At 60.0% G+C, this 83371-nt stretch carries 83 protein-coding genes and 3 pseudogenes (1 of these 86 only partly in view); 36 read left to right on the forward strand and 50 right to left on the reverse strand.

The genetic code is table 11. The annotated features are described in order from the left end of the window. Together NKI19_RS02100 and NKI19_RS02105 are read right to left on the reverse strand one after the other, a co-directional pair. Positions 1–121, reverse strand: partial view of a DUF58 domain-containing protein gene (locus NKI19_RS02100; protein ID WP_352488979.1) — the 5' portion only. The gene continues 794 nt to the left of window position 1, outside the view; the window shows 121 of its 915 coding nt (coding positions 1–121); its start codon is at positions 119–121; its stop codon lies off the left edge, out of view. After that, on the reverse strand, positions 121–1125 hold the full coding sequence (locus NKI19_RS02105) for an AAA family ATPase (protein ID WP_352488980.1): 1005 nt from the start codon (positions 1123–1125) through the stop codon (positions 121–123). The genes NKI19_RS02100 and NKI19_RS02105 overlap by 1 nt, the downstream gene beginning before the upstream one ends. Positions 1126–1270: 145 nt before the next feature. On the opposite strand from NKI19_RS02105, the gene NKI19_RS02110 reads away from it, so the two are divergent. Genes NKI19_RS02110 through NKI19_RS02120 form a run of 3 tightly spaced genes read left to right on the forward strand, consistent with a single transcriptional unit; the run spans position 1271 to position 3811 of the window. Beyond that, on the forward strand, positions 1271–1900 hold the full coding sequence (locus tag NKI19_RS02110) for a DUF1285 domain-containing protein (RefSeq protein WP_352489133.1): 630 nt from the start codon (positions 1271–1273) through the stop codon (positions 1898–1900). A 13-nt stretch (positions 1901–1913) separates the two neighbouring features. Further along, complete coding sequence (locus NKI19_RS02115; protein WP_352489135.1) at positions 1914–2546, forward strand: CoA pyrophosphatase; 633 nt, start codon at positions 1914–1916, stop codon at positions 2544–2546. Beyond that, on the forward strand, positions 2543–3811 hold the full coding sequence (locus tag NKI19_RS02120; protein ID WP_352565773.1) for a CCA tRNA nucleotidyltransferase: 1269 nt from the start codon (positions 2543–2545) through the stop codon (positions 3809–3811). The genes NKI19_RS02115 and NKI19_RS02120 overlap by 4 nt, the downstream gene beginning before the upstream one ends. Before the next feature lie 3 nt (positions 3812–3814). Here NKI19_RS02120 and NKI19_RS02125 read toward each other — a convergent pair whose 3' ends face one another. The 3 genes from NKI19_RS02125 to hemF form a co-directional block, all read right to left on the reverse strand. After that, positions 3815–4000 (reverse strand): DUF1059 domain-containing protein, encoded by a 186-nt coding sequence (locus tag NKI19_RS02125; protein WP_023679490.1) that lies wholly within the window; start codon positions 3998–4000, stop codon positions 3815–3817. A gap of 281 nt (positions 4001–4281) precedes the next feature. After that, positions 4282–4542: a DUF1344 domain-containing protein gene (locus NKI19_RS02130; RefSeq protein ID WP_352488983.1), complete on the reverse strand. Its 261-nt coding sequence runs from the start codon at positions 4540–4542 to the stop codon at positions 4282–4284. 256 nt (positions 4543–4798) lie between these two features. Continuing rightward, entirely contained in the window at positions 4799–5713 is a 915-nt protein-coding gene (gene hemF, locus NKI19_RS02135) for an oxygen-dependent coproporphyrinogen oxidase (protein ID WP_352488984.1), read from the reverse strand. Between the two features lie 103 nt (positions 5714–5816). Here hemF and NKI19_RS02140 point away from each other — a divergent pair, with 103 nt between their 5' ends. Continuing rightward, positions 5817–6074: a hypothetical protein gene (locus NKI19_RS02140; protein ID WP_023679487.1), complete on the forward strand. Its 258-nt coding sequence runs from the start codon at positions 5817–5819 to the stop codon at positions 6072–6074. On the opposite strand, the gene soxR is transcribed toward NKI19_RS02140, so the two are convergent. After that, entirely contained in the window at positions 6071–6517 is a 447-nt protein-coding gene (gene soxR / locus NKI19_RS02145) for a redox-sensitive transcriptional activator SoxR (protein WP_352488985.1), read from the reverse strand. The two genes, NKI19_RS02140 and soxR, sit on opposite strands and share 4 nt — an antisense overlap. Before the next feature lie 170 nt (positions 6518–6687). Next, positions 6688–7146 carry a tRNA (cytidine(34)-2'-O)-methyltransferase gene (locus NKI19_RS02150; RefSeq protein ID WP_352565774.1) on the reverse strand — a complete coding sequence of 153 codons (459 nt, stop codon included), beginning with the start codon at positions 7144–7146 and terminating at the stop codon, positions 6688–6690. Positions 7147–7429: 283 nt separating this feature from the next. Here NKI19_RS02150 and NKI19_RS02155 point away from each other — a divergent pair, with 283 nt between their 5' ends. From NKI19_RS02155 to NKI19_RS02170, 4 genes are read left to right on the forward strand one after another with little or no spacing between them, the layout of a single operon-like run. Further along, positions 7430–7972: a hypothetical protein gene (locus tag NKI19_RS02155; protein WP_352488987.1), complete on the forward strand. Its 543-nt coding sequence runs from the start codon at positions 7430–7432 to the stop codon at positions 7970–7972. Positions 7973–7998: 26 nt separating this feature from the next. Then, positions 7999–9888, forward strand: coding sequence for an ABC transporter ATP-binding protein (locus NKI19_RS02160; RefSeq protein ID WP_352489137.1), 1890 nt, complete (start codon positions 7999–8001; stop codon positions 9886–9888). Beyond that, positions 9885–11768 (forward strand): ABC transporter ATP-binding protein, encoded by a 1884-nt coding sequence (locus NKI19_RS02165; RefSeq protein WP_352488988.1) that lies wholly within the window; start codon positions 9885–9887, stop codon positions 11766–11768. Before NKI19_RS02160 ends, NKI19_RS02165 begins: the two co-directional genes overlap by 4 nt. A 22-nt stretch (positions 11769–11790) precedes the next feature. Beyond that, positions 11791–12105, forward strand: a complete 315-nt coding sequence (locus NKI19_RS02170) for a DUF6665 family protein (RefSeq protein ID WP_352488990.1) — start codon at positions 11791–11793, stop codon at positions 12103–12105. Positions 12106–12132: 27 nt separating this feature from the next. On the opposite strand, the gene NKI19_RS02175 is transcribed toward NKI19_RS02170, so the two are convergent. Next, complete coding sequence (locus tag NKI19_RS02175) at positions 12133–12489, reverse strand: cupin domain-containing protein (protein WP_352488991.1); 357 nt, start codon at positions 12487–12489, stop codon at positions 12133–12135. Positions 12490–12769: 280 nt separating this feature from the next. On the opposite strand from NKI19_RS02175, the gene petA reads away from it, so the two are divergent. The 4 genes from petA to NKI19_RS02195 all read left to right on the forward strand — a co-directional run bounded on the left by petA (position 12770) and on the right by NKI19_RS02195 (position 16369). Next, positions 12770–13330: a ubiquinol-cytochrome c reductase iron-sulfur subunit gene (gene petA, locus NKI19_RS02180; protein ID WP_352488992.1), complete on the forward strand. Its 561-nt coding sequence runs from the start codon at positions 12770–12772 to the stop codon at positions 13328–13330. Positions 13331–13346: 16 nt separating this feature from the next. Then, entirely contained in the window at positions 13347–14648 is a 1302-nt protein-coding gene (locus NKI19_RS02185; RefSeq protein ID WP_352488993.1) for a cytochrome b, read from the forward strand. A gap of 89 nt (positions 14649–14737) precedes the next feature. Beyond that, positions 14738–15610: a cytochrome c1 gene (locus NKI19_RS02190; protein ID WP_352488994.1), complete on the forward strand. Its 873-nt coding sequence runs from the start codon at positions 14738–14740 to the stop codon at positions 15608–15610. Positions 15611–15823: 213 nt separating this feature from the next. Further along, positions 15824–16369 (forward strand): adenine phosphoribosyltransferase, encoded by a 546-nt coding sequence (locus tag NKI19_RS02195; protein ID WP_352488995.1) that lies wholly within the window; start codon positions 15824–15826, stop codon positions 16367–16369. A 44-nt stretch (positions 16370–16413) separates the two neighbouring features. Here the strand turns inward: NKI19_RS02195 and NKI19_RS02200 are convergent, their stop codons facing one another. The 7 genes from NKI19_RS02200 to NKI19_RS02230 all read right to left on the reverse strand — a co-directional run bounded on the left by NKI19_RS02200 (position 16414) and on the right by NKI19_RS02230 (position 21808). Then, the gene (locus tag NKI19_RS02200; RefSeq protein WP_352488996.1) at positions 16414–16884 is read right to left on the reverse strand and encodes a MaoC family dehydratase; all 471 of its coding nucleotides are present in this window, start codon (positions 16882–16884) and stop codon (positions 16414–16416) included. Continuing rightward, entirely contained in the window at positions 16881–17342 is a 462-nt protein-coding gene (locus tag NKI19_RS02205) for a MaoC family dehydratase (protein ID WP_352466830.1), read from the reverse strand. Before NKI19_RS02205 ends, NKI19_RS02200 begins: the two co-directional genes overlap by 4 nt. Positions 17343–17477: 135 nt before the next feature. After that, positions 17478–18452: a magnesium/cobalt transporter CorA gene (gene corA / locus NKI19_RS02210; RefSeq protein WP_352488997.1), complete on the reverse strand. Its 975-nt coding sequence runs from the start codon at positions 18450–18452 to the stop codon at positions 17478–17480. Between the two features lie 215 nt (positions 18453–18667). Next, positions 18668–19771 carry a redox-regulated ATPase YchF gene (gene ychF / locus NKI19_RS02215; protein ID WP_352488998.1) on the reverse strand — a complete coding sequence of 368 codons (1104 nt, stop codon included), beginning with the start codon at positions 19769–19771 and terminating at the stop codon, positions 18668–18670. 76 nt (positions 19772–19847) lie between these two features. Next, the gene (locus NKI19_RS02220; protein WP_352488999.1) at positions 19848–20411 is read right to left on the reverse strand and encodes a hypothetical protein; all 564 of its coding nucleotides are present in this window, start codon (positions 20409–20411) and stop codon (positions 19848–19850) included. 3 nt (positions 20412–20414) lie between these two features. Beyond that, positions 20415–21140 (reverse strand): aminoacyl-tRNA hydrolase, encoded by a 726-nt coding sequence (gene pth / locus NKI19_RS02225; RefSeq protein ID WP_352489000.1) that lies wholly within the window; start codon positions 21138–21140, stop codon positions 20415–20417. A gap of 23 nt (positions 21141–21163) precedes the next feature. Beyond that, positions 21164–21808, reverse strand: coding sequence for a 50S ribosomal protein L25/general stress protein Ctc (locus tag NKI19_RS02230; RefSeq protein WP_352489001.1), 645 nt, complete (start codon positions 21806–21808; stop codon positions 21164–21166). Between the two features lie 219 nt (positions 21809–22027). Here NKI19_RS02230 and NKI19_RS02235 point away from each other — a divergent pair, with 219 nt between their 5' ends. Then, complete coding sequence (locus NKI19_RS02235; RefSeq protein WP_352565818.1) at positions 22028–22153, forward strand: hypothetical protein; 126 nt, start codon at positions 22028–22030, stop codon at positions 22151–22153. 42 nt (positions 22154–22195) lie between these two features. Here the strand turns inward: NKI19_RS02235 and NKI19_RS02240 are convergent, their stop codons facing one another. Together NKI19_RS02240 and NKI19_RS02245 are read right to left on the reverse strand one after the other, a co-directional pair. Next, positions 22196–22945 carry an SDR family oxidoreductase gene (locus NKI19_RS02240; RefSeq protein ID WP_352456918.1) on the reverse strand — a complete coding sequence of 250 codons (750 nt, stop codon included), beginning with the start codon at positions 22943–22945 and terminating at the stop codon, positions 22196–22198. 206 nt (positions 22946–23151) lie between these two features. Further along, complete coding sequence (locus NKI19_RS02245) at positions 23152–24396, reverse strand: MFS transporter (protein ID WP_352565776.1); 1245 nt, start codon at positions 24394–24396, stop codon at positions 23152–23154. Between the two features lie 129 nt (positions 24397–24525). Here NKI19_RS02245 and NKI19_RS02250 point away from each other — a divergent pair, with 129 nt between their 5' ends. Then, positions 24526–25407, forward strand: coding sequence for an AraC family transcriptional regulator (locus NKI19_RS02250; protein WP_352489003.1), 882 nt, complete (start codon positions 24526–24528; stop codon positions 25405–25407). A gap of 100 nt (positions 25408–25507) precedes the next feature. On the opposite strand, the gene NKI19_RS02255 is transcribed toward NKI19_RS02250, so the two are convergent. From NKI19_RS02255 to lgt, 6 genes are all read right to left on the reverse strand, one after another. Beyond that, positions 25508–26443, reverse strand: coding sequence for a ribose-phosphate pyrophosphokinase (locus NKI19_RS02255; RefSeq protein ID WP_352489004.1), 936 nt, complete (start codon positions 26441–26443; stop codon positions 25508–25510). Between the two features lie 251 nt (positions 26444–26694). Beyond that, on the reverse strand, positions 26695–27315 hold the full coding sequence (locus tag NKI19_RS02260; RefSeq protein ID WP_352489005.1) for a hypothetical protein: 621 nt from the start codon (positions 27313–27315) through the stop codon (positions 26695–26697). A 54-nt stretch (positions 27316–27369) separates the two neighbouring features. Continuing rightward, positions 27370–28521, reverse strand: a complete 1152-nt coding sequence (locus NKI19_RS02265; protein ID WP_023678425.1) for a M24 family metallopeptidase — start codon at positions 28519–28521, stop codon at positions 27370–27372. Next, positions 28521–29309, reverse strand: a complete 789-nt coding sequence (gene pgeF, locus NKI19_RS02270) for a peptidoglycan editing factor PgeF (protein ID WP_352489006.1) — start codon at positions 29307–29309, stop codon at positions 28521–28523. The genes NKI19_RS02265 and pgeF overlap by 1 nt, the downstream gene beginning before the upstream one ends. 185 nt (positions 29310–29494) lie before the next feature. After that, complete coding sequence (locus tag NKI19_RS02275; RefSeq protein ID WP_352489007.1) at positions 29495–30583, reverse strand: class I SAM-dependent methyltransferase; 1089 nt, start codon at positions 30581–30583, stop codon at positions 29495–29497. Further along, the gene (gene lgt, locus NKI19_RS02280; RefSeq protein WP_352565778.1) at positions 30580–31431 is read right to left on the reverse strand and encodes a prolipoprotein diacylglyceryl transferase; all 852 of its coding nucleotides are present in this window, start codon (positions 31429–31431) and stop codon (positions 30580–30582) included. Before lgt ends, NKI19_RS02275 begins: the two co-directional genes overlap by 4 nt. Positions 31432–31561: 130 nt before the next feature. Between lgt and NKI19_RS02285 the strand changes: the two genes are divergently transcribed. The 3 genes from NKI19_RS02285 to NKI19_RS02295 all read left to right on the forward strand — a co-directional run bounded on the left by NKI19_RS02285 (position 31562) and on the right by NKI19_RS02295 (position 33062). Further along, entirely contained in the window at positions 31562–31864 is a 303-nt protein-coding gene (locus NKI19_RS02285) for an accessory factor UbiK family protein (protein WP_352489138.1), read from the forward strand. 331 nt (positions 31865–32195) lie between these two features. After that, positions 32196–32696 carry a type III secretion system chaperone family protein gene (locus NKI19_RS02290; RefSeq protein WP_023678420.1) on the forward strand — a complete coding sequence of 167 codons (501 nt, stop codon included), beginning with the start codon at positions 32196–32198 and terminating at the stop codon, positions 32694–32696. A gap of 6 nt (positions 32697–32702) precedes the next feature. Continuing rightward, positions 32703–33062: a tRNA-binding protein gene (locus tag NKI19_RS02295; protein ID WP_352489009.1), complete on the forward strand. Its 360-nt coding sequence runs from the start codon at positions 32703–32705 to the stop codon at positions 33060–33062. A gap of 12 nt (positions 33063–33074) precedes the next feature. On the opposite strand, the gene NKI19_RS02300 is transcribed toward NKI19_RS02295, so the two are convergent. Both NKI19_RS02300 and NKI19_RS02305 read right to left on the reverse strand, forming a co-directional pair. Next, a complete protein-coding gene (locus NKI19_RS02300; RefSeq protein ID WP_352489010.1) occupies positions 33075–34097 on the reverse strand; it encodes a glycosyltransferase family 4 protein in 1023 nt (340 codons plus the stop codon). Between the two features lie 205 nt (positions 34098–34302). Then, entirely contained in the window at positions 34303–35718 is a 1416-nt protein-coding gene (locus tag NKI19_RS02305) for an ATP-binding protein (protein WP_352489011.1), read from the reverse strand. A gap of 367 nt (positions 35719–36085) precedes the next feature. Here NKI19_RS02305 and NKI19_RS02310 point away from each other — a divergent pair, with 367 nt between their 5' ends. Beyond that, positions 36086–37216, forward strand: a complete 1131-nt coding sequence (locus tag NKI19_RS02310) for a hypothetical protein (protein ID WP_352565780.1) — start codon at positions 36086–36088, stop codon at positions 37214–37216. Positions 37217–37396: 180 nt separating this feature from the next. Here the strand turns inward: NKI19_RS02310 and NKI19_RS02315 are convergent, their stop codons facing one another. The 5 genes from NKI19_RS02315 to NKI19_RS02335 form a co-directional block, all read right to left on the reverse strand. Further along, positions 37397–37591 carry a type I restriction-modification enzyme R subunit C-terminal domain-containing protein gene (locus tag NKI19_RS02315; RefSeq protein ID WP_352565782.1) on the reverse strand — a complete coding sequence of 65 codons (195 nt, stop codon included), beginning with the start codon at positions 37589–37591 and terminating at the stop codon, positions 37397–37399. Between the two features lie 230 nt (positions 37592–37821). Then, positions 37822–40992 carry a helicase-related protein gene (locus NKI19_RS02320; protein WP_352565783.1) on the reverse strand — a complete coding sequence of 1057 codons (3171 nt, stop codon included), beginning with the start codon at positions 40990–40992 and terminating at the stop codon, positions 37822–37824. After that, on the reverse strand, positions 40989–43934 hold the full coding sequence (locus NKI19_RS02325; RefSeq protein ID WP_352565785.1) for a DUF1156 domain-containing protein: 2946 nt from the start codon (positions 43932–43934) through the stop codon (positions 40989–40991). Before NKI19_RS02325 ends, NKI19_RS02320 begins: the two co-directional genes overlap by 4 nt. Next, complete coding sequence (locus NKI19_RS02330) at positions 43931–44410, reverse strand: DUF7680 family protein (protein ID WP_352565786.1); 480 nt, start codon at positions 44408–44410, stop codon at positions 43931–43933. Before NKI19_RS02330 ends, NKI19_RS02325 begins: the two co-directional genes overlap by 4 nt. Continuing rightward, positions 44410–47463: an ATP-binding protein gene (locus tag NKI19_RS02335; RefSeq protein ID WP_352565788.1), complete on the reverse strand. Its 3054-nt coding sequence runs from the start codon at positions 47461–47463 to the stop codon at positions 44410–44412. The genes NKI19_RS02330 and NKI19_RS02335 overlap by 1 nt, the downstream gene beginning before the upstream one ends. Before the next feature lie 783 nt (positions 47464–48246). On the opposite strand from NKI19_RS02335, the gene NKI19_RS02340 reads away from it, so the two are divergent. Continuing rightward, complete coding sequence (locus tag NKI19_RS02340; RefSeq protein ID WP_352565790.1) at positions 48247–48627, forward strand: helix-turn-helix domain-containing protein; 381 nt, start codon at positions 48247–48249, stop codon at positions 48625–48627. 215 nt (positions 48628–48842) lie between these two features. Here NKI19_RS02340 and NKI19_RS02345 read toward each other — a convergent pair whose 3' ends face one another. The 3 genes and pseudogenes from NKI19_RS02345 to NKI19_RS02355 form a co-directional block, all read right to left on the reverse strand. Further along, a complete protein-coding gene (locus tag NKI19_RS02345; protein ID WP_352565791.1) occupies positions 48843–51608 on the reverse strand; it encodes a TrlF family AAA-like ATPase in 2766 nt (921 codons plus the stop codon). Between the two features lie 1876 nt (positions 51609–53484). Continuing rightward, complete coding sequence (locus NKI19_RS02350; protein ID WP_352565793.1) at positions 53485–53802, reverse strand: NYN domain-containing protein; 318 nt, start codon at positions 53800–53802, stop codon at positions 53485–53487. A gap of 8 nt (positions 53803–53810) precedes the next feature. Continuing rightward, positions 53811–54056, reverse strand: a pseudogene (locus NKI19_RS02355) (NYN domain-containing protein); the annotation flags it as partial. A 1021-nt stretch (positions 54057–55077) separates the two neighbouring features. Between NKI19_RS02355 and NKI19_RS02360 the strand changes: the two are divergent. Further along, positions 55078–55845: a TIR domain-containing protein gene (locus NKI19_RS02360; RefSeq protein WP_352565795.1), complete on the forward strand. Its 768-nt coding sequence runs from the start codon at positions 55078–55080 to the stop codon at positions 55843–55845. A gap of 253 nt (positions 55846–56098) precedes the next feature. Next, complete coding sequence (locus NKI19_RS02365) at positions 56099–56257, forward strand: hypothetical protein (RefSeq protein WP_352565797.1); 159 nt, start codon at positions 56099–56101, stop codon at positions 56255–56257. A 163-nt stretch (positions 56258–56420) separates the two neighbouring features. Here the strand turns inward: NKI19_RS02365 and NKI19_RS02370 are convergent. Further along, a pseudogene (locus NKI19_RS02370) lies at positions 56421–56582 on the reverse strand (DUF3072 domain-containing protein); the annotation flags it as partial. 594 nt (positions 56583–57176) lie between these two features. After that, positions 57177–58933 (reverse strand): annotated as a pseudogene (ligD, locus tag NKI19_RS32815) (DNA ligase D). A 1414-nt stretch (positions 58934–60347) separates the two neighbouring features. On the opposite strand from ligD, the gene NKI19_RS02385 reads away from it, so the two are divergent. From NKI19_RS02385 to NKI19_RS02415, 7 genes are all read left to right on the forward strand, one after another. Further along, positions 60348–60677 (forward strand): thermonuclease family protein, encoded by a 330-nt coding sequence (locus tag NKI19_RS02385; protein WP_352565817.1) that lies wholly within the window; start codon positions 60348–60350, stop codon positions 60675–60677. Beyond that, the gene (locus NKI19_RS02390) at positions 60640–60912 is read left to right on the forward strand and encodes a hypothetical protein (RefSeq protein ID WP_352565801.1); all 273 of its coding nucleotides are present in this window, start codon (positions 60640–60642) and stop codon (positions 60910–60912) included. The genes NKI19_RS02385 and NKI19_RS02390 overlap by 38 nt, the downstream gene beginning before the upstream one ends. An 88-nt stretch (positions 60913–61000) precedes the next feature. After that, complete coding sequence (locus NKI19_RS02395; protein ID WP_352565803.1) at positions 61001–63109, forward strand: hypothetical protein; 2109 nt, start codon at positions 61001–61003, stop codon at positions 63107–63109. An 89-nt stretch (positions 63110–63198) separates the two neighbouring features. Further along, positions 63199–65475 carry a hypothetical protein gene (locus tag NKI19_RS02400; protein WP_352565805.1) on the forward strand — a complete coding sequence of 759 codons (2277 nt, stop codon included), beginning with the start codon at positions 63199–63201 and terminating at the stop codon, positions 65473–65475. Between the two features lie 8 nt (positions 65476–65483). Beyond that, entirely contained in the window at positions 65484–67151 is a 1668-nt protein-coding gene (locus NKI19_RS02405) for a hypothetical protein (protein ID WP_352565807.1), read from the forward strand. A 609-nt stretch (positions 67152–67760) separates the two neighbouring features. Then, entirely contained in the window at positions 67761–68024 is a 264-nt protein-coding gene (locus NKI19_RS02410) for an XRE family transcriptional regulator (protein ID WP_352565809.1), read from the forward strand. A 113-nt stretch (positions 68025–68137) separates the two neighbouring features. Continuing rightward, positions 68138–69115 (forward strand): tyrosine-type recombinase/integrase, encoded by a 978-nt coding sequence (locus tag NKI19_RS02415; RefSeq protein WP_352565810.1) that lies wholly within the window; start codon positions 68138–68140, stop codon positions 69113–69115. A 43-nt stretch (positions 69116–69158) separates the two neighbouring features. On the opposite strand, the gene NKI19_RS02420 is transcribed toward NKI19_RS02415, so the two are convergent. Both NKI19_RS02420 and NKI19_RS02425 read right to left on the reverse strand, forming a co-directional pair. Further along, positions 69159–69878: a response regulator gene (locus NKI19_RS02420; protein ID WP_352565812.1), complete on the reverse strand. Its 720-nt coding sequence runs from the start codon at positions 69876–69878 to the stop codon at positions 69159–69161. After that, positions 69865–70392 carry a MarR family winged helix-turn-helix transcriptional regulator gene (locus NKI19_RS02425; RefSeq protein ID WP_023719182.1) on the reverse strand — a complete coding sequence of 176 codons (528 nt, stop codon included), beginning with the start codon at positions 70390–70392 and terminating at the stop codon, positions 69865–69867. Before NKI19_RS02425 ends, NKI19_RS02420 begins: the two co-directional genes overlap by 14 nt. A gap of 249 nt (positions 70393–70641) precedes the next feature. Here NKI19_RS02425 and NKI19_RS02430 point away from each other — a divergent pair, with 249 nt between their 5' ends. From NKI19_RS02430 to NKI19_RS02440, 3 genes are all read left to right on the forward strand, one after another. Then, positions 70642–71535, forward strand: coding sequence for a branched-chain amino acid aminotransferase (locus NKI19_RS02430; protein ID WP_352489012.1), 894 nt, complete (start codon positions 70642–70644; stop codon positions 71533–71535). A 145-nt stretch (positions 71536–71680) separates the two neighbouring features. Further along, on the forward strand, positions 71681–71992 hold the full coding sequence (locus NKI19_RS02435) for a hypothetical protein (RefSeq protein ID WP_352450492.1): 312 nt from the start codon (positions 71681–71683) through the stop codon (positions 71990–71992). Positions 71993–72160: 168 nt separating this feature from the next. After that, the gene (locus NKI19_RS02440) at positions 72161–72802 is read left to right on the forward strand and encodes an MBL fold metallo-hydrolase (RefSeq protein ID WP_352489013.1); all 642 of its coding nucleotides are present in this window, start codon (positions 72161–72163) and stop codon (positions 72800–72802) included. Between the two features lie 70 nt (positions 72803–72872). On the opposite strand, the gene NKI19_RS02445 is transcribed toward NKI19_RS02440, so the two are convergent. The 3 genes from NKI19_RS02445 to NKI19_RS02455 form a co-directional block, all read right to left on the reverse strand. Further along, entirely contained in the window at positions 72873–73283 is a 411-nt protein-coding gene (locus NKI19_RS02445; protein ID WP_023678410.1) for a BA14K family protein, read from the reverse strand. Between the two features lie 192 nt (positions 73284–73475). Beyond that, the gene (locus NKI19_RS02450; protein WP_006202521.1) at positions 73476–73688 is read right to left on the reverse strand and encodes a cold-shock protein; all 213 of its coding nucleotides are present in this window, start codon (positions 73686–73688) and stop codon (positions 73476–73478) included. A gap of 228 nt (positions 73689–73916) precedes the next feature. Next, the gene (locus NKI19_RS02455) at positions 73917–74129 is read right to left on the reverse strand and encodes a cold-shock protein (RefSeq protein WP_006202520.1); all 213 of its coding nucleotides are present in this window, start codon (positions 74127–74129) and stop codon (positions 73917–73919) included. A 489-nt stretch (positions 74130–74618) separates the two neighbouring features. On the opposite strand from NKI19_RS02455, the gene NKI19_RS02460 reads away from it, so the two are divergent. Continuing rightward, positions 74619–75023: a Kazal-type serine protease inhibitor family protein gene (locus NKI19_RS02460; RefSeq protein ID WP_352489014.1), complete on the forward strand. Its 405-nt coding sequence runs from the start codon at positions 74619–74621 to the stop codon at positions 75021–75023. 10 nt (positions 75024–75033) lie between these two features. Here NKI19_RS02460 and NKI19_RS02465 read toward each other — a convergent pair whose 3' ends face one another. From NKI19_RS02465 to NKI19_RS02480, 4 genes are read right to left on the reverse strand one after another with little or no spacing between them, the layout of a single operon-like run. Beyond that, positions 75034–75258 carry a hypothetical protein gene (locus NKI19_RS02465; protein ID WP_292661267.1) on the reverse strand — a complete coding sequence of 75 codons (225 nt, stop codon included), beginning with the start codon at positions 75256–75258 and terminating at the stop codon, positions 75034–75036. 35 nt (positions 75259–75293) lie between these two features. After that, positions 75294–75431 (reverse strand): hypothetical protein, encoded by a 138-nt coding sequence (locus NKI19_RS02470; protein WP_352489015.1) that lies wholly within the window; start codon positions 75429–75431, stop codon positions 75294–75296. A gap of 38 nt (positions 75432–75469) precedes the next feature. Beyond that, positions 75470–75715 carry a hypothetical protein gene (locus tag NKI19_RS02475; RefSeq protein ID WP_352489017.1) on the reverse strand — a complete coding sequence of 82 codons (246 nt, stop codon included), beginning with the start codon at positions 75713–75715 and terminating at the stop codon, positions 75470–75472. Continuing rightward, on the reverse strand, positions 75712–75978 hold the full coding sequence (locus NKI19_RS02480; protein ID WP_023678407.1) for a hypothetical protein: 267 nt from the start codon (positions 75976–75978) through the stop codon (positions 75712–75714). The genes NKI19_RS02475 and NKI19_RS02480 overlap by 4 nt, the downstream gene beginning before the upstream one ends. Positions 75979–76344: 366 nt before the next feature. On the opposite strand from NKI19_RS02480, the gene NKI19_RS02485 reads away from it, so the two are divergent. The 3 genes from NKI19_RS02485 to NKI19_RS02495 all read left to right on the forward strand — a co-directional run bounded on the left by NKI19_RS02485 (position 76345) and on the right by NKI19_RS02495 (position 78643). After that, on the forward strand, positions 76345–76527 hold the full coding sequence (locus NKI19_RS02485; protein ID WP_023678406.1) for a hypothetical protein: 183 nt from the start codon (positions 76345–76347) through the stop codon (positions 76525–76527). 10 nt (positions 76528–76537) lie between these two features. Continuing rightward, positions 76538–76804 (forward strand): DUF1488 family protein, encoded by a 267-nt coding sequence (locus NKI19_RS02490; protein ID WP_023678405.1) that lies wholly within the window; start codon positions 76538–76540, stop codon positions 76802–76804. A gap of 183 nt (positions 76805–76987) precedes the next feature. Next, positions 76988–78643, forward strand: a complete 1656-nt coding sequence (locus NKI19_RS02495; RefSeq protein WP_352489018.1) for a tetratricopeptide repeat-containing sulfotransferase family protein — start codon at positions 76988–76990, stop codon at positions 78641–78643. Here NKI19_RS02495 and NKI19_RS02500 read toward each other — a convergent pair. From NKI19_RS02500 to NKI19_RS02525, 6 genes are all read right to left on the reverse strand, one after another. Then, positions 78606–78983, reverse strand: coding sequence for a DUF1428 domain-containing protein (locus NKI19_RS02500; RefSeq protein WP_352489019.1), 378 nt, complete (start codon positions 78981–78983; stop codon positions 78606–78608). The genes NKI19_RS02495 and NKI19_RS02500 overlap by 38 nt on opposite strands. A gap of 77 nt (positions 78984–79060) precedes the next feature. Further along, positions 79061–79489: a VOC family protein gene (locus tag NKI19_RS02505; protein WP_352489020.1), complete on the reverse strand. Its 429-nt coding sequence runs from the start codon at positions 79487–79489 to the stop codon at positions 79061–79063. A gap of 128 nt (positions 79490–79617) precedes the next feature. Further along, positions 79618–79791 (reverse strand): hypothetical protein, encoded by a 174-nt coding sequence (locus tag NKI19_RS02510; RefSeq protein WP_023719167.1) that lies wholly within the window; start codon positions 79789–79791, stop codon positions 79618–79620. A gap of 103 nt (positions 79792–79894) precedes the next feature. Continuing rightward, the gene (locus tag NKI19_RS02515) at positions 79895–81424 is read right to left on the reverse strand and encodes an ABC-F family ATP-binding cassette domain-containing protein (protein WP_352951076.1); all 1530 of its coding nucleotides are present in this window, start codon (positions 81422–81424) and stop codon (positions 79895–79897) included. Between the two features lie 332 nt (positions 81425–81756). After that, positions 81757–82215, reverse strand: coding sequence for a hypothetical protein (locus NKI19_RS02520; protein WP_352489022.1), 459 nt, complete (start codon positions 82213–82215; stop codon positions 81757–81759). A gap of 31 nt (positions 82216–82246) precedes the next feature. Then, positions 82247–82525, reverse strand: a complete 279-nt coding sequence (locus NKI19_RS02525) for a hypothetical protein (RefSeq protein ID WP_352477927.1) — start codon at positions 82523–82525, stop codon at positions 82247–82249. Positions 82526–82716: 191 nt separating this feature from the next. Here NKI19_RS02525 and NKI19_RS02530 point away from each other — a divergent pair. Then, a partial coding sequence (locus NKI19_RS02530; RefSeq protein ID WP_352951079.1) for an IS5 family transposase occupies positions 82717–83371 on the forward strand: 655 nt, incomplete at its 3' end.

Below are 83371 nucleotides of genomic sequence, written 5' to 3' on the forward strand. Positions count from 1 at the left end.
CCGTGTTGACGATGCGGCGCGCCTCGACCAGCAGGTCCGGCACCAACGAAGCCCGCAACCGGCCTCTGGCGAGCGCATCGCGCGTCGCTGCCGGTGCCTGCGCTTCACCGATGCGCGCCATCAAATCCCTTTCGCGAGCTTCGCCACAACATCGCGAACCGTGGTGCCCTCGGCGCGGGCGGCGAAGGTCAGCGCCATGCGGTGCTGCAGCACCGGCTCGGCCAGCGCCCTGATATCGTCGACCGACGGCGCCAGCCGGCCGTCATAGAGGGCGCGGGCGCGGGCGCACAGCGTCAGCGCCTGACTGGCGCGCGGGCCTGGGCCCCAGGCGACGTGCTTATCGGTATCGGCATTGCCCTGACCGGGACGCGCCGAGCGCACCAGCTTCAGGATCGCCTCGACGACGCTTTCCGGCACCGGCATGCGGCGGATGAGCGTCTGGATGTCCTTCAGCCGCGCCGGCTGCAGCACGTTTTCGGCCTTGGCATCCTCGATACCTGTGGTCTCCAGCAGGATGCGGCGCTCCGCCTCGATCTCGGGGTAGAGGATGTCGACCTGCATCAGGAAACGGTCGAGCTGTGCCTCGGGTAGCGGATAGGTGCCTTCCTGCTCCAGCGGGTTCTGCGTCGCGAGAACATGGAACGGTGACGGCAGGTCATGGCGCACGCCGGCAATGGTGACGTGGTATTCCTGCATCGCCTGCAGCAGCGCCGACTGGGTACGCGGCGAGGCGCGGTTGATCTCGTCGGCCATCAGCAATTGCGCGAAGATCGGCCCGGAAATGAAGCGGAACGAACGCTTGCCGAATTCATCCTGCTCCATCACCTCTGAGCCGAGAATGTCGGACGGCATTAGGTCGGGCGTGAACTGGATGCGACGCGAATCGAGGCCGAGCACGATGCCCAGCGTTTCGACCAGCTTGGTCTTGGCTAGACCGGGCACGCCGACCAGCAGTGCGTGGCCGCCGGCCAGCAATGCGACGAGCGTGCGCTCGACGACGCTTTCCTGGCCGAAAATGACCCGCCCGACGCCGTCACGGACCCTCGAAATGTCGGCCAGCGCTTTCTCGGCCTGCGCCACCATGTCCTTTTCGCTGATGGGGCTTTCCTTGATCATAACGCTCATGCAGCATCGATCCTTCTGTTGGAAACACCGCTTGGCACCTTGGTGCCGCAGAGAATGCCGCGATTCGGCCTCGCATGGCGCCTGCAATGAACTTAAATCACAGACTTAGGCTGACAAGCGGAACAACAGTGACTATTTCGTGACCATGACGGAAGCCGCCGACCATCGTGAAGAGAGCCTGACGGCCGCGACCGAGGCGCGCGGGCTGGAAGCGCTGGTCTCGCGCGCGACGCGCGCCGGCAAGGGGCCGGCGCCGGTGGAGCGCTGGAATCCGGCGTTTTGTGGCGATCTCGACATGGAAATCAAGCAGGACGGCACCTGGTTCTACCTGGGAACGCCGATCGGCCGGATGCCGCTGGTGCAGCTTTTCTCCTCGGTGCTGCGTAAGGACGAGGACGGCAGGACCTACCTGGTGACGCCGGTGGAAAAGGTCGGCATCCGCGTCGCCGACGCGCCCTTTATTGCCGTCGAGATGGACGTGTCGGGCGCCGGCGACGGACAAATCATAACCTTTCGCACCAATGTCGGGGACTTGGTCGAGGCTGGGGCGGGGCACCCGCTGCGCTTCGTCGATGAGGACGAGACAGGCGGCCTGAAGCCCTATGTGCTGGTGCGTGGGCGGCTGGAGGCGCTGGTGGCGCGGCCGGTGATGTACGAGCTGGTCGAGCACGGCGAAGAGATCGACATCGGTGGCAAGATGATGTTTGCCGTCCGTTCCAAAGGCGAGGTCTATCCAATCATGCTGGCTGAGAAACTGAAACGGCTGAGCGCATGATGGACCGCCCATGATGGATCAGGTGACGCCGTTGCCGTTTTCCGCTGCCGGGTTCCGCCAGCGCGTCGCGGCGCAGCCGCTGGCGCATGCCGGCGACGATTTTGGCGACCACCGCTTCAATCCGGGCCATCCCAGGCTGAAGCTGGCCAAGGCGCTGCGCGATGCCGCCGTGCTGATCCCGGTGATCGATCATGGCCATGAAGCCACGGTCCTTTTGACCAGGCGGGCGGAAAAGCTGCGCAACCATTCGGGGCAGGTAGCTTTCCCCGGCGGAACCATCGATCCAACCGATGCGAGCCCGGAAGCGGCGGCATTGCGCGAGACATTCGAGGAGATCGGTCTCGATAGGGATCACATCGAGATCATCGGCCGTCTGCCGGACTACGTCTCCGGCAGCGGCTATCGCATCGCCCCGGTGCTCGGGATTGTGCGGCCCGGTTTCGCCCTGACACTGAATCCCGACGAGGTCGATGCCGTCTTCGAGGTGCCGCTGGGCTTTCTGATGGACCCCGCCAACCACAGCAGGGACAGTCGCATGTGGAACGACCTCGAATGGTTCTATTACGATATGCCCTATGGCGGCCAGCGCATCTGGGGCGTCACCGCGGGCATCGTCCGAACGCTTTATGAAAGGCTCTATTCGTGAGCAATCCGGTGTCGATTGCTGGCAAGGCCGGCTGGCTCGGCGAAAGCCACTTGCAGCGCCTGCTCGCCGCGCTCACCGAGGGCGACGAGGAGGCACGCGTCGCCGGCGGTGCCGTGCGCAATGCGCTTATCGGACAGCCTGTCGCCGACATCGACATCGCCACCACCACAGTGCCCGAGGAAACCATCCGGCGCGCCGAGGCGGCCGGCTTCAAGACGGTGCCGACCGGCATCGAGCATGGCACCGTCACGGCGGTCGCCCACGGCAAGGCCTATGAGGTTACCACGCTGCGTGCCGATATCGAAACCGACGGCCGGCGCGCCAAAGTGTCGTTCGGCCGGGACTGGAAAGCCGACGCTGAGCGGCGCGATTTCACCATCAATGCACTCTATGCCGAAGCCGATGGAACGGTCGTCGATCTGGTCGGCGGGATCGCCGATATCGAAGCGCGGCGGCTGCGCTTCATCGGCGATCCGGAAGCGCGCATCCGCGAGGATTATCTGCGTATCCTGCGTTTCTTCCGTTTCTTCGCCTGGTATGGCGACGGCAGGCCGGATGCCGAAGGCTTGAAAGCTTGCGCCCGGCTGAAGCAAGGACTCGACCAGCTCTCGGTCGAGCGCGTCTGGTGGGAATTGAAAAAATTGCTGTCGGCGCCAGATCCGTCGCGGGCGCTGCTGTGGATGCGCCAGGCCGGCGTTCTGACCGCCGTTTTGCCGGAAAGCGAGAAATGGGGCATCGATGCCATTCACGGGCTGACCAAGACCGAGAAGGATCTGGCCTGGGCGCCGGACCCGCTGCTCAGGCTGGAAGCCATCGTGCCGCCGGATGCCGCGCGCATGAAAACGCTTGCCGAGAGATTGAGGCTTTCCGTGAGCGAGGCAAGCCGGCTGCGGCATTGGGCGATCACGGCGGCCGTCGATCCGAAAACGACCGAAGGAGAGTTGGCGAAAAGGCTTTATTTTGGCGACCGCCAAGGCCTTGTCGATCGGTTGCGGCTGTCGCTCGCTTCCGCTCGAGCCCGCGCGGTCGAAGACAATGACGCACTGCTCGAAGCCGGCGGCTTCTCGCGCCTGCTTGCCTTCGCTGCAAAATGGCAAAACCCTGTTTTTCCGGTCAAGGGCGCCGATCTGACGGCGCTTGGCGCATCACCGGGGCCGAAGCTTGGTGCAACGTTGAAGAATCTCGAAAAGGAATGGGTCGAGTCCGGTTTTGCGCTTGATCGCGGCGCGCTGCTCAAGCGCGCCGCGGAGGCACTCGAATCCTGACCGTCACGCTGCGTCGCGGACCTTTTCGATGCGCGAGCGGATCGCCTCGATCATCGTCTCGCGGATCACCGTCTCGCCATGCGTCTCGCGCAGATGCTCGACGGCACGGCGCATGACCTCAGCCTCCTCCTCGGCGCGTGTGTGCCACTCGCAGCCGGGTACGAGCGACCCGCAATGGAATTCCTTCATTTGGCTTCTCCTCATCTCCTCCTTGGAGCGTCGCGCCGCGCAATGACACGGAAGCTCCAGACCTTTGATTGCGCGATCCGGAAACCGGGTCCGGTATCCGGGTTACACGCTGGCCAGCTAAGCATAACACGATCGAACGGTTTTGGTTGCCCTACGCCGCGCGTGCAAGCCGACACGCAGTGCTCAAGGGGTACGGATTGCGAAAAAGGCGGAGCAGCGCTGCTCCGCCCTCTTGCGCTACCCCGGAGGCAAGACCTCGTCTTGCTCCAGCGGGCAGGCCATCACTTCACGATCTTGACTGCCTCGGCAGTTTTATTCTTGCCGCTCATATCCCACGTGACGCGGACCTTTTCGCCGACCTTCAGGCCAGGATCCTTGAAGGTCTGGGGCAACGTAAAGGTGGCTCCGTTATCCAGAACCAGGCTCATCGCCGTTCCATCATAGCTTTTGATCGTACCGGTGGTGTGCTTGGCCGCGGCAAATGCGGCAGTACCGGAGGCGAGAACGGCAGCGGCGGTTGCGGTCATAATAAGCTTGCGCATGGCATGCTCTCCTGGAAAATGCGGACACCCGCTTGGGAAAGGTGCCCATCCAATATGGGCCGTCCGGTCACGTCGGGTCGCGGCTCTCGGGAGTAAAGAACCGCCGGCGTTTCCCGGCCCGACGCGACAAATAACCCAATCTTTTCAACAATATATTAGACGAAAAAGATATTTTTTGGCGCGCCTTGCGCCACATTTGCCGTCAAATTCCGGGGATTTGGACCCGATTGCGGCTCACGCCATGCTCACCGAGATTTTACGGCCATTTCACTTCTGGCGGCAGGCTGGACAGGATCGAGGCGACATTGCCGCCGGTCTTCAGCCCAAAGATGGTGCCGCGATCGTGAAGCAAGTTGAATTCGACATAGCGGCCGCGGCGGATGAGCTGCTCGTCACGGTCGCCATCGGTCCAGTTGTCATTGAAGTTGGCGCGCACCAGATGTCCGTAGACGACGAGAAAAGATCGCCCGACGTCCTGGACGAAGTTGAAATCGGCGTCCCAGCCGCCTTTGTCCTCGCCCGAATGCAGCCAGTCGAAGAAGATACCGCCGGTACCGCGTGGCTCGTCGCGGTGCGGCAGATAGAAGTACTCGTCGCACCAGGCCTTGAATTTCGCGTAGTCGGCGATCGCCGCGTTCTTCTCGCAGGCAAATTGCATCGCCCTGTGGAAGGCGATCGTGTCGGGGTCGTCCTGGCTGCGGCGGCGGTCGAGCACCGGCGTCAGGTCGGCGCCGCCGCCGAACCACTGGCGCGAGGTGACGACCATGCGCGTGTTCATATGCACGGCCGGCACGTTGGGGTTCCACGGATGGGCGATCAGCGAAATGCCGCTCGCCCAGAAGGACGGGTCCTCTTCGCCGCCCGGCATCTGCTTCCTGAATTCGGGCGAGAACTCGCCGTGGACTGTCGAGGTGTGGACGCCGACCTTCTCGAAGACGCGGCCGTGCATCATCGACATGATACCGCCGCCGCCCTTGCCGGCATCGCGTTGCCACGGCGTCTTTTCGAAGCGGCCGGGCGACCAGCTGGCCTGCGGCCCCTGCAAGTCGTGCTCGATCTGCTCGAAGCTAGCGCAGATGCGCTCGCGCAATGTCTCGAACCACAGCCGTGCCTTCGTCTTCTTCAGTTCGATGTCGGCTGGCAGCCCCGCCGGTATCTCGGGTCGTTGCAAATCCTGTCTCCGGTTGCGGGCGCGCCCGACAAATGACTCGTCTTTTCCGGCCGCGATCCCTAATCTCTTGGGTGCAAGGGTCAAGTGTGAATGGAGTTCTTTCGTGCGCACCCCGGCAAGACCGCCGCTGGATGGCCTGAAGAAGAGGCTCGACCGTTCACGCGCTGAGAACGCGCGCATGCCGCGCGACGGATTCCTGCGCGAGACCTTCGTGCTGCCGCGCTCCGACGCTCGTCTCAAGGCGAAGGAATGGTTCGAGCGCTTTCCCAAGCAGGCCTATTGGACCGAGATCGAGAGCTGGTTCGAGCGGCCGGGCGACGTCATCGAATTCACAATCAGGCGGCTGCCGGCGGCGGATTAACGCTCGATCAGCAAGCGTCTCGCTCCCGGCCCCCGGATGCTCAGCCTGTCGTCCTTATTCCTCAGCGGACATTTGTCGATCGACATGCAGCCGCAGCCGATGCAGTCGGTCAGCCCGTCGCGCAGCTTCTTGAGCTGACTGATTTTCTGGTCGAGCTCGTCGCGCCAAGCCGTCGAAAGCAGGTTCCAATCCTCGCGCGTCGGCGTTCGGCCTTCGGGCAATGATCGAAGGGCTCTGCCGATCTCGGCCAGCGAAATGCCGACCTCCTGCGCTACCTTGATGATCGCCACCCGCCGCAGCACGTCGCGGCCGTAACGCCGCTGGTTGCCTGATGTGCGGTGGCTGCGGATCAGCCCGCGCGCTTCGTAGAAATGCAGCGCCGACACCGCCACGCCGCTGCGCATCGCCACCTGGCCGACTGTTAATTCCGTTGCCGCAGCCATCTCCGATTTTCCGCTTGACCTCAAGTTAAGTTGAGCTTGTAGCGAAGAAGCCTCGAAGATGCAAACGGCAGGAGAAGGCGATGTGCGTCTGGATGAGAATGACCGGAGAGGACGCAGTGTTGCGTGAGGACGACGCCTTGGTCGCTGCGGCCGGCGATTGCGTACACATCCTAGCGAAGCTGCCGGATCGCTCCGCCCGCCACCATCGCAACGGAAAGCGCGACGTTGATGCTGCGCGCGCCGGGCTGCATCGGAATGGTCAGGCGTGCATCCGCCGCCTCGTGGACGGCATCCGGCACGCCTGCGGATTCGCGGCCGAACAGGAGAATGTCGTCGCCGGCAAAGACGAAATCCGTGTAGGCGACAGCTGCTTTGGTCGACAGCAGCACCAGCCGCCGCTTGGCAAGCTTGCGCCAGTCCTCGAAGGCGTGCCAGTCGACATACCGGGTGAGCGCCGCCATTTCGAGGTAGTCCATGCCGGCCCGTTTCAGCGCCCGGTCACTGAGCGGGAAGCCCGCCGGTTCGACAATGTCGACGCCGAGACCGAGGCAAGCGGCGAAGCGCAGGATAGTCCCGGTATTGCCGGCGATATCCGGCTGGTAGAGCGCGATGCGGAGACGGTCGTTCATTTCCGCGTCTTTCTAATAAGTGGCAGATCAGCCACAGAGCTCTCGCGGTTTTCGAAATTCCTGGACTGGCGGGTGGTCATTTTCTGCGAAGTCGGTTATACGGCCAGCATTGTCAACCCGAACCGATGGAGGGGTAATTCATGATGGCCATGCACATCCACCACCCCTCTCGTGGGCTTACCAGCCCGACGGCGGTTTCGGTACGACGATTCTCCTGACCTTCTAGACTTCAATCGCACCGATTCCCGCCGAAACCTTTTTCGGCCTTTGAAGGAATCCTGCGATGTTTTTCAAGCTGTGGAAGGGGCTGAACGCCCCACCTGAACACGCTTCGACCGATGCCACCTTTGCCGTGCCGCGCATGCCCGCGACCTGGGTTGGTTCACCCTTCTACCTGCATCTTCAACTGGAGGACGGACCGATGTTCGATCCCTGTAGAATACCCGGCTCAAGAAGCCTGCACGAGCGCAAGACTGCGACCTGGGCGCTTTTGATCGGCGAGACCTACTCGTCGGCGGTTCACGCCGAGACCCGCCGGCGTCCGCATCGCGGCATGCTGCCGGACGTCGATTTCTCGCGCGCCGTTCCGGACTATAGCCGGCCGTCGTTGGTGCGCCGGATCATCAGGCTGATCCGGCCTGGTGCAAAAACCGGCGCGAAAATCCGGATCGTCAAAACGTCGTCAGCATCGTCAAACGAGACTGTCGGCGAAAGGCCCGCGACAACCTATATAGCGCGAAGCAGGACCGGCGAGGCGGACGATTCCGTATCGCCGGTCCTTGGCGCCATGCGGTCTGGGCACCTCGTCCGTTCTCGTGCCGCGTGAGCGGAAACAGTACTGTGAGCATCACTATGTTTAGCTGGTTTGAAAAAAGGCTCGATCCGTTCCCTACCAAGGAGCCGGTCGAGCCGCCGCGGACACTGATCGCCTTTTGCGTGCATTATACGCGCGGCGCGTGGCCCTACATCGCTCTCGATGCGGTGCTGGTGACGGCCATCGCCCTTGCCGAGGTGTGGATGTTCGGCTTCATGGGCCGGATCGTCGACTGGCTGTCCGGACAGAATCGCGAGACGTTCCTGCAGACCGAAGGCTTGAAGCTGGCCGGCATGGCCTTCATCGTGGTTTTCGCGCTGCCGGCAACGGTCTGGTTCCATTCGCTGCTCAACCAGCAGACGCTGATGGGCAACTATCCGATGCGTATCCGCTGGCAGGTGCATCGATACCTGCTCAAGCAGTCGATGAGCTTCTATCAGGACGAGTTTGCCGGGCGCATCGCGACCAAGCTGATGCAGACGGCGCTCGCGGTGCGCGAGTGCGTCATCAAGCTCATCGACGTGCTCAATTATATCGTCGTCTATTTTCTCGGCATGCTGTTCATCGTCGGCTCGGCAGACTGGCGGCTGGCCGCGCCGCTTGCCGTCTGGCTTGCCGGATATGTCCTGCTGTTGCGCTATTTCATCCCGCGGCTGGGCAAGGTCGGCGAGGAGCAGGCCAATGCGCGCTCAACCATGACCGGCCGTGTCGTCGACAGCTACTCCAACATCCAGACGGTCAAGCTGTTCTCGCATGCGCGGCGCGAGGCATCCTTCGCCAAGGACGGTATGGCCGGCTTTCTCGACACGGTTTACCGATCGATGCGGTTGGTGACGCAGCTCTACGGCCTGCTCTACGTCCTGAATTCGCTGCTGTTGTTTTCGGTCACCGCAATCTCGCTATGGCTGTGGCTCGGCCAAGCCGTGACGATCGGAGCCGTCGCCCTGGTCATCGGCCTCGTGCTGCGACTCTGGGGCATGTCGCAATGGATCATGTGGGAGATGTCCACGCTGTTCGAGAATATCGGCACGGTGCAGGACGGCATCGCCTCGATCTCGCTGCCGCGCCTCGTCGAAGACCGGCCTGGCGCCAAGGATATTGCCGTGACCAAGGGAGAGATCCGTTTTGAGGACATCCGCTTCCACTACGGCAAGCAGAAGGGCGTGATCGAAAGCCTGTCGCTGACGGTGAAGCCGGGCGAGAAGGTCGGCATCGTCGGCCGTTCGGGTGCCGGCAAGTCGACGCTGGTCAACCTTCTGTTGCGCTTCTACGACCTCGAAAGCGGCAAGGTCCTGATCGACGGCCAGGACATCGCGGCGGTGACGCAGGACTCGCTCCGCGCCCAGATCGGCATGGTAACGCAGGACACCTCGCTGCTGCATCGCTCGGTACGCGAAAATATCCTCTATGGCCGGCCGGACGCCAGCAACGAGATGCTGATCGAGGCGGCGCGGCGCGCCGAGGCGCTGGATTTCATTGCCGGCTTGTCGGATTCGAACGGCCGCAAGGGTTTCGACGCGCATGTCGGCGATCGCGGCGTCAAATTGTCCGGCGGCCAGCGGCAACGCATCGCCATAGCCCGTGTCATGCTGAAGGACGCGCCGATCCTCATCCTCGACGAGGCGACCTCCGCCCTCGATTCCGAGGCCGAGGCGGCCATCCAGGAGAATCTCTACAAGCTGATGCAAGGCAAGACCGTCATCGCCATTGCCCACCGGCTGTCGACGATCGCGGCCATGGACCGGCTCGTCGTCTTGGACAAGGGCCGCGTCGTCGAGGAAGGTTCGCATGAGGAACTCGTTGCCAAAAGCGGGCTCTACGCCCAACTCTGGCACCGCCAGTCGGGCGGATTCCTGCTCGACGACGGCCCCTCTGCCAACGATGCAGCCGCCAACGATGCAATCGCCAAGGGTGAAGCCGCCGAATGATGACTGCCATCTACCGCTGGTTCGAGAACTGGGTCTATCCATTCCGGGAGCCCGCGGACCTTCGGCCACCTGCCGGAGTCAGGGGTTTCCTCTGGCATTATGTCGGGCAGGCGAAGATTGCCTTCTTCGCAATGCTGGTGATCGGCGGCATCGCGCCGCTGGTCGAAGCCGGACTGTTCTATTTCGTCGGGCGGCTGGTCGACATCCTCGATCAGCTTCCCGGCGAACGCAGCTGGCACGCGCTGTGGACTGCCGCCGGCCCGGAACTTGTCTTCATGATCGCGGTGGTGCTGGTCATCCGCACCATCGTCGTCAGCCTGTCGGCGCTGGTCGACGAGCAGACGATCACGCCGGGTTTCTATAATCTGGTGCGCTGGCAGGCGCATCGCCATGTCTCGCGCCAATCCTACGCCTTCTTCCAGAACGACTTTGCCGGACGTATCGCGACCAAGGTCTGGCAGGCGGGACAGGCGACCGGCGATCTGATGGAAAGCTTCATCGAGGTCGTCTGGTTCATGGTCGTGTATACGGTGACGACGCTGGCGCTGGTCGCCGGGCTCGATCTCCGGCTGGCGATGCTGGTGGTGATCTGGATTACCGCCTTCGGCTTGCTGGCCAGGCGCTATGTGCCGGCGATCCGCAAGCATGCCGAAGCCACAGCCGAAGCCGGCTCGATGATCACCGGCCGCCTTGTCGATTCCTATTCGAACGTGCAGACGTTGAAACTGTTCTCGGCCGATGGCGACGACCGCTACATCAGGAACGGCTTCGACATCTATCTCGACGCGCTGCGCCCGTTCACCCGCCGGCTGACAGGCGTGCGCATGGCGCTGACGATGCTGTCGGGCGTCATGATCACGGCGATCGCCTGCTTTGCCGTTTATCTCTGGGTCGAGGGCTCGATCACGGTCGGTGCCGTGGCCTTCACGCTGTCTTTGGTGCTGCGGCTGAACATGCTGCTCGGCCGGCTGATGATGCAGCTAAACGGCATATTGCGAAACCTCGGCGTGCTGGAGAATTCCAAGGCGCTGATCTCGCAGCCGCTCGGTCTGACGGATGCGCCGGACGCGAAAGAGCTTGTCGTCGGCGGCGGGCGCATCGACGTCAGCAATGTCGAGTTCCACTACGGCAAGGGGTCCGGCGTGCTTAACGGCATCGACCTCGTCGTGCGGCCGGGCGAAAAGGTCGGCCTGGTCGGCCCGTCCGGCGCCGGCAAGACGACCTTGGTCAATCTGATCCTGCGCCTCTACGACCTCGAGAGCGGCAAGATCACCATTGACGGGCAGGACGTCTCCCGGGTCACGCAGAATTCGCTGCGCGCCAATATCGGCGTCGTCAGCCAGGATACGGCACTGTTCCACCGCTCGCTGCGCGACAATATCAAGCTCGGCATGCCGGCAGCGACCGACGCCGAGGTGGTTGCGGCAGCGGAGAAGGCCGAGGCGCACGAGTTCATCCTCGGGCTGCGCGACAATCGCGATCGTATTGGCTATGAGGCCTATGTCGGCGAGCGCGGCGTCAAGCTCTCCGGCGGCCAGCGCCAGCGCGTGGCGATCGCCCGCGTCTTCCTCAAGGACGCACCGATCCTGGTGCTCGACGAGGCGACCTCGGCGCTCGATTCCGACATCGAGGCGGCGATCCAGGAGAATCTGGCAAGACTGATGGAAGGCAAGACGGTCATCGCCATCGCGCATCGGCTGTCGACCATTGCGGCACTCGACCGGCTGGTGGTGCTCGACGAAGGCAGCATCGTCGAGCAAGGCACGCATGACGAGCTGGTCGGGCTCGACGGGCTCTATGCCAGGCTGTGGAGGCGGCAGTCCGGCGGCTTCCTGTTCAACGAGGAGAGCGCGCTGGCCGAGACCCGGCCGGCGGAGTAGTTTCTACAAACCGGAGTAGACCATGGCGGTGAGAATGGCATCGAATTTCGGACGGGCCGGCGCGCAGGAGAGCGCGTTGGACCTACTTGGCCATGAAATCCTCGGCGAGAAGGCGGCCGCGCTCGGCCGCGCCGGCCGGCGCGTCGAGGAAACGCTGACGAAGCTGCGCGAGAATTCCGACAGCGTCGACCGTGCCCGGCTGCTCAAGGACGCAGCCGAAGCGGTGCACGGCTATTTCATCCAGCGCGAACTCTGCGGCCTGCGCAAGCACGACGCGGTGATCCGGGAATACAACATTCCCAAGGCCGTGCTGGCCAGGCTCGGCGCCAGCGCATGATCCGAACCGGAATTGGTTCGGGAGGCGTTATTCCAGCCATTCGGTGATGAAGCTGCCGTTCTCGTGTATGTCGGTGGTTTCCAGCGGGCCTGGCCCGAGATTGGTGAATTTGTGCGGGGTGTTCGGCGGTACGACCAGGATCTGGCCGGCTGTGGCCTCGATCTGCCGGTCGCCGACGGTGAACAGACCGGTCCCGGTCCGGATGATAAAAATCTCGCAATAGGGATGGCTGTGCAGCCTGGGGCCGCCGCCGATTTCGGGCAGGTAGTTGAAGATCAGGCAGCTGTTCGAGCCGTAAGCTCCGCCTTGCAGCTCGCCTTGCCAGTGAACGGGCCAGCGGTCGGGCGCTTCGGCCCATTTGTCGCGGTCTATGACATGCGCCATAGGCCGAGGATAAACCGGGCCGGCGCCAGCTGTCGAGGCGAACGCAGCCGTTTGGTTTTGCTGCTGTTTTTCAATCGTTCGGCCGTGCGAATTACGTCCCCGCGACAATCTGCCCTTGTGCCTTCACCCGTCTGGACAAAAACAGGCTTCACGCATAAACCCAAGTCCCAAATGCCGGAGGAATTCGCTAGCCTGTTCGCCATGCGCTGTCGGGCCGGCGCGATTGAGCGGGAACAAGGCTCGGCCGCCGGCACGGAAGAGGCGAAAGGATCAGGCACCCGTGAGCGCAACCGACACCCAGGATCCCAACCGTCGTGATTTTCTCTACGTTGCCACCGGCATGGCCGCGGTGGTCGGCGCGGGCGCCGTCGCCTGGCCGTTCATCGACCAGATGCGTCCGGATGCCTCGACACTGGCGCTCGCCTCGGTCGAGGTCGACGTCTCCTCGCTGACGCCGGGAATGTCGCTCGTCGTGAAGTGGCGCGGCAAGCCGGTTGTCGTGCGCAACCGCACCGAAAAAGAGATGAAGGAAGCCGAGGCGGTCAATCTCGCCGAGCTCAAGGATCCAATCGCCCGCAATGCCAACCTGCCGGCCGACGCGCCGGCAACCGATGCCAACCGAACCACGCCGGGCAAGGAAGCCTGGATGGTGATGGTACAGGTCTGCACCCATCTTGGCTGCATCCCGCTCGGCCAGGAAGGCGATTTCGGCGGCTGGTTCTGCCCATGCCACGGTTCCGTATACGATACTGCCGGCCGCATCCGGAAGGGGCCGGCGCCGGAGAACATGGCAGTACCGGTGTTCCAATTCGTTTCCGACACCAAGATCCGTATCGGCTGAGGCAGGGGATATTTCCATGAGCGAGGGACACTCGACCTATACGCCCAAGACCGGCATCGGACGCTGGTTCGATTCGCGCATGCCGCTGCCGCGACTGGTCTATGACAGCTTCATCGCCTATCCGGTGCCGCGCAATCTAAACTATGCCTGGACCTTCGGCGGCATCCTCGCGCTAATGCTGGCGGCGCAGATCCTGACCGGTATCGTGCTGGCCATGCACTACGCAGCCGACAGCACCCTCGCCTTCGATTCGGTCGAGAAGATCATGCGCGACGTGAATTCCGGCTGGCTGCTGCGCTACATGCATTCGAACGGCGCGTCGTTCTTCTTCATCGCCGTCTACATCCATATTTTCCGCGGACTCTACTACGGCTCCTATAAGGCGCCGCGCGAGCTGCTGTGGATCCTCGGCTGCATCATCTACCTGCTGATGATGGCGACCGGGTTCATGGGCTATGTGCTGCCTTGGGGACAGATGTCGTTCTGGGGCGCTACCGTTATCACCGGCTTCTTCACCGCCATACCGCTGGTTGGCGACTGGATCCAGCAGCTTCTGCTCGGCGGCTTCGCGGTCGACAATCCGACGCTGAACCGCTTCTTTGCGCTGCATTACCTTTTGCCGTTCATGATCGCCGGCGTCGTCGTGCTGCACATCTGGGCACTTCATGTCGTCGGCCAGAACAATCCCACCGGCATCGAGGTCAAATCGAAGACCGACACGCTCGCCTTCACGCCTTACGCGACCATCAAGGACGGGTTCGGCATGATCGTGTTCCTGTTCGTCTTCGCCTATTTTGTGTTCTACCTGCCGAACTATCTCGGCCATCCGGACAATTACACCGTGGCCAACCCGCTGAAGACGCCGGCCCACATCGTGCCGGAATGGTACTTCCTGCCGTTCTACGCGATCCTGCGCGCCATCACCTTCAATATCGGGCCGATCAACTCCAAACTCGGCGGCGTGCTCTGCCTTTTCGGGGCGATCGTCATGCTGTTCCTGGTGCCGTGGCTCGACACCTCAAAGGTGCGCTCGGCGGTCTACCGGCCCTGGTACAAGCTGTTCTTCTGGCTGTTCGTAGCCGACTCCATCCTGCTGGGCTGGCTGGGCTCGCAGCCGGCCGAGGGCAGCTATGTGTTCATGGCGCAGATGGCGACGCTGTTCTACTTCGCCTTCTTCCTGGTAGCGCTCCCGGTGCTCGGGCTGATCGAAAAGCCGCGGCGGCTGCCGAATTCGATTACCGAGGCAGTGCTCGAGAAGAACAAGGGCGGCGGTGGACATCCTGCCGGCGCCACGGCCGCGCCGGAAACCAAGGGCTGAGCATGATTGCGAAAAGTGGAAACCGGTACTCGGACAAGGTCATGCTCGAGACGGTGACAGCGCGTCAGAGAATCTCAAGGGGATTTGGCATGAAGAAGATTCTCACCTCGCTGGCGCTGCTTGGGCTTGTGGCCGCGGGCCTTGGGGTCGCGGGCACTGGAGCCAACGCCCAGGAAGAGGCGCACAATGAGGCGGCGCCGACGCATTTCCCGATACACGAACCGAAGGAAATGGACTGGAGTTTCGCCGGGCCATTCGGCACCTACGACAAGGCCCAGCTGCAGCGCGGGCTGAAGGTCTACAAGGAAGTCTGCTCGGCCTGCCATTCGATGAATTTGGTGGCGTTCCGTACGCTGGAAGGCCTTGGCTATTCGGACGCGCAGATCAAGACGCTGGCGGCCGAATATACGATCCATGACGGCCCGAACGATGCCGGCGACATGTTCGATCGTCCCGGCAAGCCGTCCGACCATTTCCCGGCACCATTCCCCAATGTCGAAGCGGCAGCGGCGGCAAATGGCGGCGCAGCGCCGCCCGACATGTCATTGTTGGCCAAGGCGCGCGGCGTCGAGCGCGGCTTCCCGCGCTTCGTCTTCGATATCTTTACCCAGTATGCCCAGGGCGGTCCCGACTACATCCACTCGCTGCTGACCGGCTACGACCAGCAACCGCCGGCGGGCATGGTCATACCGGAAGGCACGCACTACAATCCGTACTTCCTGTCCGGCGTGTCGCTGAAGATGCCGAAGCCGCTCTCCGACGGCCAGGTCACCTATGATGACGGCGCGCCGCAGACGGTCGATCAATATTCGCGGGACGTGTCGGCCTTCCTGATGTGGGCGGCCGAGCCACACCTCGAGGATCGCAAGAAGACTGGCTTTCGCGTACTGGTCTTCCTGCTGCTGTTCGGTGCGCTGGTCTACCTGACCAAGCGCAAGGTGTGGGCCGGCGTGCTGCACTGAACCCTGCGATATACGAGAATGCGAGGGCGTCGAAAGGCGCCCTTTTCATTGCAGGCATGTCGATTCATCGCTGCCGGCGCAGAGCAGGCCCTTTGCCGGACAATTTTCCGTCAGGCGTCACATGGCGGTAGCCGGACTTAGCTGCACCGGGTTACGATTGGCCAATTCCCTTCACGTCTTCAGCCGAATCTGAATGGCCCGGAGAGCCGCCTGATGAAATCCTCGCTCGAAGAGACGCTGCTTGCCGCGATCCGCACCATTCCGGATTATCCCAAGCCGGGCATCCTGTTTCGCGACATCACCACGCTGCTCGGCAATGCGCGGGCCTTCCGCCGCGCCATCGACGAACTGGTGCATCCCTATGCCGGCCTGAAGATCGACAAGATCGCCGGCATCGAGGCGCGCGGCTTCATCCTCGGCGGCGCCATCGCCCACCAGCTCTCGGCCGGCTTCGTGCCGATCCGCAAGAAGGGCAAGCTGCCTTACGAGACTGTACGCGTCGCCTACAGCCTGGAATACGGGCTGGACGAGATGGAGATGCACAAGGACGGTGTTTCTCCAGGCGAGAAGGTAATCGTCGTCGACGATTTGATCGCCACCGGCGGCACGGCCGAGGCAGCCGTCAAGCTATTGCGGCAGATCGGCGCCGACATCGTCGCCGCCTGCTTCGTCATCGACCTGCCGGATCTTGGCGGCCGAGAGAGGTTAGAGGCGCTCGGCGTGCCGGTGAGGACGCTGATCGGGTTTGAGGGGCATTGAGCGTTTCTTCCTTCTCCACATGTGGGAGAAGGGAAGAACTCCGCTCATTCCACCTTCACCAGCACGGCACTTTCGAATTCGATGACCTTGTCGCCGGTCGAATCGAAGGCCTCTGAGCGGAGCGTCAGCAGCCGCCAGCCCGGTCGCGAGGCAATGGGGCGATGGGCCAGTGCGGTGCGGGTGAAAGTCACGGTTTCCCCGGCATAGACAGGTTTGAGCCATTTGAGGTTCTTGAAGCCGGGTGAGGGGCCGAATTCCGGCACCGGTCCAGGGCCGGGCCAGCGGGCGACCTTTGCCTCCATGCCGGCTTCGAGGTTCAATTTCATCCAAGTGGCGGCGGTGTGCCAGCCCGAGGCGCAGAGCCCGCCGAATATGCTGTTCTTCGCCGCCTCCTCGTCGACATGGAATATCTGCGGGTCGTATTTGCGGGCGAACGCCTTGATCGCCTCCGGTTCGAATCGATGCGAGCCAAGCGTAACGGTGATACCGATGCAGAAGAATTCGTCGAGGCTCACGCACTGCCCTCGCGGGTGAGGAACATGACGGTGTTTTCGAGCTCGAAAACACCTTCGCCGCGCTGGTTGAACAACTCGCTGCGCATGGTCACAAGGCCAAGCCGGGGCTTCGATCTGGACAGTCGCTTGGCAAGGACGGTGGTGCTGCCGCTCAACAGGTCGCCGGCCAGGACCGGTCGTTTCCATTTGACCTGGTCGACGCCCGGCGCGCCCTGGGAGGTCGAATCGAGCAGGAAGGCATCGCACAGCATACGCATGAACATGGCGCAGGTGTGCCAGCCCGAGGCAGCCAGCCCGCCGAGGATACTGGCCTTGCCCGCGGCCTCGTCGAGATGCATCGGCTGGGCGTCGAACTCGCCGGCGAATTCTATGATTTCGGCGGCGCTTACCAGCTTGGTGCCGAGGTCGAGCGAAGCGCCCTCGACAAAATCCTCATAAGCCCAGGTCTTTGCGGTCATGGTCTGGAAATCCTGTTCAGGATTGTACGATCGCTACAGGTCGGGCTCCCGGATGCAGGCAGGGCGGCATTTGGTCAAGCAATTTCTACTGCGCCAGCCCGCTGCGCCCAAGCCGCAGCGGAGGTATTGATGACCCTACAGCCAGCCGCGGCGGCGGAAATACCAGAAGGGCAGGATTGCCGAAAGCACCATCATGCCAATGGCGAAGGGATAACCAAAGTGCCATTTGAGCTCGGGGATGATATCGAAATTCATGCCGTAGATCGAGGCGACAAGCGTCGGCGGCAGGAAGATGACCGCGGCGACGGAGAAGATCTTGATGATGGCGTTCTGCTCGATCGAAATCATGCCGAGCGTCGCGTCGAGCAGGAAGCTGATCTTCTGCGACAGGAACGTGGCGTGGTCGGCGAGCGACAGCACGTCGCGCGACAAGGTCTTGATGCGGGCGCGGGTATCCTTGCTCATCCTGGTTTGCGTGGAGGCATGGGCGAGAAACCCGGCAAGGCGCTGCAGCGAGATTAGGCTGTCGCGGATCGAGGAGGCGAGGTCCTCTTTGCGGCCAATGCCTTTCAACAGTTCCTGGAAGTCGCGGTTGCGCTTGGAAACCTTGGTCGAGCGTGCCTCGAAGATGTCGCGCGAGATCACCTCGACGTCGCGGCCGGCGCGCTCCAGAATGTCGGCGAGGCGGTCGACGATCGCCTCCAGCAGTCCGATCAGGATGGTGTCGCCGCTGGTGCAGCCGGTAGCCACCTTCTCGGCGCGCAGCGGAAAGGTCTTGAACGCCTTCGGTTCGTGGTACCGCACGGTGATCAGCCTGCTGCCGGCGAGCACGAAGGTAACCGGCGACATCAACGGATCGTCCACCTCGGTCTGGGCAGGCAGAATGGCGGTCATGAAGTAGGCGCCGTCCTCGACGTAGAGACGGCTCGAGATCTCGATCTCTTCCATCTCTTCGCGGGTCGGAACGGCGATGCCGAGCCAGGTCTCGATTGTCGTCTCTTCTTCCTTTGTCGGGTTGAAGAGATCGACCCAGACGACAGTGTCGCTGTTTTGCAGGAGATCGTCGACCAGGCGCAGGCGATCATTGTCGACGACGAAGGCCTTGATCATCGCCGGGTCTCCCTTGCTGTTGCCAAAGAGCGTTCGTTTGGAGGGGCGCGTCAGTCAGATCGCACGGACACGGGCAGGTGAGGCGCGAGGCCGGTGCAGAGGCCCCTTAGACCCCGCACGACTGCCCGTCAAGCAGCGCAAGAGGCACTGCGACACCCTGCTTGAAGTTTGTCATCGAGCGACGGCAATGGTCGCCACGGGGCTCCCTCGCCGGGTCAGGTGTTGAACTTGAACAGCATGATGTCACCGTCCTGGACGACATACTCCTTGCCTTCGTCGCGCGCCTTGCCGGCCTCCTTGGCCGCCACTTCGCCGCCCAGCCTGACGAAGTCGTCATAGGCGATGGTCTGGGCGCGGATGAAGCCGCGCTCGAAATCGGTGTGGATGACGCCTGCCGCCTGCGGCGCCTTGGCACCCTTGTGAACGGTCCAGGCGCGTGTCTCCTTCGGCCCGACGGTAAAATAGGTAATGAGCTGCAGCAGCTCGTAGCCGGCGCGGATGACCTTGTTCAGGCCCGGCTCGTCGAGCCCAAGCGAGGAGAGAAATTCCATCTCCTCTTCGTCCGAGAGCTGGGCGACCTCGGCTTCGATCGCCGCTGAAATCACGACGGTGCGGGCGCCTTGCGCGGCGGCCATCTTCTCGACCGCCCTGGTATGCGCGTTGCCGGTAGCGGCATCGGCTTCCGCGACGTTGCAGACATAGAGCACGGGGTGAGACGTCAACAGGTTCAGCCCCTGCAGGATGCGCAGGTCCTCGGCCGAGATGCCGTTGAGCAGGATACGGGCGGGCTTGCCGGCCTGCAGCAGTTCAAACGCCGCTTCCATCATCGGAAGTACGGTCGCTGCTTCCTTGTCCTTGCCGGCGGCACGCTTGCGGATCTGCACGATGCGGCGCTCGAGGCTGTCGAGGTCGGCAAGCATCAATTCGGTCTCAACGGTCTCGGCATCGGCGACAGGATCGATGCGGCCCTCGACATGGGTGATGTCGTCATCCTCGAAGCAGCGCAGCACATGGACGATGGCGTCGACCTCACGGATGTTGGCGAGGAATTGGTTGCCAAGCCCCTCGCCTTTCGAGGCGCCACGCACCAGGCCGGCAATGTCGACGAACGAGATGCGGGTCGGGATGATCTCCTTCGACTTGCCGATCGCGGCGATCTTCTGCAGGCGCGGGTCGGGCACCGCCACCTCGCCGGTATTCGGTTCGATGGTGCAGAACGGATAATTGGCGGCCTGCGCCGCCGCCGTCCTGGTCAACGCATTGAAGAGCGTCGACTTGCCGACATTGGGCAAGCCAACGATGCCGCATTTGAAACCCATTTTGTCTGGTCCTATCGGGAAATCGAAATTTGATCAGGGCTATGGGCGAAAGCGCCGATGATCGTCAAGGCGCAATTCAATTCAGACGCTGCGCGATGTCATCGGTGCCTATCGCCAACGAACGAACGCCGGACCTGCTCAGTATTTGCAGGAGATGCCAGAACGCGTCGACCTCGGCGGTTCCGAAATCAATGGTCAGTTGCCCGTCGAGCAATTGCACACTGTGAATGATGTTTCCGACGGTCTCCGATGTTTCACGCTCGCCATCGATATCGAACCAGCCGCGAAACCATTCGTCGAAGAGATCGCCGTCGAGCTCATTTACGGGGAATTTGAAATGAACCTCGTCCCACTTGAACGGTGAGACGAGGACATCCACTCCACCAATCCCGGCGTGAATATCCGGAGAGAATTTCACATAGGTTTCGCTGTTGATGAATTGCGGATTTGGCTGTCCGTCATTGCCGACGAAATCAACCGCGATGAGATTTCGATAGAACGAATCGACATTCGAAAACTTGATCTCGGTTGCATGCGACCCTTGGCTGTTGCGAGCAAGTTCGCCGGCAGCAGCGACGAAATAATCAACATACTTCTGTCTGATGAGGCGGACCAATTCCTGAACGTCATCCAGATCCATGGCTCAGTCCTTGCCGCCAAAAAGCTTCTTCAGCATGGCCGCCATCGGGCCGGTTTCGGGCAGCTTGGGCGCCGGCTGCTGCGGCCGCGCCTGGCGGACGTGGCTTTGCGCCTTTGGCGCCTTGGGCGGCGGGCGATCGTCGTCGCCCGTCGGCGTGAGCTTGTCGCGCAGGGCCAGCGTCACGCGGTTCATGAACGAATTGTCGTCGCCCTTGGCAAGCAATCCCGCACCGTCGGCGATTGCGTCGAGCAGCACGTCCAGCCATTCGCGGTCTGCCTTGGCGAAATCGCCGAGCACATGGCCATGCACCATTTCCTTCACGCCGGGGTGGCCGACGCCGATGCGCACACGGCGAAAATCCTTGCCGACGTGCTGGTCGAGCGAGCGGATACCGTTGTGGCCGCCGGAACCGCCACCGACCTTGACCCGCACCTTGCCGGCGGCAAGGTCGATCTCGTCATAGAAGACAGTCAGCGCCGAAGGGCCGAGCTTGTAGAAGCGCAAGGCTTCGCCGATCGACTGGCCGGACAGGTTCATGAAGGTCTGCGGCTTGATCAGGATCACCTTTTCGCCGGCAAGCGTGCCTTCGGCGATCAGACCCTGGAATTTCTTCGACCAGGGCGAAAAGGAATGGCGGCGGGCGATCGCGTCCGCCGCCATGAAGCCGACATTGTGCCGGTTGTTGGCGTATTTCGCGCCCGGATTGCCGAGGCCTGCAAAGACAAGCATCGTCGCCTCCGGGCGGGAAGGAGTTACTTCTCTTCGGCGGCAGGAGCCGCTTCGGGCGCAGCCGCTTCAGTCGTCTCTTCCGCGGCCTCCGGCTTCATCGCCGAGGAGCCGGCAATGGTCGCGATGGTGAAGTCGCGGTCGGAGATCACCGGCTTGACGCCGGCCGGCAAGGTGACGGCCGAAATGTGGATCGAATCGCCGATATCCGTGCCGGTGAGATCGATGGTGATGAAATCCGGGATCGCATTGGCTGGGCAGTGGAACTCGACCTCGTGGCGCACGATGTTGAGCACGCCGCCGCGCTTGATGCCGGGCGACTTGTCTTCATTGATGAAGTGCACGGGCACATCGACGTTGACTTCGGTATCCTTGCCGATGCGCAGGAAATCGACATGGACAGGGAAATCCTTGACCGGGTCGAGCTGGAAATCCTTGGGCAGAACCTGGATCTTGTTGCCGTCGACATCGATCGTGGCGACCGTGGTCAGAAACCCGCCGCCATGGATCTTGTAGTAGATGTCCTTGTAGGTCAGCGCAATCGCCAGGGGAGGCTGCTTGTCGCCGTAAATCACTGCAGGCACTTTACCGTTGCGGCGAACTGCACGGGCGGACCCCTTACCGACCTGTTCGCGCGCTTCGGCCTTGAGCTCGTAAGTATCGTGGCTCATGGCATTTCCTTTCGCGTTGTTCTGGAGCGTTCGCGGTCAGCGTGGCTGGGCCGTAAACGTCGAAAGCCGCCGGGCCTGCATATCCGAAAGCCGGCAGCCGCATAAGCAAGCGGACCTTTGTTCGGGATCACAAGGGAAGGCAGCCTTCCGCCGCGTTGCCTCCAAGGGTGTCTACGCGGGTGGCGGCTCTATAGCCGAAGGTGGGAAAGGGTGCAAGTCATGGCTGACAGTCATGGCAGGCAGGTCTACAAGGGTTTCCCCCATGGCATGGCGACCACCCCTGCCGATGCCATCAACGCCGACCTGCTGGCCTTTCTTCAGGGCGTAAGGCCTTTCAGAACGTAACAAAAAAACACCCGGGTGTTCTTGTGTCAGCTTGTGCCGATGTCAGGCGATGCTCAAGCCGCCATCGATCAGCATTTCCGCACCGACCATGAACGGGCATTCGTCCGAAGCAAGAAAGACCACTGCGTTGGCAATTTCCTCGGCGGTTCCGAAACGACGGGCAGGCACCAGGCCGACCACAGCTTTCGCGCGCGCCTTCGCCGCTTCGGGGTCCAGCCCAAGTTTATCGTTGAGCGGCGTGTCGATCGGACCCGGGCTGATCACATTGGCGCGAATACCGCGTTCTATCAGTTCGCCCGAGAGCGTCCGGGCGAGCGAAATCATGCCGGCCTTGGCCAGCGCATAGACGTGCGTTCCAGCCATTCCCATATGTGCGTTGACCGAGCCGCTGAGGATGATCGAGGACGGGTTCGAAAACAGCGGAACGAGCGCCTTGACCAGGAAATACGGCCCCTTGAGGTCGACATCGATGCTCCTGTCAAACGCGGCCTCGGTCCAGTCGCCAAGCGGGCGCAGGTCGGCGATACCGGCATTGAGGAAGAGAGCGTCGAGCTTGCCGAAGGTTTCCTCGATCCGCCGCGCTATGTCGTTCTGGGCAGCAGCATCTCCGGCGTCGGCGGCAATGACAAGCACATCACTGCCGAGGATGGTGCGCGCCTCCTCGAGACGGCTCGCATTGGTTCCGGTGATAGCGACGCGCGCACCTTCCTCGATGAAACGTCGCGCCGTCACCAGGCCGATGCCGCTGGTGCCGCCGGTAATCAATGCGGCCTTGCCTTTTAGTCTGGACATCAGCGAATTGCCTTTCCTGGCGCGGAGCGCTGCGAAGCATCAGGGCTGAGCCCGGTATGTTCAACTTGAAGGCGTTGCTGACCAAAATTTTGCCTTCAGGGGTGGACCCTCTCTAACAGGCTTTTCACCCGGCGTGTGGTGAAAGAATCATCGAGGGCGCGGCAACTGCCGCGCCCTCGTATCAATTCCGAAAGATGAACTGATTTTTAGCTGGCCGCCGCCTCCACATTCCTCGCTTCCTTCATGTTAGGCAGGAGGACCGTCAGCAGCCCGAGCAGCGGCAAATACGAGCAGACCTGGAAGACGAAATCGATGCCTTTCATGTCGGCGACGACGCCAAGCACGGCGGCCGCGATGCCGCCCATGCCGAAGGCGAAGCCGAAAAAAATACCGGCGATCATGCCGACCCGGCCGGGCACCAGTTCCTGGGCGAAGACGACGATATTCGAGAAGGCCGAGGACAGGATCAGGCCGATCAGCACGGTGAGAACCATCGTCCACTCGAAATTGGCGTAGGGCAAGGCCAGGGTGAAGGGCAGCACGCCGACTATCGAGAACCAGATCATCGCCTTCTGCCCGTAGCGGTCGCCGAACGGGCCGCCGAGCAGGATGCCAAGGGCCGAGGCGCCGAGGAACAGGAACAGCATGACCTGCGACATCTGCACTGAAACGCCGAATTTATGGATGGCATAGAAGGTGTAGTAGCTGGACAGGCTGGCGATGTAGGCGTTCTTCGTCAGCACCAGCAAGGTAAGCACCAGCAGCGCGCCCATCACCTTGCGGCGGGGGAAGGGCGAGACGAAGCCTGCCGCCTTGCGGGTGCTCTGCGCGGCACGCAGGCGGCTGTACCAGCCGCCGACCTGCCACAGCACGATTATGCCGATCAGTGAGCTGCCGGCAAACCACGCGATGCTGGTCTGGCCGAAGGGCACGACGATGAAGGCTGCCAGCAGCGGCCCCATCGCCTGGCCGAAATTGCCGCCGACCTGGAACAGCGACTGTGCCAGACCGAACCTGCCGCCGGAGGCGAAGCGCGCGATGCGCGAGGATTCCGGGTGGAAGATCGCCGAGCCGATGCCGATCAGCGAGGCACCGATGAGGAGCAGCGTGTAGTGTCCCGCATAGGCCAGCACGACCAGGCCGATCAGCGAAGAGGCCATGCCGTAGGGCAGCGAATAGGGCATCGGCCGCTTGTCGGTAATCATGCCGATCACCGGCTGCAGCAAGGATGCCGTCACCTGGAAGGTGAAAGTCAAAAGGCCGATCTGCCAGAAATCGAGGCCGTAATTGTCCTTCAGCAGCGGATAGATCGCCGACAGCAACGACTGCATGATGTCGTTGATGCAGTGGCAGAAGCTCACCGCCAGGATGACGGTGAAGGCCGTCGCCTGAGCTGAAATGTGGCTGGCCGCTGCCGGCTTGGCGTCGGCGGTTGCTGTGGTATCGGTCAAGGCAGGCTCCGTGGTCTTTTGGCGGGCGCTCCCGCAGGGCGGTCTTATGGGCCGGCTGCCTTATACGTTGCTTGTCACGCGACTTCTTTCGTGGTTTGGTCCAATAGTTTCGCAAGTGGGCCATAGCTGATGCCGCATGGCAGGGAAATGTTCAGAGCGGGCGATACCGATCTCGGCCTGTTGCACGAGCGTCGCTGGCAATGGCTGGAGCAGGCCGTCGGGCCGGCGGTGGCGCTGCCGACCGAATATCCGGACGGCTATCACGTGCCACGGCACCATCATAGCCGCAGCCAGTTGCTGCACGCGCTGGTCGGTGTCGTGCTGGTGACGACGCGGCATGGGCGCTGGATGGTGCCCCCCGACCACGCCATGTGGATCCCCGCCGGCACCGAACATTCCGTCGAGATGCTGGGCGACGTCAGCATGCGGTCCGTCTATGTGATGCCGGAGGCCATTCTGGGGCTGCCGGACGGGTTGCGCGTCGTCGGCATCACTGACCTGATGCACAGCCTGATCGTGGAATCGGAAAAGCTGCCGCAAGGCGCCGAGCTGGAGGGGCGGGGCGGACTGATCATGAAGCTCCTGTTGCACGAAATCCCGAACCTGCCGGAACGGCCGCTCGGCCTTCCGTTCCCGTCCGATGCAAGGCTGGCGGCGCTGTGCCGGCGCTTCGTCTCGGCACCGTCACCGCATGCGACGATCGACGAGTGGGCCGCCATCGTCGGCATGAGCCGCCGCTCTTTCACCCGCGCGTTCCACCGCCAGACCGGATTGTCGCTGTCGACCTGGCGTCAGCAGGCCTGCCTGTTCGCGGCGTTGCCACGGCTGGCCGACGGCGAGCCGATCACGAGGGTGGCGCTCGATCTCGGCTATGACAGCGTGCCGGCGTTCATCACCATGTTCAAGCGCATGCTGGGAGCCTCGCCACGCGGTTATATGCAGGGCGCCCGTGATGCTGGCGAAGGTGTGCGACGAATAAGCGGTCCAGCTCGGCCTGAGTCGCAGCCCTAAAGGGCATCGCGTTCGGCCGGCCTCATGCGCCGCGTTTTGGGTTCTTGTTTTTATGCATTTCGTTATCGCAAAACCGCTGCACAGTTTTGCGCGACACGCATTAATCGAACAGGCTCGACACCGATTCCTCGGTCGCCGTGCGCGAGATCGCCTCGCCCATCAGTTCGGCGATGGAGATGACGCGGATATTGGTGGCGTCGAGCACTGCCTGGGTCGGCTGGATGGAATCGGTAATGACCAATTCCTGCAGTTTCGAGGCGCCGATGCGGGCGATGGCACCGCCGGACAAAACGCCATGGGTAGTATAGGCGGTGACACTGGTGGCGCCGTCGGCAAGCAGCGCATCGGCCGCATTGCACAGCGTGCCGCCCGAATCGATGATGTCGTCGATCAACAGGCAATCCTTGCCGCGCACGTCACCGATGACGTTCATGACTTCCGATTCGCCGGGGCGCTCGCGGCGCTTGTCGACGATGGCAAGCTGGGCGTCGATGCGCTTGGCGAGCGCGCGGGCGCGGACCACGCCGCCGACATCCGGCGACACCACCATGACATTGGCAAGCTGCTTGTATTTTGCCTTTACGTCGCGGGCCATGACCGGCACGGAAAACAGATTGTCGGTCGGGATGTCGAAGAAGCCTTGAATCTGGCCGGCATGGAGATCCAGGGTCAGCACCCGGTCGACGCCCGCCCTGGTGATCATGTTGGCGACCAGCTTGGCCGAGATCGGTGTGCGGCCGGAGGCGCGGCGGTCCTGCCTGGCATAGCCGAAATAAGGAATAACCGCAGTGATGCGCTTGGCCGAGGAGCGCATGAAGGCGTCGATCATGATGAGCAGTTCCATCAGATGATCGTTGGTCGGGAACGACGTGGACTGCAGGATGAAGACGTCCTCGCCGCGCACGTTCTCCTGGATCTCGACGAAGATTTCCTGGTCGGCGAAGCGCCTGACACTGGCCTTGCCCAGCGGAATGTTGAGGTAGCGGGCGACTGATTCGGCCAGCACCCTGTTGGAATTGCCCGCGAAGAGCTTCATGCACCGTTCCTGGCGAAGGATTGAGAGACTCCGATAGCACTCCAGCCTCTTAGTCGGGCTTTTAGCGGCCCGCGCCGGTATTGCAAGCGTCGTGAATGGGAATCCGCCGGCTAATCTCAATAAACGCTTACGGCTTGAGCATGCGGCGATAGAGCCAGTTCCATGCCGGCGGAATCGGGCTGGCGCTATCTTTGTGTTTGAGCATGATCTTTCCGAAAACCGGATTCCACTTTTCGGAATCATGCTCCAGGTCAGCCGGCGCCGCCGCCAAGCCAGGTGGCGAACTGGTCGATTGTCTGGTCGGCAATTGCCTGCATGGTCGCCGGCGCGACCGCCGCCCAGCCTTCGCCGCCGCCGACGGAGGGCGCCTTCTGCTGGCCATTGATGCGATGCAGCCGGTTGCCGGCCGGGTCATAGATGTCCCAGACGTAGATGACGGTGGTGTCCTTGCCTTCCGTCATGGTCGAGAAATAGCCCTTGAGCACATGCGTTGGGGTCTGGTCGGTGCTGCCGGCCAAGGTGATGCCGCGCTGCCTGGCGCGTGTCTGAAGCTCGGCAGTCAGCGGTGTCGCGGCTTCTACCGAGGCGCCGACGATCGGCGCCACCTGCAGCCGGGTCCGCGCAATGGCAGCCGCGCTTTTGGCGGGCGGCACGGCCGCTGCAGCGGAAGGCTGCGCTGTACCTGCAGTTTGCGCGGTGCCGGCAGGCTTGGCCGGGGTCGCGGGGGGCGTTGCGGCACCTCCGGCTCCGGAGAGCGATTGCGTCGATTGCGGGGCAATGGCCGAGGGTTCGAGAACGTCCTTCGCATTGGTGCAGGCCGCCAGTACCAGCGCCACGAGCAATGACACGGTCGTCACATGCGATCGTCTCATTAGCCTGAAAACTCCTTGGCGACGAACGCCCCTCACACTCTTTCCATTATGGATTCACTGCACGATCAAGTCGAGATCATGGCGGGACAGCGGCTTCGGCTGGGATTCGGTCGTCAGATAGGTGCGGCCAAGCGTCATCGCGGTTTCGGTTTCGGAGTCCATGATGATCATATGGGCGAACAGCGTCATGTTCGGCGCAATCGGTTCGGGATTACCCTGATAGAACATCGGCATGTCCATCCAGGACGGGGTGAAGCGGGCGCCGAGCGAATAGCCGCAGGCATTGAGCCGGTGCTTGGTCAAATTGTGGGCCTCGAGCGTGCGGGCATGGGCGTCGAATACGTCGCCGAACGTATTACCGGGCGTCATCGCCTTCTCGACTGCAAGTAGCGCGGCGCGGGCGGCATCGAACAATTCCTGGTGGCGTTTCGATACCTTGCCGGTCAACACCGTGCGCATCATTGCTGCATGGTAGTGGTGGAAGACACCGGCCCATTCGAGCGTCAGCTGGTCGTTCTTGGTGAGCTTGCGGCGACCGGCCTTGTAGCGGCAAAGCAGGGCGTCGACGCCGGAGCCGATGATGAACTCGTTGGCCGGATAATCGCCGCCGCCGGCAAAGATGGCACCTTGCATGGCGGCCAGGATCAGCGCCTCATCGCCGCCCTGCTTGATCAGCGGCAGTGCTGCGTCCAGCGCGTCGTCGGCCAGATTGGCGGCTTTTTCCGCCTTGGCGATTTCTGCCGGGCTCTTGAACAGCCGTAGCCGGCTGACAATGCCGGAGGCATCCGCGATCTGCCCGAAGGTCTGCAACTGCTCGTCGAGGCGCCGGCCATTATAGGCTGTCAGGCCGTGGGTGTCGTATTCGACGCCGATCCGGGCGCCGAGCAGGTCGAGCTCGTTGAGCAGGTTGCGCAGGTCTACCGCCGGATTGGCGCCGTTGCGGTCCGTCCACAAAACGATATTGTCGATGATCGAGGTGTGGCGCGCCTGGCGCAAGTCGGCCGAACGCGTCAGCAGCACCATCGAGCCGTCGGCCTTGACCACCAGGCACTGGAAAAAGCAGAAGCCGAAGGTGTCGTAGCCGGTTAGCCAATACATGCTTTCCTGGGCAAACAGCAGGACGGCGTCGAGCTTCTTTTCGGCGATCTCGATCATCAGTCGATCGCGCCGCGCGTCGAATTCCGAGCGTTCGAAATGCAGCGCCATCAGTCAGTCTCCAAAACGATTGCCGAAACCTGCCGCCCGTAGTCGGCCTCGTTGCGATGCGTGCTGCGCCGATAGGAGAAGAAAAGCTCTTCCTCGGCATAGGTGCAGCGATCGAGCCCTTCGGCGTTGACGCCAGCCTTGGTCAGCCGGTCGACCGTGTAGCGGTTGAGATCGAACATCGCGTGTCCGGCATTTGCGGAGGACGCGAAATAGCGGGCATTGCCGGCATCGGCGTCGACGAAGCGGGCGACGAATTCCGGTCCGACTTCGTAATTCCGTGGGCCGATGGAAGGACCGAGCACTGCGACGATGCGGTCGCGCCGGGCGCCGAGGCTTTCCATTGCCGCGATGGTGTTTTCCAGCACTCCGGTGAAAGCGCCTTTCCAGCCCGCATGGGCGGCTCCGATAATGCGGGCCTCGGCGTCGGCGAAGAGGACTGGCCCGCAGTCGGCGGTCGAGGCACCGACGGCAATGCCCGGCCGGTCGGTGACGATGGCGTCGGCCTTGGGCCGCTCGCCGGCGAAAGGTTCTCTGGCAATGACGACGTCCGGCGAATGAATCTGGTGAGCGGTCAGCAGATGGTTTGCAGGCACGCCCATCCATTCGGCGACCCGGCGGCGATTCTCGCGCACCAGCGTCTGGTCATCGCTCGAGCCGGTGCCGATGTTGAGGCCCCGGTAGATGCCGCTGGAAATGCCGCCGACGCGTGTGAAGTAGCCGTGGCGGATGCCTTGCGCCGTTTCCAGCAAGGGCGACCGAACGGGATCCGGTTTGGTCTGATTCAGCATGGCGGCTTTGTTGTCCGTATGGGCGATTTCGTCAAGCGAGTTGAAGACCGGCGAGTTGAAAACGGGTGAGTTGAAGACCGGCGAGTTGAAGACGGGCGCAGTTGAAGGCTGGTCAGTTAAGGCTGGCGCCGTTGATGTCGGGCGCTAGTCGAAGATGGGAGAGTGGGAGAGGCGGCAGCGAAAAGTCAATCCGTGCTTGGAAACGGCGGAACCGCAATGCCGGCGGGGAGGACGGCAAGCACCTTGAAGAGTTCGCCCATGGCCAGCGGGCCGGCGAGGCGCTCGACGTCGGCCGCTATCTTTTCGCGAGCTGCCTCATCGGCATTGGCGCCGAGCCGGCCAGCCCGTTCGAGAAGCCCCATCTTGAGCAGGAATTCACCTTGCGTTGAGAGGTGGGCATCGAGGCCGTGTGCCCGAACGGTTGCCGCAAGGGCAGCGAAATCGACATGGGCGGTGAGATCGGCCTGCCCCGGATTGGCCAGCACGTCCTCATGACCGTGCTTGCGCAAGGCCTGCAAGGTGTCGCCGATCCCGGGCTGGAGGTGACCGTAGTCGAGAAACAGGCCGGCGCCGCCAAATCCGGCAAGTCGCCCGGCGATGGCCGCCATCAGGGCGGCGCGGGCTGGCGCCACCTCGACGATGGCACCTTGCGGCGCATTCTCGGCACCCTCCGGCAGGAGCATCGGGTCGAGCGAGCCGGCGCCGACGAAAAAGCGCAGCCGGTTCGCATCGTCGAGACCGATCATCCGTTCGCGCCAGCCGGCTCCAGCGCGGACGAACTGGCGGATGGGCACCGCGTCAAACAGCTCGTTACCAACAATCAGAAGCTGCCCCTGCGGTAGTGTATCGACGGCCTCATGCCAGGCGATGGTGGCCGACGTCCCGGCAAGCGTCCGTTTCTGGACCTCGGTCAACCGCGGACTGGTCTCGATCAAAGCGAACGATGCACTGGCGGTAAGCGTCGGATCGAGCCGCGAAAGCGTGCGCAGCATATCTCTCATCAGCGTGCCGCGGCCGGGGCCAATTTCGGCGATGGCGACCGGCGTCGGCCGGCCGATTGCCAGCCACGCCTGGTAGAGCCAGACGGCGACCAGCTCGCCGAACATCTGGCTGATCTCCGGCGCGGTGACGAAGTCGCCGGCGGCGCCGAACGGCTCGCGTGTCGTGTAATAGCCATCCTGTGGATCGAACAGGCAGAGCGCCATGTATTCGCTGATGGGGATCGGGCCCACCGCACCGATCAGCTCGGCGATGCGGGTCTTCAGCCGCGTCATGCCAGCTGCGATTTTGTCACCGGCTTGGCTGTAGCCATCGCCCAGATGCCGGCCAGCACCATCGGCAGTGACAGCACCATTCCCATGGTCAGCCAGCTCGTGCCAAGGAGGTAGCCGAGCTGCTGGTCGGGCTCGCGAAAGAATTCGACGAAGATGCGCGAGGCGCCATAGCCGGCGATGAAGGCGCCGCCGACGAAGCGCGGCGTCTTCAGCTTGAGCTGCGAATGGGTGAGGAAGCGCAGGACAAGGAACAACACCAGCCCTTCGAGGAGCGCCTCGTAGATCTGGCTTGGATGGCGTGCAAATGGGCCGCCATTGGGGAATTTGAATGCCCATGGAACGTCGGTCGGCCGGCCCCATAGTTCGGAATTGATGAAGTTTGCCAGGCGAACGAGGCCAAGCCCCACCGCCGCGCCGGCGGCAACCACGTCGAACAGCGACCATGTGCGGATGCCGCGAGACCGGGAAAACAGCGTCATTGCGAGAATGACGCCGAGCAGGCCGCCATGAAACGACATGCCGCCCTGCCAGACGGCGACGATATCGAGCGGATTGGCAATGTAGCGCGGCAGGTCGTAGAACAGCACGTAGCCGGTGCGTCCGCCGAGCACCACACCGATGGCTGCCCAGACGATGAAGTCGTCGAGGTCGACGGGCTTCATCGGCAGGGCGCCGTCGGGCCAGAGTTTCGGGTTGGTGACGAGGCGCTTGGCATACCACCAGGCGAACAGAATGCCGACGATGTAGCCGACGCCATACCAATGCACCGCCAGTGGTCCGATCCTGACGATGACCGGGTCGATGTTGGGAAAGGGCAGGGCGGCCAGCGGCAGCAAATATTCGCTCAACAGGGTCTCCGGGTTCCAATCAGGTTCGGGCGCGGACCATGCGGCAGGCTTTTGACAGGGTCAAGGCAAGCGTATGCTTGCATTCCGCATCGTGCGCCACTACGTCAATTCCACCAAGCGAGGATTTGCCATGGCGAACGGACCTAACCGCATTCTCGATGAATTCGCCAAGTTGATGACCGACGCAGCCGGTGCCGCGCAAGGCGTGCGGCGCGAGGTGGAGACCGCCTTCAGGGGCCAGGCCGAGCGCATACTCAACTCCATGGACGTGGTGCAGCGCGAGGAATTCGAGGCCGCTCGCGACATGGCGGCGAAGGCCAGGGAAGAAAACACCCGCCTCGCCGCTCGCATCGAGGCGCTCGAGGCCAGGCTTGCCGAATTGACCGGTCAAGCAGCGCCTGCGGCTGCGGCAAAGCCGCGTGCAAAAAAATAACAAGAAATAAATCATTAAACTTTTCCACAAAGCCGGATCGCAAAAAGCGCTTTGTCGTGAATCGCTTACCGGTACTGCGTGAATCTTTGTGACAGTGGCTTTCCACATGCGAATGACGCAGTGCGAAAAATTTGGCTGGTCACGCGACTCCCGATCAATAGACTGAATTTGTTGCATGATTCGGAGCAGGGTCATGCGCCGGGCGGTGGGGTCCGGTCCGGGGTCTTTGCGTTGACGAAGTCCTGGCCGTCCGAGTTCTAGGCAGAATTGTTCGAGTGTGCCTCTCCCGCGGAGCGTGTGGTGGCGCTCCCAGAACGACAGGAAGCATTTCATGGAACTTCTCGAACTCGAATTCTCCCGCGAAATCCATCCGGTGGATGTTATCGAGCAGGTGGCGCACAACAACGACTGGTCCTTCGAACGGGCCGGCGACGACGAGATCTCGATTTCGGTTGCCGGAAGCTGGACCGACTACCACGTTTCATTCTCCTGGATGGAGGACTACGAGGCGCTGCACCTGGCCTGCGCCTTCGACATCAAGGTGCCTGAGGCGCGCGCGCTCGAGGTGATGCGGCTGCTTTCGCTGATCAACGAGCAGATGCTGTTTGGCCATTTCGACCTCTGGGAGCAGGAAGGCGCCATCATGTTCCGCCAGTCGCTGCTGCTGGCCGGTGGGGTCGAGCCGTCGAGCCAGCAGGTCGAGGTGCTGCTGTCGTCGGCGCTGGAAGCCTGCGAATGCTATTTCCAGGCGTTCCAGTTCGTCGTCTGGTCAGGCACTTCGGCCAAGGATGCGCTGGCCGGCGTGCTGTTCGAAACCTACGGAAACGCCTGACCGACGATGAGTTCGAGCAACGCGCGAAAACCCGAGATCAGCTTTGCCGATTTCGACCGCATCGACATCCGCGCCGGCACGATCGTCGAGGCCGAGCCTTTTCCCGAGGCGCGCAAGCCGGCGATCAAGTTGAAAATCGACTTTGGTCCCGTGATCGGGGTGAAGAAATCCTCGGCCCAGATCACGAAATACTATACGCCCGAAACCTTGATCGGCCGGCAGGTGTTCGCTGTGGTCAATTTCCCGCCGCGCCAGATCGGGCCATTCATGTCGGAAGTGCTGGCGCTCGGCTTTCCCGACGAAGAGGGCGCCGTCGTCCTCGGCGCGATCGAGCGCAGGGTGCCGGACGGCGGCAGATTGTTTTAACTGCGCTTTTGCTCAGGCGGCCAGTTTACGCGTGGTACCGAGCGCTTCTTCGACCGTTTCCATGAACATTTCCGCGCAGGCCTTCCAGCTGTAGCGCATCGCGCGTTGCCGCGCCTCGGCGCGGTCGACGTGAAGGGCCGCGAGCGCTGCTTGCCGCAGGTCGTCCGATACCGCACCGCCGATGCCGTCACCCACAATATCGATCGGTCCGGTGACTGGATAGGCTGCGACCGGCGTGCCGCTGGCCAGCGCCTCGATGATGACGTTGCCGAATGTGTCGGTGCGGCTGGGGAAGACGAAGGCATCGGCCGAAGCGTAGATCTCGGCCAGTTCGTCGTTCGGGCGATGGCCGAGGAAATGGGCATGGGGATATCTGGCCTTCAGCTTCGCCAATTCCGGCCCTTCGCCTACGACCACCTTGCTGCCCGGCAGGTCGAGGTCGAGGAAGGCCGGCAGGTTCTTTTCGATCGCGACGCGGCCGACGCAGAGGAAGATCGGTCCGGGAAATCCCAGGTCCTTTCTTTTGTCCGGTCGAAAATGATCTGTGTCGACGCCGCGCGTCCATGGCCGGAGCTTGGTGAAGCCGCGCGCCGCAAGATCGTCGGCGAGCGACTGGGTGGCGACCAGCGTGCCCTGTCCTGAATTGTGGAAATCGCGCAGCCAGCGATAGGCCCATGCTTCAGGCACCGGCAGGCGCGCGCTCAGATATTCCGGAAAACGTGTGTGATAGCTGGTCGTGAACGGGCGGCCGGCGTTGCGGCAGTAGCGCCGGGCCATAATGCCGAGCGGTCCTTCGGTGACGATATGGATGTGGTCCACCTTGCGTGCCTCGATCAGCTGCGCCACGCGGTGCGGCGTCGTCAGCGCCAGCCTGATATCGGGATAGGTCGGCAGAGGCAGGGTGCGAAAGATGTTCGGCGTCAGGAAGTCCGTCTCGACATCGAAGGATTTCAGGGTTTCCGAGAGACGCTCCAGCGTGTGGACGACGCCGTTGACTTGCGGGCGCCAGGCGTCGGTGACCATCAGGATGCGCATGGCGGTCCCTTGGCGGAGAGCTTGATTGCCTTGCCGCGATACCTGAACGGCGACCACGCCGCAGCTCTGGCCTCGCACCGGCGCACCCGGGCCGGCGCGGGGTCGAAATGAGGCCGCAGGGCCGAATCAATCAGAATCGCGCGCTTCATTGGCGCTCTTCACCATGGTTTCGTGACGGGCCGATGAAGGCCGGGTCTCGCTGCCGTCAAGCCGGGACCTTGATCACCGCCCGAAGGCCGCCGAGCGGGCTGCGTTCGAGGGCGATGTCGCCGCCATGGCTGCGGGCAATGTCGCGTGCGATGGAGAGGCCAAGGCCGGTGCCGCTGGCGTCCAGGTTGCGGGCCTCGTCCAGCCGCACGAAAGGCTTGAATACATCCTCCCGCTTTTCGGGCGGAATGCCCGGGCCGTCATCGTCGATGGTGACGAGCAGCGAACCGCGACCATGACTGGCATTGATCTCCACCGTCTTGGCATAGCGGAATGCATTGCCGACGACGTTGGACAGCAGCCGGGCAAAGGCATTGGGGCGCACATGCACATGCGGATCGCCGACAAGCACGGTCGATAGCTTGCGCTTGCGCAGCGCGGCTTCCTCGCGAAGCTTGTCGAAGAAGGCTTCGAGATCGAACTGACCGGCGTCTTCCGACGCTTCGCCGCGTGCAAAGGCAAGGTAGCCTTCCAGCATCGACTGCATGTCGTCGATGTCCTGGTCGAGTGCCTGGGTATCGGCCGCCTTGGTCCCGGCAAGCGCCAATTGCAGCTTGAAGCGGGTGAGGATGGTCCTCAGATCGTGGCTGACGCCGCTCAGCATCGCGGTACGCTGCTCGAGCTGGCGTTCGATGCGTTCGCGCATCTGGATGAAGGCAAAGCCGGCGCGGCGGACTTCCTCGGCTCCGCGCGGGCGAAAATCGCGCGGCATCGGCCGGCCTTTGCCGAAACTCTCGGCCGCCTCGGCCAGCGTCAGAATCGGCCGGATCTGGTTGCGCAGGAAGGGAATGGCGATCATCAGCAGCACCAGCGAGGTGCCAACCATCCAGATCAGGAAAATATGGGTGTTCGATGCATAGGCCTGGCTGCGGCGCACAAAGACCCGCAGCACCTTGTTCTCGAGCTGGACGCGGACCTCGACGATATTGGAATTGCCGACGGTATCGATCCAGAACGGACGGTTGATCTGCCGGGTGATCTCGGACGAAAGGATCTCGTCGAGGATCGAGAAGAACGGCTTTGGCCCGGGTGGCGGCAGCGGGTCGGGCGGCAGGAGGTCGACCTTCAGCTGCATGCGATCCTGGGCGATGCGGATGACGTTGGCGTAGTCGGCGTCGTGCGGATAGGTCTCTATCAGGTCGATGATGGCGGCGATGTCGCGCACCGTGGCCTGCGACAGGCGCTGCGTCACGGTCTGCCAGTGGCGCTCCATGAAGACAAAGGCCACGACCGACTGCAGCATGATCATCGGCGCGATGACGATGATCAGCGAGCGGGCATAGAGCCGCTTCGGCATGTAAAGCGATACCAGGCGCCAGAAACGATTCCAGGCGCGCGGCACGGCCTTGAGCGCCCGCGTCGCGCGAGCGCTCAAGCCGCCATCTCCCGGCCGTTCGAGTTGCGTGGTCGCCATTCGTCTTTTCGCTCACCGGCGGCCCGGCAAAGGACCGCTGTCGGCGGCATTCTATTCCACGCTGAGCCGTTCTGGAACAGCCGTGTGAGTTCAAGTGGTTAAGCTGTCAAATGTGGGGTTATTGGCCATTGATAACACTGACTTTATTCCCAAATTGTCAAACCGATGAGGTCGTCTTTCGGGGTCTGGTGTTTCCATCTGGTCGGACTAGCACTCGGGCAGATATAGGGCGTTTCTCTCGAACGCAACAGGGCTCGTCCCTCTCCTGGTTCGGAAGGGCGTATGGCGACAAGAGCTCTAAAACGTCGACGGCTGCTCAAATTATCACATCAACGTTTTCGACCGCCGGGTGCGTAATAATTCGTGTGTGAAGATCGTCGAAAATAAACAGCCTGTTTTCCGGCCGTTCGTTGGACATAACGCTATAGCTGAAATTGAGGCTGCTCCGACAGAGCCGCCAGACTCGCAGGGACTTCGCCTGCTTTTGAAGGAGATCGATGTGGCTTACGACCCAGGATTATTCGCGAAACGGTTAGAAGACCTCATCACAGCCCGGTATTTAATAATGCCTGGTCACCTTGAGCGCGAGCACGAACTTCTGACCAAGAAGTGGTTCGACTATCGGTTTCTGTCGCCTCTCGACGCCACGCTGCTATTTGGTGAAATCTATCGAAAAGCCTTACGTGCGTTTGTCCGTGCCAACATCGATCGCGAGTTGTCGGAGCATGTAAACGGTGTCAAAGCGGCCCCACCTTCCGAGCCTGCCGGTTGGTTCACACAGCTTTGGATGGCAAGGCAAAGGGCGGACGAACTCGGCTTGCCCTATGATGAATTCATGGAGTTCTCATTTCATTTTTCGGGTAGGAGGACTCGATCACGGAACCCCCTACCTTTGCAGCTTCATGCAAACGATACGACGAAAGTTGCTTGGCACGCTCAGTTCGAAAAGTTCAAACTCGACCGAGGGCTTTTTTCCGTATGGCCAGGGTCTGACCTGGCTCAGTATCAAATAGACCATTATCGCGGTCTCCCGGCGCAAAAAAACTTCCGCGAGGTCCTCACCGCTGTTCTTCGAACTGACGGGAAGCGCTGGTCGGACGTGATCGCTCGTCATTGCCTTTCTCGCAGGCAACTGCCACTTCGCGCTGTGCTTCGGATCATGCCAGGCAACCAGCGCCGCAACTCGTTCGAGACAGCTGTCGACGAAATGAGAATTGGAATGTGGGGAACACGAAACGTTGTCAAATTGGATGACGCTGAGTTCCTCCAGAGCTGCTTCGGAATGCAGAACCCTTCGACGGAAGATTCTGTTCAATGCTGCGCCTGTCCAGACCACATCAGGTGCAGGCTTATTGCCACCAAGATAGACGAACTAGCGAAACGTCGTTTCGGATCGGCCTCGCCGGTGCGGGATGCGCGTCTTGCAGCAGTTGCCGCCAGAGTCGCGAAACACCGTGCCAAGATGGCAGCGCTCGCTCGAACCGGAGGACATACATAGCAAAATCAGCCACTTTTTCGGTAGGGCAGGAGCGGTGCGTATGTAACGCTTCCCTAATCTTTCTTCCTTTCTTCCTTTCTTCCTTCTTACTTACTTACTTACTTACTCCTTTAGGGAGGCGTTACATTGCTAGAATCCTCCGGTCCGGAACGAATCCAGCACCTACAATCGTCTGAGTCGTTAGGCGACGGCACTGCCGTTGATTTCCTGAATTCTCGAAAAGAGCTGCGCCACATGGCCTTCGTCGAACACCTGCTCCGGTCCCGTAGGCGCGACGTCGGTGAAGGGTGGCTCATAGAGCAGGCTCGGGTCCATCGTGCCCTGGTCCGTCAGGTGCTCGATGATCATGCCGAAGAACCTTATCTGCGCGACCACGCTGCCGCCCCGAAGGCCTACGAAATGGCTGCATGTCGAGCCCGACTTAGCGAACGCAGCAGGGACCAAATCCCCAAATCCATAGCTCGTCTCGCGGGCGTGCTCGACGTCGCCATCGGCACTATGCCTGCGTGGAGCACTATCTTTGGAGTCGGCCAAGTCGATAGTCGTAAGCTGCTTGCCCTACCTCAGCTTGTCCCGCATGCCTTCGCTACAAGACCGCCCTCCTATCAGGGCAAAGGCGCGGCTCGGTATATTTCTAGGTCGGGGAAGCTCGGACTCCCTGGGGTCCAAAACTCTACGCTATCTGAATGCATCTCAAAGAATTCCCGGTCGACCGTGACGCGAATGGCGTGAGGAAGATTGCCGTCGGTTAGACGGTAATCCTTCTCATTCAGATGGATCGCTTCGGTGCCACGAGGAAGCAAAACCGATCGGTCGAGGACAAAGCGGAGATCAGACAGTGTGATCGCTGGATCGGGGCGCGCCGGAACTTCGAGATCCTCATCGGCAAAATCGTCCAGGTTCAGTGCGGAGCCTTCTCCGGCCGAAATAGCGTTGTCTAGGGCCTGAAGAGCGTCCTCGCGCTTGCCTTCCGGAGCGCTGGGCTTGGACAGAACCGACTCTTCGATAATGCGCGGCAGGCGGGTAAGGATTGGCTGGAGGCCGCCTACGACGCTCTCGAAAATCGAAATCCGGCTGCGCAGCGCGCGATATACGTCGGCCTCGATCGTGTCTTCGTAGTGTAGATTGATGATTCGAATATCCGAAAACCGCTGACCCAAGCGGTCGATGCGACCTATACGCTGTTCGACCCGCATGGGGTTCCAAGGCATATCGTAGTTCACCAAAGCGCCGCAGAACTGGAAGTTCAGACCCTCAGCTGCAGCGTCTGTGCAAACAAGAACTTCTGAGCGCCCCTCCTTGAAGCGTCGTTTGACCTCGTCGCGCGTAATCAACGTCCAGGTTCCATCAGTGTTGCGAACCTCGCCGCCGCGTCCGGAAAAGCACATGACCGAGTCGCCGGCGGCGACGAGCAAGTTCCGCAAATAGTCCATCGTGTCGGTAAACTGGGTGAACACCATAACCTGCGGATAGCCGCTGCCTTTAAGTTCACTGAGAACTCTGGACAGCTCCATTGCCTTCGTGTCGGTCGGCAGCTGGTTGATTTCGTCGACAATGGTTTGGATGGTCGCGATTTCTTCGAAGGCAAGAGCGCGGCGCTCGTCCTCGGACACGTTTTCGATGTCGATTTCTTCACCAGCCTCGACTTGGTCGGCAACGTCTTCGTCGATCCTGGCCTCATCCACCGCTACAAGGAGTCCGCCGACGCCGCCCTTGCGCTTCTCCATCGTTTGCCGAAGGGCATGGAAACTTGAGGCAAGGCGGCGACGATAAATGGTCATCACAAATCCCACGGCGTTGCGGGCTTCGGGCGCCGCAGCGTTGTAGGTTTCTGAAATGTAGGTTTCTACCTGCTGATAAAGATCGCCTTCCTCTGCCGAAAGCGGAATGAAGCGGTCTTCGACTTGTCTGGTCGCGACTGCTGTCGATAACTGCCCGGCCTTGAAATATTTCCGAAGCAGCTCGCGCGTATGTCGCGAGACTAGCGAACGCACCGGAGTCGAGCGTTTGATAATCGCAATCGCCGCGCGCCGTTCTTCGGGCGAAAGCTGCCGCCGCGGTATCGAAACCGGATCGCGCAGCGCTTGGAGGACTTTCCGGGTCTTCAATCCGCTCAGTCGGGTCTGCCTTTCCGCATCCGTCCGCGAGACCTCTCCAAAATGGGCTTCGTTCGCCCTGAAGAGCGCCGAAAGCCAATCGAGGCTTTCGTTGGTTACATGTTCCTTCGCGACTTCCGAGAAGAAGCGGACAAACGCATCCGGCGTCCATTCAGGCGGCAGCCCCAGGAGGTCGAGCAAATCCCAGAGTTCCGTGGCGTGGACCTGCAACGGTGTCGCGGTAAGAAGGATCAGCCCGTCCGTTCGACGCCGCAACGACCGCATCAATTGGAGGAGCCGGTTCGGGCCTTTGGCTTGCGGCGTTCCAGCGCCCTTCGTTCGGGCGTGATGCGCTTCATCCAGGACAACGAGATCCCACGGTTCGCTTCCCTCCAGAATTTCGCGGTGTCGATCCTGGCGCCGCGCGAGATGGCTCGACATGATCACGAATGGCTCACGATGCCACGCCTCGCGCGAGACCAGCTTCTCGAAATCATGATCTCTCGCCGGCGACCGATACCACGTCAATTTCTGACCGTCGTAGATCGGCCAATTTAGATTGAACTTTTCGCGCAGCTCGATTTGCCATTGCTTACAGACGTTCTTGGGCGCAAGGACCAGCGCGCGCTTGACTCTGTCCGCCAGCCAGCCTTGGCGAAGTAGCAACCCGGCCTGAACGGTCTTTCCGAGACCAACTTCATCGGCAATCAGGAGCTTGGGTGGCCAGTTGTCGTAGAGGCGGCGATAGGCCCGGATTTGATGGGGCCAGGGGACGACCGCGGAAGTCGCTTCGCCGACGCGATCGCCGCCGACAGGCTGAACAGCGGCGTTGGCGATCTTTTCCCAAACGGCCTGGCGTTCCTCGTCGACCGAAATGTTTGGCCATGGCCCAACGATGATGGGCTCGTCCGCAGCGTCCGGCCCTTGAGTGGATCTGGGTGTCAATGTCCCCCTTGATTGGTCGTCTTGTTCTGCAAGGCGCTTCGGCAGTTTTTCGGGGTCGGGCAGAAAGGTTAGCAGCTGCTCGCGCAGCGCCGTGGGCACATCGAGTGTGATCGCTCGGCGGGCGCGATCGGCCCACAACTTCGCAAAGCTTGCTTCTTCCTCGTCAACGCGAGGACCGTCATTCCACGAGGTGAAGGCGTTGAAGCTTTCCCAGTTCCGCGTCCAACCGAATTCGGTCTCGTTGATGCTGCCGTTGAAGGCCATCCGATCGCCGGTCTTGTCCTCGATGATGCCGGTCTTTTCGTGAAAGATGCTGTTGTCGCGGATCGGCCGGCGGTCGAGATCGCAGGGCACAGCGAGCTTCACATCTAGAAAGCTGTTGGCCACCATCCAGGCGACAAGTTCGAGGGCATCGATCGTTCTAGGATCGGCCGACAAGATCGGCGTCCTTATCACCGTCCGTTCGACCGCCTCGCGCAGCGATTCGCCGAGTTCGATGGCCGCTACCTCTTCTTCGCCCAGGGTGCAGCCGACGATTAACCGCATCCGCCCGTTGTTGACGACCAGCCCTTCGACGCCCCGCGCGGCAAGCGCCAAGGCGCGCGCCGAGAAGTATCCGGTGAGGCGATCGTATCGAGTTGCCGAGCGCAAAGCAGGCACATAGAACAGCCGAACGAGGTCACCATCGTCCGGCGTATATTTGAGGCGCCATGCGGTGTCGCGCAGAAGTGTCAAGCAGCCTCCTCTGTGAAGAGCGACAGCTGCTGGGGCTCGTCCACCTTATCGGAGAAGGCGAGACGGCGTAGCTTTTCAAGGGCGTCGAAATCATCGGCCGCCGATTTTGCGTCGCCGGTCGCAACATCAAAGCCGACAAAGTTGCGAGAGGGTGGCAGAACTTCCAGAACGGCCTCGAGCGCGGCCAGAAATTGAGGATCGCCATCGATCCCTGCATCCTTGAGAAGATCGACAGCCGCTTCGAGGGTGCGCGTCCTGCCACGATGGGCGGCATGGTGAATTGCGTCGATCATGGCGCGCGACCCGTCGACGGGGCCGAGTGCGTTTTTGGCGGCGCGCGTAGCGCTATCCCAGAGCTTAATATCCGAGCCCTTCTTTTCGCAAATCCTACCGATCAGCTGACCATCGAGGTCTGCGCCCACGGCACGAGCCAGGCGCAGGCCTTCGTCATAGCTGAACACGGGCGCCTTGAACGCGTCCCAGGCCAGCACGAACCACGACGTAGTCGCATCGAGATCGCCGCGCCCCTTGGTGTGCGTAAGCTGGTTCAAGCGCCACGTCTTCACCTCGCGACGCGCAGCATCAAGCGCGTCTTCTGGGGTCACGGCATAGGGATCGAATTCTTCTTCGAATAGTTCGGCCTGCTTTCGGCGTTTCTTCGCCAAGGGTTCGGGGCGCGGCGTGCCGCGCTTCAGTGGCCAGTGGCGCGAGAACTCCTCCAGCGCCGGGCCGAAGGAGGCGAGATAAAGATCGACGCCGCTGATCCCTGCTTTCTGGAATTGTTCGACGCGGGTTCGGACGGCCTTTGCCACTAGCGGTTCGACGTCTTCCCAATAGGTCGTCCCGTCGCCCTGTTCGGCAGGGCGCGGGCGGCAGACGAGAAAGATAGTGGAGTTAGCGGCTGCCTTGTCTTTTATGTGAAGCGAACCCTCGGCCTCGGTGTTCACCGGCCAGGAGGCGGTGATGATAAAGCCTGCTTCAATCAACCCCTTGGTCAAGGCATCCCAGGCACTCGTGTCCTTGTGCGTGAACATCACGGTCATAATGCCGTTCGGTTTGAGGACTCGCCGGCTTTCCGCGAAGATCGCGGCCATCTTTTCTTGGTAGTCACGGTTTGCGAGAGCATCCGCACCCTTATGACCTTTGAAATGGGCCTTGTTAGCGACCGCCTCGGATGCTTTGTCGGTAAGGCGTCTTGTGAAGAGTTCTGGCGCGACCAGCCCGGCTGTGCGCTTGAGCCAAACATAGAAGAAATCTGAAAGCTCCGCATACATAACATTCGAGCCATACGGCGGGTCCATTACGACCGCGTCGACAGACGAGTCGGCGAGGTGATCAAGCGATGCGCCAGATTTTGAGGAAACCATAACTATGGGTGCAGCCAACGGTTTGCCGTTACCAAAAAGAGGGCCGGCTTTGTGGGGAACTGGACCTGAAAGATCCACCAGTTCTTTGATGCATTTTCTAGTCTCCCGGATCGCCCAGTCAAATCCTTGGCCTTCAACCATTATGGCCATTTCGACGTAGGACCACTTCATCGAAAAGTTGTGGCTGTCGAACGTGTTTGCCATAACCTCGCGTTTCACAATCCATCTTGTCATTCTCGAATTGTAATCACGCAATTTGTCCAAGCTGAAGCTCAGGTAGATGTAAGCTGCTCGTCTAATGTCAGTCAGAAGACCGGCGACACGGTCCTCCTCCACCATCCCTCGAAAGACTTCTACAGCGAGGCAGTGGCCAAGTAATTGGCGCGGAGAAAACAAGTCACGCCACTGCGTCATCCCATAAAGTCGATGCCCGCGGTCATAGTTCGAGATCTCATCGATAGGCTCAATCGGAACTATGCCGAGCGCTTCCCAATCTGACAATCTCTGTGCAAGGCGCTCTGAAATACCTGCTGCATTGTCATCTTCGGATAGTGGAGCGCGATAGCCGCGCTCCCATTTCGGCTTGCCCACCGCTCCGGATCTCAGCTTTGTCTCAACCCGACGCTTATAGACCACAGCAAAAAGCTGATCGCCCATGCCCTGCGATTGGGCCTGGCGTTTCACCTCGTCGCCATTCACAACTCTGGCGCAATCGGGAAAGGGACAAGTAGCATCACCGTCTGCTACAGTGCCTTCTGAATGGTCGGCAACTTTGTCCACGATTTCGAATGAACAGAACCGCCCGGCGCTTCCTGGTCCAGCCGCCTTTTCAAACACCAGTCGAACTCCGAGACCGGCCGCGTTCAGCCGCCAGTTCGGCGAAAGTGGAATTTGGCCACGGCAGTAAGGGCACTCAATGGTGCGAGCCCAAAGGTAGGCATCGGGACGGGTATGTAAAATTGGCTCGCTCGGGAATGCTTCCGTGAAAGTGTCTTGGATGCGATTTCTGAATGTAGCGCCAACCGCCTCAAAGTCCTCGACCAACGCGTTCCCCAGCCGCTGGGGGAAATCGATCGTTGCACTCAATATCGCAGAGGCAACTGGATTGAGGTCGTTCGCGATCGCCTGAAAGCCGAGCCTCATTGACTCGAAAGGTATCGCGCCGCCACCTGCTGTTGGATCAAGAACTACGGCCGATGCAGTTGCTCCTAAGAAGGATAACTCCTCGCTAGATGCTCGGTAGGTGAAAGCACGTGGATAGCCATATGCGTCCTTTCCGAGACGCTCGCCCGTGCGATTGGCAGCCGCGATCCGCCTTTTTGCAGCCAGTGGGTCGCCATGAATTCCGAGCGCATGGAGAAACCTCTCATGATCCGCATCCGCTGGAAGCAGAGAGGCGAGGACTGCTGCGCGCGACGCGACAAGCGGACGGCGCGCCCACCAGACATGCAAACGATTAGGAGCCGGAAAGGGAGTCATCGGCGTGCGTTCCCGAAGACTCTCAATGCCTATTTCAGCGATCGGCAACCAACGTTCAATCAGCCGCACATCCGAGATACGTTCGTCTTCCATCATTTGGCCGGATCGGTGAGCAGAATGCGGAGGGCGGTCAACACGCGGCGCGGGTTTTTGCGGTGGACCGACATGCCGAGCCAATAACCGGCCTCCTCCTTCCCCATCACCTCGATGCCTTCAGCAACGAGGCGCATGTTGTCGCGATTGCGCATTGGAGCCAACGTGCGGAATAGAAGTGCCAGGCGAAGCGCCGTTTCTTCCGGCAGAGGCGATCCCATCCCCTCAATTGGCAAAAGATCAAGGCGGATGCCGCTTTCCTTGAGGCGCTTCAGCACCCGGTGCTCGGCAAGTTCAAGATTCCGCCCGCGAAGACCCGCAACGCGGATCGGAGCGGTGATCTGCGGCGTCACAGACGAGGGCAATTGCCAGACTTCAACCTCGGTATCGCCCGGGCCATGGCGGCGGGCGCGCAGTTCGTAAACTGGCTGGGTCTTCGACACCATCACATTTTCGTCCTTCCGGCGCGGGACATTCATCACTTCACCTCCGCCGTTGCTTCGACAAACGCAGCCGCGCTCGCAAAGCGTGTTAGCTTTTCGATGAATTTGTCCGCGGCATCTCCATCCAGCGCGAGCCCGCTTTCAAAATCAAACAGAATACTGGCCTTGAGATCAGTCACTTTCGCGGCTCGAAACTGTGGTTCGAGATAGTCCTTGATCGTCGAAGCATCCTGAGCTTCGCCCTTGAACTCGAACATCATCTCGCTGTCTTGGGTCGTCGTGTAGCCGCCCTCCAACGTCACCGAACGCTTGGTTCCAGAGATCGAGTTGGCAATCGGAATCAGCTTGAACGCGTCACCATATTCGAACAGACGGACCACGAGACGATCCACCTGTTCGAGCTTCGCGGTCTTTGCCTGTTCGATCACCTTCCGTAGCGCTTCCTTCAGCACGCCTTCGGCGGTGAAGACCTTGGCATTCGCGACCAAAGCGCCCTCCGGGCCGACTTGTGGTCGCTCGCCGAAACCCCCGCCCGGTGCGCCGCCGATCGGCGGGAGCGGATCGCTCGAAATCGAAGCACCAGATCCAGCCGACGCGGGTTGGGCCGCCGGCGCGGGCGCCGGCCGTGGCCACACACCGTTGGACTTGGCGAAGTCCATCGTGAAGATCGTGGTTTCTTCATCGATGTTGATCGACGGCATTGGATCGCCTGGGCCTGCAAGCAGATCGCCGCGTCGGTAGACATAGACGCCCTCCTCGATACCCTTTCGGATCGCCTTGCGGAACACGTCATCTGACAGGAGGATCGACAGCGAAGGGTCGCGGCGGAATTCATCGCGAAGATCGCGCGTCGTCATCTGTCCTTTCTTCAAGGGCGTGCGGTCGCGGATATAGGATGGGGAATCGGACGGATCAGAAGCGTCGCGAATCTTATTCTGACTTTGCAGCTGCCTAACAACCTGAAGCTGACCTGATCCCGGTCGCTCGGAGGCGTTCTGAATATCGATCACTGAATGCGCCAACTGCACAGAGCCAGCGCCGCTCAGCGCATTCCGGGAAGGATAGAGGATGTGGCGATAGCACTGCTGGATTGCGATAGCGGCCTCCGTCTCAGACTTCTTCTCTAGTTCGAAGACCTTGGCTTGCTGGTGCTCGGCAAGTTCTTTGACGCGCTCGGGCCGCTTAAGTTCCCGAAGGGCGAGGCGGCGCACAATCGCGCGCTTCATCTCGTTGATCTTGGTCTCGTCAGCGACGACGAATACTAAGTTGTTTCTCAGGGATCGCAGGCCGTTACCGTCCGCGCCCTTGCGTTCGAACATGCGCCCGACAATCTCGGGGATCTCGCGAAGATCCGCGCCGATTTCCAGCGCGTCGTGAGAAAGCAGAACAAGTCGCGGCTTCCCGTCTGAAACGTCATCCGGGACATCCCATGGCCCGCCAGGGAATGGCACGAGGTCGAAGGATTGCCCGCCGAAGATTTCCTTTGCCCGGTCGACAAGCTGGGTTCGCGCCTCACCGGGATCGATGTTCTTTTCTTCCCGCCCTATAACCTGCGTGAGGTTGGCTTCGGCGTTGAAGCGCAGCGGCACGTTTGGCCGATCGTCGAGATAGGCGGATTCTGCACGAAATTTCGTCCTGGCATCGTCGATGAACGAAAGGTCCGCCGCAGGGCTCAGGATCGAATAGCGCAAGTGGTCGGCTGCAACGCCCTTAAGGTCGTTGTTGAAAGCCAGGGTGTGGATGAAGATCGTGCGGGCGACGTAGGTGCCATAAGGCAGCAGGCCCTTGAAGTTTTTCGAGTCCAGTTCTTGGGCCAAAGCCAGCTTCTCGGGCGGCCCAGCAATGTCATTGAGAAGCGCCGGCACGAAGGCTGCTTGCTGTAGGCGCGTCGTGAACTCCCGGCGAATGACATCCGATCCCAGGTCGATGTGATGGAGATGGATAGCGGACGCATCGGAAGGCCGGCTTGCCCAGACGGTCGCAACGGTCTTTGCGAGAATGCGCAGCATTCCGCGAACGCGTTGAAAGCCGCCGAGCGTGGCGGTTTTCCCGGTGAGCGTGTCCAGCACGTCCGGGTGAAAGGGATAGGTTTGCGCGAATTCTGTGCTCGTGGCTGAGCGCCTGGCCTCTTCCGATAGAATGTCGCGATGAGTAGTCCATAGTTCGCGATAAGCGTTGATCACCTCCACTGCCTTGGAATCGTTAATCGAGGCAAACAGGCGCCGCCGGATGACCTTCGCGGTCTCATCGTCCCTTGTTGGATTAAGGTTGGTAGCTTTGCGGCCGGAGACGCTTTCGAGTTCCGACATGGCGCTAGCAAGAAATTCATTCTCATCAGCGAAGGCATCCACGCCCTTGCCATCGGCTCGAACCGCAAGCGTATAGACGATTGCCGCATTTGGGGTGCTTTCGATTGCGGTCAGCAGCGCCTTCAGGAAGACGGTAAGTTGGTCGCGCCCGCCCATACCTTGGACCCGCCGAAGATACTCGCCGAGCTCGTCGAGGACGACAAGCACGGGGTCAGTGCCAAATAGCTCCTTGATGGTGTCGGCACCGGGGGCAATTCGCTGCTCGTCCGATTGGCGAACGATCTCATAGCCAGCCTTCCCAGCCAACTGATAAGCTATTTCGCCCCAAGGCGTGTGGGCACGTATTCCTTCGCCCATTGGCCGACCGTTTGCGGGATCCGCATTCTCGCCATCGAAAGCGGCGACACGGACGGGACGGGTCGGCACGAGTGCCGGATCCAAAAATTCCGCGATATTTGAGACCTGCTTCATGCCTGCGGCGGCGTGAACGAGGGCAATCAGACCGTGCGTCTTACCGCCGCCGAAAGAGGTGTCGAGGCGAAAAACAGCCGACACGCTTTCGCCGCGGCCGGAAAGCCGGCCGCAAACATTGACGAGAAGCTCTTTGAGTCCCTCGGTAGGATATGTGTTCGTGAAGAACGTTGGAGCGTCCGTATAATCGCGCGAAGCGCGACCGGTTAGGACGTTCGCCAGATTGGCCGCATAGTCGCTATCTGCAATCGTGCCCTTGACCACGTCGTCACGCGGCTTGCACAGATCGAATATGTTCTGATGTCCCATGCCCCCGCCCATTCTTGTTGTAGCAGCGACAACGCCGCATCGAAAATCCAAGTGCTTTCATATCCACTTCGGCGGGCTACGTCCCAGTGATAAAAATCATCCGAAAAGTGGGATGGCATTTTGTGACTAATCCACTGGGTAGATAGCTCCTCTACCAATCTTCGACACATCTCGCAGCCCTACAGACTGACCGGCTAATAGCGCGTTCGTCTCCGCTTGGTGCTCGTGCAGGCCCTCTTGCACACTTGGCTAGGACGCTGTCCTACGACCATTCGCTGAGCATGCAAAACCGGGTGTCTTACCTGGCTCGGTTTTCCCCAGAAACTCTCGGATTTCGCAAATGGCTGGGTCACGGTCGGTGGGGCAGCCCGCCACCGCAGCCCCCTTCGCTGACGAAGGTCGACCACACAGGATGGCCTTTATCCGAGTCGCATCACTCATGCGACAGGCACTTCAGAGCCCGAGGCCGTTTCCGTCTCGCTAGTTCCGAGCGCCGCGGATCCGCCATGTGCGCTCTGTCGCCAAGGATGGCAGTAAGTCATAGATGACTTATATATAGATTCGACAAAATCTCAATTATGAGACTTTAAACTACAATTAACTTAGTGATATGTTTAACTAAGTTGTCAATTGAACGGTTATTCAGCTTACAGAGATCAATGGGAAACCAAATACCCTATCGCTGTCTGATATATATTAAGCAAGATCATAGACTTAAGAAAGAGAACGAGCATGAGAAACGTTAGCAGGGGTGCAGCTGGCAAATCGGAGATTGCCAAATTCTTGGACAAGCGCATCTATGAACTGAGTCATCGAAAGAGCCAAAGGGACATAGCCAGAGCGATCGGTTTTGTGAACGACAACGTTATAGCGATGCTTAAGAGCGGGAGAACCAAGGTGCCGCTTTTTCGTGTCGTGAGCATCGCCAAGGCGCTAGAAACCGATCCCCGCGAGCTATTCGTCATGGCGCTCACGCAGGATGGCAATGAAAAAGACCTTGCGGCATTTCAGGAAATTGTGGGCGAGTTCTCAGAAAACGAGCGGGAGATCATCGGCGCGGTCCGCAAATTCTCAAACGGAGCGGATCCGACGCTATCGGTCGTCTTTAGAAAGATCCTTCGCGCCCTCTTTGGCGGCGTGGGCGGCAAGAAGACGAGAGAATGATGCTGAGTGACGCCAGGACCGAACCATCATTCTGAGCGGCCGAGTTCGACCAGAGCCGAAGTTCTGCCACTCGCCATGTCGGTTGAAGGCCCAAGGTCGGTCGTAAGTCGGGTAAGGCGAGTCGTTTTTGAAAGCAGACGTTCCATGTAGCCGATCAGCATGAAACTGCAACTCGTGCGCGCTCGCGTGAGCGGCAGCTGACACGAAACAAGCTGTCATCCATGCCGACCGATCCCATATACGGCCGCCCGTCTGTCAAAAGCCTCTCGCGAGCCTTCAAGAATATTGCAGGCTGCTTCGCAGGTCTCCGGGTGGTCAATCGAGCCGCGCGTGACGATCGTTGCATGATCGGCTGTCGCCTTAAGGGCGACGATCAGCTCGGCATCGCCTAGCACCGCGATGTTCGCATTGTGGGTGACTACAATCACCTGCCGCTTTTCCTTGGCGGCCCGGATCACCGGCACGAGGGTCTTGTAGATGAACTCGCTGTCGAGATTGTCTTCTGGCTGATCAACGATCAGAGGCGCGCGACTCTCGCTGGTCAGCATCAACGCCAGCAAAACCGACTGCTGCTGTCCGAGCGAAAGACGCTTGAAATCGCGAGGGACAAATCGGGCTCGTCCATCTGCGCCCTCCATCCGTTTGGTGACGCTGAGCCGCGGTCGGTCGTGGACAGCGACTGTTTCGAGCTGGCTCAGCAGATCAGGCTCCGCGATGCGATCCAGCAGCAACTCCGCTTCATTCTGCGCAAAGATCGGCTGGTTCGTATCGCTATTTCGCAACGCGATGATAGGCCTGACGTCACGACGGCGAACACATTCCAGCAGGGCCGGAAGCGTCAAGTTGTTGATCAAGGCGCGCGCCTTCAATTGCTGCAAGGTGCGCCAACCCATCGCGTCGATGATGAGGCGCTCGGCATCCGGAGCAAGCCCGCTTTCGTCAAACTTCAGCGTCACGAACAGGTCTGACAACGTCCCCTTGAGCGCTTCCGACGCTCGCACCGCGAAGGCCGTCCGATGGCGCGCAACATCCTGCCGCGCCGCCCAGCGCTGGCCAATCAATTGGACGTGCTCCTTGCGCAGCCGGTCCAGCTCGGGGATCCAAGCCCTGAGGTTCTTCACATTCTCCTTCGCCCGCGCTTCATCGGAGACGAGTTTCTGGATGAAGGGCATGTCAAGTCGAATGCCGTGCCGCAGAAGCTCCTGCTTCTTCAACTCGATCTGTGCCGATGTCTGGGTTTCTTTCTTCTTCCACTCGGTGATCTGTGCGCGAACGCCGGCGACATAGTCCGTCGTCATTTTTCGCAGCGCATGGGTTGACCCGCTTACCGCAGTCTCATAGAGGCCGGTGTCCGTCTTGATTTGCGTTGCTTCCGGCGCCCCCAACTCAATGATGTGATCTTCGACCGATGCTCTAATATCGGCTGTGATTTCGGTGATCGCCTCGCTGCTTACCGCCCCGGACAGTTTCGCGAGAGCTTGCTCAATCGCGCTGCGCGCCCGCTTCTCACCCTCAAGCTGCTGCTGCAGCTTGATGACGTCCTCCCCCTTGTCGTCACGCAGCCGTTGTAGCTGATCGCTCTTGAGCTTGAGTTCCTTATCGTAACCCGGGATTTTGGCGACGTTCGCCACCGCTTTCGCGACTTTGGGCGCCAGCTCTGCAAGCGCCTCGCGCACGTCATCTTCCGCCTTGATTTCGCTCTCAACCTTAATGAGGCGATCGAGAAAGGTCAGCAGGGCGAGCGGATCATCGTGCACCCGTTTGCTGATCTCGTTGGTGGCGCCCTGTCGATAGCTCTCCATGGGAAAGACAGTTGATCCACTCACCGGATCGTCGAGGTTCTCAATATTGCTAAACTTGCTTCGGGCCAGGCTATGGCCCTGTCCAGTCTCGTCGACGTAAAGCAAGGACACGATTTCCGGCCAAACGTCACTGTCGATCACAGTCACTTCGTCGGAAGGCGAGCCGCCGATCAGGCAGATGCTTTCAAACGCTGTGGACTTGCCGCTGCCGCGTCCGCCGATAATGCACGTCAGATTCGGGCTGAAATTGATGGCTTCGCCATCAAGGAACGCTCCCTGAAAATGGACGCCTTGCACCATCGGCACGACTGCGGGCAGACCCTCCTCGATCCGAACGCGGGTGTCAGCCGTCTTGAATGCCAGGCGCAGTCCTTCGAACGTCGGCGCCTCCATCTTGTAACGAGTAATCCGCTGGTCGCGATTGGCGTTTCTGCCGACGGCATTGAGCGTGTGAGCGTCGCTGTTGAGGATACGTGCGAGATATTGCTCTGACCCGAGATGCAGACGGCGAATTCGCTCAAGTGCAGCATTCCTCCGGTTAGGATCGGTATCTTTACGATCATAAAGGATAGCGCAGTCCGCGCGCGTCACTTCAATACCTTCGAGCGCCGCGTGACATAGGATGTCAAGCTTCGCAGGGGTGAAACGCGACATGTTCGCCTCGAACGCGCCAGCCAGGTCCACATGTGCTAGGACGCCGAAGCCGCCTTCCGCCTCAATCAGTTCGAGGCACTGTAACGCACCGGTCTGGCAGCGGCAGTTGGCCGTTCGGCGCTCGGCGATCTGTAGCCGGTTGAAGAACCGCTCCAACGCGTCCTGCGTGGGCGCATAACAAAGCAGGTGACCCTCCGGCGTCGATAGCTCGACGCCAGGGATGACGAGGACGCCCGCACCGCGGCCCGCTTCCACAGCGGCGGGCACGTTCGCGATTTCGTTGTGATCAGCTAGCGAGATGATCGCGAGTCCTTCTCGGCGGGCGGTTTCCACAATAGCGGCAGGTGTTGCCGTAGTATCATTGACGTCGTGAGACGCCCCGAAACTATGAATGTGTAGATCGCCTCTAAAGAATTTCGCGCCACTGCTCAGCGACGCAAGTGCCTCTACAACCAAATTTCCCCCTCGATTTCGCCCCTTGAGTAACCGCGTCTTACATCTGTTCCTTGATCGCGAGTCTTGCATAGCATGTATAAGCTCGGCTGCGAACGTCAGCTTTTGGTCATGTCTTACTCGAAGAGCGGACGGATTGCTTTCCGCCGAAGCGCGACGTTGGTGCTTGGCTTTGATAGGTCAGCTTTGGCGCTCACTGCTTGTTCACATCGGGTAGACGAATGGCGACATTCCACCCGTCTGGTCCATTGGCGGCAGCCAGCCGATTTTTGATCCTGCTGCCCTCAAGCTTGAGCGCGGACCCGCGAGCATGGAGCGCATGTTCGGTCAGTCCCGCTAATCCAGCGAGGTCGGCGAAGTAGGCGCACGTCAGCGAGTGCACTACTACGGCAATCGGGTGTCATGAGAGGAAGCTGATGACGCGCAACCGGGTCCCTAGGAACCGATCGACTTTATTTCTGACTCCGGATGAACCCCACAGATGGATGGAAGTCCTAGGATCGCCGTGGTCAGCGCATAGGGATGCCTCTTGTTGCGCCAGACAAATATCCCGCCAATGCACCGCTTTGTGTGGGAGGGCCGGAGCCAGCCCAGCCGTTCTGCACGAGTGGCCTGAGCGCAATTTGGGATCTATACGAGTGTGACCTGCATTTGACGGAGCATGGGTTTCAGGATCAGAGTCGGATAGGGCAAGTGTTGCACCGTGGCCGGGCGAACTGATCAATCACCACGCTACACCGCAATCTCTTCCGGCACCGTTGCTCAGAGGCTCGAAAACACTGAGAAGGGATAACCGGGTGCCCGCCTCCTGCGGCCTGAAGGCCGGGATCGACCTCGACTAACACAAGAGGGTATTGATCCTCGATTTCCTTGAGCCTAGCGCGCACTTCTGAGAACTCGTCGATGGTCATCGAGGTCCTTCGCGCAGAGACCACCTGATATCTAAGTTGACAATGTCAACTTAGCCGCCAATCATCGACGATCCGCATCCAATTCTGTCAACCAAAAACGTGCTTCCTCTTTAGGCCTGTAAGAGAACGCATTACATTAAGTTTACCTTAAGTTGACAGAATTCTTCGAAATCCAACTTATCAGACCTTACGCGGGATCTAAGAGCCAAGCTATGCAGTGGCAAGCTGCGCTGTCGGGACCGAAGGTAAGATGCTCGGGCGCTACAAGCCCCGATACCGCAAGGAACCTATTTCCTGTCCTCCCCAATTCGAAGCCATGCGGTCCCCGTAAGACGCTGATAGAGCACACCTAAATAGAAGAAATCGCACGGGCCGGATGCTTATCCGGGGATAGATACAGATCCGGGCCTGAAGCATTTTCTTCGCCCGCTTTTTTGACTCGAAGTCTTGGATGGTGCGTTCTGTGCCCGATGGATCACCGGTGTGATCTCCTTCTCGATGACCGTTCATTCACCGCGCATCTTCTTGGAATATCGGCGGAAGTCCCTGAATCATCCGATGTCTTGGAGGGTCAGGGAGGTGTCGCAAGACTGCATCGAGTCGCAGTGCGCCGAATTCATTCACCACGCTGTCAGGGGTGGTCGTCAGAGGGCACCGTAGAGCGCAGCGGTCCAGTGCAGCATCCGGTGCCCGAGCTGCCCAGTGAGGTCGCCTGCGAACGTGTCGCTCATCGTGACCAGAACTTCACCCGGCGTCTGCCAATGGAGATCTAGCCGAAGGATTATTTAGTCGCTCGCGGTGTGCCGGAGGTGGGCTCAGGCGCACGCGGTGTGAGCCCCGGTGCATGGCTAGGGTTCACTAGGTCACCCGTTCGGGGCGGCGATTTTCGGCCAGACTTCGCCGCTAGCATTCTGACGCGTGCAGCAGAATGACTGGGGGCATCGACGACAAACGGACGTTTGAGTGCAACGAGCAGATCTCTCAACGGAACATGTCCGTAAGTTCGCGTATCGAAATCGGTGGTCCGGCTCTGAAGTTCACGTTCGAGAAGGGCAAACCGGCACCCAGTCTGCGGGATGATCGACAAGGTTGGCGATAGCGCTTTTCACGATGATTTGGGCATCGCCGAGCGGGCGTAGCGGCTTCGTTTTGGGGTGATGAGCTCCATGCAACGGATCGAACCTCAGGTTCTCCAGGTAAACGAAGCGGCTGCACGCTCGCTTTAGCCGTTCGGGCGCGCTTTCACCGCCGAAAACATAACATTCAAGATGCTGCTCCCGAATGCGGATCGCCAGATTGGCGAAATCGCTGTCGCTCGACACGATACAAAATCCGCCGAGCGCGCCACCGTGCAAAAGATCATCGTATCGATGACTAGCGCGATGTCAGCGGCATTCTCGCCCCTGCCGGAAATCGCAAGATGCCGCGGCACGATTGCGTGCCGGACCAACGCGCCTTGTGGTCCGGTGAAATCGCCATAGGCTCGCCTCACCACCAACTGGCCGTATTTTTCCATCTCTGTGATGACATGGCCGATCATCTTTCCCGGGACGTTGTCGGCGTCAATCAACAGGGCCAGGCGAGCGGAGCGCTGTTCTATGGGCATCATGGTCTCAGAGCCCTCATCTGCTTAGCGCTATAGGGGAACTTGTCAGAGAGCGCGGGGTTCGCTATCGACAAATTCAGCAACCTGGCGCTCCGCCCACCAGTGCGCTTCCCTGAGGACGCGTCGTTTTTCCGCGCTTTGCAAAATGGCAAGGGCCCAGGAAGCTGGCAGTCCTGGGCCCTTTTAAGTTCATAGTTCTGGAGGTGATGATATTGGCATCACAGATGGACATTAACATTTTTCGGATGCGGGTCAATTACAGAATCTGCCGACTCCGTTCACATATAGTAACGTTGCCAATAGGAGCATGCTACATGGATGAAGAACCTGACAGAGTTAGCGAACGAGCCATAGCTGACATGAGTTTCAAGATGGCTAGGGAGTGGCACGATGAATTTAAGCTACGTGCCCTCAAGGAGAGAATTTATATGCCGAAACTCTTCAATAAATCATACGTCTGTTACAAACTTAATGACCCCTTATAGGTAGGGTCGCGTAGAGCCCTTTTGCAAAGAGTGGACTGGTGCATCATGTAAATAATAAGTAATCTATGACTTATCTCTACAGCCAAAAGTAAGGTTGTTTTGCGAAAAGTCAGAACCCGATCGTCGACAGTTCGCTTCCGCTGCACGCATCATCAGCCAACTGCCATCCCTGTAGTCCGGTCGGGATGATCATCAAATCGACCGTGCCCCCAGGCCGTTCGGCGACGCTCGTGCTAAATTTCATTCGAGGCTGATGATCGACGTAGGCACAAAGGTCGTCATCTTCTTGAGACCGCTGATCATGCCCTCGCCATATCGCGGCGCGCTGCCTTAGCCATGTCGTCGCGCCTTGAGGGATCAGCCTTGGTGTTGCGCATGACCTTGAGCATGTATTCGAGCGGGGTCGCGCCAACCCTTGGCGATCTCGCGCTCACGTCGCGCAGTGGCCTTGTTCGGCGTGCCTTTGAGCGCCCGCCAGTCTTCTTGCCGACTGCCATCTAACCTGATCTACTTCCATCTATTTTAGACGGGAGGCTTTAATGAAGATCTTTGTGAGCTGGTCGGGATCAACATCGCGCCAGATTGCCGAACTCCTGCGCGATTGGTTGCCCAACGTTATCCAGGAGGCTGAGCTATTTGTTTCTTCGCAGGATATAGCGAAAGGCGCACGCGGACTTGATATTATTGGACAAAATCTCGAGTCGACCAACTTCGGATTGCTCGTCCTTACTAGTGAGAACGCCCAATCGCCGTGGGTCAATTTTGAGGCAGGTGCGCTGTCGAAAAGTTTGGTTCACGGCCACGTGATTCCGCTGCTCTGCGGCATGGCCGAGGTCAACATCCCCAGCAGCCCACTCCGCCAATTCCAGCATGCAAAAGTTGAGAAGGAAGAAATGCTCCGGGTGGTGCAGGATATTAACCAAGGTTGTAACCGGGCACTAACAGACGAAAAGGTTACAACTGCGTTTGAAAAATGGTGGCCAGATTTCAGTGAATCTTACAGCAAGATCAACCTGAAACCGGCAAAGCCACAAAAGGAAAAAGACCAGGCGGAACTGAATGAAACCGTGTTGGAAGCCCTGGGCTCAATCATGTCTGACCTAAACTCCATCCGTGGTGAATTTCGCCAGCAGCGGCACATAATCCGACGCATGGATGTCGAACGTTCGTCACAAGCCAACTCGTTAGCAAACGCGTTGTCTCGATACGGTCCGGAAGTGCACCGTAACGTTATCCGGGAAGAACCAGTTTCTACTGATGAATCCATTGGAGATATCTTGGGAAATGTGCTGAAACATCAAAAATAGCGGCTTCTCTAACCGCCTTCCCCCTCTGCGCTTCCCGCTGCCGGCGCATTTCCGCTCTGGCAAGGCGCGGCCTTAATGCTCAAACCGCAACCCGTTGCGGTCGGCGAGATAGCGAGAACCGTCCTTATCGCTATGTCCCCGCTCCGTTACCTTTCGGGGCGGACATCGCGGACGTGGAAGTCAATACCCATATCTGGCGATGGAATTTGCGCTCGCAGATCGGCAAAGCTGGGCGTGAGGAGGGATCATTAAAATGACAGTCCTTGCCCATTGCCTTGCCGCCGACGTCGATGGATCGTGGAGGGTCGTCTTCGTCCCCGACGAGTTGCACCTCTACGTCGAGTTCAGGGAGGCAGGTGACACCACAAATCCCGTTGACTGGATGAGCCTTGATGACTTCCTTGCATGGTGACCGAGAGGTGCGGTCCACAAGCGAGCGCGCGACAGGTTGGTTTCGCTCATTTGCAATGCGCTGCTAGAGCGCTAAAGCGAAAGCTCCGCCGGCTGGAGCCAGCGGGAAGACTGCCCGAAGCCGAAGCGAGCTGCTCCTGGAGGTGAAAAGCCGCCAACGGGCATTACATGCCTAACTTCTCCCGGAGTGCATCGATGCGGTTAGAAGCTTCCGCCTTGCTGAGGCCGTCAGCGTAAGCATCAGGGTCATCGGCCTGTTCGGCCAGAGTTTTCAAATACGAAGCTTGGGCGGGGGTCATTGGATCATCTCCGCTGACCCAATCTTCCGGGTCTTTTTCGACGTTTGCCCATGACTCGGTTTTTTTGGCTTGTTGCGGTCAATCACAGTTCATCTCCCTTGATGACTAGCACAATGAGACTGATCACGATTTGTTCCGGGGAAGGAAGGGCGATCATGTGTATTTCACAGACCCGCCTCGGCAGCTGCGACAAATCATGATTCGTTGGCGTGGCCTTGGGGGAGCACACATGATCCGCGTAGCCATTGTCATTGCCATCACCGCAACGGCATGCGTCAATCAGTCGAACGTTCCGTATGATGGATGGACAGGTTACAAAGGAGAAGTTTGCATCCCTGACACTCCAAATAAGTCCTGCATGCTATAATCAATCGGTATACGGGTGCGGAAAGTATATTATGTGGCCCGCTAACTCGTAAAGCAACCACTGCCGAAGGCCGTGCCAGGCAGCTTGCAGGCAGCAAATACCCTTAGTTCGCCGCCCCAGACCCGTTCTGCCCAGCGCTGCCCAGCTGCAGGCGAATGGTGGCTCCTTCATAAGTGGAGGAAGAGCGCCCGACCCGAAGGAAGCGAGCTGACCTCGGAGGCGCTAAGGTTTAGGGCTGCGAGTGGACGGCTTGGTCAACCCTTTAGCGGTCGAAATGGGCTTTGCAGCGTAAATGCGTCCGGCAGTATTCCCTCTTCGATCTGTCTCCAGATGACCGGAGCAGCTATCGGAAAGCCTAGACGAGCCCGTGGCGAATAGGCACCGACTGCCGTGTTCCCGCGCCCATTGCGGAGATAATCGAGGAAGATGCGCCCAGAGCGGGCGGAAGGCGCGGCCGAGATGAGATAGCGATCGGGGTGCTTGCTGACCAGTTGCTGCGCCAGCCTGCGGGCATACTGTCGAGCGGCGTCGTGGGTGATCACAGCTTTCAGCGGCGCCATCACATGCACGCCTTTGCCGCCCGTCACCTTCGGCCAGCTATCGAGACCTTCTGAGTGCAGCATGTCCCGGAGCGTCAGCGCCGTCTCGACGACCGTTTCCCATTCGACACCACGACCAGGGTCCAGATCGATGACGACGCGGTCGGGATGCTCGATATCATGGACTGTGGCGTTCCAGGGGTGCAGTTCCACTGCGCCCATTTGAACCAGCCATGAAGGCCCACGAGATCATCGACCCACAGCCTCACGCCTTCGCGTTTCTGGACTCCGAGTTGGTGCACGGCCTTCGGAATTTCGGGCAATTTGCCTTTGTGATAGAAGGTGACCCCGTGAGAGTGGCGAACCAGCTTGAGCGGCCGCCGGCCGAGATGGACGAGCGCCTTTTTCGCCAGCTTCTTCCAATATCGGATCAGCTCCTCTGTCGACGGCACCATGGCGTCGGCAGCAGTTGTAGAATGTTCTCGCGCGGGACGCCGGAACTTTCATTGGACGGCAGGCGTCTTGCGGACCAAAGACGCACCGGCCGGCGGGCTCAGATCGTCGCGCAGGCCCTTGAACACCGCTTCGCGCAGCAGCGCGTCATCGGTGGTGCCGCTATACTGGATTTCGGCCTCAACGGTCGGCTGCACCCACGTCGCTTTGGGCTTGTCGATCGGCTCGTCGAGCGGAGATTTGTCGACGATTAGCGGGTCCAAGCGCTCGCGGACTTCGCGTGCATCGGTAAGGCTAAAGCCGCTCTGCGCCTTGCCGGCGTAGTGGACGCGATTGCCATCTCTGCGGCCGAGATAAAGCGAGGCGATCCTCCGCGGTCTTGCACCAAGCTTTTCGACAAAGGCCACAATCGCAAAATTGTCGCTCTTGATGCATTTGAGCTTGAGCCAACTGTCCTGCCGGCCGGAGCAATAACGGGAATCTGCACGCTTCGAAACAATCCCCTCAAGGCCCATTTCGCAAGCGTGCTCAAACACAGTCGGGCCGTCGCCTTCCAGATGATCGCCATACACGAGCGCCGGGGACGCGGTCTTCAAGAGACGTTGCAAGGCTTTCTTGCGCTCGAGGAGCGGAAGCTGCCGAAGATCCTTGCCGTCGAGGTGAAGGAGGTCGAATGCGTGGAAAACCAGTTTTGTCGACTCGGCCTTTCCAAGTTCCCGGCGCAGCGCCTGGAAATCCGGATGCCCTGTGGTGCCGAACACTGTTGCTTCGCCGTCGATGATTGCCCGCTTTGCTTTCAGTTCAGCCGCAGCCCGGACGATTGGGCTGTATCTGTCGGTCCAGTCGAAGCCGTTTCGCGTGAAAGCCTGCACCGCACCCGGCTGAATGACCAACTGTGTGCGATAGCCATCGTATTTGATCTCATGAATCCATCCGCCGCCCTTGGGCGGCTTCTCCACCAGCGTGGGCATTTGGAATTGAATGAAGGACAGCCGGCCAACGGCAGGCTCGGCAAGCATGCACCCGCACTCCAAACACTGCGATTTCAGTCAATATGACTGGATCGAATCGGTTCCGAAACAAGTGCTGTCTGGGGCGGTTGTTCAGGCCTGCGATCAAACTGCGCCAACCAAGAGTCAGGCGGTTCGATGCGCTTACCAAAAGCCCGCGCCACTGGCGGGGACGGGCCGATCAGGCGTCGCGCCCGTCTTCGGCAGAAAAACGGCTAAAGGATGCTTCGACCTCCGCGAAAAGCGAAATCGCGCGGCGGCGGTGGCTGCCAATGCGGACGAGCGTATCCGCGATCGCTAAGCAACCCGCTTGGCATAACAGCTGTCAGTTAAAACTGGCCGGGCAGCACCAGAGTCCTCAAAAGGCGGAGGATACAAACATTGGCGACGAGGTTGCGATCACCTCAGCGTTTGCGCATGATGGGTGCCGGTGTGCACCAGAGAAGGCATGGCCCGGGCCGTCCGTTCGTCGGCAGTTGAGACGGAGTCTCGTCCTCTATTTCACGTCGAGAACCGCGCCATCGCGACGTTGGTCGGCGAACCACCTTTCAGCCTCTTCACAGGATCCGTCCTGAGCCTAGATTTTTGGCGCGCCACAGCGCCCCTTGAGTATTGCAATCTCGGTTTCGTGGTCGCCTCCTGACATGGAGGAGACGGGCACTCCTATGAGAAATACCCCCAAGGCGTCGCCTGTCGCAGCTTTGTTTTGCTGATTTGATATGACGGCCAAACGCTCTCGGTCCGCCTGCGTGCAGGGGCCGGCATTCGGAACTCCTGCGATCTTGTCAGGAGGCGTGGCACATCCAGCCACGCCAGCGAACATTGACATCAACAAAACGAATCGCTTCACAGTTTCCATCCCCCACTTATTGCTTTGCCCAGGGGCAACATCGCTTAGTGCAAGAATGTAAGCAAGCGCCGACGGCCGTTGCCAAAACTAATTCTGTAGATGATACTGCACCTACATTAGCTTGCGCGCATGTTTGTTAGCACGCGATGGCCCCGACAGCAGTTTGACGCGTTGCTGACACAGACCATGCAACGCTTGCAAGCCACAGACATCTAGAAGGGCCTCCGTCGAAATAGAATCAAATCCGCTACGCGGCAGTATTGCAGCGTAGTGGGTTCGCGATTCGAGAACCGAGCCAAATGACGGCATGATCTCTCCCGACTGTGTCGGGGGATACCTTATGCGTTTAAGACGAAGTGCCATGCCGTCGGTCTTTCGACAGCCGCAGATACTATTGACGCTCGTAACGACGCTGGGGATCGCAGGTCATTTCGTTTCCGGCGGTAGGCCCGCAGCACCCTTGACGCCGTTGCTCGGCTCGATGTTTGGTGCGGATCCGATTGTCGGCATTGCATCGGTGACCCGACGGCGACACGATCGAAATTCACGGCCCAGCGGATCCGCTTCAACGGCATCGATGCGCCCGAGTCTGCTCAAGAATGCGAAGATGCGAAGGGCTGGCGATATCAGTGCGGCGCGAAGGCCGCTGCCGCCCTTGAAGAGTTTCTCTCGGATTCACGCCCAGCCCACTGCGAATTCGTCTGTTGGGATCGATATGGCCGATACGTCGGCAACTGCGCTCGGTCAGACGGTGTCAACATCGCCGGCTGGTTGGTCGAGAACGGAAACTCCCTTGACTGGCCGAAATACAGCAGCGCCGCCTATGCAGGGGGCGACGGCCAAGGCTGCCAGGCGTGGAATCTGGTTGGAATCGTTCCTGATGCCGTGGGAGTGGCGGGCTGAGCACCGCGACAACCCGCAGTCGACGAGCGCGCCACTGTTCGCAATGGGCAACACCGCCTGGAAGATCAAAGGCAATATTTCAGCCGAAGGCGAGCGCATCTATCACCTGCCAGGGCAGAAATTCCGCAACCAGGATTTCGGAATCAAAAGGCGAATCGGTGGTTTTGCTCAGAAGCAGATGCCCGTTCGGCGGGGTGGCGACGATCGAAGCGATAACGATCTTAGGAGGCGTTAGCGAGAACTGCCGTGCGCAAACCTGTAGCTGCTTGCCGAAGGCCACTCCAAGGCGTAGTATTTTGAGATATTGTTGTGGGAGTGAGGTCATGACCAAGTTGAACTCCCACCGGTGGGCTCGGTTCCTTTCCATCACAAAATCAATTGTTTTGGCAGCTTGTTTGTTGATGGAGATCCCTTCTGCCTCTTTTGGGGGAGACGCCAAATCATTCGCCGACTTGATTTCATCACGCGATCCACTGAGTTGCGCAATTGAGGGCACGCGCGCCAAGTTATGCGACGGGGCTGCAGGTGCTTGGCAGCTGGGTCGTCTAGCTCTCTCTGTGGAGGCGACTGCGAAGGCTCTCGAATTGGCAGGAATGGGGTTCGAATCTAATACAATCCAGCAAATGATCTATCGGGACGGAGCCCGGAGTGGTTTCGATCTCACGCTCGTCGCGCCAACGATCTCCTTGCTGGCGGAGGCTTCGACGAACGCCGGAGCTTTTGGGGGCAAGTCGGGGGAGATTTCCAGCCTGGCGACCATTTCGCTGGAGGCCCTTTACCCTGGGGCGGCAGCCGAGCTTGGACTTGGTCGCATCGAGGATTTGCCCGGCGCTAAAAGGACTGACGGCTTTTCCAGTTTCCCTGAATACGCCCGTGAGGTATCGGCAGGAAATCCTCGAGCATTGTCGTTTGAAGTTTTTATGCCGGTGCGGCTCGACACGTTGTCCGGCAGCCAACCGCTGCTAAAGCTGATCCCCGGCGTGACGAATTCGAGCCAGGGGAATAATCTTGGGCCATCACCGAATGATTTTGTGTTCACCTCGATTGCCGACCGGAAGGTGCCCATTGTCTCCTCGTCCTCCCCGCTAGGAGGGTTTCCGGTAAGCCTGGCCTTCACGGAAAGCCTCAAAGGATCTGTCGATGGCGCCGGCCGCAAGGCGGCCGACCCTGGGATGGACTCGCTCGCAAAGACCGGTGGATGCGTGCTTTGCGAGAAAGCCAAGGGTGGCGGAGAGATCAAGTTCCTTGAACAATTGACTGTTCCAGGCGAGGGTAGCGGAAGGACAGATGCGGAGCCGTCTTTTGGTGGGGAATTCCTGGACACTTTCTCCATCCGGGATAAGGACAACGATGCGAGGGCTCCCGCCGCCGATTCCGCCCTGCAAACCAAGGCCAATTGCTTGGCGACATGCCCTCGCGAGGCTGTTCCAGGCTTAGGAAAGACTGTTGTAGGGGGAACCGGCATCGTGGTCGGTGCTGCAGCGGTTTACGGAGGTAGCGTAACAAAGAATCCGCGCCTGGTCGTTGGCGGGGTCACTGCAATGGTCGGCGGTGCATACGCGATGGTCGACGGCTTCAATTCAAGCGTAAAAGGTGTGACCGCCTGCGTCAATAAATGTGATCCGAAGGACAACAAGGACCTTCAAGCAAAAGAAGAGCAACCGGCTGACAAGGACAAGGCGGACAAGGCGGACAAGGCGAAGGCTGACAAGGAGAAAGCTGACAAGGAAAAGGCTGACAAGGACAAGGCTGACAAGGAAAAGGCTGACAAGAACAAGGCTGACAAGAACAAGGCCGACAAAGACAAGGCCGACAAAGACAAGGCTGATGCGGATAAGCCTGACAACGGTGGCAATGGAGCAAGTGCCAAAACGCAGCTTCCGCCGGAGGCACGAGATGACAATCAGCCTGACGACACCCAAAAAAAACAAGGGGGCAATTGCCGCAAGGCCATTGAGGTCAATGGCGTGAAATTTTGCAAAGACCAAATATTTGAGAGCGGCACCCAAGCCTGCATAGCAGACAGTTCTGCCGAGGTAAGGTGCTTGGGGTCGAATGTGATTGTTGGAAGCGTCATGTCGGATGGCCCGCTTTTTGTATCGCAGACCAATGGCGACCGGGAGAAATTGATTAAACTCAGCGGAAGTCATCAGGAGATGCTTTTTGGTGACGTCGTGCAGGCATCGATCCTAGCTAACGTCGATCCTGAACACTTCAATATATCCCTATTCGAGCCCATACACGATGGTCAGGGCACCGTGGTCCGATCGGCAGCGGAGTTGTTACGTGCACAGTCGACGTCGTTCACCGCGAGCGGGTTCGGAGCCGGTCTCGCGGGAAATCCCAACGGGGGTATCGGGCACAAGCTTCCCGACTGGACTGTCTCAATAGTCAACGGGAACGTCGTCCTTGCACCGCCACAGTCGCCTTAGGCAGCAGGTCTCGCTAAATCGCCGGGACCGAGTTAAATGGGCAGGCATCTATGAAGCTTCGATCTATAACAGCGCTCGCGGCAATTCTTATGATCATATGGGTTGTGCCCACACTGCCCCAACAGCTTTCCACTGGCGGCGGCGTCAATGGCGGGAGCGGTGGCGGCGGCTTTAATACCGGGAATGGCGGAGGCGGATTCAATGGCGGCACCGGAGACGGTGAAGGCATCAATGGCTGGGCCGGGAATGTTGGCCCAGCGGGAGCCTTTTCAAGCGATGGCAGCTGGAGCAGCGCGAGTTCTGACAAAGTAGTCCCGACGGGATTCGGCATCAGCGCCGACCAAAAGACGCTAAGCCTGATGTTACTCCAGGCTGGCGCCGCAGTCCCTGCCGATATAGTGCAACTGGCTATACAAGATCGCGTGACGCTATCTTCATATTCCCAAATACTGCTATTCACTGCGGGGGGCCGGACGGTCCTGGTTGATCCGGACAAGAGACGCTTCGTTGATTTGGGTCTCCCTCTGGGCAAGACGGTCGACATCCGCTCTTTGGCTACCAACCTGGCTTCCATCACCTATGATGGGGGCAAGTTTTCAAGCAGTGATGACGTTGTCCACCAGCTCATGAGCTTGCCACTGGACGTCGCTGGGCCGATCGCCCAGTTTTTTGCGTCCGCAGGGCCGCTTGTAAATCCAAGTGATGGCGTGCCGATTTTTCTTATGCTCGCCGGTGCCGGCCCCTCCTTTCTTTCTGAAAAGTTGCCGATGCGAGACCAGGTAGAGGCCGTAGAGCGCATCGTCGAATTGTTGCGGCCTGATACCCCTTCGGGTTTCAGCCCCAATCCGGATAACCCCACCCAGCCTGAGCCCAATGCACCTAAGATACCAAAGGCGTTTTGGCCTTTTCCTCCACTTACGCAACTGCGAGACCCGAAAACCGGCATCCCATTCGCATTGCCGCATTCGGACCAGAAGGAGGAACGGAAGCAAGCTGATGCCAAAGAAAAGGAGGACCAACAGAAACAGGCTCTCGAGAAGATGCTTCTCCTCCGATCTATTACGGTTTCGGCTCCGTCCTGGTTGGCGACGGAACTGCCTGGAAAGGATCCAAATCTTGCACGGTCATCGATCGTCATTGTGGACAGCCCCGCGGGCAGCGAAATGGCCGTCCTCTCAAATTGGTGCAAGCAAGCTTCAAATCCGGCAACTCTGGACGAGGCGCTAAACAATGAGCCTGATATTCTCATCGCTGCATTTACAGAGGACAATATTAGGTCTGATCCTGCTCTCGCTGCCTGCCTAAACGCTAGTGAGCCGTCGGCGTCGATTGCCGGGCAGCTGTTCGGTTATGACGGACTTGTGCTCCTAACGCGAACGAGGTCTGGCGGACCATGGTCTCCAGGGGAGTTGGCGATGGCGCTGTCGGATTTCATATCTCAAGACGCTCCCTCCGTGGACAACAAAGGCCCAAACGAGAAGTTTGTTGTCAAGCCAGCAGTCCTCCAGTGTCGATGCATCTCGGGAGACAAACGAAGCTGGATCAAAAAGCTTGCTGATGGGTGGCTAAACGACGATCCTGCCAATTGTGTCGGCTCGCCGGGCGATGACCATCGAATTCGATGTGCGGGCCTTTCGGAACAAGTGCAGCCGGCAGTCGAAGTATCGCTACCGTCACTTTTCCTTGGCGCATTTGCAAGCAGCGGCGCGCGCGGACCCCCCCACGCTTCCCAGCAGCGGGCGGCGGATCACCGTCGGTATTGCGACATCGATCCCGGCCTAAACTGCCTTGCCTTTAGAACTTACGCAGAAGGAGATGCTGCCTGGCTACCACGCTTCATTCAGGATTGGTGCAGCCAGACTTGGCCAGGGAATGAAGGCTGTAAGAAACTAGTTCCGACACAATATTTAGATGTATTCTCCGCCGCTGATCGGACCTATGTGCAAAAGAAGGACCTGATAGGTGAATCCGGCGGCGGGATCTTTGTAGTCGCGTTGAGGGACTTCGTTTCTAACTATTCGGTCTCAGACGATGGAGTGGTCGCTACTCAGGTCATCGCAGATAGCGCCAAGCCAGACGATGGAGTGGACCCGGGCATTTGGTCCGCGCTGGCCGAAAGAGAGCACCGCGACCCACTCCACGTGCTAGAAATCAAAGTAGCACCCGGTGACGCTGATATCGCCCTCAACGTGCACACGCTTTTGCAGGTCGAGAATCCCTATGTGGCGCGGCTGTTCCTCTTTGTGAAAAAAAGCAAACTGAATCAATTGCCCGTCGCCTCCTACATCCGATTCATTTCCGACACTTGGGCCCCGTCGGACGGAAAACTGCAGACGTTTGTGCCCCTGAGCGTCCTTCGACACTAGAGGAGCGCATGCGAACTACACCGCTAGAGAGCATTCTGCTCGTGGTCAGGGCCGTCCTGTTAGGAGTCGTCGCGGCAAGCGTTGCCAGCGCTTCGCCCGTAGACCCTGCAGTATCTATTGCAAATGGAGACAACGCACAGCTCTCGCTGTTTCTGCAGGCCCACCCTGAAGCCGTGTTCGACAAATTTGGTGGCTCGACCCTGCTCCTCCAAGCAGTTCAAGCGAAGAATGTCGATGCCGTTGTGGAGCTCATTGGCCGTGGAGCGGACTGGCTAGTCGAAACAAGCGACGGCGTTCCATTCTGCAAGTTCGCCTCCAGCCGCCTTGTGGACGTCCAACCGGTTGGGTCTGCCATAAAGGCGAGACTACTATCGGAGCGCCAGTTGCTAGATCAGGGAAGATACCGTGACTTTATCGATTTGCGGCTAACCGCTCAACAAGGATCCGATTACCTTGAGGCCACCCGCACGACGTGCGGAGACGTTTTGGAATGGAGTGACTATGAACTCGGCTGGCGACTGCTTCTACGCGTGATCGACGGACCTAAGACAGACGAAGAGGCTGATTCACTCTTCCGCGAGTTTGTTTTTCTAAAGTTAGTTGACCTGCCGCCACTTCCTACCTCTCGATACATCTATACAGAGACATTTGGGAGTGTTCGTAAAGACCTTGAACAAAGAGCTGGAAACGCGCCTTTTATGGACGAGTCTCCCTGGTCAGAGATCGTGGAACATTTGCTCAGGCGTAACATGAAGGCGTCCATTGCATCGGTCCTTTCTTCTTTTCCGAGCGCTGAACAATTAAGTGAACTTTTTATAAAGAGTAGCGCCCTAGAGCCACACAAAGAACTACGGTATATTATTGACCATTATACATACTCTACAGATAACTCTCGGCGAATAGCAAGTAGTCCATCTTTTCTTAGCATGGTAATTACGGCGGGACTTTGGTCTAAAAATAGTTTCTATTTTAGAATCGGAAATCTTGTCGATTCCGGCGAATTTTACGCAGTAATTCCTGAAGCTATCATTGAATTTGAAAATGGGAGCTCTCGAGAACTGCTTAATTCCGTGCTTGATGGAGAGCTTCCTCCTCATATGCAGACATGCCAGAGAATTACAACGGTCATTGGAGGTGAGCTATATTTCGATGACCGGTATGACAATTGCGCCATCGACGAACGTGTGTTCTTTAGGACTGATGGAAGCAGATTGACTTTCGAAGAATTTATAAGATTGAGCCATTTTGGGGTAACAATAGGTTATAGTTATAATAATTGCACTTTTTATTGTGTGCGACCAACCATACACAGCCAAGATATAAAGCATGTCGCTCAATTGCTTTGGCGTCTCACCCATCGTGGCATTGCAAGTGAAGATGAAGTTTATTCCTTCGTAAATGATCAAAATCTTATGAAAAACTACGATATTCAATTTAAAGACATTAAGGAATATCTCCTTGATAACTTTGTGACAGGAAAAAAGCAAGAGAGAGCTATTTCTATTGACTTGGTCGCCGTGGCGAAATCCCGAGGTCTCAATTGTAAAAAAGCGCAGGAGGGGTGGACGATCAGATTGGAAGATATTCATCGCTGTGACATTTATCTCAATGGTCGCCCTTTCTCGGCCGGATTGATGGATGCCGCAGCTGCGACAGGTATGACGGTATACCCATAATCACTTGTGCCGCGCTGAAGGCGCTAGTTAGGCGCTATGGTCGAGGGAGTTGGGGTGCGGAGTTCCACGAGGGGGCTTGTTCCGATTGGACATGAGTTCACTGTCAAGCGTTCCAAGGTCAATGCCTCTACGGATCGCAACTGGAAGAGATCCTGCACGTGCTGAAGGCCGATCGGCTGAGGCCGGGGTCCGCCACCAACTCGGTTGTCGAAACGAGTGCTCGCCATGCAGCTGATGTGGGCTAGAGGTCATCGTTGCCTCGGATGCGTGCTCCTGCGCGCCTGGAACTTCACGAGGCATCCCTTGAGAATATGCCTATATCGCTGAGGTAAGAACAGTCGAGCAACTGCTGGACGAAATGCGGGCGCTGCGACCCGGACTAGCCTCCATGCCCGCCGTCAGTTCGGCTTTTGTAGCCTCAAATTGCCGCCCGTCACAATGTTGCAAAAGGCAAAGTAAGCCATTGATTTTGCTTGATCTGTCCAGAGTTCAATCCTCTCTCACAAGTCTACTCGTCGCTCGGCCTTCTTCGGTCCCAATTTCTTTTTCGAACTGTCGCTCCTGGCCGGCTATTAGCGCTATATCGCTTGGTAGAGGGAGAACTCTGCCATGACGATGATCACCTGCGGGCTTATCCACGCCTTGCCGCCATCGGACCGCCGCGTCTTTGGTCGTCCCGAAGCTGCCAGCTTCGTGGGTGCTAGCGTCGGTTATTTCGACAAGCTGGTGCGTGCCGGCATCATGCCGCAGCCGTTGCCGCTCCCAGGCGTCAAACGCTGGGATGTCCGCGCGCTCGACAAGGCGCTTGACCGGTTGAGCGGGATTTCCGAATCTGAGGATTGCGACAACGAATGGGATCGGCTCGTTCAATGAATCGTAAGTTGCCGAAGCACGTCAAAGCCTTCATTGATCGAACCGGGCGGCCACGTCACTATTTCCGACACACGAACACCGCGTTGCCAGGTCTTCCATACTCGACCGAGTTCATGGACGCCTACAGCGCGGCACTGAATTCGTGGGAAGCCGGCAGGGCGGCGCCAACAACCATGATAGGAGCTAATCGAACCCAGCCCGGCACAATTGCGGCGCTGATCCTCTCCTACTACGACAGCGCAGATTTCAGAAATTTAGCAAAAGCGAGCCAGAAGACATATCGCAACGCGCTCGAACGCCTGCGTCGTGACTATGGCACTGGCTCGATCGTCAAGCTCGAGCGCAAGCACGTCCTCAAGATGAGGGACAAGAAGGCTGAACACCCTGGCGCGGCCAACGAACTGCTGAAGATGATCAAGCTCCTGATGGGGCGCGCCATCGACATGGGGATGCGAAAGGACGATCCGACGATTCGGATACGGCCCATGAAAATCAAGTCGGGCGGATTCATCACTTGGGAGGAGGAGGACATTGTCGCCTTCTATGCGGCGCACGCTGAGGGCACCCGTGCTCGGCTTGCCCTAGATCTCCTGCTGTTCACTGGCCAGCGGCGTTCGGATGTGATCGGCATGGGCCGGCAGCACGTCAGGAACGGCGTGCTGTCAATTAGACAGCAGAAGACAGGCACGGCCGTCTCGATCCCGCTTCATCCATATCTTAAAGGCAGCCTAGATGGCAGACCTCAGGACAATCTCACCTATCTCCTGACGCAATACGAAAAGCCGTTCCAGCCCGAGTCTTTCACCAACTGGTTCCGGGTCTGTGTCCGCGAGGCTGGACTGCGCGAGGATCTTGCAACCGGCGCCATGGGGCTTTCACCGCACGGTCTAAGGAAGGCATGCAGCCGACGCCTCGCCCAAGCCGGCTGCACACCGCACCAGATCAAGGCGATCACTGGTCACAAAAGGCTTGATGAGATCGTTCGCTACACTGAGGCCGTCGATCAGATACGCCTGGCGCATGAGGCGATGAATTCTATCGCCGAGCACGGAGCAGGAACAAAAACTGTCAAACCAAACTGTTTGGTTTGAAGTTTCCACTGTAAGCCATTGAAAACGCTTGGTAGAGAAACGGCTATTCTATACTGAGCCGATACCCAATACCGCGCACGGTCTGCAGCCAGACCGGATTGGACGGATCGCGTTCGATCTTGCGGCGCAGCCGGTTGATCTGGACGTCGATCGTGCGCTCGCCGACCTCGGACTCGTCGCCGACAAGCTCATGCCGCGGTATCGTTTCGCCGGCACGCGCAGCGAAGATCGCCAGGATCTCCTGCTCGCGGTCGGTCAGCTTGAGCGCCTCGCCGCCGCGCTTCAGCTCACGCCTGGCGATCTGGAACGTATAGGGGCCAAAGACCAGCTGTTCGACCTTGGGCGTTGTCGCGGGGCCGCCGCGGCGCAGGATATTGTTGATACGCAGGATCAGCTCGCGCGGGTCGAACGGTTTTGGCAGATAGTCGTCGGCGCCGGCCTCGAGCCCGGTGATCCGGCTGTCGGTTTCGGACAGTGCGGTGAGCATCAGGATCGGAACGTTTTTCTCCGCCCGCAGCGCCTTGGTGAGGTCGACGCCGCTTTCACCCGGCATCATGACGTCGAGCACGATCAGATCGAAGTCGAGGCCGGCGAGCTTGCGCCGCGCCTCGCCGGAATTTCCGGCGACGGTAACGCGAAAGCCGTTTTCGGTCAGATACTGTTTCAGAAGATTGCGGATACGGGTGTCGTCATCGACCACAAGCAGATGCGGCGCATCGTCTTCCGGTGCTGTCGGATGATCAACCCTCTCAATGGTCTCCATGGCTTTTCCCTGACATCTTTGCGGGCACAATGTCGATCTGCGCCCTTAGTTCCGGATTGACCATCGCTTCCAGGAACCGTTCGATAACGGCGCGTTCGGTGGCTCCGGAATCTTCCAATGCAGCATGGATGCGGCGCGACTGTGGCCGCGCCAGTGCCAGCGCCAGGGCACGACCCTTGGCCGTCGGATAAAGCTCGCGCTGGCGGCGGTCGCGAGGGCCCTGCAATTGCACGATATGGTCGGTGTCGATCAATTGCTTGAGCACGCGCGCCAGGCTCTGCTTGGTAATCTTGAGCACGTCGAGGAGTTCGGCGACCGTCAGGCCGGGCCGGCGATTGACGAAATGCAGCACCCGGTGATGGGCACGGCCAAAACCGTAGTCGGCCAGGATCTGGTCCGGATCGGAGGTAAAGTCGCGATAGGCGAAGAAGAACAACTCGATGATGGCGAAATCGATGCCGTCCTCGTCGGTGATCGCCGTCCTGATCGGCTCTGCGGCTGCGTGGCTCGTCATCTTTTCTCCGTGTGAAGCAGGAAATTATGTCAGCACTATTGACGTATTTTCCGCGCGATGGTAATTTTTGGCAAGCTTTTCGGCGGATTGCGAACGAAAAGGCAAGCGAAGCCGTTTTTTCCGGAACTTCCTGAGTTTGCCAGACCTTAAATATCCGCCTACGCTTTAAGACAATGGCCGCCTGCAGCGGCCGCAACGAAACACGCAACGACACAATGATGTGCGGGCTGCCGCCCGCGGGAGGTTACCATGGCATCCGTTCCCTTCGACCAACTGGACGGCTTTATCTGGATGAACGGCGAATTCGTCAAATGGGCCGACGCCAAGATCCACGTCTTGACTCACGGGCTGCACTACGCCAGCGCGGTATTCGAGGGCGAGCGCGCCTATGGCGGCGAAATTTTCAAGCTGACCGACCACACCGAACGCCTGCATGAATCGGCGCGCCTGCTTGGCTTCAAGATACCCTACTCGGTCGCCGAGATCGACGACGCCTGCCGCACGCTGTTGAAGAAGCAAGGTTTCCAGGACGCCTATGTCCGGCCGATCGCGTGGCGCGGCAGCGAACAGATGGGCGTTTCCGCACAGAACAGCCGGATCAACTGCGCCATCGCCATCTGGCAGTGGCCGAGCTATTTCGACCCGGCGCAGAAGCTCAAGGGCATCCGCCTCGACATGGCCGAATGGCGCCGCCCCGACCCGCGCACCGCACCGTCGAAATCAAAGGCGGCCGGCCTCTACATGATCTGCACCATGTCCAAGCATGCCGCCGAGGCCAAGGGCTATGCCGACGCCATGATGCTCGACTGGCGTGGCCAGGTGGCGGAAGCGACAGGTGCCAACATCTTCTTCGTCAAGGACGGCAAGATCCATACGCCCAAACCCGATTGCTTCCTCGACGGCATCACCCGCCGCACGGTCATCGGCCTTGCCAAGGACCGTGGTTTGGAGGTGATCGAGCGCGCCATCATGCCGGAAGAGCTTGAAGGCTTCCAGCAGTGCTTCCTCACCGGGACGGCAGCCGAGGTGACGCCGGTTTCGGAGATCGGTCCCTACCGATTCGAGGTCGGCGATATCGCCAAGACATTGATGAACGACTATTCTGCGGCGGTTCAACCCAACCACGCGATTGCAGCAGAATAACGAAAGTCACAGGTTTTTTATCAAGTAGGGGCGGTTTTCGGGCCGCCCCTTTTATTTAAGCGTTTGCGCATTTGACTTTCATTCAATTCGGCGTCTCATGATAGCGTCGGCCTGGGAGGCTGGCGGCTATGGAGGGACTGGAAATATGGATATGAACACGCTTCTTCCGATCATTATTCAGGTGATTACGGGCATCATCGGTGGTCAGGCGGTGGGTGCGGCTATCAAGACTGCGGCGATGGGGCAGCTTACCAAAATCCTGGGCGGCGCTGTCGGCGGCGTCGGCGGTGCGGCCATCCTCAACAGTCTGCTGGGTGGCTCGGTCGATCCGGCAGCAGCCGCCACGGCGGCAGGGGCCGGCAGCGCGTTGAACATTTCAAATATCGTTGGCGGTGCCGGCGGTGGCGCCATCCTGACCGGCATCATCGGTGCGGTCATGAACGCGATGAAGAAATAAGCTTCGACGTTTCAGGTTTTCAAATGGGCGGCTTCGGCCGCCCATTTCGTTTGTGGAGCGGTGGACGCCGTTCGCGTGTGTCTCTACATCAGGGCCTGATTCGAGGTTAGGGCTTTCCTGACGTGTTCGAGGGGACGCGCCGGGCTCCGACAGCGTGAAAGGACGAATATGGGTCAGCTCAACGCCGGCATCGTGCCGGTCACGCCGTTCCAGCAGAATTGCACCATCCTCTTCGACATGGACGACAGGCAAGGCGTTGTCGTCGATCCGGGCGGTGACATCGACAAGGTGCTGGCGACGCTCGAGGACAATGCAATCACTGCCGGCGCGATCTGGATTACGCATGGCCATATCGACCACGCCGGCGGGGCCATGGAACTGAAGGAGGCGCTCGGTATCGAGATCATCGGCCCGCATGCCGCCGACCGGCCGCTGCTCGCCAATCTCGAGAACCAGGCAAAGCGCTATGGCATCACCGATCCCGTGCGCAACTGTGTCCCCGACCGGTTCCTTGCCGAAGGCGAGACCGTTTCGTTTGGCTCACATGTGTTCGAGGTGCTCCATTGTCCGGGCCACGCACCCGGCCACGTCGTCTACTATAACCGGGCGGCGAAGTTCGCCCATGTCGGCGACGTGCTGTTTCGCGGTTCGGTCGGCCGCACCGACCTGCCGGGCGGCGACCACGCAGCGCTGATCGCCTCGATCAAGGAGAAGCTTTTGACGTTAGGCGACGACATCGGCTTCATCTGCGGCCATGGTCCCGGCGGCCGTTTTGGTGAGGAGCGGCGGAGTAATCCTTTCCTGATCTGAACCCGCTTGCCGGAAACAAAAAAGCGCGGCCTGTGCGACCGCGCTTTTTTCCGGCGAGAAACTGCCTCCGCTAATTGGCGGTGCAGAAATGCTGTTCGCCGTCATAGCCGGTGAACGTGCCGGTACGCGCGTTGAAGCTCCGGTAGCGGTCCGAGCAGTATTCGTACCAGCCGCGGGTCCACGGCTCCGCATAGCTTTCGGCATAGGCTACTCGCGGCTGTACGTAATAACGGCGCACCGGGGCAGGCCGGTAGTATTCATCATCATAGGCCGGATCGTAATAGCGGGGCTGCGGACTGGCGAGGGCACCGCCGATCAGGGCACCTGCCGCAAGGCCGAGCACGCCGGCGGCAACGGCGTCGCCGTGGCCGTGGTGGCGGCGGTGATGACGCCATTCGTCGGCATTGGCCGCGGGCAAGGTCGCAAGTGTGGTCGCAACAACCGCGGCGGACAGGATGGCAGTCTTGAAAATTCGGTTCATGTCGGTCTCCTTCGTGCCGGCCCGGGTCGTTTTCGGGGGATGCGGTCCGGCTTTAACGAAGATTAATATGCGACCGTGGCTGAACGGGGGCTGAACGAACTTTGACCGGGCGGTTCATCTAACTGGGCGATTCAAGCGTGCGGCAAACTCCGCAGACCAGACCGGCCCACGTCCATTCTGCCCAGGGCTGGTTCAGCCGATCGACAGGTTGACGGCTTTCGGACCCTTGCCGCGCTTGTCCGGCTCGGTGTCGAATGTCACTTTCTGCCCATCCTCAAGACCGGGAAGACCCGACGCCTGCACGGCCGAAATATGGACGAAGACATCTTTTGCCCCGTCGTCCGGCGTGATGAAGCCGAAGCCCTTGGCGTGATTGAAGAATTTGACGGTGCCGGTCTGCGGCATGGGAAGCTCCTTTGATCCCACAAGTCCAGTCTCGGGCCGGCAAATGCCCGGAGGGAAATTTGTCCTTTATTTTAGTGCCATCGGCAAGAGAAAGTTTTGCGGGCGCCAGCAAGCATCCCGGAACACAAAAGGCGCGACGAAAACCGCCGCGCCTTTACAGAATCCAAGTTCACTCCAAAGCCTTGCAGCATCCTCACACCCCGAAAGGACGCGCGGCACGCTGTGGTTTCAGGCAGCGCGGAGATTGACCGCTTTCGGACCCTTGCCCATACGGTCGGGCTCGACATCGAAGGTGACCTTCTGACCGTCGACGAGCGTGCGCAGCCCGGAAGCCTCGATCGCCGAGATGTGGACGAACACATCCTTGGCGCCGCCATCGGGCGTGATGAAGCCGAAGCCTTTGGTAGCGTTGAAAAATTTAACGGTGCCGGTCTGGGCCATTGGGGAAACTCCTTCACCCGTGTCAGTCTTGGTGGTTCCGCCCGCGCCTGGCGCCGTGGGCAAGTCCCGGTGGTTGCTTCGGCAGTCATGCATTGGCGCATGGTAAAACCCCCCGCCGAAAACGGGGCTGTCAGAGATTCACAGTATCGGGGAAAGGTCGTCCAAAACGTTCCGCTCTCCGGGTCGCAAATGCCCGAACACAAAATTTATCGCACGGAAACGTGATGCTTGCAAGATAGAGCCGCGGGCGGCCCAACGGGCGCATCCCGACGCATCGCACCGATAGTCCCGGTTCTCCGCGCGGTCATCGGCCAGACTTCACCCAGGCATGGTCCAGCAAGCGGGACAGGTGCTGTCTTGGCTTGCGCCGCCGTACCGCCCTGGCTCGCCAGTTGCAAACAGGGGTTGCATTTAGCAGCGGAATGACGAGGATCGGCCTGACCCAGGCACCATTTGTGCAGGCAGGAGTTTCGAGGGGAGGGAACATTCATGCGGCTTCTTGCGGCAATCTTTCCGCGGCAGGTTTTTTCCATCCTGTTCCTGTCGGCAATTCTCGCAGCCTGCACCGTCGTGGTGGATGATGAGGGGGCGGGGCCGCGCCCGCCACGGCCGCCGGGGCCGCAATTCTGCACTAGGCAATATGACCCGGTCTGTGCCCGGCGCGGCGGCGACCGCCAGACCTTCGCCAATGCCTGCCTTGCCGAACGGGCCGGATACCGCATCATTCGCGAGGGCGAGTGCCGCGGCGGCGGTGGTGGCGATGAGGAGCAGACATTCTGCACCCGCGAATACCGCCCGGTCTGTGCTCGTCGCCATGGCGAGCTGCGGACATTCCCCAACGAATGCGAAGCCCGCGCCGCGGATTATCGCGTCGTCGATGACGGGCCTTGCTAGCGCACCGGCCTCACTGTTCGTCCGGATAGGCACCATCGGCGGGGCCGACGTAGAGCTCGGCGCCATCTTCGTTGGAGATGCGCAGGCGGTCGGGGATCTGCGGCATCATCAGCGTGTGAAGTAGCGTGGCGGCGCCTTGCAGGGCGGCGCGCAGGTTCGGTGCCTCCAGCGACACTCGATCGAGTATCGCTTCGTCGGCATCGCGCGAGCGGTAGAACTCGATGACGAAGTTCAAGCACGCCTCCAGGCAGATTGTTGTGCGATCGAACCCTAGCCTTTGGACCTGGGTTTCACAGCGGTCTCCGCCTGCTTGACCGCCGAGCCGAAGGGCGAGGCCGGTTTTGCCGCCACCTTGTCCTTCTTGGGCTTGCGTGTCTCGCGATTGCTGCGCTGTTGACCCTTGGCCATTTTCTGATCCCTTATACGTGTTGCGGATTGCTTTCGGATCAGTTGGCCGGGTTGTCGACCGGTTCGAGATTGTCTTCCGTGGTGACCCGCTCATAGGTCTCCTGATCGCTGCGGATGCGGTATTGCGGCGAGCCGTCCTTGACCGGCAGCCGGCTCTTGATCTGGAACAGCTCCGCGGTCTTTTGGGCAAGGCCGGTGCGGCTCTTCATGCGGACGGTCTGGCCGACGGTGAAGATATGCGCCGGCGTGTCCGTGCGCCGCGCACTCTGCTGAAAGCGGATCATGTGACATTCTCCTGGTCGTGCCGAAGCGCTGCGTCGAGCTCGGCATGGTCAATGGCGACAAGCTGGCTGGTCGCGCTTTTCACCGTCCTTGCCGGCAGATGGATGAAAGTGGCGACGCGGCGCCATGCAGGCCACGACATGCCGTCGATCAGTTCTTCGTCGTGGTCGATGTCATAGTCGCCAGCCGGCTGCACGCCATCCAGCCCGCCAAGCACGAAAGGTGCCGCGAAATGCGCGATGGAATGGGTGGTGCGGGCAGACATTCTTGTGCCTCGAAGTTCTCGCTTGTGCCTTGAAGTTCTCGTGCCTTGAAGTTTCTTTCCGGCCTGCTCCGGAAGCGGAGCCTGCATTGCGGTACCAGGTGTCGGCGATTGGATAAGTTTGGCGGGCCGAGAATCCCTGACACCGGGGGGTCAAGCATGACCCAAAACGGTTTCATACCATTAGTCTGAAAATACGGCTTATTCAAGAAGTTTTCGGCCTCTAACCCCTACCAACCTAAAATTACTTTTCTATAGTTATCTGCAGAACGATGATACGGTCCGGGTGCACCTCAAAAATTGTTTGGAGAACTTCCGGAAAAATTCCTCCGGTATTTGTATTTATCTAGCAATGGAAGGAAGAGATTCATGAACTCCGCAAGAACACCGGATGTCCCGACAGTTGCAGTTAGTCCCGTCGCAAAGCCGATAAAGGTCTTGTCGCCGCGTCTCACGATAAGAAGCGACGAGGCGGCAAGGCGAAGGATTGCCGATACCGACGGCACGGCGCGCCGGGCGCGGCAGCTTGCCGAAAGCAATCGCCTGATTTGACGCGCAGGCCATGACGCTCAATTTTCCCAACCCCAGCCGCTCCTATGACGCGGCGGCCAAGCGCATTCGTTTCGTCGGCCATGACGGCATGCTCGAAGTCCCGTTCTTTGTCGAGGTTGCGGCACTTTCGGCGGCAAACCCGGCTGCAAGCGGAGCCGAGGCCGAATTCCTCAGCGCCTTCGACGCCAAGCGTTCGTCGATCCACGAGATTGCGCGCCAAGCCTACTCGCACGGCCGCAGGAACATGTATGTGCTGACGCCGGCCGACTTTCGGTAAGTTCCCCGGGTTCGGAGGTTTGCTTCGTAGCGACCGCCGTCTGCTCTTGCACGTGCCGCAGCGATGGCCTAGATCGCGGCAGGCAGACAACACGGCAGGTTTCCCATCAACAGAGATCCGAGACAACCGGCAGGCGCACGTTACGGCTCAGGCGGACAGCCGCCGCTGGGGCTCGACCAGCACGTGCAGCAGGCGCTGCAGCTGCACCAGGCGGGGCGCCGGCAGGAAGCCGAGGCGCTTTACCGTCAGGTGCTGTCGCAAAAGGCCAACCACCCGGCTGCTGCGCATTTCCTCGGGCTTCTGCTGCACCAGACCGGGCGCAGCGCCGAGGGGCTGGCGCTGATCGAACAATCGGTGCGTCTGCAGCCGAACAATCCGGATTTCCTCAACAATCTGGGCACCTTGCTGCGCGACCTCGGCCGGGTAGCGGCCGCCGCCGATCTCTTCCGCAAGGTGGTGGCGATCCGGCCGGACCAGTTGGCGGCGCGTGACAATCTCGGCTCGTCGCTGAAGCAGCTCGGCCAATTCGAAGGCGCCGAGGATATTTATCGCGGCACGATCGGCCGCAACCCGTTCCATGTCCGCGCCCGCGTCGGGCTTGCCGAAACGCTGCAGGAAGCGGGCCGGCTGGATGAGGCACTGGCTGTTTTTCGCGAGGCGCTGACGATCCGGCCGAAGGATGCCGATCTTTTGCACGGCCTGGGTGTCGGGCTGATGGAAAAGGGCAATCTCGACGAGGCTGCCGATCTTTTCAGGCAGGCGCTGGCGGTGGATCCCGGCATGGCCAGGGCCTGGCTGATGCTCACCCAGGTCAAGCGCCAGAAGGAGCGCGACGCCGAGCTTGCCCGCATGGAGGCGGAGCACGCCAAGGCGCCGCAAGGCAGTCTGGCGCGCATGCAGCTTTCCTTCGGCCTCGGCAAGGCCAATGACGACCTCAGGGAGTATGGCCGCGCCTTCGACTATTTCGCCGAAGGCAACGCAATCCGCCGCCAGGGCATCGACTACGACGCCGGCAAGACGCGCGGCGAGTTCGAGGCGATGAAGGCGGTGTTCGACAAGGCCTTTTTTGAAAGGCACAGGCCGAGCGGGATCGCCGACGACACGCCGATCTTCGTTGTCGGCATGCCGCGTTCCGGCACCACGCTGGTCGAGCAGATCATCGCCAGCCATCCGCAGGTCTATGGCGCCGGCGAGCTCAGCATTTTGAAGACGGCGGTCGGCAAGCAGTTTCCGCTCAGCATGAAGGGCGGCTTTCCCTGGGGCATCGCCGACATGCCCGACAAGGCCTATGCCGAGGCCGGCCAGGCCTATCTCGACATGCTGCACGCCCGCTATCCAGGTTTTCGGCACGTCACAGACAAGATGCCCGGCAATTTCCTGTTGGTCGGCTTCATCCATATGATGCTGCCGAAGGCCAAGATCATCCATTGCGCGCGCGATGCGGCGGCGACCTGCCTGTCGATCTACAAGGTGCACTTCCGTGGCGACAGCCATCGCTACGGCTACGATCTCGACGAGCTCGCCGATTTCCACAATCTCTACACCGATATCATGGCGCACTGGCACGCCGTGCTGCCTGATGTCGTGCACGACGTTCGCTACGAGGATTTCGTCGCTGACCAGCAAGGCCAGTCGCGGGCGCTGATCGCCCATCTCGGCCTGCCGTGGGACGACGCCGTGCTGTCGTTCCACCAGACCGACCGGCCGGTGCGCACGGCGTCGGCCGCGCAAGTGCGCCAGCCGATGTATCAGGGCTCGGTCGATCTGTGGAAGCGCTATGGCGACCGGCTGAAGCCGCTGCTCAATAAACTTGATCGAGGGGCGCCTGCAGCTCGATGAAGGGCTGAAAACCGCCAAAGATCATGCGCTTGCCGTCGAACGGCATGGTCTCCCAGTCCTGCTTGAGACGAGGATCGGCCATCACCTTGGCCATCACCGCATCACGATGCTGCCTGGATTCATAGACGACCCAGGAGAAGACGACGACCTCGTCTTCCTTGGCCTGCACGGCGCGCGGGAACGAGGTGACCTCGCCATAGGGTACGTCGTCGCCAATGCATTCGACATAGGCCAACGCGCCATGCTCCTTCCAGACGGCGCCGCCCATCTGCGCCATTTTCTTGTAGGCATCGAGATTTGCCTTGGGCACGGCCAGCACGAAACCGTCGACATAGGACATCTGTCTTCCTCCATGCGATTGTTTTCCTCTCCCTCCAGATCGGGAGAGGTGATTTCAGACACAGCCTGCGTGGGATGCTAAGCTGCTTTCACCGGTGCGTTCATCGCCCATTCGACGCCGAACGGATCACGCATATTGCCCCAGCGGTCACCCCAGAACATCACCTGCAACGGCACGACTTCCTCGCAGCCCGCCTCGATGGCCCGCTTCCACCAGGCGTCGATGTCGTCGCTGCCGAGATGGAGCTGCATGGTGTAGCCCTGCGGCTTCACAGCGGCCATTCCATGCTCGGGATAGAAGTCGGAAAGCATCAGGGTCGAACCGTTGATGTGGAGATGGATATGCATGGTACGGCCCTGTTCATCCGGCGGATAGGCAAAGACCTGCTCGGCGCCGAAGGCCTTTTGGTAAAATTCTGCGGCTTTGAAAGCGCCGTCCAGCTGAAGGTAGGGCGTCAATCCGCCAAGCACTTTGGCGGCGGGCTGGGTCTGCGGCTGGTCATTCATATCATGCTCCTCTTTGCGTCTGGTTTGCCTTTGCGAACCACAGGACGAACGGAACGGCGACGATCCTACACGGCCGATGGCTTTTTTGGACTCGAAATGGCGTCTGCCGCCAGGCCAACTGCCACCTTTCAACCTTCGATGCGAATCCGCGGGCTGTTTTGCGCGTCGACGACGATTTCCGGCCAGCCGATATCTTTGCGCAGCTCGATCGGCAATGAAAGGATGGCGCGTTCGCTGCGATAACGGGCGCGAGCCGCCGAGTAACGCGTTACGGCGTGACCTATGGATGACAGAATAGACATGATGCTTTCTCCTCGATTGGCGCCGGCATCACCGTGTCGGCGTCCCAAGGACGTGGCATGCGATCATCATCCGACAGGGCACCGGAATTTTTCTCGCAATTTTTCAGCTGCCCGCTTCGGCAACCTCCTGGAAGAACCCCTCCGGGTCGTCGACTTCGGTCAGCCGCCGTTTCTTGATCAGCCAGAAGCGGTTGCCAACCGCGCGGATGAAGGAGCGGTCGTGAGAGGCGAGCAGGCAGCTCGCCTGACGTTCCAGCAATTCCGCTTCCAGCGCTTCCTGGCCATCAATATCGAGGTGGTTAGTCGGCTCGTCGAGCAAATAGAAATTGGGATTGGCGAGCCTGAGCGCCAGCATCATCAGCCGCGCCTTCTGTCCGCCCGACAGCACGCCGATCCTGCGCTCCTGCATGTCGATGCTAACGCCGGCGCCCGCCAGCAGCGAGCGGGCGCGCTGCTCGCCGACATCGAATCTGCGCGAGAGCATCGCCAGCGGCGTGTCGTCGCCGCTGATGCCCGACAACGCCTGGTCGCTATAGCCGAGCACGGTCGACGGCGTCACCTTCACGCCTTGCGCCGCCTTTTGCGGGGCGACGACGGCATTCTGGATCAGGCCGATCAGCCGTGATTTGCCGACGCCGTTACGGCCGAGCAGGACGATGCGGTCGCGTTGGCAGATGTGGCGCTTGCCGGTGCTGAACAGATCCGTGCCGTCGGGTGTTCCGACCACCAAATCGTCGAGCGTGATCAGCACCTTGGCATGGCTGCCGCGATTGGCGAGCTTGATCGCGCCCGCCGATCTTTCGCGGTGTGCCGGCGCTGCCGCTCCTTCCAGACGCTCTGCCCGCTGGTTGAGCTGCTTGGTCTTGACCGTCAAAAGGTCGCTGCCGGAATTGATGCCGATATTGTTGAGCTTGGCCGCCTGCCGGCGCAGCTGCTGCGCCACCTTCATGTCGCGCTGGAATTTGCGTTCGGTCGAGGCGTCGACCTCGTCCAGCGCAAGCCTCGCCCGCGAATAGGGCAGCGAAAACACCGGCGATTGTTCGGGACGCAGGAACAGCGTGCGGTTGGTCGTCGCGTCGAGGAACGCCCGGTCGTGGCTGGCGATCACCACGGGCACCTCGCGCGGCAGGGCTTTCAGCCAGGTCTCGAGTTGGCTGATCTTGCCGAGGTCGAGATGGTTGGTCGGTTCGTCGAGAAGCAGGACGTCAGGATCGGTGACCCAGACGCGCGCGATCAGCGCCAGCCTTTGCCAGCCGCCGCTTAAGGCCCGCATCGGCCGCTCGCGCATCGGCTGCGGCACGTCGAGCGAGTCGAGAACCACATCGACGCGCCATTGCTCGCTTTCGGCCTGCTCGGCCGGCAAGGCGTCTGCCACCACCTCATGAAAGCTGCGCCCGGCGAGCGCTGCGGGGATGATTTGCTCGACATAGCCGACCCGCAGGCCGCGCGTGCGGGTGATGTCGCCTGTGGTGGCTTCGAACTCGCCGGTCAGGCACCTCAACAAAGTGGATTTGCCGCGGCCGTTGGCGGCGACGATGCCGAGCCGGTCGCCGGTGCCGATGGTAAGGTCGAGATGGGAGAAGAGCGGCGCACTCATGGTGACGCCGAGGGACTTGAGGCTGATCAGGGCCATGTCGATTTCTCTGGTCTGTCCGGAGTGATTCCGGCTGATGCACTTTGACGGTGCGCAGGCTGGCCATCAGGCTCGGCGTTGCAGCACCACGAAGGGCGGACCAAAAAAATCGAAGCGGGAAGAAAAACCCGGACCGTCTCTGGTCAGCCCTGCAAGCAAGCTCGCAGGGCAGAGACAGGGCCGCGCTGACGGTGGTGGTCGATGTGCACGCAGCCCTCCTTTCAGGATGTTCGAGTATAGGGATTGGGTTACACCAGGGGCGGGGCCGATGGCAAGCGGCGCGTTCGGCTGGTCGCGCCATGCTGATTTCAACAACGGCGGGTTTGCGTTTTCTAGACGCCTTTGGTCGCCCAAGTCTCACGAATGCGATGATCAGTGTTGCTTAGGGCAATATCGCCTTCGCTAGTGGAACTATCGCCGGCAAAGTAAGCGATCGCGAGTGCCGCCCTCTGGCCGTCGTAATGTCCAATTTCCTGCATCACGGCAGAAGCTTCGCGCCACGGCAGCGGCTCGTTTCGAATGAGAGTTCGTGCACAGCGAAACATTGGCTGCTTTAATGGATGGTCGGGTCCCAGCGACCATTCCTCGACAAGCTCAAGCAATCTTTCCTTCGAAACTGCCTTGCCGACTGGTGGGCGACATAGCTCGTGGAGAACACAAAAGGCTGCGTTGAGCGACATCGACCACCCCCGCGCGATTATGGCTGAAGCGGCACCGGCATCCGAATACGGAAAGCGAGCGTCGATCGACAGTTCAAAAGGAACTTCGGCGGAATTGTCTTGAAGCAGCATCACACCATTGTCTCAAGCCTGACGGGCAACATTAAACGGACCTCAAGTGGCCTCCGCTTACTCCGTATTCTTTGTTCAAATCCAGCAGGAAATGTCCGAACACCGCGCTTCTGCGAAGATCAACAACGATCACAAGAAGGGCGTTGAACCTGCCAGTACCAATCAAAACTTGATCAAACCGGTTTTGGGCATCTCGGTAGACATAGTGCACGTCGTTCAAATAGGGCAGCCCGATCTCATCCAGATCTAGTGCGTCGACATACGGCCATATGTTCGCAGCAGCCTCCGCCGTCGCGGTGACGTTCGTCATAGGCTCTGCAAAGCAAGCCTTGAATTCGTATTCCTCAAGTCTGCGAGTGACTACCATCGCCTATTCTAGGAGATAGCGCCGGAAGCTCGCAACAGTGCGGCAGACGGGCGCCTCCCTTCTCCCCTTGTGAGGCCTTTGCACAGAATCTGATTGGTGATTCTGTAGTGTTGGTCGCTACGGGAGATTCGCGGATGGTTGATCGTGTGCTTGGTCAATTGAGCTTGGCGGACGGCCTGGCCTCGTCGGACGAGACAATCTTCGATCTTGTTGCGAAGGAGATCGACTGGGGTCCGATCGAGGCGCTTCTGGGCGCACGCAGCGGAGCCGGGCCGGGCACGGCCAGCTATCCGGCGCCAGTGCTGATGCGCTGCCTTTTGTTGGGCGTATGGCATGGGTTGAGCGATCCGGCGCTTGAGGCACAGATCCGCGACCGGCTGTCGTTCCGCCGCTTTGCCGGCTTCAGCCTTTCGGACCGCACGCCCGACCATTCGACGCTGTGGCGCTTCCGTGAGGAGCTGACGCGCGAGCGGCTGATCGACAAGGTGTTCGAGGAGATCAACCGCCAGCTTGAGGACAAGGGCCTGATCGTCAAGCGCGGCACGCTGGTCGATGCCTCATTTCTGCAAGCTCGCGGCCGCCCGCCGAAACAGCCCAAGAAGGGCCATCAGGGCCCGGTCAAGCCATCGGCGGACAAGGATGCGCGCTGGGGCAAGAAGGGCAAGAAGAGCACCTTCGGCTACAAGATGCACATCGGCGTCGACCAGGATCATACGCTGATCCGGCGCGTCGAGGTGAGCGACGCCTCGGTCACCGATACCGAGCCGGCCGACGCACTGATCAGCGGCG

Source organism: Mesorhizobium sp. M0751, from assembly GCF_040320265.1.
Lineage (GTDB): Bacteria > Pseudomonadota > Alphaproteobacteria > Rhizobiales > Rhizobiaceae > Mesorhizobium.

What these genes read in the sequence shown, in the direction of transcription:
- NKI19_RS02105 (WP_352488980.1), bottom strand. Translation starts at nt 1,125, where the DNA reads ATGAGCGTTATGATCAAGGAAAGCCCCATCAGCGAAAAGGACATGGTG.
- NKI19_RS02110 (WP_352489133.1), top strand. Translation starts at nt 1,271, where the DNA reads ATGACGGAAGCCGCCGACCATCGTGAAGAGAGCCTGACGGCCGCGACC.
- NKI19_RS02115 (WP_352489135.1), top strand. Translation starts at nt 1,914, where the DNA reads ATGGATCAGGTGACGCCGTTGCCGTTTTCCGCTGCCGGGTTCCGCCAG.
- NKI19_RS02125 (WP_023679490.1), bottom strand. Translation starts at nt 4,000, where the DNA reads ATGAAGGAATTCCATTGCGGGTCGCTCGTACCCGGCTGCGAGTGGCAC.
- NKI19_RS02130 (WP_352488983.1), bottom strand. Translation starts at nt 4,542, where the DNA reads ATGCGCAAGCTTATTATGACCGCAACCGCCGCTGCCGTTCTCGCCTCC.
- soxR (WP_352488985.1), bottom strand. Translation starts at nt 6,517, where the DNA reads ATGGCTGCGGCAACGGAATTAACAGTCGGCCAGGTGGCGATGCGCAGC.
- NKI19_RS02150 (WP_352565774.1), bottom strand. Translation starts at nt 7,146, where the DNA reads ATGAACGACCGTCTCCGCATCGCGCTCTACCAGCCGGATATCGCCGGC.
- NKI19_RS02155 (WP_352488987.1), top strand. Translation starts at nt 7,430, where the DNA reads ATGTTTTTCAAGCTGTGGAAGGGGCTGAACGCCCCACCTGAACACGCT.
- NKI19_RS02160 (WP_352489137.1), top strand. Translation starts at nt 7,999, where the DNA reads ATGTTTAGCTGGTTTGAAAAAAGGCTCGATCCGTTCCCTACCAAGGAG.
- NKI19_RS02165 (WP_352488988.1), top strand. Translation starts at nt 9,885, where the DNA reads ATGATGACTGCCATCTACCGCTGGTTCGAGAACTGGGTCTATCCATTC.
- NKI19_RS02170 (WP_352488990.1), top strand. Translation starts at nt 11,791, where the DNA reads ATGGCGGTGAGAATGGCATCGAATTTCGGACGGGCCGGCGCGCAGGAG.
- NKI19_RS02175 (WP_352488991.1), bottom strand. Translation starts at nt 12,489, where the DNA reads ATGGCGCATGTCATAGACCGCGACAAATGGGCCGAAGCGCCCGACCGC.
- NKI19_RS02185 (WP_352488993.1), top strand. Translation starts at nt 13,347, where the DNA reads ATGAGCGAGGGACACTCGACCTATACGCCCAAGACCGGCATCGGACGC.
- NKI19_RS02190 (WP_352488994.1), top strand. Translation starts at nt 14,738, where the DNA reads ATGAAGAAGATTCTCACCTCGCTGGCGCTGCTTGGGCTTGTGGCCGCG.
- NKI19_RS02195 (WP_352488995.1), top strand. Translation starts at nt 15,824, where the DNA reads ATGAAATCCTCGCTCGAAGAGACGCTGCTTGCCGCGATCCGCACCATT.
- NKI19_RS02205 (WP_352466830.1), bottom strand. Translation starts at nt 17,342, where the DNA reads ATGACCGCAAAGACCTGGGCTTATGAGGATTTTGTCGAGGGCGCTTCG.
- corA (WP_352488997.1), bottom strand. Translation starts at nt 18,452, where the DNA reads ATGATCAAGGCCTTCGTCGTCGACAATGATCGCCTGCGCCTGGTCGAC.
- ychF (WP_352488998.1), bottom strand. Translation starts at nt 19,771, where the DNA reads ATGGGTTTCAAATGCGGCATCGTTGGCTTGCCCAATGTCGGCAAGTCG.
- NKI19_RS02220 (WP_352488999.1), bottom strand. Translation starts at nt 20,411, where the DNA reads ATGGATCTGGATGACGTTCAGGAATTGGTCCGCCTCATCAGACAGAAG.
- pth (WP_352489000.1), bottom strand. Translation starts at nt 21,140, where the DNA reads ATGCTTGTCTTTGCAGGCCTCGGCAATCCGGGCGCGAAATACGCCAAC.
- NKI19_RS02230 (WP_352489001.1), bottom strand. Translation starts at nt 21,808, where the DNA reads ATGAGCCACGATACTTACGAGCTCAAGGCCGAAGCGCGCGAACAGGTC.
- NKI19_RS02235 (WP_352565818.1), top strand. Translation starts at nt 22,028, where the DNA reads ATGGCTGACAGTCATGGCAGGCAGGTCTACAAGGGTTTCCCCCATGGC.
- NKI19_RS02240 (WP_352456918.1), bottom strand. Translation starts at nt 22,945, where the DNA reads ATGTCCAGACTAAAAGGCAAGGCCGCATTGATTACCGGCGGCACCAGC.
- NKI19_RS02250 (WP_352489003.1), top strand. Translation starts at nt 24,526, where the DNA reads ATGCCGCATGGCAGGGAAATGTTCAGAGCGGGCGATACCGATCTCGGC.
- NKI19_RS02255 (WP_352489004.1), bottom strand. Translation starts at nt 26,443, where the DNA reads ATGAAGCTCTTCGCGGGCAATTCCAACAGGGTGCTGGCCGAATCAGTC.
- NKI19_RS02260 (WP_352489005.1), bottom strand. Translation starts at nt 27,315, where the DNA reads ATGAGACGATCGCATGTGACGACCGTGTCATTGCTCGTGGCGCTGGTA.
- NKI19_RS02265 (WP_023678425.1), bottom strand. Translation starts at nt 28,521, where the DNA reads ATGGCGCTGCATTTCGAACGCTCGGAATTCGACGCGCGGCGCGATCGA.
- pgeF (WP_352489006.1), bottom strand. Translation starts at nt 29,309, where the DNA reads ATGCTGAATCAGACCAAACCGGATCCCGTTCGGTCGCCCTTGCTGGAA.
- NKI19_RS02275 (WP_352489007.1), bottom strand. Translation starts at nt 30,583, where the DNA reads ATGACGCGGCTGAAGACCCGCATCGCCGAGCTGATCGGTGCGGTGGGC.
- NKI19_RS02285 (WP_352489138.1), top strand. Translation starts at nt 31,562, where the DNA reads ATGGCGAACGGACCTAACCGCATTCTCGATGAATTCGCCAAGTTGATG.
- NKI19_RS02290 (WP_023678420.1), top strand. Translation starts at nt 32,196, where the DNA reads ATGGAACTTCTCGAACTCGAATTCTCCCGCGAAATCCATCCGGTGGAT.
- NKI19_RS02295 (WP_352489009.1), top strand. Translation starts at nt 32,703, where the DNA reads ATGAGTTCGAGCAACGCGCGAAAACCCGAGATCAGCTTTGCCGATTTC.
- NKI19_RS02300 (WP_352489010.1), bottom strand. Translation starts at nt 34,097, where the DNA reads ATGCGCATCCTGATGGTCACCGACGCCTGGCGCCCGCAAGTCAACGGC.
- NKI19_RS02305 (WP_352489011.1), bottom strand. Translation starts at nt 35,718, where the DNA reads ATGGCGACCACGCAACTCGAACGGCCGGGAGATGGCGGCTTGAGCGCT.
- NKI19_RS02325 (WP_352565785.1), bottom strand. Translation starts at nt 43,934, where the DNA reads ATGATGGAAGACGAACGTATCTCGGATGTGCGGCTGATTGAACGTTGG.
- NKI19_RS02330 (WP_352565786.1), bottom strand. Translation starts at nt 44,410, where the DNA reads ATGAATGTCCCGCGCCGGAAGGACGAAAATGTGATGGTGTCGAAGACC.
- NKI19_RS02335 (WP_352565788.1), bottom strand. Translation starts at nt 47,463, where the DNA reads ATGGGACATCAGAACATATTCGATCTGTGCAAGCCGCGTGACGACGTG.
- NKI19_RS02345 (WP_352565791.1), bottom strand. Translation starts at nt 51,608, where the DNA reads ATGCAAGACTCGCGATCAAGGAACAGATGTAAGACGCGGTTACTCAAG.
- NKI19_RS02360 (WP_352565795.1), top strand. Translation starts at nt 55,078, where the DNA reads ATGAAGATCTTTGTGAGCTGGTCGGGATCAACATCGCGCCAGATTGCC.
- NKI19_RS02365 (WP_352565797.1), top strand. Translation starts at nt 56,099, where the DNA reads ATGACAGTCCTTGCCCATTGCCTTGCCGCCGACGTCGATGGATCGTGG.
- NKI19_RS02395 (WP_352565803.1), top strand. Translation starts at nt 61,001, where the DNA reads ATGACCAAGTTGAACTCCCACCGGTGGGCTCGGTTCCTTTCCATCACA.
- NKI19_RS02400 (WP_352565805.1), top strand. Translation starts at nt 63,199, where the DNA reads ATGATCATATGGGTTGTGCCCACACTGCCCCAACAGCTTTCCACTGGC.
- NKI19_RS02405 (WP_352565807.1), top strand. Translation starts at nt 65,484, where the DNA reads ATGCGAACTACACCGCTAGAGAGCATTCTGCTCGTGGTCAGGGCCGTC.
- NKI19_RS02410 (WP_352565809.1), top strand. Translation starts at nt 67,761, where the DNA reads ATGACGATGATCACCTGCGGGCTTATCCACGCCTTGCCGCCATCGGAC.
- NKI19_RS02415 (WP_352565810.1), top strand. Translation starts at nt 68,138, where the DNA reads ATGGACGCCTACAGCGCGGCACTGAATTCGTGGGAAGCCGGCAGGGCG.
- NKI19_RS02420 (WP_352565812.1), bottom strand. Translation starts at nt 69,878, where the DNA reads ATGGAGACCATTGAGAGGGTTGATCATCCGACAGCACCGGAAGACGAT.
- NKI19_RS02425 (WP_023719182.1), bottom strand. Translation starts at nt 70,392, where the DNA reads ATGACGAGCCACGCAGCCGCAGAGCCGATCAGGACGGCGATCACCGAC.
- NKI19_RS02430 (WP_352489012.1), top strand. Translation starts at nt 70,642, where the DNA reads ATGGCATCCGTTCCCTTCGACCAACTGGACGGCTTTATCTGGATGAAC.
- NKI19_RS02435 (WP_352450492.1), top strand. Translation starts at nt 71,681, where the DNA reads ATGGATATGAACACGCTTCTTCCGATCATTATTCAGGTGATTACGGGC.
- NKI19_RS02440 (WP_352489013.1), top strand. Translation starts at nt 72,161, where the DNA reads ATGGGTCAGCTCAACGCCGGCATCGTGCCGGTCACGCCGTTCCAGCAG.
- NKI19_RS02445 (WP_023678410.1), bottom strand. Translation starts at nt 73,283, where the DNA reads ATGAACCGAATTTTCAAGACTGCCATCCTGTCCGCCGCGGTTGTTGCG.
- NKI19_RS02450 (WP_006202521.1), bottom strand. Translation starts at nt 73,688, where the DNA reads ATGCCGCAGACCGGCACCGTCAAATTCTTCAATCACGCCAAGGGCTTC.
- NKI19_RS02455 (WP_006202520.1), bottom strand. Translation starts at nt 74,129, where the DNA reads ATGGCCCAGACCGGCACCGTTAAATTTTTCAACGCTACCAAAGGCTTC.
- NKI19_RS02460 (WP_352489014.1), top strand. Translation starts at nt 74,619, where the DNA reads ATGCGGCTTCTTGCGGCAATCTTTCCGCGGCAGGTTTTTTCCATCCTG.
- NKI19_RS02470 (WP_352489015.1), bottom strand. Translation starts at nt 75,431, where the DNA reads ATGGCCAAGGGTCAACAGCGCAGCAATCGCGAGACACGCAAGCCCAAG.
- NKI19_RS02475 (WP_352489017.1), bottom strand. Translation starts at nt 75,715, where the DNA reads ATGATCCGCTTTCAGCAGAGTGCGCGGCGCACGGACACGCCGGCGCAT.
- NKI19_RS02480 (WP_023678407.1), bottom strand. Translation starts at nt 75,978, where the DNA reads ATGTCTGCCCGCACCACCCATTCCATCGCGCATTTCGCGGCACCTTTC.
- NKI19_RS02485 (WP_023678406.1), top strand. Translation starts at nt 76,345, where the DNA reads ATGAACTCCGCAAGAACACCGGATGTCCCGACAGTTGCAGTTAGTCCC.
- NKI19_RS02490 (WP_023678405.1), top strand. Translation starts at nt 76,538, where the DNA reads ATGACGCTCAATTTTCCCAACCCCAGCCGCTCCTATGACGCGGCGGCC.
- NKI19_RS02500 (WP_352489019.1), bottom strand. Translation starts at nt 78,983, where the DNA reads ATGTCCTATGTCGACGGTTTCGTGCTGGCCGTGCCCAAGGCAAATCTC.
- NKI19_RS02505 (WP_352489020.1), bottom strand. Translation starts at nt 79,489, where the DNA reads ATGAATGACCAGCCGCAGACCCAGCCCGCCGCCAAAGTGCTTGGCGGA.
- NKI19_RS02510 (WP_023719167.1), bottom strand. Translation starts at nt 79,791, where the DNA reads ATGTCTATTCTGTCATCCATAGGTCACGCCGTAACGCGTTACTCGGCG.
- NKI19_RS02515 (WP_352951076.1), bottom strand. Translation starts at nt 81,424, where the DNA reads ATGGCCCTGATCAGCCTCAAGTCCCTCGGCGTCACCATGAGTGCGCCG.
- NKI19_RS02520 (WP_352489022.1), bottom strand. Translation starts at nt 82,215, where the DNA reads ATGCTGCTTCAAGACAATTCCGCCGAAGTTCCTTTTGAACTGTCGATC.
- NKI19_RS02525 (WP_352477927.1), bottom strand. Translation starts at nt 82,525, where the DNA reads ATGACGAACGTCACCGCGACGGCGGAGGCTGCTGCGAACATATGGCCG.